97 protein-coding genes, 2 pseudogenes and 1 riboswitch (2 of these 100 cut by a window edge) are annotated in these 112,781 nt (G+C 73.6%); of the genes and pseudogenes, 47 read left to right on the top strand and 52 right to left on the bottom strand.

What is annotated here, in order from left to right; translation table 11 throughout:
* The 5 genes from ACFVDM_RS21850 to ACFVDM_RS21830 form a co-directional block, all read left to right on the top strand.
* Positions 1-430: the 3' portion of a 3' terminal RNA ribose 2'-O-methyltransferase Hen1 gene (locus ACFVDM_RS21850; RefSeq protein ID WP_383642365.1), read on the top strand. Its footprint begins 1,079 nt before the window's first position; 430 of the gene's 1,509 nt are visible here — the last part of the coding sequence; the start codon falls outside the window, past its left edge; it ends in the stop codon at positions 428-430.
* Positions 427-3,021 carry a polynucleotide kinase-phosphatase gene (locus ACFVDM_RS21845; RefSeq protein WP_383642362.1) on the top strand — a complete coding sequence of 865 codons (2,595 nt, stop codon included), beginning with the start codon at positions 427-429 and terminating at the stop codon, positions 3,019-3,021. Before ACFVDM_RS21850 ends, ACFVDM_RS21845 begins: the two co-directional genes overlap by 4 nt.
* Before the next feature lie 92 nt (positions 3,022-3,113).
* Positions 3,114-4,346: an arginine deiminase gene (locus ACFVDM_RS21840; protein WP_383642359.1), complete on the top strand. Its 1,233-nt coding sequence runs from the start codon at positions 3,114-3,116 to the stop codon at positions 4,344-4,346.
* Between the two features lie 141 nt (positions 4,347-4,487).
* Positions 4,488-5,492 carry an ornithine carbamoyltransferase gene (gene argF, locus ACFVDM_RS21835; RefSeq protein ID WP_383642356.1) on the top strand — a complete coding sequence of 335 codons (1,005 nt, stop codon included), beginning with the start codon at positions 4,488-4,490 and terminating at the stop codon, positions 5,490-5,492.
* A 177-nt stretch (positions 5,493-5,669) separates the two neighbouring features.
* On the top strand, positions 5,670-7,085 hold the full coding sequence (locus tag ACFVDM_RS21830) for an amino acid permease (RefSeq protein WP_383642353.1): 1,416 nt from the start codon (positions 5,670-5,672) through the stop codon (positions 7,083-7,085).
* 13 nt (positions 7,086-7,098) lie between these two features.
* Here ACFVDM_RS21830 and ACFVDM_RS21825 read toward each other — a convergent pair whose 3' ends face one another.
* Positions 7,099-7,530, bottom strand: a complete 432-nt coding sequence (locus tag ACFVDM_RS21825; RefSeq protein ID WP_383642350.1) for an ATP-binding protein — start codon at positions 7,528-7,530, stop codon at positions 7,099-7,101.
* Between the two features lie 268 nt (positions 7,531-7,798).
* Between ACFVDM_RS21825 and ACFVDM_RS21820 the strand changes: the two genes are divergently transcribed.
* Complete coding sequence (locus tag ACFVDM_RS21820; protein ID WP_383642347.1) at positions 7,799-8,626, top strand: enoyl-CoA hydratase family protein; 828 nt, start codon at positions 7,799-7,801, stop codon at positions 8,624-8,626.
* Entirely contained in the window at positions 8,623-10,935 is a 2,313-nt protein-coding gene (locus ACFVDM_RS21815; protein WP_383642344.1) for a bifunctional salicylyl-CoA 5-hydroxylase/oxidoreductase, read from the top strand. Before ACFVDM_RS21820 ends, ACFVDM_RS21815 begins: the two co-directional genes overlap by 4 nt.
* Here the strand turns inward: ACFVDM_RS21815 and ACFVDM_RS21810 are convergent.
* The 4 genes from ACFVDM_RS21810 to ACFVDM_RS21795 form a co-directional block, all read right to left on the bottom strand.
* Positions 10,922-11,362 carry a hypothetical protein gene (locus tag ACFVDM_RS21810; RefSeq protein ID WP_383642341.1) on the bottom strand — a complete coding sequence of 147 codons (441 nt, stop codon included), beginning with the start codon at positions 11,360-11,362 and terminating at the stop codon, positions 10,922-10,924. The two genes, ACFVDM_RS21815 and ACFVDM_RS21810, sit on opposite strands and share 14 nt — an antisense overlap.
* Positions 11,355-12,194: a GNAT family N-acetyltransferase gene (locus tag ACFVDM_RS21805; RefSeq protein ID WP_383642338.1), complete on the bottom strand. Its 840-nt coding sequence runs from the start codon at positions 12,192-12,194 to the stop codon at positions 11,355-11,357. Before ACFVDM_RS21805 ends, ACFVDM_RS21810 begins: the two co-directional genes overlap by 8 nt.
* 78 nt (positions 12,195-12,272) lie before the next feature.
* A complete protein-coding gene (locus tag ACFVDM_RS21800; protein ID WP_383642335.1) occupies positions 12,273-13,088 on the bottom strand; it encodes a PaaX family transcriptional regulator C-terminal domain-containing protein in 816 nt (271 codons plus the stop codon).
* A 4-nt stretch (positions 13,089-13,092) separates the two neighbouring features.
* The gene (locus tag ACFVDM_RS21795) at positions 13,093-14,730 is read right to left on the bottom strand and encodes an AMP-binding protein (protein WP_383642332.1); all 1,638 of its coding nucleotides are present in this window, start codon (positions 14,728-14,730) and stop codon (positions 13,093-13,095) included.
* 149 nt (positions 14,731-14,879) lie between these two features.
* Between ACFVDM_RS21795 and ACFVDM_RS21790 the strand changes: the two genes are divergently transcribed.
* Together ACFVDM_RS21790 and ACFVDM_RS21785 are read left to right on the top strand one after the other, a co-directional pair.
* Positions 14,880-16,010: an acyl-CoA dehydrogenase family protein gene (locus ACFVDM_RS21790; protein ID WP_383642329.1), complete on the top strand. Its 1,131-nt coding sequence runs from the start codon at positions 14,880-14,882 to the stop codon at positions 16,008-16,010.
* Positions 16,007-16,408: a RidA family protein gene (locus ACFVDM_RS21785; RefSeq protein ID WP_383642326.1), complete on the top strand. Its 402-nt coding sequence runs from the start codon at positions 16,007-16,009 to the stop codon at positions 16,406-16,408. Before ACFVDM_RS21790 ends, ACFVDM_RS21785 begins: the two co-directional genes overlap by 4 nt.
* Positions 16,409-16,486: 78 nt before the next feature.
* Here ACFVDM_RS21785 and ACFVDM_RS21780 read toward each other — a convergent pair whose 3' ends face one another.
* From ACFVDM_RS21780 to ACFVDM_RS21760, 5 genes are read right to left on the bottom strand one after another with little or no spacing between them, the layout of a single operon-like run.
* Positions 16,487-17,620 (bottom strand): FAD-dependent monooxygenase, encoded by a 1,134-nt coding sequence (locus tag ACFVDM_RS21780; RefSeq protein WP_383642323.1) that lies wholly within the window; start codon positions 17,618-17,620, stop codon positions 16,487-16,489.
* Positions 17,621-17,670: 50 nt separating this feature from the next.
* Positions 17,671-18,237 carry an ATP/GTP-binding protein gene (locus tag ACFVDM_RS21775; protein WP_383642320.1) on the bottom strand — a complete coding sequence of 189 codons (567 nt, stop codon included), beginning with the start codon at positions 18,235-18,237 and terminating at the stop codon, positions 17,671-17,673.
* A 6-nt stretch (positions 18,238-18,243) separates the two neighbouring features.
* On the bottom strand, positions 18,244-18,663 hold the full coding sequence (locus ACFVDM_RS21770) for a DUF742 domain-containing protein (protein WP_383642317.1): 420 nt from the start codon (positions 18,661-18,663) through the stop codon (positions 18,244-18,246).
* Positions 18,660-19,097 (bottom strand): roadblock/LC7 domain-containing protein, encoded by a 438-nt coding sequence (locus ACFVDM_RS21765; RefSeq protein WP_383642314.1) that lies wholly within the window; start codon positions 19,095-19,097, stop codon positions 18,660-18,662. Before ACFVDM_RS21765 ends, ACFVDM_RS21770 begins: the two co-directional genes overlap by 4 nt.
* Positions 19,094-21,964 (bottom strand): nitrate- and nitrite sensing domain-containing protein, encoded by a 2,871-nt coding sequence (locus ACFVDM_RS21760; RefSeq protein ID WP_383642311.1) that lies wholly within the window; start codon positions 21,962-21,964, stop codon positions 19,094-19,096. Before ACFVDM_RS21760 ends, ACFVDM_RS21765 begins: the two co-directional genes overlap by 4 nt.
* Before the next feature lie 325 nt (positions 21,965-22,289).
* Here ACFVDM_RS21760 and ACFVDM_RS21755 point away from each other — a divergent pair, with 325 nt between their 5' ends.
* The 7 genes from ACFVDM_RS21755 (at position 22,290) to mnhG (ending at position 29,327) form a co-directional block, all read left to right on the top strand.
* Positions 22,290-22,721 (top strand): (4Fe-4S)-binding protein, encoded by a 432-nt coding sequence (locus ACFVDM_RS21755; RefSeq protein WP_383642308.1) that lies wholly within the window; start codon positions 22,290-22,292, stop codon positions 22,719-22,721.
* A 116-nt stretch (positions 22,722-22,837) separates the two neighbouring features.
* Positions 22,838-25,747 carry a Na+/H+ antiporter subunit A gene (locus ACFVDM_RS21750; protein WP_383642305.1) on the top strand — a complete coding sequence of 970 codons (2,910 nt, stop codon included), beginning with the start codon at positions 22,838-22,840 and terminating at the stop codon, positions 25,745-25,747.
* The gene (locus ACFVDM_RS21745) at positions 25,744-26,361 is read left to right on the top strand and encodes a Na(+)/H(+) antiporter subunit C (RefSeq protein WP_383642302.1); all 618 of its coding nucleotides are present in this window, start codon (positions 25,744-25,746) and stop codon (positions 26,359-26,361) included. Before ACFVDM_RS21750 ends, ACFVDM_RS21745 begins: the two co-directional genes overlap by 4 nt.
* Positions 26,358-28,010: a Na+/H+ antiporter subunit D gene (locus ACFVDM_RS21740; RefSeq protein ID WP_383642299.1), complete on the top strand. Its 1,653-nt coding sequence runs from the start codon at positions 26,358-26,360 to the stop codon at positions 28,008-28,010. The genes ACFVDM_RS21745 and ACFVDM_RS21740 overlap by 4 nt, the downstream gene beginning before the upstream one ends.
* Positions 28,007-28,651 (top strand): Na+/H+ antiporter subunit E, encoded by a 645-nt coding sequence (locus ACFVDM_RS21735; RefSeq protein ID WP_383642296.1) that lies wholly within the window; start codon positions 28,007-28,009, stop codon positions 28,649-28,651. The genes ACFVDM_RS21740 and ACFVDM_RS21735 overlap by 4 nt, the downstream gene beginning before the upstream one ends.
* A complete protein-coding gene (locus ACFVDM_RS21730) occupies positions 28,648-28,977 on the top strand; it encodes a monovalent cation/H+ antiporter complex subunit F (protein ID WP_383642294.1) in 330 nt (109 codons plus the stop codon). The genes ACFVDM_RS21735 and ACFVDM_RS21730 overlap by 4 nt, the downstream gene beginning before the upstream one ends.
* Positions 28,974-29,327 carry a monovalent cation/H(+) antiporter subunit G gene (gene mnhG, locus ACFVDM_RS21725; protein WP_383642291.1) on the top strand — a complete coding sequence of 118 codons (354 nt, stop codon included), beginning with the start codon at positions 28,974-28,976 and terminating at the stop codon, positions 29,325-29,327. The genes ACFVDM_RS21730 and mnhG overlap by 4 nt, the downstream gene beginning before the upstream one ends.
* Before the next feature lie 138 nt (positions 29,328-29,465).
* On the opposite strand, the gene ACFVDM_RS21720 is transcribed toward mnhG, so the two are convergent.
* From ACFVDM_RS21720 to ACFVDM_RS21710, 3 genes are all read right to left on the bottom strand, one after another.
* Positions 29,466-30,035: a DUF6069 family protein gene (locus ACFVDM_RS21720; RefSeq protein ID WP_383642288.1), complete on the bottom strand. Its 570-nt coding sequence runs from the start codon at positions 30,033-30,035 to the stop codon at positions 29,466-29,468.
* Between the two features lie 148 nt (positions 30,036-30,183).
* On the bottom strand, positions 30,184-32,373 hold the full coding sequence (locus ACFVDM_RS21715) for a hypothetical protein (protein WP_383642284.1): 2,190 nt from the start codon (positions 32,371-32,373) through the stop codon (positions 30,184-30,186).
* Between the two features lie 108 nt (positions 32,374-32,481).
* Positions 32,482-33,030 carry a MarR family winged helix-turn-helix transcriptional regulator gene (locus ACFVDM_RS21710; RefSeq protein ID WP_383642281.1) on the bottom strand — a complete coding sequence of 183 codons (549 nt, stop codon included), beginning with the start codon at positions 33,028-33,030 and terminating at the stop codon, positions 32,482-32,484.
* 66 nt (positions 33,031-33,096) lie between these two features.
* Here ACFVDM_RS21710 and ACFVDM_RS21705 point away from each other — a divergent pair, with 66 nt between their 5' ends.
* The 4 genes from ACFVDM_RS21705 (at position 33,097) to cobM (ending at position 37,802) form a co-directional block, all read left to right on the top strand.
* Positions 33,097-34,395, top strand: a complete 1,299-nt coding sequence (locus ACFVDM_RS21705; RefSeq protein ID WP_383642278.1) for a multidrug effflux MFS transporter — start codon at positions 33,097-33,099, stop codon at positions 34,393-34,395.
* An 83-nt stretch (positions 34,396-34,478) separates the two neighbouring features.
* Positions 34,479-35,591, top strand: coding sequence for a P1 family peptidase (locus tag ACFVDM_RS21700; protein WP_383642275.1), 1,113 nt, complete (start codon positions 34,479-34,481; stop codon positions 35,589-35,591).
* Positions 35,592-35,787: 196 nt separating this feature from the next.
* Positions 35,788-37,056, top strand: a complete 1,269-nt coding sequence (gene cbiE, locus ACFVDM_RS21695; RefSeq protein WP_383642272.1) for a precorrin-6y C5,15-methyltransferase (decarboxylating) subunit CbiE — start codon at positions 35,788-35,790, stop codon at positions 37,054-37,056.
* The gene (gene cobM, locus ACFVDM_RS21690; protein ID WP_383642269.1) at positions 37,053-37,802 is read left to right on the top strand and encodes a precorrin-4 C(11)-methyltransferase; all 750 of its coding nucleotides are present in this window, start codon (positions 37,053-37,055) and stop codon (positions 37,800-37,802) included. Before cbiE ends, cobM begins: the two co-directional genes overlap by 4 nt.
* Positions 37,803-37,824: 22 nt before the next feature.
* Here the strand turns inward: cobM and ACFVDM_RS21685 are convergent, their stop codons facing one another.
* Complete coding sequence (locus tag ACFVDM_RS21685) at positions 37,825-38,940, bottom strand: cobalt-precorrin-5B (C(1))-methyltransferase (protein WP_383642266.1); 1,116 nt, start codon at positions 38,938-38,940, stop codon at positions 37,825-37,827.
* A gap of 74 nt (positions 38,941-39,014) precedes the next feature.
* Between ACFVDM_RS21685 and ACFVDM_RS21680 the strand changes: the two genes are divergently transcribed.
* A complete protein-coding gene (locus ACFVDM_RS21680) occupies positions 39,015-39,779 on the top strand; it encodes a cobalt-precorrin-6A reductase (protein WP_383642264.1) in 765 nt (254 codons plus the stop codon).
* Here the strand turns inward: ACFVDM_RS21680 and ACFVDM_RS21675 are convergent.
* From ACFVDM_RS21675 to cobG, 3 genes are all read right to left on the bottom strand, one after another.
* The gene (locus ACFVDM_RS21675) at positions 39,764-41,269 is read right to left on the bottom strand and encodes a precorrin-2 C(20)-methyltransferase (RefSeq protein ID WP_383642261.1); all 1,506 of its coding nucleotides are present in this window, start codon (positions 41,267-41,269) and stop codon (positions 39,764-39,766) included. The two genes, ACFVDM_RS21680 and ACFVDM_RS21675, sit on opposite strands and share 16 nt — an antisense overlap.
* Before the next feature lie 2 nt (positions 41,270-41,271).
* Positions 41,272-41,898: a precorrin-8X methylmutase gene (locus ACFVDM_RS21670; RefSeq protein ID WP_383642258.1), complete on the bottom strand. Its 627-nt coding sequence runs from the start codon at positions 41,896-41,898 to the stop codon at positions 41,272-41,274.
* A gap of 64 nt (positions 41,899-41,962) precedes the next feature.
* Positions 41,963-43,339: a precorrin-3B synthase gene (gene cobG, locus ACFVDM_RS21665; protein WP_383642255.1), complete on the bottom strand. Its 1,377-nt coding sequence runs from the start codon at positions 43,337-43,339 to the stop codon at positions 41,963-41,965.
* A 94-nt stretch (positions 43,340-43,433) separates the two neighbouring features.
* Positions 43,434-43,508: riboswitch (cobalamin riboswitch) on the top strand.
* Between the two features lie 87 nt (positions 43,509-43,595).
* Here cobG and cobN point away from each other — a divergent pair.
* Positions 43,596-47,198, top strand: coding sequence for a cobaltochelatase subunit CobN (gene cobN, locus ACFVDM_RS21660; protein ID WP_383642252.1), 3,603 nt, complete (start codon positions 43,596-43,598; stop codon positions 47,196-47,198).
* A gap of 16 nt (positions 47,199-47,214) precedes the next feature.
* On the opposite strand, the gene ACFVDM_RS21655 is transcribed toward cobN, so the two are convergent.
* Positions 47,215-47,988 (bottom strand): IclR family transcriptional regulator, encoded by a 774-nt coding sequence (locus ACFVDM_RS21655; protein WP_383642249.1) that lies wholly within the window; start codon positions 47,986-47,988, stop codon positions 47,215-47,217.
* A gap of 161 nt (positions 47,989-48,149) precedes the next feature.
* On the opposite strand from ACFVDM_RS21655, the gene ACFVDM_RS21650 reads away from it, so the two are divergent.
* On the top strand, positions 48,150-48,854 hold the full coding sequence (locus ACFVDM_RS21650) for a CoA transferase subunit A (protein WP_383642246.1): 705 nt from the start codon (positions 48,150-48,152) through the stop codon (positions 48,852-48,854).
* A 1-nt stretch (position 48,855) separates the two neighbouring features.
* On the top strand, positions 48,856-49,518 hold the full coding sequence (locus ACFVDM_RS21645) for a CoA transferase subunit B (protein ID WP_383642243.1): 663 nt from the start codon (positions 48,856-48,858) through the stop codon (positions 49,516-49,518).
* Between the two features lie 66 nt (positions 49,519-49,584).
* Here ACFVDM_RS21645 and ACFVDM_RS21640 read toward each other — a convergent pair whose 3' ends face one another.
* From ACFVDM_RS21640 to ACFVDM_RS21630, 3 genes are all read right to left on the bottom strand, one after another.
* Entirely contained in the window at positions 49,585-50,274 is a 690-nt protein-coding gene (locus tag ACFVDM_RS21640) for an IclR family transcriptional regulator (RefSeq protein WP_383642240.1), read from the bottom strand.
* 30 nt (positions 50,275-50,304) lie between these two features.
* Entirely contained in the window at positions 50,305-51,513 is a 1,209-nt protein-coding gene (gene fahA / locus ACFVDM_RS21635; protein WP_383642237.1) for a fumarylacetoacetase, read from the bottom strand.
* 89 nt (positions 51,514-51,602) lie between these two features.
* Positions 51,603-52,442: a hypothetical protein gene (locus tag ACFVDM_RS21630; protein WP_383642235.1), complete on the bottom strand. Its 840-nt coding sequence runs from the start codon at positions 52,440-52,442 to the stop codon at positions 51,603-51,605.
* A gap of 212 nt (positions 52,443-52,654) precedes the next feature.
* Here ACFVDM_RS21630 and ACFVDM_RS21625 point away from each other — a divergent pair, with 212 nt between their 5' ends.
* From ACFVDM_RS21625 to ACFVDM_RS21595, 7 genes are all read left to right on the top strand, one after another.
* Positions 52,655-53,854: a homogentisate 1,2-dioxygenase gene (locus ACFVDM_RS21625; RefSeq protein WP_383642232.1), complete on the top strand. Its 1,200-nt coding sequence runs from the start codon at positions 52,655-52,657 to the stop codon at positions 53,852-53,854.
* 76 nt (positions 53,855-53,930) lie between these two features.
* Positions 53,931-55,268: an MFS transporter gene (locus ACFVDM_RS21620; protein WP_383642229.1), complete on the top strand. Its 1,338-nt coding sequence runs from the start codon at positions 53,931-53,933 to the stop codon at positions 55,266-55,268.
* Positions 55,269-55,390: 122 nt separating this feature from the next.
* Entirely contained in the window at positions 55,391-56,158 is a 768-nt protein-coding gene (locus tag ACFVDM_RS21615) for an SDR family NAD(P)-dependent oxidoreductase (RefSeq protein ID WP_383642456.1), read from the top strand.
* Positions 56,155-56,619 (top strand): nuclear transport factor 2 family protein, encoded by a 465-nt coding sequence (locus ACFVDM_RS21610; protein WP_383642226.1) that lies wholly within the window; start codon positions 56,155-56,157, stop codon positions 56,617-56,619. Before ACFVDM_RS21615 ends, ACFVDM_RS21610 begins: the two co-directional genes overlap by 4 nt.
* Positions 56,616-57,455, top strand: coding sequence for an SDR family NAD(P)-dependent oxidoreductase (locus tag ACFVDM_RS21605; RefSeq protein ID WP_383642223.1), 840 nt, complete (start codon positions 56,616-56,618; stop codon positions 57,453-57,455). The genes ACFVDM_RS21610 and ACFVDM_RS21605 overlap by 4 nt, the downstream gene beginning before the upstream one ends.
* Entirely contained in the window at positions 57,448-58,905 is a 1,458-nt protein-coding gene (locus ACFVDM_RS21600) for an FAD-dependent oxidoreductase (RefSeq protein WP_383642220.1), read from the top strand. The genes ACFVDM_RS21605 and ACFVDM_RS21600 overlap by 8 nt, the downstream gene beginning before the upstream one ends.
* Positions 58,902-59,408 carry a nuclear transport factor 2 family protein gene (locus tag ACFVDM_RS21595; RefSeq protein WP_383642217.1) on the top strand — a complete coding sequence of 169 codons (507 nt, stop codon included), beginning with the start codon at positions 58,902-58,904 and terminating at the stop codon, positions 59,406-59,408. The genes ACFVDM_RS21600 and ACFVDM_RS21595 overlap by 4 nt, the downstream gene beginning before the upstream one ends.
* A 51-nt stretch (positions 59,409-59,459) precedes the next feature.
* Here ACFVDM_RS21595 and ACFVDM_RS21590 read toward each other — a convergent pair whose 3' ends face one another.
* From ACFVDM_RS21590 to ACFVDM_RS21580, 3 genes are all read right to left on the bottom strand, one after another.
* A complete protein-coding gene (locus ACFVDM_RS21590; protein ID WP_383642214.1) occupies positions 59,460-59,597 on the bottom strand; it encodes a DUF397 domain-containing protein in 138 nt (45 codons plus the stop codon).
* 112 nt (positions 59,598-59,709) lie between these two features.
* The gene (locus ACFVDM_RS21585; RefSeq protein ID WP_383642211.1) at positions 59,710-61,185 is read right to left on the bottom strand and encodes a hypothetical protein; all 1,476 of its coding nucleotides are present in this window, start codon (positions 61,183-61,185) and stop codon (positions 59,710-59,712) included.
* 119 nt (positions 61,186-61,304) lie between these two features.
* Positions 61,305-62,276 (bottom strand): helix-turn-helix domain-containing protein, encoded by a 972-nt coding sequence (locus ACFVDM_RS21580; RefSeq protein WP_383642208.1) that lies wholly within the window; start codon positions 62,274-62,276, stop codon positions 61,305-61,307.
* 341 nt (positions 62,277-62,617) lie between these two features.
* Between ACFVDM_RS21580 and ACFVDM_RS21575 the strand changes: the two genes are divergently transcribed.
* The 3 genes from ACFVDM_RS21575 to ACFVDM_RS21565 all read left to right on the top strand — a co-directional run bounded on the left by ACFVDM_RS21575 (position 62,618) and on the right by ACFVDM_RS21565 (position 65,039).
* Positions 62,618-63,397 (top strand): MerR family transcriptional regulator, encoded by a 780-nt coding sequence (locus tag ACFVDM_RS21575; protein WP_383642453.1) that lies wholly within the window; start codon positions 62,618-62,620, stop codon positions 63,395-63,397.
* A 172-nt stretch (positions 63,398-63,569) separates the two neighbouring features.
* Positions 63,570-64,022: a peptidoglycan-binding protein gene (locus tag ACFVDM_RS21570; protein WP_383642205.1), complete on the top strand. Its 453-nt coding sequence runs from the start codon at positions 63,570-63,572 to the stop codon at positions 64,020-64,022.
* Between the two features lie 165 nt (positions 64,023-64,187).
* A complete protein-coding gene (locus tag ACFVDM_RS21565; RefSeq protein WP_383642202.1) occupies positions 64,188-65,039 on the top strand; it encodes an RCC1 domain-containing protein in 852 nt (283 codons plus the stop codon).
* Positions 65,040-65,126: 87 nt separating this feature from the next.
* Here the strand turns inward: ACFVDM_RS21565 and ACFVDM_RS21560 are convergent, their stop codons facing one another.
* From ACFVDM_RS21560 to ACFVDM_RS21540, 5 genes are all read right to left on the bottom strand, one after another.
* A complete protein-coding gene (locus tag ACFVDM_RS21560; protein ID WP_383642199.1) occupies positions 65,127-66,236 on the bottom strand; it encodes a bile acid:sodium symporter family protein in 1,110 nt (369 codons plus the stop codon).
* A gap of 2 nt (positions 66,237-66,238) precedes the next feature.
* Positions 66,239-66,496, bottom strand: coding sequence for a hypothetical protein (locus ACFVDM_RS21555; RefSeq protein WP_383642196.1), 258 nt, complete (start codon positions 66,494-66,496; stop codon positions 66,239-66,241).
* A complete protein-coding gene (locus tag ACFVDM_RS21550; RefSeq protein ID WP_383642193.1) occupies positions 66,493-67,356 on the bottom strand; it encodes an oxaloacetate decarboxylase in 864 nt (287 codons plus the stop codon). The genes ACFVDM_RS21555 and ACFVDM_RS21550 overlap by 4 nt, the downstream gene beginning before the upstream one ends.
* Before the next feature lie 369 nt (positions 67,357-67,725).
* Positions 67,726-68,394 (bottom strand): DUF6193 family natural product biosynthesis protein, encoded by a 669-nt coding sequence (locus ACFVDM_RS21545; RefSeq protein WP_383642190.1) that lies wholly within the window; start codon positions 68,392-68,394, stop codon positions 67,726-67,728.
* 355 nt (positions 68,395-68,749) lie between these two features.
* On the bottom strand, positions 68,750-69,145 hold the full coding sequence (locus tag ACFVDM_RS21540) for a PPOX class F420-dependent oxidoreductase (protein WP_383642188.1): 396 nt from the start codon (positions 69,143-69,145) through the stop codon (positions 68,750-68,752).
* 106 nt (positions 69,146-69,251) lie between these two features.
* Here ACFVDM_RS21540 and ACFVDM_RS21535 point away from each other — a divergent pair, with 106 nt between their 5' ends.
* Entirely contained in the window at positions 69,252-69,635 is a 384-nt protein-coding gene (locus ACFVDM_RS21535) for a winged helix-turn-helix transcriptional regulator (protein WP_383642185.1), read from the top strand.
* Between the two features lie 80 nt (positions 69,636-69,715).
* Here the strand turns inward: ACFVDM_RS21535 and ACFVDM_RS21530 are convergent, their stop codons facing one another.
* Both ACFVDM_RS21530 and ACFVDM_RS21525 read right to left on the bottom strand, forming a co-directional pair.
* Positions 69,716-70,537: a hypothetical protein gene (locus ACFVDM_RS21530; protein ID WP_383642182.1), complete on the bottom strand. Its 822-nt coding sequence runs from the start codon at positions 70,535-70,537 to the stop codon at positions 69,716-69,718.
* 164 nt (positions 70,538-70,701) lie between these two features.
* Positions 70,702-71,553, bottom strand: coding sequence for a hypothetical protein (locus ACFVDM_RS21525; RefSeq protein WP_383642179.1), 852 nt, complete (start codon positions 71,551-71,553; stop codon positions 70,702-70,704).
* An 85-nt stretch (positions 71,554-71,638) separates the two neighbouring features.
* On the opposite strand from ACFVDM_RS21525, the gene ACFVDM_RS21520 reads away from it, so the two are divergent.
* Together ACFVDM_RS21520 and ACFVDM_RS21515 are read left to right on the top strand one after the other, a co-directional pair.
* Positions 71,639-72,088: a DUF3592 domain-containing protein gene (locus tag ACFVDM_RS21520; RefSeq protein ID WP_383642177.1), complete on the top strand. Its 450-nt coding sequence runs from the start codon at positions 71,639-71,641 to the stop codon at positions 72,086-72,088.
* Between the two features lie 473 nt (positions 72,089-72,561).
* Positions 72,562-72,753, top strand: a pseudogene (locus ACFVDM_RS21515) (hypothetical protein); the annotation flags it as partial.
* Here the strand turns inward: ACFVDM_RS21515 and ACFVDM_RS21510 are convergent.
* Positions 72,713-74,014 carry a cytochrome P450 gene (locus ACFVDM_RS21510; RefSeq protein ID WP_383642174.1) on the bottom strand — a complete coding sequence of 434 codons (1,302 nt, stop codon included), beginning with the start codon at positions 74,012-74,014 and terminating at the stop codon, positions 72,713-72,715. The pseudogene ACFVDM_RS21515 and the gene ACFVDM_RS21510 overlap by 41 nt on opposite strands.
* A gap of 255 nt (positions 74,015-74,269) precedes the next feature.
* Between ACFVDM_RS21510 and ACFVDM_RS21505 the strand changes: the two genes are divergently transcribed.
* From ACFVDM_RS21505 to ACFVDM_RS21485, 5 genes are all read left to right on the top strand, one after another.
* Complete coding sequence (locus ACFVDM_RS21505) at positions 74,270-74,527, top strand: hypothetical protein (RefSeq protein WP_383642171.1); 258 nt, start codon at positions 74,270-74,272, stop codon at positions 74,525-74,527.
* A gap of 106 nt (positions 74,528-74,633) precedes the next feature.
* On the top strand, positions 74,634-75,830 hold the full coding sequence (locus ACFVDM_RS21500) for a radical SAM protein (RefSeq protein WP_383642168.1): 1,197 nt from the start codon (positions 74,634-74,636) through the stop codon (positions 75,828-75,830).
* Between the two features lie 7 nt (positions 75,831-75,837).
* Positions 75,838-77,172, top strand: coding sequence for an MFS transporter (locus tag ACFVDM_RS21495; RefSeq protein WP_383642165.1), 1,335 nt, complete (start codon positions 75,838-75,840; stop codon positions 77,170-77,172).
* Positions 77,173-77,225: 53 nt separating this feature from the next.
* On the top strand, positions 77,226-79,337 hold the full coding sequence (locus tag ACFVDM_RS21490) for a prolyl oligopeptidase family protein (protein ID WP_383642162.1): 2,112 nt from the start codon (positions 77,226-77,228) through the stop codon (positions 79,335-79,337).
* On the top strand, positions 79,334-80,446 hold the full coding sequence (locus tag ACFVDM_RS21485) for a glycosyltransferase (RefSeq protein ID WP_383642159.1): 1,113 nt from the start codon (positions 79,334-79,336) through the stop codon (positions 80,444-80,446). The genes ACFVDM_RS21490 and ACFVDM_RS21485 overlap by 4 nt, the downstream gene beginning before the upstream one ends.
* 10 nt (positions 80,447-80,456) lie before the next feature.
* Here the strand turns inward: ACFVDM_RS21485 and ACFVDM_RS21480 are convergent, their stop codons facing one another.
* The 6 genes from ACFVDM_RS21480 to ACFVDM_RS21455 are packed head-to-tail and all read right to left on the bottom strand — an operon-like array spanning position 80,457 to position 87,029.
* The gene (locus tag ACFVDM_RS21480; protein ID WP_383642155.1) at positions 80,457-81,068 is read right to left on the bottom strand and encodes a GAF domain-containing protein; all 612 of its coding nucleotides are present in this window, start codon (positions 81,066-81,068) and stop codon (positions 80,457-80,459) included.
* Positions 81,065-81,925, bottom strand: coding sequence for a S8 family serine peptidase (locus ACFVDM_RS21475; protein WP_383642152.1), 861 nt, complete (start codon positions 81,923-81,925; stop codon positions 81,065-81,067). The genes ACFVDM_RS21480 and ACFVDM_RS21475 overlap by 4 nt, the downstream gene beginning before the upstream one ends.
* The gene (locus tag ACFVDM_RS21470; protein ID WP_383642149.1) at positions 81,922-85,080 is read right to left on the bottom strand and encodes an AAA family ATPase; all 3,159 of its coding nucleotides are present in this window, start codon (positions 85,078-85,080) and stop codon (positions 81,922-81,924) included. The genes ACFVDM_RS21475 and ACFVDM_RS21470 overlap by 4 nt, the downstream gene beginning before the upstream one ends.
* Positions 85,080-85,289 carry an aroma-sacti cluster domain-containing protein gene (locus ACFVDM_RS21465; protein ID WP_383642146.1) on the bottom strand — a complete coding sequence of 70 codons (210 nt, stop codon included), beginning with the start codon at positions 85,287-85,289 and terminating at the stop codon, positions 85,080-85,082. Before ACFVDM_RS21465 ends, ACFVDM_RS21470 begins: the two co-directional genes overlap by 1 nt.
* Positions 85,282-85,989, bottom strand: a complete 708-nt coding sequence (locus ACFVDM_RS21460) for an iron-containing redox enzyme family protein (protein WP_383642143.1) — start codon at positions 85,987-85,989, stop codon at positions 85,282-85,284. The genes ACFVDM_RS21465 and ACFVDM_RS21460 overlap by 8 nt, the downstream gene beginning before the upstream one ends.
* Complete coding sequence (locus ACFVDM_RS21455; RefSeq protein ID WP_383642140.1) at positions 85,986-87,029, bottom strand: radical SAM/SPASM domain-containing protein; 1,044 nt, start codon at positions 87,027-87,029, stop codon at positions 85,986-85,988. The genes ACFVDM_RS21460 and ACFVDM_RS21455 overlap by 4 nt, the downstream gene beginning before the upstream one ends.
* 395 nt (positions 87,030-87,424) lie before the next feature.
* Between ACFVDM_RS21455 and ACFVDM_RS21450 the strand changes: the two genes are divergently transcribed.
* Positions 87,425-89,293 (top strand): BTAD domain-containing putative transcriptional regulator, encoded by a 1,869-nt coding sequence (locus ACFVDM_RS21450; RefSeq protein WP_383642137.1) that lies wholly within the window; start codon positions 87,425-87,427, stop codon positions 89,291-89,293.
* A 278-nt stretch (positions 89,294-89,571) separates the two neighbouring features.
* Here the strand turns inward: ACFVDM_RS21450 and ACFVDM_RS21445 are convergent, their stop codons facing one another.
* A complete protein-coding gene (locus tag ACFVDM_RS21445; RefSeq protein ID WP_383642134.1) occupies positions 89,572-90,636 on the bottom strand; it encodes a LuxR C-terminal-related transcriptional regulator in 1,065 nt (354 codons plus the stop codon).
* Positions 90,637-90,737: 101 nt separating this feature from the next.
* Between ACFVDM_RS21445 and ACFVDM_RS21440 the strand changes: the two genes are divergently transcribed.
* Positions 90,738-90,926, top strand: a complete 189-nt coding sequence (locus ACFVDM_RS21440) for a hypothetical protein (RefSeq protein ID WP_383642131.1) — start codon at positions 90,738-90,740, stop codon at positions 90,924-90,926.
* A gap of 32 nt (positions 90,927-90,958) precedes the next feature.
* Here the strand turns inward: ACFVDM_RS21440 and ACFVDM_RS21435 are convergent.
* A pseudogene (locus tag ACFVDM_RS21435) lies at positions 90,959-91,610 on the bottom strand (acyl-CoA dehydrogenase); the annotation flags it as partial.
* A 130-nt stretch (positions 91,611-91,740) separates the two neighbouring features.
* Positions 91,741-93,270: a helix-turn-helix domain-containing protein gene (locus ACFVDM_RS21430; protein WP_383642128.1), complete on the bottom strand. Its 1,530-nt coding sequence runs from the start codon at positions 93,268-93,270 to the stop codon at positions 91,741-91,743.
* A 327-nt stretch (positions 93,271-93,597) separates the two neighbouring features.
* Between ACFVDM_RS21430 and ACFVDM_RS21425 the strand changes: the two genes are divergently transcribed.
* Positions 93,598-94,815 carry an FAD-dependent monooxygenase gene (locus ACFVDM_RS21425; protein ID WP_383642125.1) on the top strand — a complete coding sequence of 406 codons (1,218 nt, stop codon included), beginning with the start codon at positions 93,598-93,600 and terminating at the stop codon, positions 94,813-94,815.
* A gap of 107 nt (positions 94,816-94,922) precedes the next feature.
* Here ACFVDM_RS21425 and ACFVDM_RS21420 read toward each other — a convergent pair whose 3' ends face one another.
* The 8 genes from ACFVDM_RS21420 to ACFVDM_RS21385 all read right to left on the bottom strand — a co-directional run bounded on the left by ACFVDM_RS21420 (position 94,923) and on the right by ACFVDM_RS21385 (position 104,690).
* Positions 94,923-95,669 (bottom strand): ABC transporter ATP-binding protein, encoded by a 747-nt coding sequence (locus ACFVDM_RS21420; protein ID WP_383642122.1) that lies wholly within the window; start codon positions 95,667-95,669, stop codon positions 94,923-94,925.
* A gap of 9 nt (positions 95,670-95,678) precedes the next feature.
* Positions 95,679-96,689 (bottom strand): ABC transporter ATP-binding protein, encoded by a 1,011-nt coding sequence (locus tag ACFVDM_RS21415; RefSeq protein ID WP_383642119.1) that lies wholly within the window; start codon positions 96,687-96,689, stop codon positions 95,679-95,681.
* Entirely contained in the window at positions 96,686-98,671 is a 1,986-nt protein-coding gene (locus ACFVDM_RS21410) for a branched-chain amino acid ABC transporter permease (protein ID WP_383642116.1), read from the bottom strand. The genes ACFVDM_RS21415 and ACFVDM_RS21410 overlap by 4 nt, the downstream gene beginning before the upstream one ends.
* Before the next feature lies 1 nt (position 98,672).
* Complete coding sequence (locus ACFVDM_RS21405) at positions 98,673-99,872, bottom strand: ABC transporter substrate-binding protein (protein ID WP_383642449.1); 1,200 nt, start codon at positions 99,870-99,872, stop codon at positions 98,673-98,675.
* A gap of 70 nt (positions 99,873-99,942) precedes the next feature.
* Positions 99,943-100,347, bottom strand: a complete 405-nt coding sequence (locus ACFVDM_RS21400; protein WP_383642113.1) for a roadblock/LC7 domain-containing protein — start codon at positions 100,345-100,347, stop codon at positions 99,943-99,945.
* Entirely contained in the window at positions 100,344-102,698 is a 2,355-nt protein-coding gene (locus ACFVDM_RS21395) for a nitrate- and nitrite sensing domain-containing protein (RefSeq protein ID WP_383642111.1), read from the bottom strand. Before ACFVDM_RS21395 ends, ACFVDM_RS21400 begins: the two co-directional genes overlap by 4 nt.
* A 412-nt stretch (positions 102,699-103,110) precedes the next feature.
* The gene (locus ACFVDM_RS21390) at positions 103,111-104,286 is read right to left on the bottom strand and encodes an RNA polymerase sigma factor (RefSeq protein WP_383642108.1); all 1,176 of its coding nucleotides are present in this window, start codon (positions 104,284-104,286) and stop codon (positions 103,111-103,113) included.
* Positions 104,283-104,690 (bottom strand): YciI family protein, encoded by a 408-nt coding sequence (locus tag ACFVDM_RS21385; protein ID WP_383642105.1) that lies wholly within the window; start codon positions 104,688-104,690, stop codon positions 104,283-104,285. Before ACFVDM_RS21385 ends, ACFVDM_RS21390 begins: the two co-directional genes overlap by 4 nt.
* 400 nt (positions 104,691-105,090) lie before the next feature.
* On the opposite strand from ACFVDM_RS21385, the gene acnA reads away from it, so the two are divergent.
* Positions 105,091-107,805: an aconitate hydratase AcnA gene (gene acnA, locus ACFVDM_RS21380; RefSeq protein ID WP_383642102.1), complete on the top strand. Its 2,715-nt coding sequence runs from the start codon at positions 105,091-105,093 to the stop codon at positions 107,803-107,805.
* 108 nt (positions 107,806-107,913) lie between these two features.
* Here the strand turns inward: acnA and ACFVDM_RS21375 are convergent, their stop codons facing one another.
* From ACFVDM_RS21375 to ACFVDM_RS21365, 3 genes are all read right to left on the bottom strand, one after another.
* Positions 107,914-108,858, bottom strand: coding sequence for an FG-GAP repeat domain-containing protein (locus ACFVDM_RS21375; protein ID WP_383642100.1), 945 nt, complete (start codon positions 108,856-108,858; stop codon positions 107,914-107,916).
* Between the two features lie 87 nt (positions 108,859-108,945).
* A complete protein-coding gene (locus tag ACFVDM_RS21370) occupies positions 108,946-109,797 on the bottom strand; it encodes an FG-GAP repeat domain-containing protein (protein WP_383642097.1) in 852 nt (283 codons plus the stop codon).
* Between the two features lie 170 nt (positions 109,798-109,967).
* Positions 109,968-111,944 (bottom strand): FUSC family protein, encoded by a 1,977-nt coding sequence (locus ACFVDM_RS21365; protein ID WP_383642094.1) that lies wholly within the window; start codon positions 111,942-111,944, stop codon positions 109,968-109,970.
* A 361-nt stretch (positions 111,945-112,305) separates the two neighbouring features.
* On the opposite strand from ACFVDM_RS21365, the gene ACFVDM_RS21360 reads away from it, so the two are divergent.
* Positions 112,306-112,781, top strand: partial view of an ROK family protein gene (locus tag ACFVDM_RS21360; protein WP_383642091.1) — the 5' portion only. It continues 763 nt past the right edge of the window; 476 of the gene's 1,239 nt are visible here — the first part of the coding sequence; its start codon is at positions 112,306-112,308; its stop codon lies beyond the right edge, outside the window.

Raw genomic sequence — 112,781 nt, 5'->3', positions numbered from 1 at the left:
CTCCCTCGCGTACACGGACAAGCGGCTCGCGGGGTACGACGCGGCGGTGCTCAGTGAGGTCGTCGAGCATGTGGACCTGCCGAGGCTGCCCGCCCTGGAGTACGCGGTGTTCGGCGCGGCCCGTCCCCGTACCGTGCTCGTGACCACGCCGAACGTCGAGTACAACGTCCGCTGGGAGACCCTCCCGGCCGGGCACACCCGGCACGGCGACCACCGTTTCGAATGGACCCGCGCCGAGTTCCGCGCATGGGCGGAGCGCGTGGCGGGCCGTTACGGGTACGGCGTGGAGTTCGTACCCGTCGGCGACGACGACCCCGAGGTCGGCCCGCCCACCCAGATGGCTGTCTTCACCACGACGGCATCCCCCCGGGGAAGCACCGGCAGGACCGACACGACCGACACGACCGAGAAGGAGGCGGACGCCGCATGAGCACCACCAGCACCACCCGTACGAGTACCGGCGGCGAGGACGCCGGTCGCGTCCTTCCGGTCACCGACCTCTCCCTCGTCGTCCTCATCGGCGCGAGCGGATCCGGCAAGTCCACCTTCGCCCGCAGGCAGTTCAAGCCGACCGAGGTCATCTCCTCGGACTTCTGCCGCGGTCTGGTCGCCGACGACGAGAACGACCAGAGCGCCAGCCGGGACGCCTTCGACGTCCTGCACTACATCGCGGGCAAGCGGCTGGCCGCCGGCCGGCTGACCGTCGTGGACGCCACCAACGTGCAGTCGGAGGCCCGCCGCCGGCTCGTGTCGCTGGCCAGGGAGCACGACGTGCTGCCCATCGCGATCGTCCTCGACCTGCCGGAGGAGGTCTGCCAGGCCCGCAACGCCGAGCGCCCCGACCGGGCCGGAATGCCCCGGCACGTGGTCCAGCGCCACCGCCGCGAGCTGCGCCGCTCGTTGCGCGGCCTGGAGCGCGAGGGCTTCCGCAAGGTGCACGTCCTGCGCACCGAGGAGGAGGCCGAGCACGCCCGGGTGGTGCTGGAGCGCCGCTACAACGACCTGCGCCACCTCACCGGCCCGTTCGACATCATCGGCGACGTCCACGGCTGCGCCTCCGAGCTGGAGACCCTGCTCGGCAGGCTCGGCTACGTGGACGGCGCGCACCCCGAGGGGCGGACCGCCGTGTTCGTCGGCGACCTCGTCGACCGGGGCCCCGACAGCCCCGGGGTGCTGCGCAGGGTCATGTCGATGGTGGCCGACGGCCATGCGCTGTGCGTGCCCGGCAACCACGAGAACAAGCTCGGCCGCTACCTCAAGGGCCGCAAGGTCCAGCAGACGCACGGCCTCGCCGAGACCGTCGAGCAGCTGGAGCGCGTGGACAAGGAGGACCCGGAGTTCCGCGGGCGCGTCGCGACGTTCATCGACGGACTGGTCAGCCACTACGTGCTGGACGGCGGACGGCTGGTCGTCTGCCACGCCGGGCTGCCCGAGAAGTACCACGGCCGCACCTCCGGCCGGGTCCGCTCGCACGCGCTGTACGGCGACACCACCGGTGAGACCGACGCCTTCGGGCTGCCGGTGCGCTACCCGTGGGCCGAGGACTACCGGGGCAGCGCCACGGTCGTCTACGGCCACACCCCGGTGCCCAGCACGTCCTGGATCAACAACACCATCTGCCTGGACACCGGAGCGGTGTTCGGCGGGAAGATGACCGCGCTGCGCTGGCCGGAGCGCGAGCTCGTCGACGTACCGGCCGAGCGGGTCTGGTACGAGCCGGCGAAGCCGCTGGCCACCGAGGCGCCGGGCAGCCGGGAGGGCCGTCCGCTGGACCTCGGCGACGTGCAGGGCCGCCGCGTCGTGGAGACCCGGCACCTGGGGCGCGTCGCCGTCCGCGAGGAGAACGCGGCGGCGGCCCTGGAGGTCATGAGCCGGTTCGCCGTCGACCCCCGGCTGCTGGCCTACCTGCCGCCGACCATGGCGCCGACCGCCACCTCGCACGAGGAGGGCTATCTGGAGCACCCGGCCGAGGCGTTCGCGCAGTACCGGGCGGACGGCGTGGACCGCGTCGTGTGCGAGGAGAAGCACATGGGCTCCCGTGCCGTCGCCCTGGTCTGCAAGGACGCGGCCGCCGCCCGGGAGCGCTTCGGGATCGGCGGGACGGACGGCGACGGCCCCACGGGCGCGCTGTACACCCGCACCGGCCGGCCGTTCCTGGACGACCCCGCGCTCACCGAGGAGGTGCTGGACCGGCTGCGCGCGGCCGTCACCGCCGCCGGTCTGTGGGAGGAGTGGGACACCGACTGGGTGCTGCTCGACGCCGAGCTGATGCCCTGGTCGCTGAAGGCGGCCGGCCTGCTCCGCTCGCAGTACGCGGCGGTCGGCGCCGCCTCCGGCGCCGTGCTGCCCGTGGTGGGCGGGGCGCTCGCCGCGGCGGCCGCCCGGGGCGTCGACGTGGGCGCGCTCGCGGACCGGCAGGCCGGCCGGGCCGAGGACGCCGCCGCGTTCACCGAGGCCTACCGCCGCTACTGCTGGAGCACCGAGGGGCTGGACGGGGTGCGTCTGGCACCGTTCCAGATCCTCGCGGTGCGGGGCCGTTCGCTCGCCTCCGTTCCGCACGACGAGCAGCTGGCCTGGCTGGACCGGCTGGTGGAGCACGACCCGACCGGACTGCTCCAGGTCACCCGCCGGCTCGTCGTCGACACGGGCGACGAGGCGTCGGTGCGGGCCGGTGTCGACTGGTGGCTGGAGATGACCGGCCGGGGCGGCGAGGGCATGGTCGTCAAACCGCTCGGCGCGCTCGTCCGCGACGGCAGGGACCGGCTGGTGCAGCCCGGGGTCAAGGTGCGCGGCAGGGAGTACCTGCGGATCATCTACGGCCCCGAGTACACCCGGCCGGAGAACCTGGAGCGGCTGCGCGGCCGTTTCCTCGGCCACAAGCGTTCGCTCGCCCTCCGCGAGTACGCGCTCGGCCTGGAGGCCCTGGACCGGCTGGCCGACGGGGAGCCGCTGTGGCGGGTCCACGAGGCGGTGTTCGCCGTGCTGGCCCTGGAGTCGGAGCCGGTGGACCCGCGGCTGTAGCGTCCTCGGGTTCCGCCCCCGGCTCGGACCGGCGGCGGAACCCGAGGGCGATTCGCCGGGTGAACGGTGCCCCGCGCGGTGAGGATGAGGGCATGGGATTCCATGTCGACTCCGAGGCCGGGCGGCTGCGCCGCGTCATCCTGCACCGCCCCGATCTGGAACTGAAGCGGCTCACCCCGCGCAACAAGGACGCGCTCCTCTTCGACGACGTGCTCTGGGTGCGCCGCGCCCGCCAGGAGCACGACGGTTTCGCGGACGTGCTGCGGGACCGGGGCGTGGAGGTGCATCTCTTCGGTGACCTCCTCCAGGAGGCGCTGGAGATCCCGGTGGCCCGCCGGCTGGTGCTGGACCGGGTCTTCGACGAGAAGGAGTACGGTCCGCTCGCCACCGAGCATCTGCGCGCCGCCTTCGAGGAGTTGCCCGCGTCCGAACTGGGCGCGGCGCTGGTCGGGGGGATGACGAAGCGGGAGTTCCTGGAGCGCTGCCCGGAGCCGGTCTCGGTGCGCTTCCACGTCATGGACCTCGACGACTTCCTGCTCGGTCCGCTGCCCAACCACCTGTTCACGCGCGACACCTCGGCCTGGATCTACGACGGGGTCTCCATCAACGCCATGCGCTGGCCGGCCAGGCAGCGCGAGACTGTGCACTTCGAGGCCATCTACCGCCACCATCCGCTGTTCACCGGCCCCGACGCGGGACCCTTCCACCACTGGTCGGAGGGGCAGGACGACTACCCGTCCACGATCGAGGGCGGTGACGTGCTGGTCATCGGCCGGGGCGCCGTGCTCATCGGGATGAGCGAGCGGACCACCCCGCAGGCGGTGGAGATGCTGGCGCGGGGCCTCTTCGACGCCGGGTCCGCGCGGACGATCGTGGCACTGGACATGCCGAAGAGCCGGGCGTTCATGCACCTGGACACCGTGATGACGATGGTCGACGGGGACACCTTCACCCAGTACGCGGGCCTCGGGATGCTCCGCTCGTACACGATCGAGCCGGGCGAGGGCCCCCGGGACCTCAGGGTCACCGACCATCCGCCCGAGCACATGCACCGGGCGATCGCGGACGCGCTGGGGCTGGACGCGATCCGCGTCCTGACCGCCACCCAGGACGTGCACGCCGCCGAGCGCGAGCAGTGGGACGACGGCTGCAACGTGCTGGCGGTCGAACCGGGTGTCGTCGTGGCGTACGAGCGCAACGCGACCACCAACACGTATCTGCGCAAGGAGGGCATCGAGGTCATCGAGATCCCCGGCAGCGAACTGGGCCGGGGCCGGGGCGGCCCCCGCTGTATGAGCTGTCCGGTGGAACGCGGCCCCGTGTAGCCGGGGGAGGGGAGGGGCGGACGCCGGTGGTCCGGGGCGGGGAGGGGATGTCCGCACGGGCCCTGTATATCGATGCATTGCGTCGTATAGACTTCCAGGGTTACCGTATGCGTCCCCCCGCCCGACCCAGGAGCAGTCACCATGGCCATAGACCTCGCAGGCCGCCACTTCCTCAAGGAGCTGGACTTCACGGCCGAGGAGTTCCGCGGCCTGATCGGTCTGGCCGCCGAGCTCAAGGCCGCCAAGAAGGCGGGGACCGAGACCCAGCACCTGCGCGGCAGGAACATCGCGCTCATCTTCGAGAAGACCTCGACCCGCACCCGCTGCGCCTTCGAGGTCGCCGCCGCGGACCAGGGCGCCTCCACGACGTACCTCGACCCCTCCGGTTCGCAGGTGGGGCACAAGGAGTCCGTGAAGGACACCGCCCGGGTCCTCGGCCGGATGTTCGACGCGATCGAGTACCGCGGCGACAGTCAGCAGGCCGTCGAGGAGCTGGCCGCGCACGCCGGCGTCCCCGTCTTCAACGGGCTCACCGACGACTGGCACCCCACGCAGATGCTGGCCGACGTCCTCACGATGACCGAGCACTGCGCCAAGCCGCTGGAGCGCACCGCCTTCGCCTACCTCGGCGACGCCCGCTTCAACATGGGCAACTCGTACCTGGTCACCGGCGCCCTGCTCGGCATGGACGTGCGCATCGTCGCGCCGAAGGCCTACTGGCCCGCCGACGCCGTCGTGGACCGGGCGCGCGAGCTGGCCGCGAGCAGCGGGGCGACCGTCACGCTCACCGAGGACGTCGCCGAGGGCGTGCGCGACGCCGACTTCGTCGCCACCGATGTCTGGGTCTCCATGGGCGAGCCCAAGGAGATCTGGGCCGAGCGCATCGCCGCCCTCGCGCCGTACGCCGTCACCATGGACGTCCTGCGGGCCACCGGCAACGACGACGTCAAGTTCCTCCACTGCCTCCCGGCCTTCCACGACCTCGGCACCAAGGTCGGGCGAGAGATCCACGACCGCTACGGACTGGCCGAGCTGGAGGTCAGCGACGAGGTCTTCGAGTCCGCGCACTCCGTCGTCTTCGACGAGGCGGAGAACCGCATGCACACGATCAAGGCCGTCATGGTGGCGACCCTGGGGACGCGCTGACCCGGACATCCCGCATGAACATGCACCTCATGGGGTGAACATGCGCAAATATGTCTAGGATGGTCGCCGCCGGTGGGGTTCGGGCTCGCACGCTCGAACCCCGCTTCCGTGTGCGCGCCGACCCCACGTCTCCCGGCGCCCCGCCCCCCCCCACCGCCGGAGAATGAGAACACCGCCGTGAGCCCCCTGCGCCTGCCCGGCCCGCCGCCGCGCCTGAAGGACCCCCACCAGCTGATCGCCGAGTCCGGCGCCGACCTGGAGGGCCATGGACTCAAGCGCACCATGGGGCTCTTCCAGCTGGTCTGCTTCGGGGTCGGCGCCGTCGTCGGCACCGGCATCTTCGTCGGGCTCTCCGACAGCGTCGCCGAGGCCGGACCCGCCGTCGTGGTCTCCTACGTCCTCGCCGCCGTCACCTGCGTGTTCACCGCGTTCTCCTTCGCCGAGCTGGGCAGCGCCATCCCGGTCTCCGGCAGCTCCTACTCGTACGCCTACGCCACCCTCGGCGAGCGCCTGGCCTTCCTGGTCGGCTGGTGCCTGCTCCTGGAGTACGGCGTGTCGGTCTCCGCCGTGGCCGTCGGCTGGAGCCAGTACGTCAACGAACTGCTCGACAGCCTCGTCGGCCACCAGCTGCCCCAGGCGCTCTCCGCGGGCCCCGGTGACGGCGGCGTGGTCAATCTGCCCGCCGTTCTCGTGATCATGATGGCCGCCACCCTGCTGGTCCGCGGTGTGCGGGAGAGCGCCGGGGCCACGGCCGCGATGGCCGTCCTCAAGATCGCCGTCCTGATCATGTTCTGCGCCATCGCCTTCACGGCCTTCGAACGTGGCAACCTCACCCCGTTCCTGACCCACGGCCCCGGCGGCGTCACCGCCGGAGCCTCGCTGGCCTTCTTCTCGTACATCGGCTTCGACGCCATCACCACCACCGGGGAGGAGGTCCGCAATCCGCGGCGCGACATCCCCGTCGCGATCATGATCTGCATCGGACTGGTGACGCTGCTCTACTGCGCGGTGGCCCTCGCCGCGATCGGCGCGCTGGGCGCCGACGCCGTCTCGGACCGGCCCGCCGCTCTCTCGCTGATCGTCGACCAGGTCACCGGCTCGGACGTGGGCGGCGGGATCATCGCCTTCGGCGCGGTCGTCGCCATCGCCTCGGTCGTCCTCGCGGTGATGTACGGGCAGACCCGCATCCTGATGTCCATGTCGCGCGACGGCCTGGTGCCCAGGGTCTTCGAGCGGGTCTCGCCGCGCACCGCGACCCCGGTCGCCAACACCTGGATCGTCGCCGTCGTCTTCGCCGTCCCGGCCGCCTTCGCCTCGCTCGACGTGGTGGTGAACCTGACCACCATCGGCACGCTCGCCACCATGGTCGCCGTCAATCTCGCGGTCATCGTGCTGCGCCGCCGCAACCCCGAGGTGCGGGGCGCCTTCCGCGTCCCCCTCCATCCGCTGAGCCCGCTGCTCGGCATCGGCTTCTGCGGCTATCTGATGTACGGGACGGGCTGGGCGACCTGGGTGCAGTTCGCGGTGTTCCTGGCGGTCGGCGCGGCGGTGTACGCCGGGTACGGGCACCGCCGCTCCCGGCTGGCCGGCTGACCCGGCCGCGCGCTCAGGACGCCGGACCCGCCGGTGCCCGCAGGGTGAACCAGACCGCCTTGCCGCGTTCGGTCGCGCGGTGCCCGCAGGCCGCGCTGAGCGTGCGGATCAGCAGCAGCCCCCGGCCGTGCTCCTGCCAGGGATCGGGCATCCAGTCGGGACCCGGGCGGGAGAGGTCCCCCGGCGGCGCAGGATCGCCGTCGTGCACCTCCACCTGGCAGACGCTCTCCAGCAGCTCCACCACCAGCTCCACCGGATCGTCCCCCGGGGTGTGCTCCACCGCGTTGGCGACCAGCTCCGCCGTCAGCAGCTCCGCCGTGTCGGCGTCCGCCGGGGCGTCCAGGTCCGCGAGGACCGAGCGGATCAGCGCGCGGGCGATCGGCACGGCCGCCGCGGAGTGCGGCAGGGAGATGCGCCAGGTGGTGGCGGGGGCGTCGGGCGGCACGGCGGGGTCCGTTCGGGCGGGTGAACACTCCTGGAATCGCCCGTTCCGGGGGCGCAGGACTTCATGGCTCCCACCTTACGAACGCCCACGACACGGGCAAGGGCCTCCCGACCGGTGCGAAGGGGACGTTCGTCACCCTCGGCCCGGCCGCCCCGCCCCGCGCGGGTCCGCCCGCATCCCGTCTATCGCGTACTCGTGACGGAAGTCACGTACCGGTGATAGCTTCGAGAGGCAGGCAGCAGCCCGACGGCCGAAGGGTCCCCCCTCCATGAGCCCGTTCCCCAGCTCGGCCTCCCGCACCGAGAAGTGGCGCCATCTGCGCGTCACCACGCGGGACGGCGTCGCCACCGTCACGCTCGCCCGCCCCGACAAGCTCAACGCGCTGACCTTCGGCGCCTACGCGGACCTGCGCGATCTGCTCGCCGAACTGTCCCGGGAGCGCGCGGTCCGCGCCCTGGTGCTGGCCGGCGAGGGGCGCGGCTTCTGTTCCGGCGGCGATGTGGACGAGATCATCGGCGCCACCCTCGCCATGGACACCGCCCTGCTCCTGGACTTCAACCGGATGACCGGGCAGGTGGTCCGGGCCCTGCGGGAGTGCCCCTTCCCCGTCGTCGCCGCCCTGCACGGGGCCGCCGCCGGCGCCGGCGCCGTGCTGGCCCTGGCCGCGGACTTCCGGGTGGCCGACCCCACCACCCGCTTCGCCTTCCTCTTCACCCGCGTCGGGCTCTCCGGCGGCGACATGGGCGCGGCCTATCTGCTGCCCCGCGTCGTCGGCCTCGGCCACGCCACCCGCCTCCTCATGCTGGGCGATCCCGTCCGCGCCCCCGAGGCCGAACGGATCGGGCTGATCAGCGAACTGACCGAGGAGGGCGAGGCCGACGCCCGCGCCGCCGCCCTCGCCCGCCGCCTCGCCGACGGACCCGCCCTCGCCCTCGCCCAGACCAAGGCGCTGCTCACCGCCGAACTCGACATGCCGCTGGCCGCCTCCGTGGAGATGGACGCCGCCACCCAGGCCCTGCTGATGCACGGCGAGGACTACGCCGAGTTCCACGCCGCGTTCACCGAGAAGCGGCCGCCCGCCTGGCGCGGACGATGACCGGCCCCACCGCCCCCGACGGCCCGCGGCGGATCGCGGTCATCGGCGGCGGCCCCGGCGGGCTCTACGCCGCGGCCCTCCTCAAGCGGCTCGGCCCCGACCGCGAGATCACCGTCTGGGAGCGCAACGCCCCGGACGACACCTTCGGCTTCGGCGTCGTCCTCTCCGACGAGACCCTGGGCGGCATCGAGCACGCCGACCCCGTCGTCCACGCCGCCCTCCAGCGCGCCTTCGTCCGCTGGGACGACATCGACATCGTCCACCGCGGCCACACCCAGACCTCCGGCGGCCACGGCTTCGCCGCGCTCGGCCGCCGCCGGCTCCTGGAGATCCTGCACGCACGCTGCCAGGGCCTCGGCGTCCGCCTCCGCTTCCGCACCCAGGCACCGCCCGCCGCCGAACTCGCCGCCTCCCACGACCTGGTGATCGCGGCCGACGGCGTCCACAGCCTCACCCGCGACGCACACGCCGAGCACTTCGGCCCCCGCGTCACCCCGCACCGCTGCCGCTACATCTGGCTCGCCGCCGACTTTTCGCTGAACGCCTTCCGCTTCGAGATCGCCGAGACCCCCCACGGCGTGATGCAACTGCACGCCTACCCCTACGCCCGCACCCCCGACGGCGGCGGCGCCTCCACCGTCATCGTCGAGATGCGCGAGGAGGTCTGGCGCGCGGCCGGCTTCGACGCCCCCGACCCGGCCGCGTCGATCCGCAGCTGCGCCGCGATCTTCGCGGACGCGCTCGGTCACCGCCCGCTGCGCTCCCACCACTCCTCCTGGCTGACCTTCCGCACCGTCGTCAACGCACACTGGTCGTACGGCAACACCGTCCTCATCGGGGACGCCGCCCACACCGCTCACTTCTCCATCGGCTCCGGAACCAAGCTGGCCGTCGAGGACGCCCTCGCGCTGGCCGCCTGCATCCGGGAGCGGCCGGACCTGCCCGACGCCCTCGCCGCGTACGAGGCCGAGCGCCGGCCCGTCGTCGAGTCCACCCAGCGCGCCGCCGTGGCCAGCCTGCGCTGGTTCGAGGAGCTGGGGACGTACGTCGACCAGCCGCCCCGGCAGTTCGCCTTCAACCTCCTCACCCGCAGCCGCCGGGTCACCCACGACAATCTGCGGCTGCGCGACGCCGGGTTCACCGCGGCCGTCGAGAAGGAGTTCGGCTGCCCGCCGCAGACCCCGCCGATGTTCACCCCGCTGCGGCTGCGCGGACTCCAGCTGCGCAACCGCGTCGTGGTCTCTCCCATGGACATGTACTCCGCCACCGACGGCGTCCCCGGCGACTTCCACCTCGTCCACCTCGGGGCCCGCGCGCTCGGCGGTGCCGGACTCGTCATGACGGAGATGGTCTGCGTCAGCCCCGAGGGCCGGATCACCCCCGGCTGCACCGGCCTCTACACCGACGAGCAGGCCGCAGCCTGGAGCCGGATCACCGACTTCGTCCACCGGGACTCGCCCGGCACCGCGATCGGGGTCCAGCTCGGCCACTCCGGCCGCAAGGGCTCCACCAAACTCATGTGGGAGGGCATCGACCAGCCCCTCGACGACGGGAACTGGCCCCTGACCGCCGCCTCACCGCTGCCGTACGCGCCGGGCGTCAACCAGATCCCGCGGGCCCTGGACCGGGCCGGGCTCGACACCGTCCGCGCGCAGTTCACGGCCGCCGCCCGCCGCGCCGACGCCGCCGGGTTCGACCTCCTCGAACTGCACTGCGCGCACGGCTATCTGCTCTCGGGCTTCCTCTCCCCGCTCACCAACCACCGCACCGACGCCTACGGCGGCCCGCTCGCCAACCGGCTCCGCTTCCCGCTGGAGGTGTTCGACGCGGTCCGCGAGGTCTGGCCGGACGACCGGCCGATGACCGTCCGGATCTCCGCGACCGACTGGGCCGAGGGCGGCACCGGCGCCGAGGACGCCGTGGAGACCGCCCGCGCCTTCGTCGCCCACGGGGCCGACGCCATCGACGTCTCCACCGGCCAGGTCGTGCCCCACGAACGCCCCGAGTACGGGCGCTCCTACCAGACCCCGTACGCCGACCGGATCCGCAACACCCTCTGCGTGCCCGTGATCGCCGTCGGGGCGATCTCCTCCTGGGACGACGTCAACTCCCTGCTGCTGGCCGGACGCGCCGACCTCTGCGCCCTCGCCCGCCCCCATCTCTACGACCCGCACTGGACGCTCCACGCGGCGGCCGAACAGGGCTACACCGGACCGGGCGCGCCCTGGCCCGCGCCGTACCGGGCGGGCAGCCGCACCCCGCCCACCGGCCGCACCGACGCGCCCCGGCCCCGGCTCACCCTGGGCTGAGCCCTTCGCAGGAGTGGCAGAGGCACGGGTCCGGGTGCGGCGCCCCGTGGTGCGTGTCCCGGCCCAGCCGCGCGATCCGCTCCAGACGCTCCGCCAGCTCCGCCGCCTCCTCACGGGTGCGCACGGGTGCGCCCGCGCAGCGTCGGATCACGGCGGGGGAGTACACCAACCGCGCCCGGAAGGTGTGCAGATGGCGGGTGCCCGTGTCGATGGTGATCCACCGCCCGTTGTGCCGGCCGTGCCCCACCACGGTCAGCTGCTCACTGCCCATCCCCGCGTAGGTGTCCACGACATAGACCTTCGCCCCGCCCCGGAACGCCTTCGTGCCCGGCCGGAACTCCCGCCCCAGCTCCCCGTACCGCCGCCACCGCACCACGTTCGCCGCGACCAGCCAGAGCGGCTCGGGCCGTTCGGGCGGCTCAGTCATCGCTGGGCCGGGCCTCGACCACCAGGCGGTCACCGACCGGGCGGTAGCCGATGCGGGTGTACACGCCGTTGCTCGTCGGGTTCGCCAGGTCGGTGAAGAGCAGCAGCTCCTCCGTGCCGGCGGCCAGCGCCGCGCGGCTGGCCTCGGCGGTCACCGCCGCCGCGTAGCCCCGGCCGCGGTGCTCCGGCGGGGTGTAGACCGGGGCGATGCGCGCGCTCCCCGCGATCCGGGGCGTGATCCCCGCCATGGAGACGGGTGCGCCCTCGTGCTCCCAGAGCGTCAGCCGGCCCTCCGCCGTCCGCTCGTCCACCCGCTGGGCATGGCGGTCGGCCCGGCTGTCCGGGCTGCCGATGTCGGCGGCGAACGCCCCGAACCACTCGACCAGCAGCTCCCGGTCGGCCGGAGCGGCGAGCCGGGGACGTCCCGGGGGCGCGGGCGACGGCGGCACCAACTCGCCCAGCCGGTACAGGCGCTGCTCCTCCTCGATCCGGTGGCCCGGCCAGTGCGCGGCCACCGCCAGGGCCGTCTCCCGGTCCGCGTTGACATGGGTGAGCGCGTGGGCGTCCATCAGCGGCCCGAGGGCCTGCGGGGGCAGCAGCCCGTTCAGCGAGGCGGGGTAGGGCGGGGTGTGGAGGAGTGTGCCCGTCACCTCCCCGTCCGGGCCGCTCCACCAGCCCAGCACCGGATCGCGGTCGCCGAAGGCGCGGGGACCGTGGCGGCGCAGGGCGTCGGTGACGGTCAGCACGACCGTGTTCTCGGCGGGGCGGGCGGCCAGCGCGGGTCCCGCGGCGGTCAGGAAGGCGTCGACGTCGTGCGTGAAGGTCCAGGTCATGCCTCGGCATTCTGCCGCCGGGGGAGCCGCCGGGGCACGGGATTATCCGCGGACCGACGCGGAGGTCCCCCCCCGCTGTCAACCGTGGACGAACGCCGCCCCCGCGTCCCGCAGCCGTTCGTGGAGCAGGCCGAAGACCTCCGCCGACCGCCCGCCCCGCCACTCCTTCGGCAGCAACTCCGGCGGAAGCCCCGGGTCCGCGTACGGCACCCGCCGCCAGGAGTCCAGCGCCAGCAGATAGTCCCGGTAGGCCGCGCGCGGTTCGGGTGCGTGGCCCGTGCGCCCCTCCCAGTCGCGCAGCACCGGTTCGTGCCGGGCCAGGAACGCGGCGTGGAGCGCGTCCAGCGCGTCCAGGTCCCACCAGCGGGCCACGGACTCCTCGGTGGCCGCGAACCCCAGGTGGGTGCCCCGGAACAGCTCGACGTAGGGCGCGAGTTCCAGCCGCTCCAGGGTGTGCCGGGTCTCCTCGTACAGCCCCGCCGGGGCGATCCACACCCCCGGCGCGGCCGTGCCGAAGCCGAGCCGGGCCAGCCGGGAGCGGAGCAGATGGCGCTTGTGGCGTTCGGACTCGGGCACCGAGAACACCGCGAGGACCCAGCCGTCCCCGACGCGCGGATCGGGGTGCCGGTAGATCCGCCGGTCCCCGTCGTCCAGCAGCTGCCGGGCGTCGTCCGACAGCGCGTACCCGGCCGCGCCGGCCTCCGTACGGGCCGCCGTCAGCAGTCCGCGCCGCTTCAGCCGCGAGACGGCGGACCGCACGGCCGGTGGATCGACCCCGACGGCGCCCAGCAGCCGGACCAGTTCCGCCACGGCCAGCGGGGCGTTGCCCGGGGAGCGGCCGTACGCCCCGTAGAGGGTGACGATCAGCGAGCGGGGCGTATGCGGTTCGATCATCCGATCATTCTCGTCCGGGCGGGCCGGATCCCGCACCGGCTTCGCCCTCGCGGAGCCGGAACCGCTGGAGCTTTCCGGTGGCGGTACGGGGCAGCTCCGGCAGGAACGTCAGCAGCCGGGGGCATTTGTGCGGGGCCAGCTCCGCGCGCATGAAGGCGCGCAGCGCGTCCTCGGTGAGCGCGGAGCCCTCCCGGCGGACGACGTACGCGACGACGACGGCGCCGCGCAGCTCGTCGGGGCGGCCCACCACGGCGGCCTCCGCCACCTCGGGATGGCGCAGCAGCGCGTCCTCGACCTCGGGGCCCGCGATGTTGTACCCGGAGGAGATGATCATGTCGTCGGCGCGGGCCACGTAGCGGAAGTAGCCGTCCGCGTCGCGCACATAGGTGTCCCCGGTCAGGTTCCAGCCGTGCTGGACGTACTCCCGCTGCCGGGGGTCGGCGAGATAGCGGCAGCCGACCGGGCCGCGCACGGCGAGCAGCCCCGGCTGCCCGTCCGGTACCTCGGCCCCGTCCTCGTCCACCACCCTGGCCTGCCAGCCGGGCACCGGGAGCCCGGTGGTGCCGGGGCGGATCGCGTCGTCGGCGGCCGAGACGAAGATGTGCAGCAGCTCGGTGGCGCCGATGCCGTTGATGATCCGCAGACCGGTCCGCTCGTGCCAGGCGTGCCAGGTCGCCACCGGCAGGTTCTCGCCCGCCGACACACAGCGGCGCAGCGCCGACAGGTCCTGTCCGTCGAGGTGGTCCAGCATCACCCGGTACGCGGTCGGCGCGGTGAACAGCACCGAGACCCGGTGCGCGGCCAGGGCGGGCAGCAGTTGTTTGGGACCGGCCTGTTCCAGCAGCAGCGCCGAGGCGCCGGCCCGCAGCGGGAAGAGCACCAGACCGCCGAGCCCGAAGGTGAAACCGAGCGGCGGACTGCCCGCGAAGACGTCGTCGGGCTCCGGCCGCAGGACGTGCCGCGAGAAGGTGTCCGCGACGGCCAGCACATCGCGGTGCAGATGCATGCACCCCTTGGGCCGGCCGGTCGTCCCCGAGGTGAACGCGATCAGCGCCACGTCGTCGGCCGCCGTGTCCACCGGGCGGAAGGGTCCGGGCCGGTCCTCGGCCAGCCGCAGCAGATCGTCCGCGCCCTCGCCCCCGTACGCGGTGATCCGCAGTCCCGGGACGTCCGCCCGCACCAGATCGTCGAGCGCACGGGCGTCGCACAGCGCGTGGCCGATCCGGGCGATCGAGGCGATCGTGGCCAGTTCGGCGGCGCGCTGCTGCGCCAGAACGGTGACGGCGACGCCGCCGGCCCTGAGCACCGCCAGCCAGCAGGCGGCCAGCGTCGGCGTCGTCGGGCCGCGCAGCAGCACCCGGTTGCCGGGAACCATCCCCAGGTCCTCGGTCAGCACCCAGGCGATCCGGTCGACGAGGTCCCGCAGCTCCCCGTACGTCATGACCGTGCCGTCCGGCGTACGGAAGGCGGGCCGGTCCGTGCCGAAGCGTTCGACGGTGCGGTCCAGGAGTTCGGCGGAGCAGTTGAGCCGGTCCGGGTAGTCCAGTCCGGGCAGGTCGAAGAGCAGGTCCGGCCACTCGTCGGCGGGCGGCAGATGGTCCGCGGCGAAGGTGTCCACGTGCGCTGAGGTCTTCGGGTCCATGAAGGATCGCCCCCTTGTCGCCCTTGGAGCGTATCGTTTGGGTGACGGTAGTCAACGGTCCGCGATAAAAGGAGCGGACCGGGGGCCGCACGGCACCGCCACGGGGACCGGACGCGGCCTTCGAAGGGATGCGACAGGAGAGGCGCCGTATGACGGCATTCTCGCTCGATCCGGCACAGACCGCCCGCTGCGAGGAACTGCGCACACTGGCCGGGGAACGGCTGCGCCCGATCGCCGACCGGGGCGAGCCGGGCCATGTCAACCGCCCGCTCGTCGCGGCGCTCGGCGAGCTGGGCCTGCTCGACCGGATGTTCTCCTCCGGAGCCCTCGACCTCTGTCTGCTGCGCGAATCGCTGGCCCGCGGCTGTACGGAGGCCGAGACGGCCCTCGCCCTCCAGGGCCTGGGCACCTTCCCCGTGGTGCAGGCGGGCACCCCGGAGCAGCGGTCGCGCTGGCTCCCCGGGGTCCGCGCCGGCCGGACCGTCGCCGCCTTCGCGCTCAGCGAGCCCGGCGCGGGCTCCGACGCGGCGGCCCTCGCCCTGGACGCCGCGCCCGTCCCCGGCGGCGGCTGGCGGCTGACCGGCGAGAAGTGCTGGATCTCCAACGCGCCGGAGGCCGACTTCTACACGGTCTTCGCCCGCACCACCCGGGGTGCCGGCGCCCGGGGCGTGACCGCCTTCCTCGTCCCCGCCGACCGGCCCGGCCTCACCGGCACCGCGCTCGACATGCTCTCCCCGCACCCCATCGGGGCCCTCGCCTTCGACGCCGTCCCGGTCACTCCCGACGACGTCCTCGGAGAACCGGACCGGGGCTTCCGGGTCGCCATGAACACCCTCAACCTCTTCCGCCCCAGCGTCGGGGCCTTCGCCGTCGGCATGGCCCGCGCCGCGCTGGACGCCACCCTGGAGCACACCGCCTCCCGCACGGCCTTCGGCGGCCCCCTCAAGGACCTCCAGTCCGTCGGGCACCGGGTCGCGGAGATGGCCACCCGCACCGAGGCCGCCCGGCTCCTCGTGTACGCGGCCGCCGCCGCGTACGACGCGGGGGAGCCGGGCGTGCCCCGGCGGGCCGCGATGGCGAAGCTGTACGCCACCGAGACCGCGCAGTACGTCGTGGACCACGCCGTCCAACTGCACGGAGCGCGCGCCCTGCGCCGGGGCCACCTCCTCGAACACCTCTACCGCGAGGTCCGCGCCCCCCGGATCTACGAAGGGGCCAGCGAGGTCCAGCGCACCGTCATCGCCAAGGAGCTGTACGCCGACCGGGAGCCCTCCGCATGAGCCAGATCCACCGGATCAACCCCGCCGAACTCGCCCCGCCCGCCGGCTTCTCGCACGCCGTCACCGTCACGGGCGGCCGGCTCGTCCTGCTCGCCGGGCAGACCGCCCTCGACGCCCGGGGCGAGCTGGTCCCCGGCACCCTGCCCGAGCAGTTCACCACCGCCCTCACCAACCTGCTGACCGCCCTGCGCGCGGCCGGCGGCTCCCCGGCCGACCTGGCCCGCGTCACCGTCTACACCACCGACGTCCCCGGCTACCGCGCGCACGCCGCCGAACTGGGCCGCATCTGGCGGCGCCTGGCCGGCCGCGACTACCCCGCGATGGCCGTCATCGGGGTGGTGCGCCTCTGGGACGAACAGGCCCTGGTCGAGATCGACGGCATGGCGGCCGTGCCGTAGGGCGCCCCGCCCCGTGCCCGCCCCCGGAAACGACGGACGGGCCGCCCGGCAGTGCCGGACGGCCCGCTCGCGAACGGATCAGTACGGCTGCACCAGCACGTGCGCCGCGCCCGGGATGCCGATCTTCAGCAGCTCGTCCTCCTCGGGCGTGGTCTCCCCGCCCGTCTCCTGCTTGAGGACCGCGCGCGACATGGCCTGCACCCACATGGCGCGCGGGCGGCGGCGGGCCTCCCAGACGTCCAGCGCGGTGGCGAGGTCCTGCTCGGCGTCGAGCGACTCCGCGAGCACCTGGGCGTCCTCGACGGCCATCGCCGCGCCCTGCGCGATGTGCGGGGTGGAGGCGTGCGCGGCGTCACCGGCCAGCACCACCCGGCCCACGTGCCAGGGCTCCTCGACGGTCACCTGGGAGATCCGCGAGTAGACGACCCCCTCCGGTCCGGTGACCTGGTCCAGCGCCTCGGCGACCGGGCCGGTGAACATCGGCAGGCGCTCCTTGAGCTGCTCGTGCGCCCGCTCCGGGTCCGGCCGGAAGTCCTCGGCCTCGGCGAACACCGTGCCCAGGTACATCAGCTCGTCCGTGATCGGCGTCAGCAGCGCCTTCGCGGCCTGGCCCGCGGTGCCCATCACGACACCCCGGACCTGCTCCTGACGGGGCACGGTGACCCGCCAGTTGGCGAAGCCGGTGTACTGCGGGGCGTAGCGGTCGCCGTACAGCCGGGTGCGCAGCGGCGAGCCGATGCCGTCGAAGCCGACGACCAGGTCCCAGCGGCCGGACGAACCGTCGGACAGCGTGACGTCCACGCCCTCGCCGTCGTCCGTGAGGTCGGTGATCGTCGCGCCGAAGCGGATCTTCGCGCCGGCCCCGGTGGCCGCGGCGCCGAGCACCTGGGCCAGGGCCGGGCGCGGGATGCCGTTGTTGGACGGGGCGTCGCCCATGCGCGGCTGCGGGATCGCGGCCAGGGTGTTGCCGGCCGGGTCCGCGATGGTGAGGACCTCCCACTCGAAGCCCGCCTCCAGGCAGGCGTCGAGGACGCCGATCTCCCGCATGACGTGGAGGGCGTTGGACGGCTGGATGATGCCGACGCCCAGGGCGTCGAGCTCCTCGCGGAGTTCCACGACCTCGACGGTGTGGCCGCGCCGGCCCAGGGCGGTGGCCAGCGTGAGGCCGCCGATGCCGCCGCCGTGGATCAGGACGCGCAGGGGTGTTGCCATATCGGATCTCTCCAGAACGGGGAAAGGGGAAAGGGAAGGGCGGGGGCCCGTCAGCCCGCCACCGGCAGGCTCATCAGGTGGTCCACCAGGGCCAGCAGCACATCGCGGCCGAAATGCCGTTCCCGCACGTCGCCGACGAGCATCGGGACATGCGGGTCGAGGTCGAGAGCGGCCCTGATCTCCTCGGGGGTACGGGTGTTGTGGCCGTGGAAGCAGTTGATCGCGACGACGAACGGGATGTCCCGGCTCTCGAAGAAGTCGATCGACGCGAAACTGGTCTCCAGCCGCCGGGTGTCGGCGATCACCACGCCGCCCAGGGCGCCGTTGACCAGGTCGTTCCACATGAACCAGAAGCGTTCCTGGCCCGGGGTGCCGAACAGGTAGACGACCAGCTCGGGACTGACCGTGATGCGGCCGAAGTCCAGGGCCACGGTCGTGGTGTCCTTCTGCCCGATCCCGGCCAGATCGTCGACGCCGATACTGGCCTTGGTGAGGAACTCCTCGGTCCGCAGCGGCGCGACCTCGCTGACGGCGCCCACGAGAGTGGTCTTGCCGACGCCGAAGCCGCCGGCGATCAGGATTTTTACGGCGGCGGGGGCCGCCTGACTGATGGTCATCTTGGCTCAGAGTCTCCGGAGTCCTTCGCGAACAGTGGCCAGCATGGCCATGTCGGCACCGCCGGCCGCCCGTGCCACCGTGATCGGGGCGCGGGCGAGCAGCAGGCCCTGGGCGACCAGGTCCGCCAGCAGGATCTTGGTCACCGAGACCGGGAGGTTGAGATCCGCGGCGACCTCGGCGACCGCCGCGGGGCGACGGCAGCGGTCCAGGATCATCCGGTGCTCCGGCTGGAGCCTGCCCGGATGGACCGGCGCGCCGCGGTCGTCCCGCGGGGTGTCCGCGGTCGTCAGTACCGTGATGAGGCTGAAGTCGTCCCGCTCGGGCGCGGTCCGGCCCCGGGTGATGGTGTACGGGCGCACCATGGTGCCCGCCCCGTCCTCACCGTCGTCGTGGTGCAGCTCGTCGTCCTCCCAGTGCGGGGTCACACGCGCGGCCCGTCCCCACCGCCGAAGGCGTCGAACTCGTTGCGCACCGGGGTGCTGAGCTTCTGGCCGACCTGCTGGACGAGGTTGTGCATGGCGAGCGACATGATCTCGGCGTCCACCTCCTGGGAGGCGACGACCGCCAGGTGGGTGCCCTGGCCGGCCGAGATGATGAAGAGCCACAGCTCGGACAGCTCGACGATCACCTGGTGCACGGCGCCGCCGTTGAAGAGCTGGCCCACACCGCGGGCCAGACTCTGCTGTCCGGTGCAGATGGCCGCCAGCCGCTCGGCGTCGGACCGTTCGATGGTGCGCGAGTGGCTCACGACCAGGCCGTCGTCGGACAGCAGGACGGCGTTCAGGGTCTCGGCCACCGAGTCCACCAGACCGTCGAGGAGCCAGTCGAGGTCCTGATGTGTGGCGGTTGTGCGTGTCATGACCGTTCTTCTCTCGTGGGGAGGGGGGCGGGGGGTTCGGGCTGCTTCGGCGGCTCCTCGGTCGCGCGGGCGGCGCGGGACCGACGCTGGAAGGCTCCGATGGCGGCTCCGGCGCGGCGGGGGGCCGGGCTGGGCGCGGGGCTGTCGGAGGGAGCGGCCGGCACGGACCCGGTGGAAGCGGCCGCGGGGTTGATCCGCAGTTCGTCCGCGAGGCTGGCCTGGCGCACCCGGCGCGGCAACGGGGGTTCCGTCGCGGGGCCGGAGGGCAGCGCGGGCCGTTCGGGCCCGCCGCCGTGGCCGGTGGTGCCCGCCGGCGGGGGAGCCGGGTGGTCGGGCTCGGAGACCGGGAGCCGTCCGGGCGGGGCGGCGGCCGGTTCCGGCTGCCGGGGACCGGGCACCGGGAAGCCCGCGGGGGCGGGGACGTTCCCCCCGTAGGCGCCGGGGTAGGGCTGCTGCGCAGGCATGTACGGCTCCTCGGGCGTCGCGTACGGCTGCTGGTGCGGCACCGGGTACTGGCCCTCGGCCTTCATATAGGGCTGTTCGCCCTCCTCGTACGTGTCCTGACGGCCACCGCCGAAGGCGCTGTCCGGTGCGGCGACGTACGCGTTCTGGTCCGCGCCCCGGTACGGCGACGCGGGCGCGACATGGCTGTACGCGCCGTCCGGCACGGAGCCGGGGTACGGGGCGTACGGGTGCTCCGGCTCGCCGAAGGGCTCGGCCGGCGGCGACGGCCGCTCCTCGCGGGCGGGGAACGGGTCCTCCGCCACCGTGTACGGCGTGCCGCCGTTGGTGAACGGAGCGCCCGAGGCGTGCAGGGCCGTGACATCGGCGAGCGCCTGGCCGCGGCCGCGGCTGGGCAGCGCGTCGGAGTCGGCCGTCTGCGCGGGCACCGCCGGGGGCGCGGGCGCCGCGGGGGCGGCGGCCGGCTCGGGCGAGGGCACGGGGGCCGGACCGCCGTGCGGGCCGGGGACGGTGAGCGCGTCCGGGACGAGGACGACGACGCGGGTGCCGCCGAAGGCCGAGTGACGGAACTCCACGCGCAGACCGTGCTGGTCGGCGAGGCGCGCGATCACGTGCAGACCGAGGCGGATGTCGTCGGAGTGCGCCAGCACGTCCATCCGGGGCGGCACGCTCATCAGCTGGTTGGCCGCGGCGAGCTGCTCCTCCTCCATGCCCAGACCGCGGTCCTCGACCTCGATGGCCAGGCCCCGGCTCACCCGGGCGGCCCTGACCTCGACGGGGCTGGGCGGCTTGGAGAAGGTGAGGGCGTTCTCGATGAGTTCGGCGAGCACGTGCGAGACCGGGCCGACGGCCCGCTCCGCGAGCCAGGGGGCGCCGTCCAGGTCGAGCACCACGCGCTGGTAGTCCTGCACCTCGCCCTGGGCGGAGCGCATGACGTCCAGCAGGGGGACGGGCTTGCGCCAGCGCCGGTGCGGGGAGCCGCCGGCGAGGATCACCAGGTTCTCCTCGTAGCGCCGCAGCCGGGCGGTGAGGTGGTCGAGGTCGAAGAGGCCGTCCAGCACCTCGGGGTCCTCGTGCTTGCGCTCCAGCTCGTCCAGCTTCTTGAGCTGCTGGCCGATCAGCTGCTGGGTGCGGCGCGCGATGCGCTGGAGCAGCCGTTCGAAGCCGCGGTGCTGGTCGGCCTGTTTGACGGCCGCCTGGAGGGCACTGGTGCGGGCCAGGTCGAGGGCGTTGCCCAGCTGGGCCAGTTCGTCGCCCTTGGCGGCCTCCCCGTCCCGGCCGATGGCGCGGGCCTCGTCCTCGATGTCGATGCGCTCGCCGTTGGCGAGCCGCTCGACGACGTCGGGGAGGGCCTTCTCCAGCTCCTCGGCGCGTTCCTGGAGGCCGCTGATCCGGCGGCGCAGGTTACGGGTGAGACGCCAGGTGAACCAGATGACCGCGATGACGGCGAGCAGACCGACGACCGTGGTGAGGACCACGCGGATCAGCAGCGAGATGACGCTGTCCTTGCCGTTGGCGACCACCAGATCGGTGCGGTGCTCCATGAGCTTCACCAGCTGGGGGGTGACCTGGTCCATGGCGCCGCGCCAGGTCGACTCCTTCACGCCGAGCGTGACGAAGCCGGAGCCGTCCGGATCGGCGGGCCGCAGGACCTGGTTCTCCACGTCGGTCTTGGTCTTCCAGGCCGAACTGGCGGAGATCTCCTCCCACATGGCCTTCTCGTCGGCCGAGAGGTACGGGGCGACCTTCGAGTTGAACTGGAAGGACTGGCCGGACACCGCCTGGCGGACCTGCTGGAGGTCGGCCGTGCTCAGCTTGCCCTTGGCCCAGCCGCGGGCCAGCAGGGCGTCCGAGCGCGAGACCATCTCCTTGGCCCAGAACACGTCGACCAGCGGCTGGGACAGCGTGGTGATCTTGCCGTTGTCCACGTGGCTGAGCGCGGTGAAGAGCTTCAGGTCGACGGCGATCAGGTCCGTGTAGTAGCGGTACACGACCTTCTGCTGGCCGTCGCCGCCCTCGTCGACGAGGGTGCGCTGGGCGGGAAGTTGGGTGATCGCCGAACGGGCGGCGACGACGGCCTCGCGCACCTCGGTGGGGGCGTCGTCGGTGGCGATGTCCGAAAGTGACTGGAAGGTGTCGATCGCTTCGTCGGTCAGCTTGCGCTGCTTGCGCAGCGCGTCGGTGGTACCTCCGTGGCGGGCCAGAGCCTCGGCGCTGAGCCGGCGCTCCTCCTGCAGGTTGTAGTACACGATGTTGGACGGCTGGCCGGCCTTCTGGGCCAACTGCCCCTGGGCCGCCTGCTTCTGGAAGTCGAGCAGAGTCTGACCACTGGTGACGGCCCAGAGGGCGGCCAGTGCGACACCGGGGACGATGGCCAGTACGAGCAGGGCCGTCCGCAGCGACATTGTGGTCGAGCCGCTCCGCCGTGACGCGCGCGTGCGCAGGGCATGCTCCTTGACGATGGTGCCAGCCTCACGACTGGTCAATTCCGTTGAGAACTTCGACAGATAGATATTAGTCACACTGCGAAAATCGAAAGGAAGCGGGCTCACATGGACAACACCAGTCGCTCACACCACGTTCATCACCGTGGGGAGCTGTCCGGAAATGGGCGGTACGGCGGTGGCTCCGAGTAGCGGAAGCTCCCGTTCGGGGGGAGGCTGAAAACATCCGTACGGAGCGGTCCCGCGCCCGTACGCGGACCCGCGCCCGCCCCCAGGGAGGCTCCAGGTGGCCGCCGAACCGCCCCCGCGCCCCGCGGTCAGGTCGTACGACGGAGACGGCATCACCGTCGAGTACGACGTCCGCCGCTGTCTGCACGCCGCCGAGTGCGTACGCGGTCTGCCGGCCGTGTTCGACACCGGCCGCAAGCCCTGGATCCAGCCGGGCGCCACCCCCGCCGACGACATCGCCGAGGTCATCCACCGCTGCCCCAGCGGCGCCCTCCAGTACCGCCGCGACGACGGCGGCCCCGCCGAGGAACCGGACACGCCCACCCGTGTCTCGCTCCACGACGACGGGGTGCTGCATCTGCGCGGCGATCTGGAGGTGGAGACCCCCGACGGGCCCCGCGCGGAGACCCGGGTCATGCTCTGCGGCTGCGGACGCACCCGGAACACGCCCTACTGCGACCACAGCGGACCCTGCGGCGCGCACAACTGATCCCAGCGCGCCGCGACCGGCGCGGCGCGCCGTACGGGTGAAGCACGCCCAGGGATATATCTGTATTTAGTGCCCCTCGCCCGCTTCGTTCCCCACCGTGCCCCCGCCCCCGCCGCATGACCGCGCTCGTCGTCTGCCACTTCGTCCTGGCCGCCTGCGCGCGCCCCCTGGTGCGCCGACTGGGCGCCCGCGCCTTCCTCGTCCTCGCCCTGCCCCCGGCCGCCACCACCTGCTGGGCGTTCACCCAGTGGGACACCGCGGCCTCCGGCGGCGCGGACACCTGGTCCTGGGCCTGGATCCCCGCGTACGACGTCACCGTCCAGCTGCGCCTGGATGCCCTCGCCGAACTCATGGTGCTGCTGGCGGCCGGCATCGGCACCCTCGTCCTGCTCTACTGCGCGTCCTACTTCCGCGACTCCGCACCGGGGCTCGCCGGATTCGCCGGGAACCTGCTGGCCTTCGCCGGGGCCATGCTCGCCCTCGTCCTCGCCGACGACCTGATCACGCTCTATGTGTTCTGGGAGCTGACCACGGTCTTCTCGTACCTGCTCATCGGCTTCGACAGCACCCAGCGCCACAGCCGCCGCTCCGCCCTCCAGGCGCTCACCGTCACCACCCTCGGCGGCCTCGCCATGCTCGTCGGCTTCCTGATCATCGGCCGCGAGGCGGGCACCTACCGCATCTCCGCGATCCTCGCCGACCCGCCCGCCCACGGCCCCGCCCTCACCGCGGCCGTGGTCCTCGTGCTGTGCGGGGCCCTGTCGAAATCGGCGGTCTGGCCCTTCAGCCTCTGGCTCCCCAACGCCATGGCCGCACCCACCCCCGTCAGCGCCTATCTGCACGCCGCGGCCATGGTCAAGGCGGGCGTCTACCTGATCGCCCGGCTCGCCCCCGCCTTCGCCGACGTCCCCGTCTGGCGGCCCGTCGTCCTCGTCCTCGGCGGCGCCACCATGCTGCTCGGCGGCTGGCGCGCCCTGCGCCTGCACGACCTGAAACTCGTCCTCGCCTACGGCACCGTCAGCCAGCTCGGCTTCCTCACCCTCCTCGCGGGCGTAGGCAACCGCGACGCCGCGCTGGCCGCCGCCGTGATGATCCTCGGCCACGCCCTGTTCAAGGCACCGCTCTTCCTTGTCACCGGCATCGTCGACCACGCGGCCGGCACCCGCGATCTGCGCCGCCTCTCCGGCGTCGGACGCGCGCTCCCGTATGTCTGCGCCGTGGGCACCACCGCCGCCGCCTCCATGGCCGCGCTGCCCCCGCTGCTCGGCTTCGCCGCCAAGGAGACCGCCTTCGACGCCCTGCTGCACGGCGACACCGCCGACCGCTGGGCGCTGGCCGTCACCGTCGCCGGATCGATGCTGACCGTCGCCTACACCGTCCGGTTCGTCTGGGGCGCCTTCTGGCGCAAGCCCGGCGTCCCCGACACCCCCGTCCACCGCGTCGGCGCGGCCTTCCTCGCCCCGCCCGCGCTGCTCGCCGGCTGCGGATTCGTCCTCGGCCCCGGCGTCGGCCTGACCGACCGACTGCTGAGCGCCTACGCCGACACCTTCCCGCCCACCCCCCACCCGTACCACCTCGCCCTCTGGCACGGCTGGGGGACCGCCCTGCTGCTCTCCGCCGTCGCCACGGCCGGCGGTGCCGTCCTGTTCGCCGCCCGCGGACCCGTCACCCGGCTCTCCCGGCGCATCGCCTGGCCCACCGCCGACAGCGTCTTCAACCAGCTGATCCTGGGCCTGGAGCGGCTCTCCCTCCAGATCACCGGCTTCGTCCAGCGCGGCTCCCTGTCCGTCTACCTCGCCACCACCCTGCTGGTGATGCTCGCCGCGCAGCTCACCGTCCTCGGCGTCGACCGGCCCTGGCGGCACGCCGCCGCGCCGCGCCTCTGGGACACCTCCCTCCAGGGCGGCGTCGCGGTCCTCACCTGCGCGGCCGCGCTGCTCTGCCTGACCGTGCGCCGCCGTATGAAGGCCGTGGTCCTCGCCGGACTCACCGGATACGGCACCGCGCTGCTCTTCGTCGTCCAGGGCGGGCCCGACCTGGCGCTCACGCAGTTCTGCGTGGAGACCGTCTCCATGATCGTGTTCGTGCTGGTGCTGCGGCGGATGCCGGTGCACTTCCAGGAGACGGTCAGCACCTGGCGGCGGGCCGTCCGCGTCCCCGTGGCGCTGGCCGCCGCCGCGACGCTGAGCGTGGTGGTCTGGGTGGCCGCGGCCGCGCGCACCGCCGATCCGGCGGGCGCCGCGATGGTCGAGGAGACCGCGCACCACGGCCTCAAGGACGTCGTCGCCACCATCCTCGTGGACCTGCGCGCCTGGGACACCATGGGGGAGTCCGCCGTCCTGGCCGCCGCGGCGATCGGCGTGACCAGCCTCATCTATCTGCACCGCCGCGCCGAGGGCACCGGCACCCCGCCCGAACGGCCCGCGCGCACCGCCTGGTCGGTGACGGGCGAGCCCCTGACCGGCGTCCCCCACGGCGACGAGGGCGCCCCCGAACGCGGCTGGCTGGCGGCCGGGTCCACCCTCGCCCCCGAGCACCGCTCCATCGTCTTCGAGGTGGTGGCCCGGCTGCTGTTCCACCCCATCCTGGTCCTCTCGGTCTACCTGCTGTTCTGCGCCGAGAACATGCCGGGCGGCGGATTCGTCGGCGGACTCGTCGCCGGGGTCGCCCTGATCACCCGCTACCTCGCCGGGGGCCGCTTCGAACTCGCCGAGGCCGCCCCGCTCCAGCCCGGCCTCTTCACCGGCCTCGGCCTCTTCCTCTCCACCGGCGTCGCGCTCCTCGGCCTCACCGACGGAACGGTCCTGCACGCCTGGACGTACCACGGCCACCTGCCGCTCATCGGCGACTTCCACTTCGGCACCCCGGTGATCTTCGACTGCGGGGTCTACCTGCTGGTCCTCGGCGTCGTCCTGGACATCGTCCGGGCCCTGGGCGCCAAGATCGACCGGCAGATCGAACGGGCGGCGGCCGAACAGGCGGCCCGCACCCGGCCCGCACCCGGGACGGGAGGCGCCACCCCGTGACCGTCAGCGCCTCCCTGCTCGCCACCGCCGCCGTCCTCTGCGCGGTCGGCGGCATCCTCATGCTCACCCGGCCGCTCACCCGGATCCTGCTGGGCGCGGTGATCGCCGGCAACGGCATCAACCTCCTCGTCCTCGCGGCCGGCGGCTCCGCCGGCCGCGAACCCCTGCTCTACGGCGTCGACCTCGGCAAGGTCACCGACCCGCTGCCCCAGGCCATCGCCCTCACCGCGATCGTCATCACCCTGGCCACCACCGCGTTCCTCCTCGCCATGGCCTACCGCAGCCACCAGCTCAACGGCACCGACGAGGTCCACGACGACCTGGAGGACCGGCGCATCGTCCTGCGCGCCGAGGTGCTGGACGAACGCGACGAACTGCGCGAGCGCTACCGCGCCGCCTCCGACCCCTCCGCCGAGGACCGCCGCCGCTACCGCGAGGAGCGCCGCCGGCTGCGCGCCCGGCTCCGCGCCGACCGCGCCCTCCAGGCCCGCGGCCGCTACGCCACCGGCGATCTGTGGGACGACGTGCTCGGTGCCGACCCGGAGGAGTACACCGCACCCCCCGGCGACGGAACCCCGGACCACGGCGGCGCGAACCGAGGAGAGACCGGATGAACGCACTCGTCCCGCTGCCCGTGCTGCTGCCGCTCTGCGCCACCGGGCTGAGCCTCGCCTTCGGCACCCGGCTCAAACAGATCCAGCGCCTGATCAGCGTCGCGGTGCTCACCGCGGTCCTCGGCCTGTCCGTCACCCTGATGGTCGTCGCCGACCGCGACGGCCCGCTCTCCGTGCACCTGGGCGACTTCGCACCGCCGCTCGGCATCACCCTGGTCGCCGACCGACTCTCCGGGCTGATGCTGACCGTCTCCTCGGCCGTCACCCTCTGCGTCCTCGTCTACTCCCTGGGCCAGGGCATGGCCGACCGGGACGAGGAGACACCGGTGGCGGTCTTCCACCCCGCCTATCTCATCCTGGTCGCCGGAGTCTCCTGCACCTTCCTCGCCGGTGACCTGGTCAACCTGTACGTCGGCTTCGAGATCATGCTCGTCGCCAGCTTCGTCCTGCTCACCCTCGGCGGCACCGGCCCCCGGATCCGGGCCGGCTCCACGTACGTGATCATCTCGCTGTTCTCGTCGATGCTCTTCCTCACCGCGATCGCCATGACGTACGCGGCCACCGGCACCGCGAACTTCGCCCAGCTGGCGGGCCGGCTCGCCGCGCTGCCGCCGGGTGTCCAGACCCTCATCCAGGCGATGCTGCTGACCGTCTTCGCCATCAAGGCGGCCGTGTTCCCGCTGGCCGCCTGGCTCCCCGACTCGTACCCCACCGCACCGGCCCCCGTCACCGCCGTCTTCGCCGGACTCCTCACCAAGGTCGGCGTCTACTGCATGCTGCGCACCGAGACGCTGCTCTTCCCCGGCAACCGCCTCGGTGACGTCCTGATGGCCGCCGCGCTCGCCTCCATGACCGTCGGCATCCTCGGCGCGGTCGCCCAGACCGACCTGAAACGCGTGCTCTCCTTCACCCTCATCAGCCACATCGGGTACATGGTCTTCGGTATCGGGCTCGCCACCCGGGAGGCGTACGGCGGGGCCATCGTCTACGTCGTCCACCACATCACCGTCCAGACCACGCTGTTCCTGGTGGCCGGGCTGATCGAACGGCGCGGCGGCACCACCGAACTCACCCGCCTCGGCGGCCTCGCCAGGGCCGCCCCGGCCCTCGCCGTGCTGTTCTTCGTCCCCGCGATGAACCTGGCGGGCATCCCGCCGCTCTCCGGCTTCATCGGCAAGCTCGGCCTGATGCGGGCGGGCGTCGACGCCGGGGGGTTCTGGGCCTGGACCCTGGTGACCGGATCGGCCGTGACCAGCCTGCTCACGCTGTACGTGATGGCCAAGGTCTGGAATCTGGCGTTCTGGCGGGCCGCGCCGCCCGGCCAGGCCGCGGACGGCACCGTCCTGGAGTCCGACGACGACAGCGACGACGACACCGACGAGGGCCCCGACCGGATGCCCGGCACCGGCGACGAAGGCGTACGCCACCGCCACGAACCGGCCGGGCGGGCCGTCGCCGCCACCCTGCACGGCCACGCCGTCACCACCACGACCCGGCTGCCCCGCCCGATGACCTGGGCCACCGCGGCGACCGTGGCCCTCGGCCTGGCCTTCACCGTGCTCGCCGGACCGCTCACCTCGTACACCGACCGCGCCGCCGCCGAACTCCTCGCCCGCGCCCCCTACATCGAGGCGGTGCTCGGCCGGTGAGAAGACTGATCACGTTCTCCTTCCGCAACCGCGAACTGCCGCCCTTCAGCCTCGACATCGGCCGCCGCCGGCCCCGGGTGCTCGATCTGCCCCTGATCGCCTGGCTCACCGTCATCTGGGTGCTGCTCTGGTCCAGCCTGAACTGGGCGAACCTGCTGACCGGCGCCGTCGTCGCCGTCGCCGTCTGCCTGGCCTTCCCGCTGCCGCAGGTCGACCTCGGACTGCGGCTGCACCCCTGGGGCATCGTGCGGCTGGTCGTCTATCTGCTGTACGACATGTACACCTCGGGCGTGAAGGTCACCCGGCAGATCTTCGTGGACCACCCGCACCGAGCCGCCGTCATGGCCGTCCCCCTGCGCTGCCGCTCCGATCTGATGCTCACCGCCACCGCGGTCGCCGTCTCGAACGTGCCGGGCGGCTCGGTCGTCGAGGTCCGCCGCGCCACCGCCACCCTGTTCCTCCACGTCCTCGACGCCGACCGGCCCGCCGAACTGGACCGTGCCCGGCGTTCGGTGTGGCGCCTGGAGGAGCTGACCGTCCGTGCCTTCGGCACCCGCGACGAGATCGAACGCGTCGCCGCCCCGCCCCCGACCGCACCGCACTCCGGCCACCGGCCGGAAGACCCGGAGGACACCGCATGAGCGTGCCGGAGACCGTCGACCGGGCCCTGCTGACCGCGGCCGTCGTCCTCGTCGTCCTTGCCGGGGCGGGGCTCCTCACCCGCATCTGGCGCGGCCCCTCGATGCTCGACCGGGCGATCTCGCTGGACGTCTGCGCGGCCCTGATCATCGCCGGGCTCGGCGCCAAGTCCGCCTTCGCCCGGGACCCGTTCTACTTCCCGATCATGCTGGTGCTGGCGTTCCTCGGCTTCACCGGCTCGGTCGGCATCGCACGGTTCATCGCGGTGCGCGACCGGCCGCCCCGCCGCCCGGACCCCCGGCGGCCGGCCGGCGAGGAGACGCCATGAGTCCCTGGCTCCAGACCGTCGACACGGCGGGCGCGGTCCTGGTCCTGATCGGCGCCGCCATCTGCCTGCTCGGCGTGGTCGGCATGCTGCGGCTGCCGGACGTGCTCTCCCGCAGCCACGCCGCGACCAAACCGCAGTCCCTGGGCATGCTCCTCGTCCTGGCGGGCGTCGCGCTGCGGCTGCGCAGCGGGATGGACCTCGCCACGCTGGGGCTGATCGGCTTCTTCCAGCTGATGACCGGACCGGTCGCCGCCCATCTGGTCGCGCGCTCCGCCTACCGCACCGGCCAGATCGACCACGGTGAGCTGCTCTTCGACGAACTCGACGAACAACTCACCGAGGAGGGCTGACCGGGCCCGCCGCCCAGCCGGCCCCGCGCACCGCGCCCTGCGACTCGGAAGCCCCGTGTCCCAGGGCTCAGAAGTCCCCGCGCACCGCGCCGCGCCCCGTCGCTCAGCCCTCCCCGCGCACCGGGCCGCGCCCGCCGTTCAGAACTCCCTGCGCATCGCGCCGCGCCCCGCGGCCGACAGCAGCGATCCGATCGCGATTCCGATGACGAGGTACAGCGCCGCCGAACCGATCCGGGCGTCCAGCGGCGCGGACGTGGTGAACGGCAGCAGCACCATGACGGCGGTGGCCAGCGCCACGAGCCACCCGAAGAAGGTGCCCGGCCGGGGGGTCGCCAGGATCAGCAGATGCAGCACGCCCGTGGCCAGCAGCGCGGAGAAGGCCGCGCCCACGGCCAGCACCCCGGTCGACGCGTCCCCCATCGCCCCGTCCCCCTCCGGGGCGAAGACCGGAATGCCCAGCACGCCCCGGATCAGCAGCAGGCCGACGACGGCGGTGAGCGCGGCGACCAGGGCCGTCACGGCACCGCCCGCCCACAGCCGCGCCGCGTCGAGCCGGGGACCCGGGGGCCGGGGCCGGGACTGCGGCGGGACGAACCCGGTCCGCCGCGGCCGGGCGGACCCGCCCTGCGGCTCCTGCCACGCCTGCCAGGCGTCCTCGCCCTGAGGACCCTGCCGCGACTGCCTCTCGTAACCGTCCTGTGGATCCATGCCCGGACCTCTCCCCTCGATCGACCGGATCCCGATCGTCGAACGGGGCACGGACGACGGCGACCGGACCCGTCCGAACGGGTGAGGGGCGCGGCGTCCGCGTCCGGCCCGGCGGACCGGGCCGGGACCCGGCCACGGCGTCCGGGGCTCAGCCGGGTATCGCCTCGGGACCCGGCTCCGAACCGGGCGCGGCCCCGTCCCCGGCGGAGGCCTCGGCCCCGGCCCCGTCCTCCGCTCCCGCCCCGTCACCGGCGACCTTCCGTGCCCCGGCGTCGGGACCGGCCGTCAGAAGCGCCTCGATGGTGCCCTCCTGGAGGGGATGCGGGTCCTGGGCGGCGAGCCGCGCGTAGAGACGGTGCCAGGCGTCCTCGTCGGTGACCGGCAGATGCGTACGCACCAGCGCGGCGACCTTCGCCACGGCCTCGGCCACCCCCTCGGGGGCGTCCGGGCGGTGGCGCGTGTCCCCGAGGTAGCGCAGGACGCACGGGCCCTTTCCCGCGACGGTGATCAGCTCGTCCGCGGTGACGGTGCCGGCCTCCAGCATCCGGTCCAGCCGGTCGATCGCCCCGTCGGGCGTGCTGGACCAGCTGATGCCGTCGCGCAGGATGCCGCGCGCCACGACCGGGTTCTCGCGGTGGCACACGGGCCGGCTGCGGTCCTCGGCGGCCGCGGCGGTGTGCCGGGCCAGGACCTCCGGCGGGGTCGGCATCCGGTTGACGATCCGGGGCCAGTGCTCGAACGGCTCGCGCAGGTGTTCCGCCTCCAGGTAGGCCCAGTCGATGGACCAGTCGTCGAAGAGCAGCATCAGCTGGGCGGATTCGGAGGCGCCCGAGGTGATGCCCACCCGGCGCAGCCGGGCGGCCAGCTTGGGCGTGGTGAACTCCCGCTCGGCCCGGGTGCGCAGGGCGGCGAGCGGGTCGGAGGCGGTCAGCGCCTTCGCGCAGACGCGGCTCACGGCGGGGGAGAGCAGACCGGTGGCCAGGAACGCGGTCAGCCGGGCGGGGCCGCCCGCGCGCAGGATCGAGAGCGCGCCCGTCAGATGCTCCTGGATCCTGAAGCTGTTCACGCGCGGTCCGGTGAACGCCGTCTCGACCAGCTCCGGTTCCCGGGACAGGAGCAGTTCGGGGTGGACGAGCTTGCTGAGTTTCGCCGTCTGCGGGGCGAGCGTCACCGAGGGGTCGCTGAACACCGCACGCCGCCCGTCCGGGCCGACCCGGTACCACGCTCTCGCCACCTTCAGATGGATGTCCTGGTCGCCCAGGGCGAGGAGCGGACCGGCCGTCCGGCCGTCCACGTCCGGCCCGCCCGCCAGGACGAGCAGCGCCTCGCGGTCGTCCGTGGCGATCAGATGCTCCAGGAGGTCCGGGGGAGTGCCGTGGCGCAGCGCGACCACGTACCGGGCGAGCTGCACCCCGGTGTCCTCGGGCAGGGCCGGCAGGACGAGCCCGAGAACGGTGCCGTCCACCCGGCGCAGCACCTCGCCGGCCGGCCACCACCACGTCGAGCCGAACAGCGCGTCCTCCGGCGACAGGCCTCTTCCCCCGCGCGCGGACGCGCGCCGTGGGTCCAGGTCCAGCGTGGGCCGCAGCATCCCGGGGTCCGGCGTGACGGTCCCCGCCAGGTCGAGCAGCTGGGGCCAGGTGATGTCCGGGCGGTCGGAACCGGCGCGGCAGTTCAGCTCCACGGCGGTCAGGAGCCGGAGCCAGGCCTCCCGGTCGGTGCCCAGCGCACGGGTCAACAGACTCCGCAGCTCGCGCTCGACGGCGTACCGCAGGGGGCGCAGCTGCCATTTCACCCGGTGGGTCATCGTCAGCGAGGCCGGCAGCACGTCCAGGATGTCCCCGGCCGTGACGAGACCGCCCAGGTAGAAGGGGGAGAGCCAGGCGGCGAGGGCAGCGGTGTCCTTGTAACCGATCATCCTGCGGGCGTTCCGGTCGGCCTTGGTCCGCAGCTCTTCCAGGACCTCCGCACGGCCGGGCAGGGGGACCGGGCGCGGTCCGCGCGGATCCCGCTCGGGGAAGCCGCAGCCCGCCCACGCCTCCACCAGCCAGTCGGGGCACCCCGTGGCTCTCGGCATGAGCTCCCGGTGGGTGGCGCCGAGGAACCGGACGGTCCGGGGATCGCGCGGCAGCGGCGGCGGGCCGTCGCCCCCGTCCGCCGCGAGACGCCGCAGCAGATCGATGGCCGCGACGGCGGCCCGCTCGGTCGACCGGAACGGCGCCCAGTGGACCCCGGACCGGGTCCGGTCGGTGTGGCCGTCGTCCGCGACGGGCTGCGAGCTCTCCGCCCCTGCGCCGACGTCCCGCGCCTGGACCTCCGCCGCCGTCACGGCTGTCACGCCGTCACCGGCCGGTCCGGTCGCTGATGTTGTCGTCACCATGAGTGAAGTCCACCACATGGGTCTGACAACAGGGTGAGGGCGGTCCCCGCCCGGCCTCCCGGACGCTCAAGGGGCCCGCGTTCCCCGGATGTTGGAGAGGCCCAGGCCGAGGTTGCGCCCCTGGCCCTCGGTCAGTCCGGCCTCCATCACCGTGACGAGCCGGGCGAGGGCGTCGACCACGGCGGCCCGGTCCTCGCCGAGTGCGGCCAGCAGTTCGGCCTCGGCGGTGAGCTGGCGCGGGAAGATCGCGTCGATGGCCCGCTTTCCCGAGTCCGTGATCGTCACGAGTGCGGCACGCCGGTCGGCCGGGTTGGGGGTGCGCTCGATGTGGCCGCGCTTCTCCAGCTTGGCCAGGGTCTTGCTCACCCCGGCGCGCGACAGCCCCATGTTGTCGGCCAGTCTGCGGGCGATGGACGGCTCGGTGGCATGGCGCAGCGGGATGAGCAGATCGGCCTCGGGGGCGGTGAGCGGGGCGCCCTCGTAGATCGGCTCCAGGGCCCGGTCGAAGAGCGCGGACACCTGCTTGACCAGGCCGGCGATCTCCATCGCGGAGACGTCGAGCCCGGGGTTGTGGCGTACCCAGTCGTCACGCACACCATCGGGATGGGACTGCACGCGCACTCCTTCGTCGGCCGGCGAACGTATTTGTTAACCGGTGAATCATTGGTTACCTTTTTCGTCATGGTATCCCCTTCCCCCGCCTCCGACGAGGCGGCACTCCGCGCTGCCCCCACCCCGGCCACGCCCGCCCCCACCCCGGCCGCACCCGCCCGCGCCGCCGCACTCATCGCCGTTCTGGGGGCGCTGACCGCCGTCGCGCCGCTCGCCACCGACATGTACGTGCCCGGCCTGCCCTCCATGAGCGCCGCGCTGCACGCGAGCGGTTCGGCCGTCCAGCTCACCCTCACCGCGTTCCTCGTCGGCATGGTCGTCGGCCAGCTGCTGATCGGCCCCGTCAGCGACGGCCGGGGCCGCCGCGGACTGCTGCTCGCCGGAACCGCGGGCTTCGTCCTCTTCTCCGTGCTCTGCGCCGCCGCGCCCACCGTGGAACTGCTCACCGCGGCCCGCTTCCTCCAGGGATTCGCGGGCGCCGCCGGTATGGTGCTGGCCCGCGCGGTCATCACCGACCGCTTCCACGGGGCCGACGTACCCCGCTACTTCGCGCTGCTCTCCCAGATCCTCGGCATCGCCCCGATCGTGGCCCCGGTCATCGGCGGCGCCGTCCTCTCGCTCTCCACCTGGCGCGCGGTCTTCGGCGTGCTCGCCGTCCTCGGCGCCGCGCTGCTGTTCGCCGTGGTGCGCACCGTCCCCGAGACCCTGCCGCCCGAACGCCGGCACACCGGGGGCCTCACCGGCACCTTCCGCACCATGGGGACCCTGCTCGGGCACCGCGCGTTCATGGGCTACGTGCTCGTGCTCGGCTTCACCTCGGCGGCCCTGTTCGCCTACATCAGCGGATCGAGCTTCGTCTTCCAGAACGTGCACGGCGTCTCGGCCACCGGCTACTCGCTGATCTTCGCGTCGAACGCGGTGGGCATGCTGATCGCCGGATTCGCCTTCGCCCGGTTCTCCGCGCGGGTCCGGCTCAACACCCTCCTGACCGCCGGGCTCGCGCTCTCCGGTGCCGGCGCGGTCGCCCTGCTCGTGCTCCCGGCCCTGACCGGGACGCATCTGGCCGTCACCTGGATCTGCCTCTTCGTCACGGTCTCCGGAGTCGCGCTGATCTTCCCCGCGACCATGAGCATCGGCCAGAACCTGGGCCGGAGCGCGCCCGGGGCCGCCTCCGCGCTCATCGGCGGCCTCCAGTTCCTCTTCGGTGCCGTCGCCTCCCCGCTCGTCGGCCTGTTCGGCGAGGGCACCGCGACCCCGATGGCCGTCATCGTGCTCGCCGCCCTCGGCGCGGCGGCCGTCTGCCTGGTCGTCCTGGCCCGCCCGTGGCAGGCCCACGGCGAGGTCCACCCCGGACCCGGCACCCGTTGAAGCGGCGGGGGGTGCGCTGTCGGGACGTACGGGTGTTCCCGTAGCCTCACCGGCACGACGACGCCGGCACACGGGAGGAAACAGTGGACGACAGCCGTACGAGGGCACGTGACCTGGGCATTCGGCTGACCGGTGAACCCGGCAAGTGGAACGCCGTCACGGACGTCCCCGGGGTCGAGGTCGGATTTGTGACCCTTCAGGAGGGCGAGGACGTCCGCACCGGCGTCACCGCGCTCCTCCCGCGCGGCCGGGACGGCGTCGGCACCCCCTGCGCGGCCGGCTGGCACTCGTTCAACGGCAACGGCGAGATGACCGGCACCACCTGGATCGAGGAGAGCGGCGCGCTCGCCGTCCCGGTGCTCCTCACCAACACCTACGCCGTCGGCCCGGTGCACCGGGGCGTCGTCGACTGGGTGCGCACCCACTGCCGGGGGATGGCTCCCGAATGGCTGCTGCCGGTCGTCACCGAGACCTGGGACGGCCACCTCAACGACATCCACGGTGACACCGTGCGCCCCCACCACGCCGCCGAGGCCATCGAGGCGGCCGCCTCCGGCCCGGTCGAGGAGGGTGCGGTCGGCGGCGGCACCGGCATGCGCTGCTACGGGTTCAAGGGCGGCTCCGGCACCGCCTCGCGGACGGTCTCCTACGGCACGGACCGCTACACCGTCGGCGCGTTCGTCCAGGCCAACTTCGGGGCGCGGCGCGAACTGACCGTCGCCGGCGTGCCGGTGGGCCGCGAACTGCCCGACGCGCCCCGCCCGGAGCCCGAGGCCGAACGCCAGGTCCCGCCGGGTGCCGGCTCCGTGATCGTGGTCGTCGCCACGGACGCCCCCCTGCTCCCCGGCCAGTGCAAGGCCCTCGCCCGCCGCGCCACCCTCGGCCTCGCCCGCACCGGCACCACCGGAAGCCACTTCTCCGGCGACATCTTCCTGGCCTTCTCCACCGCCAACGCGGGTGCCCTCACCAGCACGTTCCCCGAGGACGACGGCAGCGCCCCGTACGAGTCGATGAGCTTCGTGCCCTGGGGACGGATGGACCCCTTCTACACCGCGGTCGTCGAGTCAGTGGAGGAAGCGGTCCTCAACGTGCTCACCGGCGCACGCTCCATGACCGGGCGGGCCGGCCACCACGTCCCGGCCCTCCCGCTCGACCGGGTCACCGAACTCCTCGCGGAGCGCGGCGCCCTGGCGTAGTCCGTACGGCCCCGTCCGGCGCGGGAGACCCCGCGCCGGACGCAGGGCCGCAGGTCGCAGCCGTACGGGAGCATGAGGCGAAGGTCACCTCCCGGCCGTGGCGGCCGCCCGGAACAGTAGAGTTCGGGATACGTCGGCCACCGGAGCGTCGAGGACGCCAGGTGAGCCCAGCCCCCCGAGAACCGAGGTACCGTCCGTGACCCCCCGCCCCGCCGCGCCCGCCCCGCACCCCGTGAGCGTGGTCGGCATCGGCGCCGACGGCTGGGCCGGACTGACCGGGGCCGCCCGCGCGGAGCTGACGGACGCGGAGGTACTGATCGGCGGCGCACGCCAGTTGGACCTGCTGCCGGCCGCCTGCGCGGGACGCCGGGTGCCCTGGCCCTCGCCGCTGCGCCCCGCCCTGCCCGGACTGCTCGCCGCCCACGCCGGCCGGCGCGTCGCCGTCCTCGCCAGCGGCGACCCCCTGTTCTACGGGATCGGCCGCGCCCTCACCGAAGTCCTGGGCGCGGCGGCGCTGCGCGTCCTGCCGCACCCCTCGTCCGTCTCCTACGCCTGCGCCCGCCTCGGCTGGCCGCTGGAGGACACCGAGACCGTCACCCTGGTCGGCCGCCCCCCGGCCCGGCTCGCCGCCGCCCTGCACGACGGCCGCCGCATCCTGGTCCTGAGCGCCGACGCCACCACCCCCGCCACCGTCGCCGCCCTGCTGCGCGACCGGGGCTTCGGACCGAGCCGGATCCGGGTCCTGGAACAGCTCGGCGGCGAGGACGAGTCCCGTACCGAGGGCACCGCCGACAGCTGGGCGCACCCGCCGGGCGACCCACTCAACATCGTCGCCGTCGACTGCCGCCGCGCCCCCGACGCCCTGCGCCTCGGGGCCGTCCCCGGTCTGCCCGACGAGGCGTACGCGCACGACGGCCAGCTGACCAAGCGCCATGTCCGGGCCGCCACGCTCGCGGTCCTCGCCCCCGCCCCCGGCGAACTCCTCTGGGACATCGGCGGCGGCTCCGGCTCCATCGCCGTCGAGTGGATGCGCACCCACCCCTCCTGCCGGGCGATCACCGTCGAACGCGATCCCGAGCGGGCCCGCCGCATCACGGAGAACGCCGAACGCCTCGGCGTCCCCGCCCTGCGCGTCGTCACCGGCCCGGCGCCCGCCGCCCTGGCCGGACTGCCCGCCCCCGACGCCGTGTTCATCGGCGGCGGGCTCACCGCGCCCGGACTCCTGGACGCCTGCTGGGAGGCGCTGCCGCCCGGCGGCCGGCTCGTCGCCAACACCGTCACGCTGGAGTCCGAGGCGGTCCTCGCCGCACGCCACCGCCTCCACGGCGGCGAACTCGTCCGCCTCGCCGTCGCCCACGCCGTCCCCGTCGGCGGCTTCACCGGCTGGCGCCAGGCGATGCCCGTCACCCAGTGGTCCGTACGCACCCCCTCCGCCCCCGTTCCCCTTCCAGGAGACGACAGATGACCGTGTACTTCATCGGCGCGGGCCCCGGTGCCGCCGACCTCATCACCGTGCGCGGCGCCCGCACCCTCGCCTCCTGCCGGGTCTGCCTGTACGCCGGGAGCCTGGTGCCCCGCGAACTCCTCGCCGAATGCCCCGACGACGCACGGCTGGTGGACACCGCCGGACTCGACATCGAGCAGATCACCGCCGAACTGACCGCAGCCCACCGGGCCGGCCACGACGTCGCCCGGCTGCACTCCGGCGACCCCTCGGTCTTCAGCGCGGTCAACGAGCAGATGCGTCGCCTGGACGAGGCGGGCATCCCGTACGAGATCGTCCCCGGAGTGCCGGCCTTCGCCGCCGCCGCGGCCGCCCTCAAGCGGGAACTGACCGTGCCCACCGTCGGCCAGACCGTCATCCTCACCCGGATCGCGCGGCGGGCCACCGCGATGCCCGAGGGCGAGGACCTGGCGACCCTGGGCCGCAGCCGTGCCCTGATCGTGCTGCACCTGGCCGCCGGACACATCGACAGCGTCGTCGAGGAACTGCTGCCGCACTACGGCGCCGACTGCCCGGCCGCCGTCGTCGCCCTGGCCTCCCGCCCCGACGAGATCGTCCTGCGCGGCACCCTGGACTCCATCGCCGGCCAGGTGAAGGCCGCCGGAGTCGTCCGTACCGCCGTCATCATGGCCGGCCGCACCCTGGGCGCCGAGCAGTTCCACGACAGCCACCTCTACTCGCCCGCCCGTGAACGGCACACCTGCTGACCCCACGGCCGCCCCGGACCGGTCAGCGCACCCCGCTGCGCCCCACGACCGCGCCCGCCCGGTCGACGCAGACGACGTCCACGGCGACCGGCGCGCCCCGCAGCACCGACAGCGCCTGCTCGCGCGCCTCGACCGCCACCAGATCGCCCAGCGGCACCCCGCGCGCCTGGCACGCCCGCAGCGCCGCGAGACCGGTGTTGGCCGAGGCCACCTCGGCGGTCAGTTCCTCGTCCGCCCCGCCCCGCCGGGCCAGCCGGGCGAGGAAGTCCTTGTCGACCTGGGAGCGGCCCGAGTGGAGGTCGAGATGACCGGCGGCGAGCTTGGAGAGCTTGGCGAACCCGCCGCAGATCGTGAGCCGTTCGACCGGGTGGCGGCGTACGTACTTGAGGACGGCGCCCGCGAAGTCCCCCATGTCCAGCAGGGCCAGCTCCGGCAGCCCGTACTCCGCGACGGCGGTCCGCTCCGAGGTGGAGCCGGTGCAGCCCGCCACATGGCGCAGACCGGCCGCCCGCGCCACGTCCACCCCGCGCCGGATCGAGTCGATCCACGCCGAGCAGGAGTAGGGCACCACGATCCCGGTCGTGCCGAGGATCGACAGACCGCCCAGAATGCCCAGCCGGGGGTTCCAGGTGGAGCGGGCGATCTCCTCGCCGTGGTCCACGGAGACGGTCACCTCCACGTCCCCGGAGCCGCCGTGCGCGGCCGCGACCCGGGCGACGTGGTCGCGGATCATCTGCCGGGGCACCGGATTGACGGCCGGTTCCCCCACCTCCAGGGGGAGTCCGGGCAGCGTCACCGTGCCCACGCCCGGCCCCGCCCGGAACACCACGCCCGTACGGGCCGGCAGCGCCCGCACGGTGACCCGGACCAGCGCGCCGTGCGTGACGTCCGGATCGTCGCCCGCGTCCTTCACCACCCCCGCCGTCGCCCGGTCCCCGGCCAGCTCCTCGACCGCCAGGGCGAACGCCGGAGTCTGCCCCCGGGGCAGCGTGACCGTCACCGGATCGGGGAACTCGCCGCTCAGCAGCGCCGTGTACGCGGCGGTCGCCGCCGCCGTCGCGCAGGCACCGGTCGTCCAGCCGGGCCGCAGACCGGTGTGCGCGAGCTGGGCACCCCGCCCGCCCTTCGCCTCGCTCATATCACTCACACCACTCGTGTCACTGGGGCGACCCGTGCCCCTGGGTCCTGTAGGGCGTTCCCCGGAGGGAATCGATGCACGTTCTGATCCTCGGCGGTACGACGGAGGCCCGCGGGCTCGCCGAACTGCTGGCCGCCGCACGCCCCGCCGCGACCACCGTGACCAGCTCGCTCGCCGGACGCGTCACCGGTCCCCGGCTTCCGCCGGGGGAGGTCCGCGTCGGCGGGTTCGGCGGCGCCGACGGACTCGCGGCCTGGCTGCGCGACCACCGGGTGGACGTGCTCATCGACGCCACCCACCCTTTCGCCGGGACGATCAGCCGGAACGCGGCCCTCGCCGCCACCACCGCCCATGTTCCCCTGCTGATGCTGCGCAGACCCGGCTGGGTGCCCGTGGACGGCGACGACTGGCACCCGGTCGGCTCCCTCGCCGAGGCCGCCGGGGCACTGCCCGCGCTCGGCCGCAGGGTCTTCCTCACCACCGGCCGCACGGGCCTGGCCGCGTTCGCCGGACTGGACGCGCTGTGGTTCCTCGTCCGGTCCGTCGACGGCCCGGAACCCCCGTACCCCGCCCGGATGGAGACCTTGCTGGAGCGGGGCCCGTTCACCCTGGACGGGGAACGGGAGCTGATCCGCCGCCACCGCGTCGACGTCCTCGTCACCAAGGACAGCGGCGGCGCCGCCACCGCGCCCAAGCTGGAGGCCGCCCGCGAGGCCGGGATCCCCGTCGTCGTGGTGCGCCGGCCCCCGCTCCCCGACGGGGTCGCGGTGACCGACACCCCCGAAGGGGCGCTCGCCTGGCTGCGCGGGCACGGAATCGGCGGTCAGGCCTCCGGATAGCGGCGCGGCGTCCACACGACCTGCCGGCCGCCCGGCCCCTGTTCCCAGCGGGTCTGCGAGGAGCCGACGATCAGCAGGGTGCGCATGTCGACCTCGGCCGGATCGAGCGCGGCCAGCCGGACCGTACGGACGGACTCGGCCGGACCGCCCACGTCCCGGGCCACGATCACCGGCGTGTCCGGGGATCGGTGCTCCAGCAGCAGATCGCGCGCCTTCCCGACCTGCCAGGTCCGGCTGCGGGAGCCGGGGTTGTACAGGGCGAGCACCAGATCCGCCGAGGCCGCCGCCCGCAGCCGCTCCGCGATGACCTCCCACGGCTTGAGCCGGTCCGACAGGGACAGCACGGCGTAGTCGTGACCCAGCGGCGCCCCCGCCCGCGCGGCCGCCGCGTTGGCCGCGGTCACCCCCGGCAGCACCCGCACCGGCACCGCCGCGTGCTCCTGGCGCGCGGCCACCTCCAGGACGGCCGTCGCCATGGCGAAGACCCCCGGGTCACCGCCCGACACCACGGCCACCCGCCGCCCGCGCCGCGCGAGATCGAGGGCGAACTCCGCCCGCTCCGACTCGACCTTGTTGTCCGAGCCGTGCCGCGCCTGTCCCGGACGCACCGGAACCCGGTCCAGATACGTGGTGTAGCCGACCACGTCGTCGGCGGCGGCCAGGGCGCCCCGGGTCTCCGGCGTGAGCCAGAGCGGTCCCGCCGGACCCGTCCCCACGACGACGACCTCGCCGCCGTCGGGAGCGCGCTCAGGACGCGGCGCGCCGACCCGGCTGGGCAGGACCGCCACCGCGAAGTACGGCACGGACGCGGCGTCGGTCTCCGCCAGTCCGCCCAGCCGCTCCCCGGCCATGGTGGCCCGTTCGACGTAGCGGGCCTCGGGCAGCCGCCCCGACGCCTCGAACGCCCGCCGCACGGTGGGGAAGGTGCGGCCGAGCTTCATCACCACGGCCGCGTCGGTCCCGGCCAGACGCGCCGTCAGCTCCTCCTCCGGCAGGGTGCCGGGCAGGATCGTCAGCACCTCCTCGCCCTCCGCGAGCGGGGTCCCGAGCCGGGCCGCCGCCGCGCTGACCGAGGTCACCCCGGGGATCACCTCGGTCGGATACCGGTCGGCCAGCCGCTTGTGCATATGCATGTACGAGCCGTAGAACATCGGGTCGCCCTCGGCCAGCACGGCCACGGTCCGCCCCGCGTCGAGATGGGCCGCCAGCCGCGCCGCCGCCTCGGTGTAGAAGTCCTCCAGCGCGCCCCGGTAGCCGCCCGGATGGTCGGTGGTCTCCGTGGTGACCGGGTAGACCAGCGCCTCCTCGATGTGGTCGGCCCGCAGATGCCCCGCCACGATGGACCGGGCGATGGAACGGCCGTGCCGGGCACTGTGGTACGCCACCACATCGGCCCCGGCGACGACCTCCACCGCGCGCAGCGTCATCAGGGACGGATCGCCCGGCCCCAGCCCGACTCCGTACAGCCGGCCGGTCTTCTGCTCAGTCACGCTTACTCTTCCTCGCTGGCGATCGCGTTGAGCGCGGCGGCCGCGATGGCGCTGCCCCCGCGCCGCCCGCGCACGATCAGATGGTCGAGGCCGGACGGATGCGCGGCCAGGGCGTCCTTGGACTCGGCGGCGCCGACGAAGCCGACCGGCACCCCGATGACGGCGGCGGGGCGCGGGGCCCCCTCCTCGATCATTTCGAGGAGCCGGAACAGGGCGGTGGGCGCGTTGCCGACGGCGACGACCGCGCCGTCCAGCCGGTCCCGCCACAGCTCCAGGGCGGCCGCGCTGCGCGTGGTGCCGAGTCCGGCCGCGAGTCCGGGCACGGCCGGGTCCGACAGGGTGCAGACCACCTCGTTGTCCGCGGGCAGCCGCTTGCGGGTCACCCCGCTGGCGACCATGGCCACGTCGCACAGGATCGGCGCCCCGGCGCGCAGCGCCGCACGGGCCCGGACCACGACGTCCGGGCTGAACGCCAGATCACGGACCAGGTCGACCATGCCGCAGGCGTGGATCATCCGGACCGCGACCTGGCTCTCCTCCGGCGACAGGCCCGCGAGGTCCGCCTCCGCCCGGATGGTGGCGAAGGACTGGCGATAGATGGCCGGTCCGTCCTTCTCGTACTGGTGCACAGTGGTGTCGCTCTCTTCATCGGGCGTGGAAGGGATGGGGAAGTTCACGGGGCGGGGCAGGGGGTCAGCCGTCGGCGGCGCGGGCCGCCGCGATCGCCGCCGCGAGGGCCGACGGGTCGTCCGGCACGTCGGCCGGGGCCCCGGGGACCCCGTCGCGGACCCGGGTGACGCGGTGGCCGTCGCCCAGGGCGAGGACGTCGACCCAGGTGCCGCGCGGACGGCCGCACCGGCGCTCGCACCCCGACCAGTACACCGGCAGCGGACCCACGGCCCCCAGCGCGGCGGCCGCCTCGGCCCGCACGTCCGCACGGGACCTGGCGCAGCCCGGCCGTCCGGCACAGGCCCCGACCCCCGTCCACGGGGAGCCGGGACCGGTCACCAGACCGGCAGCGTGCAGGGCCTCCAGCGCCGCGTCCGCCCGTCCGGCCGCGACATCGGGCACGATCACCCCGCGCCACGGGGTGAGCCGCAGTCCGCCGGAACCGTGCTCCCGGGCCAGGTCCGCCAGCAGCCGCCACTGCGCGCCCCTCAGCCGCCCGAGCGGCACCCCGACGGACAGGGAGACCGACCCGTCCGGACCCCGCACGAGACCGGTCGGCGGTGTTCCTGACGTACCGTCAATTTCTGGTGCGGGCAAGGTGGTCGGGGTGAACGGGACGCCGTCCCTCCGGAGTCGTCGCGCCAGCGCGTCGAGCACGGGCCGCGCCCCGTCCGCCAGGTCCGCCACCCGCCAGGCACCGGTGGGGCGCGCCGCGTCCAGGAACGCCTCGGCGGCGGCCAGCGCGGCCCGCGGAGCGTCTGCGTCCGAGACGCGCAGCGCGTCCCGGACGGGCCCGACGCGCAGGGCCGCGTCCCCGCCGTCCAGTGCCCGCAGCGTCACATCCGCGCCGAGCGCGTCCATGTCGCCCCGGCCGTCGTCGAGCGCGAACAGGAACCGCCCGGAGAGCCCGGCCGCCGCCTCGCTCGCGCACACCAGCGCGTCCAGCGCGACCAGCCACGGCCGGACGTCCCGGACCCCTCGGCCGTCCAGCCCGGACAGCGGCGAGGCCACCACATTGCGGACCCGCTCATGGCGTTCCGAAGGCAGCAGACCCGACGCGCGCAGCAGGGCGGCCAGTTCGCCGCCGCACTCCTCGCCCAGGCCCCGAATCTGCACATTGCCCCGCGAAGTGAGATGCACGTCACCGTCGCCGAGCCGCCGCGCCACCTCGGCCAGAACCTCCGTGCCACCCGCGTCCAGCACCCCGCCCGGAACCCGGATCCGGGCCAGCGCACCATCGTCCGCCGCGTGCAGCCGCAGCGCGCCCGGACACCGGTCACCAGCCTCTGACCTGCGCGAACGCGCACCGGCCGGCGGTTCGGGGCGCTCGCCGCCGGACCCGTCGGAGGCATCGCCGGGCAGCGCGGAAAAGGTGGGAGAGGGGGGCATGGCGGCGAGCATACCGACCATCTCATCAGACCCGACGCCGCCCGCAGTCGCTACTATGCCCCCTGACGGACCCACCGGTCCGTCGTCGCCACAGACGGCGACAGGGGAGGAAGCCCGGTGCGAATCCGGCGCGGTCCCGCCACTGTGAGCCCGGTCCCCGGACCGGGTGAGTCAGGAACTCCCTTTCCCCGCACCCGGCTCCGGCCGGGCCAGGGGAGAACTCGACACCGCCCGGGGCGTGGACACCCCGAGGAAGGCCTGACGCCGCATGATCCTGCTCCTGTCGACGTCCGACACCGACCTGCTCAGCGCCCGCGCGTCCGACGGGCCGGTCGCCTACCGCCACGCCAACCCCTCCCGGCTCCCGCTCCAGGACCTGCCCGGCCTCCTCGACGGTGCCGAACTGGTCGTCGTACGGCTCCTCGGCGGGGTCCGCGCCTGGCAGGACGGGCTCGACCAGGTGCGCGCCACCGGCCTCCCCGTCGTCGTCCTCACCGGTGAACAGGCCCCCGACGCCCAGCTGATGGCCGCCTCCACCGTCCCCGTCGGCATCGCCGCCGAGGCCCACGCCTACCTCGCCCACGGCGGCCCCGCCAACCTGGAACAGCTCGCCCGCTTCCTGTCCGACACCGTCCTGCTCACCGGCCACGGCTTCGAACCGCCCGCCCCCGCACCCTCCTGGGGCCCGCTGGAACGCACCCCCCGCGCCACGGCCCCGGACGCCCCCACCGTCGCGGTGCTCTACTACCGGGCCCACCACATGAGCGGCAACACCGCCTTCGTGGAAGCCCTGTGCCGGGCCGTCGAGGACGCCGGGGCCCGCGCCCTGCCGCTGTACGTCGCCTCGCTGCGCGCCCCCGAGACCGAACTGATCGAGGCCCTGCGCGCCGTCGACGCGATCGTGACCACGGTCCTCGCGGCGGGCGGCACCCGGCCCGCCGAGGCCTCGGCCGGCGGCGACGACGAGTCCTGGGACGCGGGCGCGCTCACCGCACTCGACGTGCCGATCCTCCAGGCGCTCTGCCTCACCTCCTCCCGCACCGACTGGGAGGACAACGACGAGGGCGTCTCCCCGCTCGACGCCGCGAGCCAGATCGCCGTACCCGAATTCGACGGCCGCCTCATCACCGTCCCGTTCTCCTTCAAGGAGATCGACGAGGACGGCCTCCCGGCCTACGTCGCCGACCCGGAACGGGCCGCCCGCGTCGCCGGGATCGCCGTACGCCACGCGACGCTGCGCCGCATCCCCAACGCCGGTAAGCGCCTGGCGCTGGTCCTCTCCGCGTACCCCACCAAGCACTCCCGGATCGGCAACGCCGTCGGGCTCGACACCCCCGCCAGCGCGATCGCGCTGCTGCGCCGCCTGGCCGCCGAGGGCTACGACTTCGGGGACGAGGAGGTCCCCGGGCTCGCCTCCGGCGACGGCGACGAGCTGATCCGCGCCCTCATCGAGGCAGGCGGCCACGACCAGGAGTGGCTCACCGACGAACAACTGGCCCGCAACCCGGTCCGCATCCCGGCCGCCGACTACCGCCGCTGGTACGCCACACTCCCGGCCGCACTGCGCGAGGGCGTCGAGCGCCACTGGGGTCCGCCGCCCGGCGAGATGTTCGTGGACCGCTCGCGCAACCCCGAGGGCGACATCGTCCTCGCCGCCCTGCGCCGGGGCAATCTGCTGATCCTCATCCAACCGCCGCGCGGTTTCGGCGAGAACCCGATCGCGATCTACCACGACCCCGATCTGCCGCCCTCGCACCACTATCTGGCCGCCTACCGCTGGATCGCCGCCCGCGCCGACGACGGCGGATTCGGCGCCGACGCCATGATCCACCTCGGCAAGCACGGGAACCTGGAATGGCTGCCCGGCAAGAACGCCGGACTCTCCGCCGCCTGCGGCCCCGACGCCGCGCTCGGCGATCTGCCGCTCGTCTACCCGTTCCTCGTCAACGACCCCGGCGAGGGCACCCAGGCCAAGCGCCGGGCGCACGCCACGCTCGTGGACCACCTCGTGCCGCCGATGGCCCGCGCCGACAGCTACGGCGACATCGCCCGCCTCGAACAACTCCTGGACGAGCACGCCCAGATCGCCGCCATGGACCCGGCGAAGCTCCCCGCGATCCGCGCCCGGATCTGGACCCTCATCCAGGCCGCGAAGCTCGACCACGATCTGGGCCTGGAGGACCGCCCGGAGGACGAGGGCTTCGACGACTTCATCATGCATCTCGACGGCTGGCTCTGCGAGATCAAGGACGTGCAGATCCGCGACGGACTCCACGTCCTGGGCGGCGCCCCCACCGGCCCGGCCCGGGTCAACCTCGTCCTCGCGATCCTGCGCGCCCGCCAGATCTGGGGCGGCACCGCCTCCCTGCCCGGACTGCGCGAGGCCCTGGGCCTGGACGAGTCCGCCGCCGTCCGCGCCGACGCCGACGCCGTCGAGGAGCGGGCCCGCGCCCTGGTCCAGGCGATGGAGGACGCGGACTGGGACGGGTCAGCCGCCGCGACCGTGGCCGCAGGACACCCGCAGGCCGTCGCCGACATCCTCTCCTTCGCCGCCTCCGAGGTCGTCCCGCGCCTGGCCGGCACCACCGCCGAACTCGACCACTGCGTCCACGCCCTGAACGGCGGCTTCGTCCCCGCCGGGCCCTCCGGCTCCCCGCTGCGCGGACTGGTCAACGTGCTGCCCACCGGCCGCAACTTCTACTCCGTCGACCCCAAGGCCGTTCCCTCCCGGCTGGCCTGGGAGACCGGACAGGCCCTGGCCGACTCGCTCCTGGAGCGCTACCGCGCCGACAACGGCGACTGGCCCGAATCCGTCGGACTCTCCCTGTGGGGGACGAGCGCGATGCGCACCGCCGGAGACGACGTCGCCGAGGCCTTCGCGCTGCTCGGCATCCGCCCCGTCTGGGACGACGCCTCACGCCGTGTCACCGGCCTGGAGCCGGTCCCCGCCGACGAACTGGGCCGCCCCCGCATCGACGTCACCCTGCGCATCAGCGGCTTCTTCCGCGACGCCTTCCCGCACACCGTCGGCCTCCTCGACGACGCGGTCCGCCTCGCCGCCTCCCTGGACGAACCCGACGCCCTCAACCACGTACGCGCCCACACCCGCGCCGACCTCGCCGCGCACGGCGACGAACGCCGCGCCACCACCCGGATCTTCGGCTCCCGCCCCGGCACCTACGGCGCCGGACTCCTCCAGCTCATCGACTCCCGCGACTGGCGCACCGACGCCGACCTCGCCGAGGTCTACACGACCTGGGGCGGCTACGCCTACGGCCGCGACCTGGACGGCCGCCCGGCCCGCGAGGAGATGGAGACCGCGTACCGGCGGATCGCCGTCGCCGCCAAGAACACCGACACCCGCGAGCACGACATCGCGGACTCCGACGACTACTTCCAGTACCACGGGGGCATGGTCGCCGCCGTCCGCGCGCTGCGGGGCAGCGCCCCCGAGGCGTACATCGGCGACTCCACCCGCCCCGAGACCGTCCGCACCCGCACCCTCACCGAGGAGACCTCCCGGGTCTTCCGCGCCCGGGTCGTCAACCCCAAGTGGATCGAGGCGATGCGCCGCCACGGCTACAAGGGCGCCTTCGAACTCGCCGCGACCGTCGACTACCTCTTCGGCTACGACGCCACGACCGGCGTGGTCGCCGACTGGATGTACGACAGGCTCACCGAGACCTACGTCCTCGACCCGGTGAACCGGGCCTTCTTCCAGGAGGCCAACCCCTGGGCCCTGCACGGCATCGCGGAACGACTGCTGGAGGCGGAGTCCCGGGGCATGTGGGCCGAGCCCGACCCCGAGGTGCTGGCCGCGCTGCGGCAGACCTTCCTGGAGACCGAGGGGGAGCTGGAGGGCGAGGACTGAGCCGTACGGCTCCGGCTCAGCGGCCCGCCGGGGTGCGGCCGTGCCCCGCCCGGGTGCTGAGCCGGTGCGCCGTCCGCAGCAGCAGCCGGCCCAGCTCCGGGCGCCGGGCGTCGCGGAACCGCGATTCGACGCCGGTGATGCTGACCGCCCAGGCGGGCCGCCCGTGCTGGTCGAAGACGGCGGCGCCCATGCCCCAGCTGCCCTCCAGGACGAGCGCCGGATTCGTCGCGTACCCGGCGGTGCGCGTCAGCCGGACCCGCTCGCGGATCGCGTCCGCGTCATGGGCCTCGCCCCACTCCCCGGTCAGCTCGGAACGGCCGAGATAGGCGTCGATCTCCTGGTCGCTCAGGAACGACAGGATCGCCAGACCGCCCGACGCGACGCCCAACGGGAAGCGCGTGCCCTCCTGGAGCACGAAGGAGCGGAGCGGGAAGCTGCCCTCCTCCCGCAGCACGCACACGTTCTCGTCGCCCCGGCGCAGGGACAGGAAGGCGCTCTCGCCGGTCTCGTCGGCCAGCTCCCGCACGGCGGAGCGCGCCGTGTCCACGAAGTCGTAGCGCCGCGCGGCCAGCGCCCCCATCAGGAAGACCTCGGGGCCCAGATGCCAGCGGCCGGTGCTGTTGTCCCGGTCGAGGAGACCGGAGTCCTGGAGCGAGGACAGGATCCGGTGCACCGTCGTCCGGGCCACCCCGGCCCGCTGGGCGGCCTGCGCGGTGGTCACCCCGTCCGCCGCCGCGCTGACGATCCGCAGCAGCGCCGCCGCCCTGCTGATGGCCTGGGCACCCTCCATCGAAGCCTCCATATGGTGGACGGTTCTGCGTCGCACGCTCACGATCAGAGCGGTTCCGCCGTCCGGGACAGTAAACCCCACCTGGCCATTGCCGGGGAATCGCGGCTCTCTCTACGGTGTGGAGGAGCGTCCACTTTATGGACAGGAAACAAGGAGTGGACATGTCGAAGGTGTTCACCAGCGCGTCCGCGGCGCTGGAGGGGCTGCTCCGCGACGATCTGACCATCGCGGTCGGCGGCTTCGGTCTGAGCGGCAACCCGCTGGACCTGATCGAGGCGGTCCGCGACTCCGGCGCGCAGGGGCTGACGATCGTCTCCAACAACATGGGCGTCGACGGCAAGGGCCTCGGGCTGCTGCTGGAGAAGCGCCAGGTCCGCAAGGTCATGGGCAGCTACGTGGGGGAGAACAAGCTGTTCGCCTCGCAGTACCTGGACGGCACGCTCGACGTCGAGTTCGTGCCGCAGGGCACGCTCGCCGAGCGGCTGCGGGCGGGCGGGGCGGGCATTCCGGCCTTCTACACCCCCACGGGCGTCGGCACCCCGGTCGCCGAGGGCAAGCCCACCGCGGAGTTCGACGGCCGCACCCATCTGCTGGAGCGGGCCATCGTGCCCGATCTCGCGCTCGTCCACGCGCACCGCGCCGACCGCGAGGGCAATCTGACCTACCGCCTCACGGCCCGCAACTTCAATCCGCTGGTCGCCACCGCCGGGACCGTCACCGTCGTCGATGCCGAAGAGGTCCTGGAGGACGGCTTCCTGGACCCCGACACGGTGACCACGCCCGGCGTCTTCGTGCACCGGGTGGTGGCCGCGCGGCCCCGGGCCAAGGAGATCGAGCAACTGACCGTACGGACCCGGGAGGCCTGAGATGGCGTGGACACGTGAGCAGATGGCCGCGACGGCGGCCGAGGAACTGCGGGACGGCCAGTACGTCAACCTCGGCATCGGCATTCCGACGCTGGTCGCCAACCACCTCCCGCCCGGGGTGCGGGTCACCCTCCAGAGCGAGAACGGCATCCTGGGCACGGGCCCGTTCCCGTACGAGGGGGACGAGGACGCCGATCTCATCAACGCCGGCAAGCAGACCGTGACGCTGCTGCCCGGGGCGAGCGTCTTCGACTCGGCCACCTCGTTCGCGATGATCCGCGCGGGGAAGGTGCAGACCGCCGTCCTCGGCGCGCTCCAGGTCGCGGCCAACGGGGACCTGGCCAACTGGACCATCCCCGGCAAGCTCGTCAAGGGCATGGGCGGAGCGATGGACCTGGTCGCGGGCACGCCCCGGGTGATCGTGCTGACCGAGCACAACGCCAAGGACGGCAGCCCCAAGATCGTGGAGCGGTGCACCCTGCCGCTGACCGGCGTCGGCGTCGTCCAGCGCATCATCACCGACCTCGCGGTCTTCGACGTCACCCCGCGCGGACTGGAACTCGTCCGCCTCGCCCCCGGCACCGACCCGGAGGAGCTGCGCGGGCGCACCGGCGCCCCGTTCACCGTCCGTCTCCCGGAGGGCGACAGGGTCCAGGGAGCGTGAGTACGCCACGACGGCCGGCCCCCGCGCACGGGACGCGCGGGGGCCGGCCGTCGTGCGGGGCCGGGATCAGCGGTGGTCGCGCGGGGTGCCGAGGAAGGCGACCGCCTCCATGACGTGGACCACGGCCAGTTCGGCGATGGCCGGGTCCGCGGTGACGACGTTGAGCGCGGCGCGGACCGGCCAGCCCGGGAGCGGTGCGGCGATGCCGTACGCCCCGACGTTCACCTCGCTGTGCGTGGAGACGAAGCCGGCCTCGCGGATCGACTGGACCCGCTCCGGCTCGCCCGCCCGCGGCGGCCCGGAGGCCAGGCAGGCCAGTCCTCCGGAGCCGCTGTCGATCGGGTCGCGGCTGCCCTTGCGGTACCAGAACAGCGGCCCGTCGGTGGGCGGTTCGGCCACGACCGTGGTGACGGCCGCCGTCCCGATGATCTCGACCAGGCTCGCCGTGGCGTCGACCTGGCGGGCCAGACGCTGGAGCACGGGCTCCGCGACGACGCGCAGGCTGGGGCCGGACTCGCCGAGTATCCCGGACACGGCCGGGCCCACGGCGTAGCGGCCCTCGTCGTCGCGCGAGGCGAAGCCCGTGCGGTGCAGCGAGACCAGCAGCCGGTGCGCGATGGAGCGGTGGAAGCCCGTCGCCGCGGCGACCTGGCTGGTGTTCAGACCCTCGGAGTGGCGGCTCAGTTCGACCAGGATCGCGAGTCCGCGCTCCAGGGTCTGCGAGCCGCCGCTCTCGGTGTCGTTCGGGGGTGTCATGACACCTCTCTGGGGGTCGTCGGGCCGACGTCAGGCCGTGGGGAGGATCGTGCCGCGGACCTCGCCGAGGCCGATGCGGCCCCGGGCACCGGGCGCCGAGTAGCGCAGGACCACCTCGTCGCCGTCCTCCAGGAAGGTGCGCTTCTCGCCCCCGGCGGTCCAGGGCTCGGTGCCGCCCCAGGACAGTTCGAGGAAGGAGCCGCGCTGATCCTTCTCCGGGCCGGAGATCGTACCGGAGGCGTAGAAGTCGCCGACGCGCAGCGAGGCCCCGTTGACCGTGAGGTGGGCGAGCATCTGCGCGGGCGACCAGTACATGGACCGGTACGGCGGACGGGCCACGACCGTGCCGTTGACCTCGACCTCCACGTCGATGTCGTAGCCCGAGGGGCCCTCCTCGCGGAGGTAGGGCAGCACCTCGGGGTCCTGGCCGGGCAGTTCGACGCGGGCGTGCTCCAGGGCGGCGAGCGGGGTGACCCAGGCGCTGATGCTGGTGGCGAAGGACTTGGCGAGGTTGGGGCCCAGCGGCACGTACTCCCATGCCTGGATGTCCCGGGAGGACCAGTCGTTGACGCCCGTGACACCGAAGACGGTCTCGGTGAACTCCGAGGTCGGCACGCGCTCGCCGAGCGGGAGCGTGCGCCCCACGACGAAGCCCAGTTCGGCCTCGATGTCCAGACGCAGCGAGGGGCCGTACGTGGGTGCCGGGTCGGCGGGGGCCTTGCGCTGGCCGGAGGGGCGGCGCACCGGGGTGCCGGAGACGATGACCGAGCCCGCGCGGCCGTGGTACGCGACGGGCAGATGGCGCCAGTTCGGCATAAGGGCCTCGCCGTCGGGGCGGAAGATCCGGCCGACGTTCCCGGCGTGGTCGATGGAGGCGTAGTAGTCGACGTAGTCCGCGACCTGGAACGGCAGGTGCAGGGTGACGGCCTCCAGCGGGACGAGCCGGACGCGGTCCCGGTGGGCGGTGTCGGTGAGCAGTTCCACGGCCCAGGCGCGGACGGCGGCCCAGGTGGCGGGTCCGGCGGCCATCAGCGGGTTGAGCGCGGGGGCGTCGAGCAGCTCCGTCCACTCGGGGCGCAGCGCGGCGGCCGCGTGGCCGAGGTCCAGGACCTGGTCCCCGATGCGGACGCCGAGGCGCGGCCCGGAGTCCTCGGTCGAGAAGACGGCGTACGGCAGGTTGTCGACGTCGTACGGGCTGCCGTCGGCGGCATCGGCCCAGGTGACGGGGTGGGTGCTCATGGTGGGGCCCTTCGGTGTCGGTGGTCCGGATGGCGTGGTGCGGGCGGTGGCGGGGCGTGTGCGGCCCGCCGCGGGGCGGACGGGCGGGGTCAGGCGCCGAGCAGTCCCAGCGCGCCCAGGTCCTGGAGGGGTTCGAGGACGCTGCAGGAGCCGTACGAGGTGAAGGCGGCGCGGGCGTCCGCGGCCTGCTCCTCCCGGAGCGCGGTGACGGCCGCGGCGAGCGCCTCCGGGTCGCGTGCGGCGAGGGCGGACCGGACGGCGGGCAGCCCTTCCCCGGCGCGGGCCCGCGCGGTCGCGAGCAGCACGTTGAGGTAGCCGTGGTGCTCGAAGCCGGTGGCGGGGGCGGTGTGGCGGACGGCGTGGTGCAGTCCGGCGGTGCACTTGAACGGGGTGCCGGCGGCCACGGCCGCGTGGATCCAGGCGGCCAGCTCGTCCTCGGTGGGGAAGGCGGCGGGCTCGGTGCCCCCAGTGCGGAACTTCAGCCGGAAGCCGTGCCGGGCGACTGTGGCGAGCGTCACGCCCCACTCCGGATCGTCGGGCCGGGGCACTTCGACGTACACGGTCTCGGGCAGTTCCAGGTCCGCCAGCTCGTCGATCTGCCCAGGGACGGGCCGGTCCGGGCCGGGCCTGACCTCCAGGGCGGCGAGGACCAGCCGGCCGGTCGCGGCCACGGTGCTCAGAGCGGCGGGAACGGCCGCCGCCCCGGCCACGAGGCTCACCCGCAGCCCGTCCGGGAACAGCGCCGGATCCGCGAGCGCGGCCAGCTCCTCCAGGGCCGTGGAGGCGACGACGAAGGGGCCGATCAGCCCGGCGTGGTCGGACGCCAGGTGGGCGGCGTGCTCGGCCACGGCACGGGGCAGCGGAGCCAGGCCGGGCGGGAAGACCGCCGCGTCGTCCACGAGATGTCGGAAGGCGAGAGGTATTGACACGGGTCACACCCTAGCCGAGGATCATCGAAATGCGAACAGGTGGCGTTCTTTAATCGGTCACCTTCTCCGGTCGCCAACCCCCGGTCGCCACCGCGACGTTGGTTCGCCACCGGCCACCGCCGCAGCGCCGTCCGTAGCGGCGCCGGGCGCCACAGGGCCGTTCGCTCACCCTCGTCCCCCAGCCCGTCCTGGGTCTACACGCCGGAGGAGTCATGGCGTTCTACCGTCGAGTCGGCATCGTGCCGCCGAAGCGGCACACGCAGTTCCGCGACGACGCGGGCGCGCTCTACTACGAGGAGCTGATGGGGGAGGAGGGCTTCTCCTCCGACTCCTCGCTCCTCTACCACCGGGGCGTGCCCTCCGCGATCGTCGCCGCCGAGGTCTGGGACCTCCCGGACCAGGCGACGGAGGCCAACCACCCGCTCAAGCCCCGCCACCTCACCCCGCACGCCCTGTTCGACGCGGACACCGCGGCCGGCACGGACGCGGTGACCGGCCGGCGGCTGCTGCTCGGCAACGGCGACGTGCGCCTCTCCTACGTCGTCGCCGGGGCACCGTCACCGCTCTACCGCAACGCCATCGGCGACGAGTGCGTCTACGTGGAGTCCGGCACCGGGACCGTGGAGACCGTCTTCGGCGTGCTCCCGTACCGCACCGGCGACTACGTCCTCCTGCCGCGCGCCACCACCCACCGCTGGCTCCCCGACACCACCGACGGACCCAGCCGGCTGTACGCGATCGAGGCCAACAGTCACATCGCACCGCCCCGGCGCTACCTCTCGAAGTACGGCCAGCTCCTGGAGCACGCCCCCTACTGCGAACGCGACCTGCACGGCCCCGAAGCCGTCCACCTCGCCGAGGGACGCGACACCGAGGTGCTGGTCAAGCACCGGGGCGGCCCGCACGGCGTCGTCGGCACCCGGTTCCGCTACGACACCCACCCCTTCGACGTCGTGGGCTGGGACGGCTGCCTCTACCCGTACACGTTCAACATCGAGGACTACATGCCGCTCACCGGCAAGATCCACCAGCCCCCGCCGGTGCACCAGGTCTTCGAGGGCGACCGCTTCGTCATCTGCAACTTCGTGCCGCGCAAGGTGGACTACCACCCGCTCGCCGTGCCGGTGCCGTACTACCACTCCAACGTCGACAGCGACGAGGTCATGTTCTACGCCGGAGGCGACTACGAGGCCCGCAAGGGCTCCGGCATCGGCATCGGCTCGCTCACCCTGCACCCCGGCGGCCACGCCCACGGCCCGCAGCCGGCGGCGCTGGAGGCCTCGCTCGGCGCCGAGTACTTCGACGAGACCGCCGTCATGGTCGACACCTTCCGCCCCCTCGAACTGGGAGAGGGCGGCCGGCGGACCGACGACGGGACCTACGCCTGGGTCTGGGCCGGCCGGCAGGCCTGACCCCCGTCCGCTCCACCGCTCCACCACACCCCCGCACCCCCGCACCCCCGTGAAGAGCTTCCCGAAGGACCCTTCCATGGACAACCTGGCCACCGAGACGGCTGCCCCGGCGACCCCGCCGGCGGAATCCCCCGCCCCGTCCGCCCAATCCACGCTGAAAGTGATCAGGGCGGCGATCCTCGGCACCGTCGTCGAGTACTACGACTTCGGCATCTACGGCTACATGGCCACCCTGATCGCCTCGCACTTCTTCGTCGACAGCGATCCGAACACGGCCCTGCTCTCCACCTTCGCCGCCTTCGCGGTGGCCTTCTTCCTCCGCGCCCCCGGCGGCATCCTCTTCGGCCACATCGGCGACAAGTACGGCCGCAAGAAGGCCCTCACCTGGACCATCCTGCTCATGGCCGTCGCCACCACGGCGATCGGCCTGATCCCCTCGTACGCCACGCTCGGCCTGTGGGCCACCGTCCTGCTGGTGCTCTGCCGCTGCCTCCAGGGCTTTGCCGCGGGCGGTGAACTCGGCGGCGCCAACGCCTTCGTCTCCGAGCACGCCCCGGCGGACCGGCGGGCCTTCCACACCTCGTTCGTGAACACCGGCACCTACCTCGGCTCCCTGTTCGCGTCCCTCGTCGCGCTGCTGCTCACCTCCACCCTCAGCGAGGACACCGTCCGCGACTGGGCCTGGCGCATCCCCTTCCTCCTCAGCGTCGTCATCGGCGTGATCGGCATCTACATCCGCAGCCAGCTGCCCGAGACCGAGCAGTTCGAGGCCGTCCAGGACAGCGACACGGTCGAGGTCGCCAAGTACCCGGTCGCCGACGTGTTCGCCCACGCCTGGCGGCAGATCGTGCTCGTCATCTTCCTCGGCGCGCTGATCGTCGGCGGCTACTACGTCGCCGGTGTCTACGCCGCCAGCTACCTCCAGACGGAGGGCGGCCACTCCGCGGACTTCGCGTTCACCTCCACCTGCATCGCCATGGTCTCCGCCGTGATCAGCCTCCCGATCGCCGGACGCATCGGCGACCGCTACGGCCGCCGGCCGGTCTTCTTCGTCGGCAGCGGCGTCACCGCCGTCATCGGACTGCCCGCCTTCATGCTGATGCGCGACGGCGCCCCGCTCGCCGCGATCCTCGCCCACTCCTCGCTGACCTTCTTCATCGGACTCGTCAACGGCGTCTCCTTCGCGACGTACGCCGAGATCTTCCGGGCCCGCTACCGCTACACCGGCATCGCGATGAGCAACAACGTCACCAACATGGCGCTCGGCGGCACCGCCCCCTTCATCGCCACGCTGCTCATCAACACGACCGGCAACAACCTCGCCCCGGCCGGCTATCTCATCGCCACCGCCGTCATGACCTTCGTCGCCACGTTCTTCCTCAAGGAGACCCGCGGGACGGAGCTGGAGCTGTGAGCGCCGCACATCCCGGGACCCCCGCCGCATCCGCCGGACCTCTTGCCGCTTCCGCCGGGACCCCCGCCCCTGCCGCCCCGGGTGCTTACGCCGCCCGCCGCCGGTTCGAAGGCCGCTCCGTCGTGGTCACCGGCGCCGCCGGAGGCCTCGGCCGGGCCGACTGCCTGGCCCTGGCGGCCGAGGGCGCCCACATCTGGGCCGCCGATCTGGACCTGGACGCCGCGACGGCCCTGCTGTCGGAGCTCGAAGCGGCCGGCGGATCGGGGCGGGCCGTCCGCCTCGACGTCGCCGACCCCGACGCGTGGACCGGGCTCGCGGCCGAGATCGAGGCGGCCGGACCCCTGCACGGCCTGGTCAACAACGCGGGCGTCAGCCTCCGCGCCGGCATCGCCGGCACCACCGTCGAGCAGTGGCGCCGGATCATGGACATCAACCTCTCCAGCGTCTTCTACGGGCTCAAGACCCTCACCCCCGCCCTGACCGAAGGCGCCCGGAACGGCGGCGCCGCCGTCGTCAACATCTCCTCCATCGCCGGAATGGTCGGCTACTTCTCCGCCACGTACGGCACCAGCAAATGGGGCGTACGCGGTCTCTCGAAGGTCGGCGCGCTCGAACTCGCCGCCCACGGCATCCGCGTCAACTCCCTCCACCCCGGCCTCACCGACACCCCGCTGCTCCACCAGGCCCCCGACACGAGCTTCGTCGACGAGAGCGCGAAATCCGTCCCCGCGGGCCGCCTCGCCAGCCCGCAGGAGATGGCCGGAGTCGTCGCCTTCCTCCTCTCCGACGACGCCGCGTACATCACCGGCGAGGAACTGGTCGTCGACGGCGGACTCACCTCCGGAGGCCTCTACCACCGCATCCTGTCCGGACTGGCGGCCGGCCGGTGAACCCGCTCCTCGCGACGCTCCTGGAGGTCCAGCACCTCTACGCCGTCCAGTCCCACGCGATCGACGGCGGCGACGCCGAGGGCTGGGCCGACACCTTCGTCCCCGACGGGGCGTTCGTCTCCCCGACCTACGACGCCCCCGTCCGGGGCCGCGACGCCCTCACCGCGTTCGCCCGCGACCTGCACACCGCCGCGCCCCACCTCCACCACCTGATCACCAACGTGGCCGTCCGCCCCGCGGACGCCCCGGGGGAGTACCGCGTCCGCGCGAACCTCCTCATCGTCACCACCCACGACCTCGCCGGCGGAGCGGCCCGCATCGACCGGATCACCACGATCGACGACCGGTTGCGCCGCACCCCCGGCCACCCCGAAGAACTGAGGCTCGTCAGCCGCCACGTCACACGCGACGGCGACGCGCCCGACACCACCGCACCACAGCAGAAGGAGCACCACCCGTGACCCAGCAGACCACCCCCACCGAGGACAACCCGGGTCGCGTCGACTACGCCCCCCTGCCCGCGATCAACCCCGAACTGGTCGGACGCACCGTCGTCATCACCGGCGCCGGACGCGGCATGGGCGCCCTCTTCCTGGAGGAACTGGCCCGCCGCGGCGTCAACGGCGTCGGCGGCGACCTGGACGCCGCGGCCATGGCCGCCACCGCCGACGAGATCAACACCCGGCTGTCGGGCGTCGAGGGCGCGGGCCGCGTCGTCGGCGTCGGCGCCGACGTCACCGACCCGGCCGCCTCCGAGGCCCTGGTCGCCACCGCCCTGCGGGAGTTCGGCCGCCTCGACCTGTGGGTCAACAACGCGGGCGTCTTCCCGCAGGCCGAGTTCACCGACATCAGCCCCGAACAGCTCGCCCTCACCTACGGCGTCAACGTCAACGGCGTCGTGTACGGCGGCCAGGCCGCCGCCCGCCACTTCCGCACCGTCGACGGCGGCGCCATCGTCAACATGGCCTCGGTCGCCGCCGTCCGCGCCCGGCCCACCCGCGCCTCGTACAACTCCTCGAAGGCCGCGGTGAAGCACCTCACCACCTGCATGGCCGTCGAGCTGGGCCCCGACAACATCCGCGTCAACTCCATCGCGCCCGGCTACATCGACACCGAGATGACCCGCTGGGTCCGCGACGACCAGGCCGCGATGAACCGCGCCCTGAGCACCGTCCCGCTGCGCCGCATCGGCGCCCCGATGGAGGTCTTCGGCGCGCTGTACTTCCTGCTCTCGGACAGCGCCCGCTACATCACCGGTGCCAACATCCCCGTGGACGGCGGTTCCCAGCATGTCTGAGCCGGACTACGACTACGACGTCATCGTGATCGGGGCGGGCGGCGCGGGCCTCGCGGCCTCCGTCTCGGCCGCCCAGGCCGGCGCCCGGGTCCTGCTCCTGGAGTCCGAGGACGAGATCGGCGGCTCCACCCAGCTCTCCGCCGGACTGCTCACCGCCTCCGCCACCAGCGTGCAGCGCGGCCTCGGCGTCGAGGACTCCCCGCTGCGGATGTTCCAGCACTACATGGACCTCAACGGCTGGCGGCTGCGCCCCGGCCCGGTCCGGATGTTCTGCGAGGAGTCCGGCGCGATCGTCGACTGGCTGCTCGACCTCGGCGTGGAGATCCCCGCGCAGGTCTCCCGCAGCGCCCACGAACCGGGCCTCACCCGGGCCGGCGTGGAGGACGTCTGGCGCGGCCACGTCCCCAGGGACCAGGGCTACGGACTGGTCCAGGTCCTCGACAGGGCCCGAGCCCGCCTCGACGTGGACCTCGCGCTCGGCAGCCGGGTCGAGGACCTGGTGATCCGCGACGGAGCGGTTCGGGGCGTCGTCATCGGCGGAGAGGAGGCCACCGCCCCCGCCGTCGTCGTCGCCAGCGGCGGCCTCGCCGCGGACCCGGACCTGGTGCGCCGCTTCCTGCCGGACGCGGAGATCGCGGGCGACGCGCTGTTCGTCGTCGCGGCGCCCGGGGCCCGCGGCGACCACATCGGCCTGGCCGAACGCCACGGCCTGGGCCTCTTCGGCGAGGGCTGGGGCCTGCTCCTGGTCACCGCCGAGTTCCAGCGGTACCACCACTGGCAGAGTGGATTCCCGCCGCCCTCGCGGATCCACGTCGGCCCCGACGGGCGGCGCTGCATGGACGAGGACGCGCCGTACGCGGTCAGCCCCGGCATCCTCAAGGACCACGGCGGCTGGGTCTGGTCGGTCTTCGACGACACCGCCCGCGCCGCCCTGCCGGAGGGCTACGCCGACTGGACCCCCGCCCGGATCCTGGAGGAGGCCGACAAGGGCGTCGTCCTGCGCGCGGACACCCTGGCCGGCCTCGCCGAGCTGATGGGCGTCCCCGCGCGGAACCTGGAGGCGGCCGTGGACCGCTTCAACACCCTCTTCACCGAGGGCCACGACGAGGACTTCCTCCGCCACGAGTCCCTGGCCGCCAAGGGCGCCGACCCCCACCTCGCCCCGATCGCCACCGGCCCCTTCCACGCCGTGCGGATGCTCCCCGCCGAGCTGGTGTGCACCCACACCGGCCTGGAGATCGACGCCTCCACACGCGTCCTCGCCACCGACGGCCGCCCCGTCCCCGGTCTGTACGCGGCGGGCGAGGCCGCCGGCGGCATCCTCGGCGAGCGCTACGTCGGCGGCGGCAACTCCGTCGCCCACGCCCTCGTCCTCGGCCGTGTCGCCGGCCGCGAGGCCGCCGCCCGCGCCGCCACCCTCTCCCCGCGCCCCCAGGAGGCCACCGCATGAGCCGCGCCGACGACCGCTTCGCGATCCAGGACGTCCTCTTCCGCTACGCGCGTGCCGTGGACCGCCTCGACCACGACGCCATCGCCGCCTGCTACTTCGACGACGCCGTCGACGTCCACGGCGCCTACACCGGCGACGCCGCCGGCCTCGTCGAGGACATCCGCACCCGCCACCGCACCATCGACTCCTCCCAGCACTTCATCACCAACGTGCTCGTCGACTTCACCGGCGACGACTCCGCCCACGTCGAGTCCTACTGCCTCTGCTACCTCCGCCAGGCCCCCACCGGACCCGGCGCCCCCCAGGACCTCGCGATCATCCGCTGCCGCTACGTCGACCGCTTCGAACGCCGCGCCGGCACCTGGGGCATCGCCGACCGCGTCGTCGTCTTCGACGAGTCCCGCACGGTCCACGTCACGGACACCCTGGACCCGACCTGGGTCGCGTCACACCGCGACGCTTCGGACCCGGTGTACACGTGGGGGGTGGGCGCGGGGGCGTAACTCCGGTGTGGGGCCCGCCGCCTCGGCTGTCCGGCGGGCCCCACACATGTCCTACTCCGCCGAGGCGAGGCCGACGAACCCGGCCCAGGCGTTGCGCGAGACGCGGAGGACGGGTCCGGCCGCGACCGCGACGCAGTCGCCGCCCTCGGCTCCGCTGTGGCCGCTCCTGAACCAGGCCGGTGACGACACGTGGCGTTCATGGCACTCCCGAAACCCTCTCGACGGATGCTGATGAACGGTTGATCCCGTGGCGGTCCTCGCTCGTGTCCCGTGCGACGCCGTCAATGCGCGTGAGCGCCCCTCACAGCCCGGCCAGGGCGAGCAGCCGGTGCATGGACGCGAGGGGCAGGGCCGGGTTCGCCGCCGCCGTGGCCGCGACGTGTTCCGACGGGTCGGCCAGGAGCCGTGTCAGGTCGTCGGGCGGCAGCCGGGGATGGGCGGCGACGGTGCGGCGGACCACGTCGTCCGGGTCGGTGGCCAGCCGGCGGATGACGGGGAGGGGCAGGTCGGGGTCGCGAGGGGCGAGTTGTCGCATCCGGGGATCGGGGTCCGTGGCCAGGCGGCGGAGTGCTTCCGGCGGGAGGGGGAAGTCGTCGGCCGGTCGCCACAGGACCCGCTTGTCCGGCCGGTGGGTGCGATCGAGCCGCTCGGCGGTGGCGGGGTCGATCCGGTCACGGGCATGGAGGGCCATGGTCGTGCGGACGCTGCTCTCCTCGTCGTCGAGCAACCGGGCCACGAGCGGCGGCGGAAGGCGGTCGGACATCGCCGCCGAGGCGCGGAAGCAGACATAGGGCGAGTCCGCGTACGGCACGGGATCGGCCGTCACCCAGGCCGGCCGAAGGGCCCGCAGTTCCGCGCGGGCCACCTGGTCCATGACCTCGCGCTCGAACGCGACATCGTCCAGGGACTCGGCGTGCGTGAGCCAGTCACCCGGGGGTGTGGAGGGGGAGTGGATCCGGTCGTGGATCCTCGCCCGGACCGGCTCAGGGGTGTCCTCGCGGGCGAAGACACGGACGGCGACGCGCGGATCGGGGTCCTGGGCGAGTGCGTCGCGCAGCGCGGAGGGCAGATCGGGGTGTGCCGCGAGTGCGATGCGCACCTCGTCGTCGGGGTCCTCGGCCAGCCGGTGCGCGGTGGCGGTGTCCAGCGTGCAGTGGCGCACGGCACCGGCGCGGGTGACCGGGTCGGCCAGCAGGCGCGGGACGAGGTCGGGAGGCGGAACGGGATGGGGGAGCCGGCGGAAGTAGGTGGCGCAGGCCGCCGCCCGTACGGAGTCTTCGGGGTCGGTCAGCAGCCGGCGGCGTACAGGTTCCGGGGCCGCCGTCCACCATTGGGCCACCGCCGCCCGGACCTCCGGGCTCGGGTCCGCCGCCAGCCGGGTCCGCAGGTCGTCCGGCGTGTGATCGTTCTCGGCCAGGTACTGGCGGACCTGCTGGTCGCCGTCGTCGAGCAGCCGCTCGTACAGTGCGCGTGGGGAGCCCTCCGCCGCCACGGCCACGGCCCTGCGGATCGAGGGGTCCGCATGGCCCGCGAGGATCATCCGGAAGGCCGGTGGGAGACGGCGGTTCAGGGCGAGCGAGTGGGTGAGCCAGTGATCGTCCACGGCGATGATCTCGGCGATCACGTCCTCGCTCAGGTCCGGCCGCTTGGCCACCTGGCCGAGGCCCTTGCGGCGGCCGAGGAACCGGCGGACGAGCTCGGCCGGCAGCGCGGGGTTCTTCGCGAGCCCGTCCAGGACCGGGTCGAGGTGGACGGGCGGGGGTACGTCGTCGGGCACGGAGGGCATCGGCATCTCTCGGCTTTCAGTGGTTCCGGCGGGGACACGGCCAGGGCCGTCACGGTTCGGGCGGTGATGACGGAGGCGACAGGTCCACGGCCGTCACGGCTGCGGCGGCCTCAGCCGTGCGGCTCCCGGCGGTGGTGCTCCTCGCGATAGGCGCGGGGCGACATGCCGTACGCCTGCTTGAAGACCTTGCTGAAGTGCGCGGCGTTCACGAATCCCCAGCTCCGGGCGATGGCCGCGATGGTGCGCAACCGCCCTGCGGGACCGGCCAGTTCGCGGGTACAGGCCTCCAGCCGGCGGGCCCGGATCCAGTCGCCGAGGCTGATGCCGGCGCGCGAGAGGACGACGTAGAGGTGGCGTACGGAGATGCCGTGCGCGGCGGCGATGCGGGCGGCCGACAGATCGGGGTCTGCCAGATGCTCGCGGATGTACTGGGTGATCCGCAGGGAGAGCGTGGCTTCGAGGGGCTCCTTCGCCAGGCCGGCGTCGCCGTGCTGGGTGATCAGGACGGCTCTCAGCAGTTCGATGCTGGGGGCGACGACGGCCGACGCCGGGCCGGAGCCGCGCAGTTCGTCACTGTCGGCGAGCTGGGAGAAGTAGGTGTACGCCAGGCGGGCGAGTGGATTGCCGGCCCCCAGCGTCACCGTGGTGGTGTCCCGGAGCAGCCGGTCGGGGAGCGCCAGCGCCGTGAGCGGCAGGCGCAGGAAGTGGTGGTCGACCCCCTCGTCGAAGAGCAGGGTGTACGGGGCGTTCGACTGGAAGACCGCGAACTCGCCGGGCCGCACGACGCATTCGCGTCCGTACTGCGCTCCCATGCTGGTGCCCCGCACCTGGAGGCTGAGGAAGAGCGACGGTTCCTCGTCCTTGCGGACCAGCCGTTCCGTACGCCGCAGCGTGACCGCCGTCGAGCGCGCCGTGCACACCCGGAGCGGGCCGACGGTGCCGACCTCCATCCGGGCCCGGATCTCGTTGCAGGGCGGCCGGTGGTCGATGTCGACGACCACGATGGAGTCCCACACCGCGTGCCGGATCACCTCCTCGCGGTCCTGCGGCGGTATGTACGCGGTGTCCAGCCCCGTACTCATACGGCCGCGCCCGGCCCGTGATCCGCCCGAAGGCGCTCCGGTACGTCGGCGTTTCCTCTCTCCACGCCTCCCCCTCCTCACGGACGTTCTCCGACACGAGTGTGGAGGACTCGCCCGTGCTGTGCAACGGCCGTGGTCAGTGGTGCGGGTGTGACCAGCAGGCGTTTGGTGATCAGTGATCGGCGGCGTACTCGTACGGGAACGCCGGCCCCGACCACCGGCCGCCCCCCGCCACCACCCCAGTCGCTCCGTGGCGACTTGCGGTTGCCGCAACGGCAGCTTCTACGGTCGTGACCGGGGCCGGAAGAGCCGGCCCCGTGAGGCGGGAGCGAGGGGAGACGATGGTGGACCGGCCGAGCGCGCGCACGTGGCCCATCGCGGAGGTGGCCAGGATGTCCGGGGTGACCGCACGGACCCTGCGGCACTACGACGAGACCGGCCTCCTGCCGCCCGCCGGGACCGGGAGCAACGGTCACCGCTACTACGGCGAGAGCCAGCTCCTGCGGCTCCAGCAGATCCTGGTCCTGCGCGAGCTGGGCCTGGGGCTGGAGGACATCGGCCGGGTGCTGGCGGAGCAGATCGACGAGGTGGACGCCCTGCGCGGCCACCACCGGCGGCTCCTCGCCGAACGGAACCGGCTCGACACCCTGGCCGCCACCGTCTCCCGCACGATCGCCGCACTGGAACAGTCCAGGAAGGACGACGCCCCCATGACCGTCAACCGGCCCGAGAACCTCTTCGAAGGCGTACAGCCCGCCCAGTACCAGGAGAGCCTGCGCGACTTCCCCGCCCACGCCGAACGCGTCGCCCGGCACGTCGAGGGCCTGAGCCCCGAGGCCGTCGAGGCGGGCCAGCGCGAACGCACCGCCCGGATGATCCGCATCGCCGAACTCCGCGCCGCGGGCCACGCCCCCGGCTCCGCCCCCGTCCAGGCCGAGGTCGACAGCCACTACCGCGCGCTCTCCGCCCTCCGCCCGGTCTCCGCCGAGGAGCACCGGGCCATGGGCCGCGCCGTTGTCGACAACCCGGCCTGGTGCGCCGCCTACGAGGCCATCGCCCCGGGCCTCGCCGTATTCCAGCGCGACGCCATCGAGGCCTACACCGCCGACCGGCTCGCCTGAGCCACAGGACGCGTTTCGAGGGGCTCGCCCGGGTCCCGGGACGGTCCGACAGGGGCGGCGGCACAACCGGCACGGTAATCTGCACGCCCGGAACAGCCGCCCGCCCCCGCCGGCCCTAAGGTCCCTGGCTGAGACATCCGCGTACCGCCTCAGCGAGGGAGCTGTCCACGACATGTCCATCAACAAGCGCCTGTACGCCGCCCTGACCGCGGGCGCCCTGACCGCCGGCCTGCTCGGCGTGGCGGGGGCCGCGGCTCCCTCCGCCGCCGCGGCCTCCACCTTCCGGCCCTGCGACGCTTCGTGGGGCTACGAGACCAAGCCCTACTACCACCCGCGCCCCTACCACTTCAACAACGGAGTCAACTCCGGGTGGGAGTGCTACATGTCCCGGGGCAACACGGGGCCCGGCGTCAAAACCCTCCAGCGGGCCATGAACCGCTGCTACGGGAAGTCGCTCACCCTGGACGGCATCTTCGGCGCCGCCACGGAGACCGCCCTCAAATCGGTGCAGGGCAAGCACGGCCTCACCAAGGACGGCAAGTACGGCCCCAAGACGCGGAACGCCATGAACTGGCCCCACTACGTCGAGTCCACCGGTGCGTTCCACCACTGCGGACGCGTCTGAACCAGGTGCCCCCGCAGCCGCGGGGGCACCACTCCTGCCGCATTCCCCCGAAGACCTCGATCCGCGCCCGCCGAGGCGGGCCGGCCGACTACGATCCGGGACACCTGCCGCCGCGCCCCGGACGCCCGGCAGACGGGAATGTCACGACGGGACCAAGGAGGCGCCGTGCCCGTCCACCCGCCCGTACTGGCGGCCGGCCGTCGCCACTCCGCCGCCGTGCGCACGGACGGAACCGTCCTCGCCGCAGGCCGCTCCGGAGCCGCCGAGTGCCGCGTCGCGCCCTGGCGGGACGTCGTCGCGGTGGCCGTCGGCAATGTCCACACCGCCCGCAACACGGGCCGCTCCCACACCGTCGGACTCAGAACCGACGGCACGGTGCTGTCGACCGGCTGGAACGGCGACGGACAGTGCGACACCGCCGACTGGCGCGACATCACCGCCGTCGCCGCCGGCTGGCGCCGCACCCTCGGCCTCCTCGCGAACGGCCGCGTCCTCGCAGCGGGCAGGGGAGCGGAAGGGCAGTGCGACGTACGGTCCTGGCGAGAGATCACCGCGCTCGCCTGCGGCGACTGGCACTCGGTCGGCCTCCGGTCCGACGGCACGGCCCAGGCCACCGGGAACAACCGGCGCGGCCAGTGCGCCGTCGGGACGTGGCACGACCTCGTCTCCGTCTCGGCGGGGTATCTGCACACGGTCGGCCTCCGCGCCGACGGCCGCGCCGTAGCCACGGGAGAACGCACCGCCGGGGCCTGCGCCGTCGACTCCTGGGACCATCTGGTCGCCCTCGACGCGGGCAGCCACCACACCGTCGCCCTCACCGCCTCCGGCCACGTCCTCGCAACGGGCGACAACACCCACGGACAGTGCGACGTCGACACCTGGCACGACATCACCGCCGTGGCCGCCGGCTCGGCCCACACCCTCGGCCTGCGCGCCGACGGCACGGTCCTGAGCACGGGAGACAACGCGGACGGACAGTGCGAGGTCGGTGGCTGGTCGGGGGTGGGGCGGGCCTGAAGGCGGCCACCACGTGCCGAGGGCACGAACGACGGCCGTGGCGCCCTGCACAACGGTGGATCACTCGGACGTACGCTTTCCGGCCGCTCAGCCGCCCGCGACCACGGAGGAGGGGGAGGCCGCCGTTCTCGCGGACTGTTCCTCCGGAGCCGAGACCGACCAGCGGGCGGCCAGCATCGCGCAGACCGTCAGCTGCATCTGGTGGTAGAGCATCAGCGGCAGGACGGCCGGCGCGGCCTGCGCCCCGAACAGCACGGAGGCCATGGGCAGTCCGTTGGCCAGGCTCTTCTGGGATCCGCACAGGACGACCGCGATACGCGAGGGGCGGTCCAGCCCCGCCCACCGGGCCGCGGCCTGCGTACAGACCAGCGCCACCGCGAGCAGCAGCGCCAGGACGACGACCAGACCCAGCAGCCGGCCCGGGGTGACGCTGCTCCAGACGCCCTGGTTCACGCCCGTGCTGAACGCCACGTAGACGACCAGCAGGATGGACGCCCGGTCCACCGGCCCGAGGAACCGCTTGTTGCGCCGGACGAAGGCCTCCAGCCAGGGACGCAGCACCTGCCCGGCGAGGAACGGGGCGAGCAACTGCGCGGCGATGCGCAGTGCCCCGTCCGCGGAGAGACTGGCCTGTGAGCCGATCAGCCAGGCGGCGAGCAGCGGGGTGACCGCGAGCCCGATCACGCTGGAGTACGTGCCGGCGCAGATGGCGGCGGCGACATCGCCCCGGGCGGTGGAGGTCAGTGCCACCGACGACTGGACGGTGGACGGGACGATGCACAGGAAGAGGATCCCCGCGCCGAGTTGAGCGGTCAGCGCATCGGGCGCCAGCCGGAGCACGGCCAGTCCCAGGAGCGGGAACAGGACGAAGGTCGACAGCAGGATCAGCGTGTGGAGGCGGACGCGGCGCATCCCCGCGAGGGTCTCCTTCGTGGAGAGCCGCACACCGTAGAGGAAGAAGAGCAGGACGATCGCCGCCTGCGAGGCGGTGCGGGTGGCCGTCTCGGCCGGGCCCGTGGCCGGCAGCAGCGCGGCCAGCGCCACGGTCGCGGCGAGCGCCGCCACGTACGGATCGACGAACCGGGGCCATCGCGGGAGCAGGGCCCGCCTGGCCTTCCGCGGTGCCGCGCGGGACGGGTCGGGCGGCGCAGGTGGGGCGGGGGTGCCGAGGGTGCCCGGTTTCCGGTGGTCGGTCACCCTCAGTCCTCCCCGTCGTCGGTGCGGTCGGGGTTGATCAGCGTGTCCATGAGGTCCACGGCACTGCCGTCGTGGTCACTGCCCGAAGTGCCGCTGCCCTGATTGGTGTTGGCCGTGCGGTCGATCTCCAGCCAGGAGTCCGCCTCGGAGTTGTCGATGACCGTCAGCTTCAGGTCCCCGGCGGCGGCCGGGGAACCGGCGGCGGCCACGAGGGCCGCCGCCAGGGCCGCGGCGGCGGCCGTGAGGATGCGCAGGGTCACGCGGAGAGCGCCTCTCGCGCGTCGTGGTGCCGGCTGATGTTCAGCTCCAGCAGCTCGGTCGACTCGCGCACCCCGACCTCGCCGGTGTCGCCGGCCTCGGGCAGCCGGCCGTCCGCGAACTGGAGCTCCGCCAGTGCCGTGTCCATCGCCCGGTGCGCGGCGAACAGGCAGGGCGTGCTGTAGATCGCCACGTCGACCCCGAGTTCCGTGAGTTCCGTGAGCGACAGGCGCGGCGACTTCCCGCCCGCGATCTGGTTGAACAGCAGCGGTTTGTCACCGACCACCCGGCGGATGCGTTTGATCCAGTCCACGCTGCGGACGCCGTCCACCAGGACCACGTCCGCCTCGGTCTCGGCCAGTGCCTCCGCCCGGCGCAGGATGTCGGCCTCCTCCGTCGCGTCCGTACGCGCGACCACGACGAGGTCCGTACGGGACGCCAGGACCAGCTCCAGCTTCTCCAGGTACTCCTCCAACGGCAGCACCTGCTTCCCGTCCGCGTGCCCGCACCTGCGGGGTCGCTTCTGGTCCTCCAGGATCACCCCGGAGGCCCCGGTCCGCTCCAGCCGCTGCACCACGTGGCAGGCCACCTCGGGGTCGACGTACCCGTCGTCGATGTCCACGAGCAGATGCTGCCGCGGGAAAGCCCCGCGCAGCCGCTCGACGAATGCCACCATGTCCGGCCACGCGATGAAACCGATGTCCGGCAGGCCGTAGTGGGACGCCGCGAATCCGAATCCGGAAACAAAGAATCCGTTGTAATGCTGGGCGGCGACCGATGCGGAATACATATCGAAGATTCCGATGAGTGGCGTCGTCCTGGACGCGTTGATCTCCTGCCGCAGGACACTTCCGTACGTCATGACTGTTCTCCGTGTGTGTGGGGGGTGGCGGGGGCTTTCCCGGCCGGGGCGCCGAGGCGGCGCCCAGCATGAAGGCGCGCCCCATGGAAGGCGTAGAGGACAGATAGTCGGATGAGAGACCGGAGGTGTGATGGCTTTTCCGTGCGATCAGGAAAAGTGATTGCGGAGCGAATCCCCGGCCACGTGGAAAACCATAGCTTTGCTGTCCGTTTGCGCGCAAGGGAGACTTTTGACCTTGACGTGAAAAAGTCTTTTGTGGATCCTTTTCAACAGTTGAATCCCGACGTTTCTGGAACGTGAAATCGGCAGCTCGTCGATTTATCCGCTCATCACGCGATCCGGTGGTCCGCCGCCGGCGCGCACGTCCCGTCAGAGGTGGCGCGGAGGAACGGCGTCGTCGGGCAGGCCGCGCAGGATCACCGCGACCGCGCCCGCCGCCCCGTCGGCCTCCTGAACCCGGCCGTCGGCGGATCTCACTTCGAACCGGCCCCGGCCGAGCGGTCTGGCCCGTGGGAGGTCATGGCAGACGGGCGGCTCGGCCCGGCGGCTGAAGGTCAGCCAGAACAGGGACCGTCCGGGCGACAGGGCCCTCAACCGCGGCTGTGCGAAGGCGGCTTCGACGAGGTCCCGCCAGTCGGCGTCCTGTCCGCGCGCGGCGGACCGGCGCATCATCCGCCACCGGGCGGGCACGGCCTCACCCCGTTCATGGGCTTCGGCCAGTTCCCACGTCCTCAGGAAGCCCCACCGCGCCACGAGCCCCCGCACCCCGGCCCCCTGGATCCAGGCGCGCAGCGCACCGGCCGCCTCGGCCAGGTCCTGTGTGCTTCCCGAGGCCATGTGCACGTCGCGGGCCCAGCAGTCGACCAGGAAGCAGCGTTCACCGTCGGCCATCAGGACACCCGCCGACCGGTCGTCCGCTCTCACCTCCGCGGCGACGTAGCGCCAGCCCGGCGAGGACGTCAACTCGACCACAAGGGCGGGCTTCTCGCGATCGACCACCGCCTGGAGCGCGCTCCGCAGCGAGCCCGCCTCCGCCACCTCGGGATAGAACGCGGCGTACGCGTGAAGGGGATAGCCGGCATCCGTCGAAGCCGCATCCGTCGAAGCCGCATCCGGACGTGGCGTGTTCTCATCGGACGAATGGTCGACTTCGGTCGCCCTCACGACGGGCAGCTCTTCGGACATACGGCCGAGTGTGCCACCACAGCCCCCTGCCGAGCCCGCGACGACCGATCTGGGGCCCATCGACAAACTGAAGGAACGGGGCGGGGCAGTGTCGCGCGCTGCGGCGGCCCCCGAGAGCCATCCCGCCGGAGTCCACCTCCCCACCGCGCCGCCCCCGGCGCGCCGCCCCCCGACCACCCGCCCCGCCGATCACGACCGGGCGCGGACCCTAGACCGAGAAGCTGTTCACCCTGGTCGGCGTCACGCGGACGATCACCCGGGCTATCTCGTCGGGCTCCGGCGGCGGGGCCTCACCGAGATATCTGAGCGAGAGCGAGAGCGGAAGCTCCTTCGACGGGTCGGGGACGATCTCGGCGGTGCCCCGGAGTTCGACGGAGTGGTAGGGGTTGGCCAGGTCGAAGACGGTGATGCTCACCCGGGGGTCGCGACGGAGGTTGCGCACCTTCGCCCGCCCCTCGGTCGCGGAGAACACCACGGTGTCGCCGTCGCGCCGGTACCACACCACCGAGGCCTGGGGCCCGCCGTCGGCGTTGAGCGTCGACACCGTGGCGAAGTTCTTCCCGTCGAGCAGCGTGCGTGTCGCGTCGTCGAGCGTCGCGGACATGGGGTCCTCCTGGTTCCGTTCGTCCAACTCATGCGCCCCTCGGGGCACTTCTTGTTACGGGAACCATGTTCTGTGACTGTGGAATCCAACGGAAGAAGGCACTTTCATGTCACAGCGGAACATCTGTGTAACCGAGTCGGCCGTGGTCACCCAGGCGTGCCGGGTGCTCGACGTACTCAATCGGGTCAGCGGGAAATGGAGCATCAGCGTTCTCATGGAGGCCCATCACGGACCCGTGCGCTTCACCGAGTTGGAGCGGGCCATCCACGGCATCAGCCGTCGGATGCTCACCCTGACGTTGCGCAACCTGGAGCGCGACGGCCTGCTGACGCGCACGGTGTACCCGACGGTGCCGCCGAAGGTGGAGTACGAGGCGACGGGAATGGCGCGAGAGCTGTACGAGTACCTGGAGGGGCTCACCGCATGGGCCGAGCGGCACGAGCCCGCCGTGGCGGCGTCACGGGAGGCGTACGACCGCGCGGGCGGCTGACCGGGGCGGCCGGAAAGGAGCGCCGCTCGATCACGGGGGACGGGGTGCGCGGGGCGGCCCGGACCGCCCCGCGCCGTCCGTCACATGCTTCCGCCGCCACTGGTGTCCTGTTCGTACGAGCGGCTGTCGGGGTGGTACTCGACGGGGTGCGCCGGGTCCAACTCGACGAGGAGATCACCGTCTTCGTCGCGGCGCACGATCACACGCGTCCCGGGAACAGGGATCTCGTGCGCCCAGGTGTTCACGCGCACGGTGACGGTGTGCTCGGCTCCGTCGTCGCCGTCCCGGTAGCGGACGGGAACGTCACCGCCGTGATTCCACGTCCCCGGATCCGGAAGACCCGTGATCGTCCCCGCGTATGCCGTTCCCGAGGCCCGCAGGCGGAGGATGCGCACGACATCCCTCCGTGCGCGGCGTATCCCCCGCACGGCGAAGGCCCCGGCAACCGCGCAGCCGAACGCTGCTGCTGCCGCCGCCAGCAGGAGGACACCCTCCGCGCCGTTCAGCGCGCCCAGCACCGCGAGCCCCGGCGCGACCCCGCCGAACAGGCCGGCCAGCAGAAGGAGATTGCGCGGCCGCTCCCGCATCATCAGCGGCATGCCCTCGACGTAGACGCCCGCGAACTGGAGCAGCGCGAACCCCGCCGCCGGAACCGCCAGAGCCAGCCACCACCAGGACCCCGCGGACGATCCCCCCGACGGGCCCGAGACCACGAGCCCGGCGCCCACGACCGCCCCCGCGACACCCACGACGAACCCAGCCACGACGAGCCGGAAACGCCGGGTGAAGGACCCGAGCACCGCACCGGCCGGCACGGCGGTGACGTTGCCGCCCCGCTCGCCCCGCGTGGTGAACACCGGCCGGTCCTCGATCCAGGGCCATTCCCCGTCCGGCTGGGCCATCGCCGCCCCCTCCCTCGTCGCGTCTCTTCCGGTCCACCGACGGCAGAGACGTCGCGTCGCCGCTGCGTGGTTCGGTGCGCACGGAATTGATTTGGGGGCGCCCATACCCCATGGGGGGCCGGCGGTCGGCCTGGAAGGGAGCGGCGACAGGCGTCGGCCGGGAGTCAGTCCGTGAAGGCCGGGAGTACGAGTGCGTATGTCCCGTAGTCCATGAATCCCGCGAGGGCGGCGACGACCAGCGACATCACGACTGTGAGCACTCTGTCGCCCGTGGAGGAACAGGTGACGGCGAAGGCGGGGTTGCGCGGGTGGTAGGCGATCCGGACAGTGTTCCCCTTGTTGTGGCCGTGGATGAGGCGGGGCACGCCGTCGGTGGCGGTGAACGTCTGGACGGTGTCGCCGTGGTCCTCCCTGAAGACCTGCAGTCCGTCCACGGTGATGCCGTAGCGGGGCAGGTACCATTCCCGCCAGACCATCGCGCACATCATCGCGGCGCACCAGGTGAGCGACACGCCCGCCGCCCCGAGCAGCAGTGCCGCGACGGCCCGGCTCCAGTCCCCGCCGAGCACCCCCACGACGACGGCGAGGACCGCGGCGGCGGCGCAGCCGGCGTACATCACCTGCTTCCCGTGGGACGGCAGCCCGCCCAGGACTTCGCTGTCGTCGGTGTCCTCTTCGTCGTCAACGACGACCAGGCTCCGGTGCACGACGAGCGTCGCGCCGTCGGCCGTCGCCCCCTGCGCGGCGCGCTCGGGCAGGGCGGCGTTCACCGCGTCGGCGAAGACGCCGGCGGCGGCCGCGCTGACGTCGGTGACGCGGTACACCGTCGGCTCGATCTCCGCCGGGGCAGTCAGCTCCACTGCGAGGCTGCGCCGTTCGGCGTGGACCCGGGCGATCGCGGCGAACGGGATGCGCAGTTCGGAGTCCGGCCGCCGAAGCAGCAATTCCTCACCGGCGGAGCGCAGTTCGGTGCCTCGGTCGCCCCGGAGGACGGGGACGGGCGAAGAGATCGACATGCGCGTGATCGTAAGACGCGAAGGCCCCCTGGTGAAGAGGATGCGGGGGTTTCGGAAGAGACCTGTGGTGCCGTACCGTCCGTCTGTGAACCTGGTGACGACAGTGCTGCTCCTGGCCCTCCTTGCGGCTGCGGCCGTTCTGCTCCTCGGCCTGGCGCTGATGAAGGGCGAAGGGTCGGAGCTGAAGAAGATGACGGAGCTGTACGAGTCCGGCGTCGAGGTGCGGGCGGAGCTGGTCAGCCTGGTGCCGTTCGGCACCAGGGGCTACGCGAGCGCCGTCTACGCGTGGCAGTCCCCACAGGGGTCGGGCCGGTTCAGGACGGGTGCGAGTGTGGGCCCCGCCCACGTGGTCGGTCAGCGGTACCCGCTCGTCTTCGATCCGCGGAACATCAAACGGGTGCACCTGGGGACGACGGTTGCGGTCGGCAGGGAGCGCAGGCGCCGTCGGGGCTACGTCCGCAACGCCCAGCGGATGGCGCTCCTGTCGACCGTGGTCGGCGCCCTGGCGGCGGCGGGACTGGCCCTCAGCCCCTGACGGCACGGCTCCAGCGACTGGCCGCCAACTCACCCGTCCACGACCGCGGGCACCGAAGGGCATCCCCTCTGCGGTTGCGTTGCCACGTCCGCGTACGTCCTGAGCTGCCCGCGAGAGCATCTCCAGCGCCATCGCTGGGCTGGGGGCACCATAGTTCGCGTAGCCCAGAGCGAGAGCGCGCGGCGGAGGGGTTCCAGCCCCTTTTCGCGCACTCCGAGGTCACTCCGTAGGAGGAAGTGGCCTTGTCCCGCTCGCCGCGGTCCCAGGCGACCCACCCGCACCACACACCCGGACTTGGACCGATTTGGGTGCGCAACCACTCCGATCACGTCGCGGACGACGAATCGGGTCCGCTCCTGATGTGCCAGTGGTGGCTTGAGTTCTGGCGCACCGGCCTCAATCTCAGGGTGTTCACCCCCGCCATCCTGCGGCAGAACGCGCGGAACTTCATGCAGGACCCGACGGCCCTCAAGGCCACGCCCGCCGGCTGCGTGAGCGCGGTGACGCCCGCGTCGGGCACCGGCACCCTCACGGCGCTCAACGGCAAGGCCAACAGCGGGTCCGGCACGTGGAAGGCCGGCGTCGACGGATCGGCGTTCGCCGGGGCGGCCCGGGGCACGGTGATCAACGCGTGCGACACGGTGGCCCTGCGCTGGGGCAGCTGACGGGGAGTGGGCGCCGCACGGGCCCGTCCGGCAGGACGGGCAGCGCGGTCAGGCGGCGGTGCAGGTAGCCGCCGCCCCAGGCCAGCTCGGACAGCGGAACCGCCGGGGCCGGCCGGCGCCAGCGGCCGAGCAGCTGGGTCAGGGCCACCGTCAGCTCCAGCCGGGCGAGCCCTGACCCGGGGCAGTAGTGCGGTCCCAGGCCGAAGCTCAGGTGGCGGCTCGCGGTGGAGCGGCCCGGGTCCAGCGTGCCGGGGTCGGCGTGGCAGCGGGGGTCGTGGTTGGCCGCCGCCACGGACAGCAGGACACCGCTGCCCGCCGGGATGACGGTGTCGCCGAATCGGATGTCCTCCAGCGCCACCCGCTTGGTGCCGAAGGAGCCCGGGGTGTCCCAGCGCAGCAGCTCGTCCACGGCGCGCGGGATGCGTCCCGGCTCCTCGCTCAGGCGCTGCCACACCTCCGGGTGGGCCAGCAGCGCCACCACGCTCATGCCCATCGCCTGCACCGTGCTGTCGAACCCGGCGAGCAGCAGCATCGCCAGCAGGGACGCCACTTCGTCCTCGCTCGCGCCGCCCTGTTCCCGCCAGGCGGCCAGGACGCGGGAGACCAGGTCGTCCCCCGGGGCGGCGGACCTGCGGGCCATCTCACCGCGTACGAAGGCGTCGATCCTGGTGACGCTCGCGTCCACCTCGGCGGCGGTGCGGCCGGTCTTGTCCGCGAGGAGCGCCACCGGCTCGTACAGGGCGGCCCGCTCCGCCTCGGGGACGTCGAAGACCTCGCACAGCGAGTGGAAGGCGAAGGGGCGGGCGAAGGCGTCCATCAGCTCGACCGGGCCCCGGCCGCGCACCGCGTCCGCCGCGTCGAGGAGTTCGGCGGCGGTCCGCTCGATCCGCTCGCGGTGGGCGGCCATGCGCGCCGGGGTCAGGGCGGGCGTCGCCAGGCGGCGGATGCGGGTGTGGTCCGGCGGGTCGTAGTTGACGAGGGTCAGGTCGAGTGCGCGGCGGCGCACCGCGGGGTCGGGTGTACGGCCGCCGCTCAGGGAGAGGCGCGGGTCCATGAAGCCGGCCCGCACGTCCTCGGCCCGGGTCACCAGCCACGCCGGGCGCCCGGCCGGTGTCCTGACCCGGATCACCGGGCAGGTCTCCCGGATCTCGGCCAGCACCTCGGCCGGCCGGTCCACGAACCCGGCCCCGAGCGGCTCCGGAAGTCGCGGCCGCCCTGCCGGCACGGGCGCGCCGGCCGTGACAGCGGGTTCGGTTTCCATACGGAGCCGTCCTCTCACATCGCGGAGTGTGCGGCGCACACCGTAGGAACGGCGGGTTGCCCGCCGGTTCGGCCCCGGTGCGGTTCCGGTATGCCCGCTCCCCGTCCCGCCGGCGGCGCCGGGGCGCCGACCAGGAGGATTCACCGCCGCACAACCGGGGACGAACCGGTGCCGAACCCCGTGCTCCTAGCTTCCTGGCGGTCGGCGCAGTGCCGCCGTCCGTCGTCCCGATCGCCCGTCGTATGGAGGACCATCATGGCCGAGAACGTCGAGCCCAACGAGACCCCCGAGCAGGACGCCCCCGAGGTGGAGGCCCACTCCGACGCCATCATCGGCTGGTGCGGTGTGCACCAGGAGGTGGCCGAGGAGCCCGAGGTCGTAGCCCACGTCGAGTCGCCCATCGGCTGGTGCGGTGTGCACCAGGAGGTGGCCGAGGAGCCCGAGGTGATCGCCCACTCCGAGGAGGGCGAGGACACCCCGTGGTGCGGCGTCCACCAGGAGCAGAACCTCTGATCCGGTCCTCAGGCCGGTCCTCCTCGGCCGCGGCGGCCTCGTCGCCGCGGCCGGGGGCCCGTCCCGGCCACCCCGCTCCCGCCCCCGCCCCGACCCGGAGGTCGCCGTGTCCGGTACGCAGTCCCTCGCCGTCCCCTCCGCCGGGGCCCGTCTGATCCGCGCCGACAGGGGGTGGTGGTTCCTCGGCGCCGGCGGGTACGCGCTGATGCGCCCCGCGCAGGTGGAGCCCGACGGCACCCTGCGGCCCTCGGCCGAACGCTATCTGCGCGACGCCGGTCTGTACGACCTGAAGCCCTACAGCTCGTATTCCCTGACCGTGCTGACCAGCACCGACTGCAACCTCGGCTGCGGCTACTGCTTCCAGAACACCTCGCAGGACCCCAAGGGGGGCAGCAGGCCGCCGCGCATCCGCCACGCCCGTCTGACGCCCGAGGCCGTCGGGCAGGTCCTGGACTTCACCCGGACGCGCATGGAGGCGGCGGGGCTCGACCGGCTGTCGCTGCTGCTGTTCGGCGGGGAGCCGCTGCTCAACCCGCGCGGCTGCCGTGACCTGCTCACCCGGGCAGGTGAACTGGGCCCGCTCACCGCGTCGATGACGTCCAACGGCACGCTGCTCACCCCGCTGATCGCGAAGGAGCTGAACGCGGCGGGACTCGGCTCCGTCCAGGTGACCTTCGACGGCGACCGCGCCGACCACGACTCGATCCGGGTCAAGCGCTCCGGGGGCGGCACCTTCGACGTCATCGTCTCCAACATCGCGCGCGCCATCGAGCGCACCTCCCTGCGCTGGATGCTGCGGGTCAACGTCTCGCACCTGAACCGGCACGGCGTCGACGAGCTGGTCGAACGCCTCGGTTCACGCCTCGACCCGGCCCGTTGCGGCATCCACTTCGCCCGTGTCGGCGACGTCGGCGTCGGCTACGCCAACAACCTGCTCCACGAGGACGGCCTGGTCGAGGACTTCGTCCGCTGGCACGCCCGCGCGCTGGAGCTCGGCTTCACGGTGTCCCGGCCGCGCGCCCATGTCCCCTGCCAGGCCTGCTCCTTCGCCGACGGACGGTACGGGGCGGTCATCAACGCCGATGGTGTGCTGGCCAGTTGCTGGGAGACCGCGGGGAAGCCCGGCATGGAGGTCGGCACCGTCTCCGACGGCTATCTGAGCGCGGAGCAGACGAAGGGCCGCTGGGTCAGCTGCCACGACCACTACCGCTACGACGAGGAGGCGGCGGTCCGCGCCGTCTTCCAGGACCGGGTGGACGCAGGGGTGCTGGACTGCCTGCACGGTGCCGGACGGCTGGGGTGAATGCAGTATGAAGAGCGCGGGCATTCTGCGCACCAATGCCGACTTCCGCCGCTACTGGCTCAGTTCGACGCTCTCCACCCTCGGCTCCCAGCTGTCGCTGCTGGCCTTCCCGCTGCTCGTGCTGTCCATCGGCGGCAGCGCGGCCCAGGCGGGGACGGTCGCGACCTGCTCGATGGTGACGCGGACGCTGCTGAGGCTGCCCGCGGGCCATCTCGCCGACCGGCTCGACCGGCGGATGATCATGGTGGGCACCGACGTGGTGCGTCTGGTGGCGCTGGCCAGCATCCCGCTGGCGTCGGGGCTGGGAGGGCTCGGGCAGGCGCAGCTGCTCGGCGTGGCCGTGGTGGAGGGGGCGGCCACCGCGATGTTCTCGCCCGCGGCCACGATCGCGGTGCGCGACGTGGTGCCGGAGAAGGATCTCACCGACGCGCTGAGCCGCAGCCAGACGGCGATGGCGTCGAGTTCGCTGATCGGCCCGTTCCTGGGCGGCTGGCTGTTCACCCTGGACCCGATCCTGCCGTTCGCCGTCGATGCCGCCTCCTACGGGGTGTCGGCCGTGCTGCTGCTGCGGATCGGGATCAGGCCGACCGAACGGGTCGCGGACAGCGAGCGCGACAACCGGCTGACGGCCGGGCTGCGCTGGCTGACGCACCAGCGGGCGCTGCTGGCCGCCCTGATCTTCGCCGCGGGCATCAACATCGTCTCGGCGGCGGCGCAGGTGACGATGGTCGTCTCGCTGCGCCAGAGCGGCGCGGGCGGGACGGCGATCGGCGCGGTGATGGCCTGCGCCGGCATCGGGGGGCTGCTGGGCGCGGCTGCCGCGCCCTGGCTGATCAAGCGGAACCCGGCGGGGCGGCTCTTCCTGCTCATCGGCATGGTCTGGGCGCTGGGCCTGGCCATCTTCTCCCGGACGACGCTTCCCTGGGCGATCGGCCCGGTCCTGATCGTGGTCGTTTTCTTCAGCCCGCCCGCGGGCATCGTGGTGGGCCGCGCGGTGCTGGTGCTCGCGCCCCGCGATCTGCTGGGCCGGGTCAGCACCGCGACCGGTCTGATGATGGCCGGGCTGGCCTCCGCCGGGCCGATCGTGGCGGGCTCGTTCGTGGACTCCGTCGGGGCGAGCCGCACCTGGCTGGTGCTGGCGGGCACCGCGGCGGTGGTCACCCTGCTCTCCTCGGTGCCGCTGCTGCGCGAGACCAGTCTGGACGCCACCGAGGACGACCGCGGCGGTGCGCCGAAGGACGCGGACGCGCCGCTGCCCGCGCCGGCCGGTGAGGACGACGCCGGGGCCGCCGGACTGGTCCCGGCGCCTCCCGGGCCGCGTCCCGGCAGCGGTGGCTCCTGACCGCACCCGCCTCCCGCCGTGTCCGATGCGACCGTTCTCCCTGGAGGGCCGCGATGACCGTGTCACCGCCCCGCGACGCCGGGCCGGTCTACCCGGCCGCTCCCCGCACCGGTCCGGTCGAGGTCCTCCACGGCCGGCCGGTGGCCGATCCGTACCGGTGGCTGGAGGACACGGACGACCCCGCCACCGCGGTCTGGAGCGCCGCACAGGACCGGCTCTACGCCGGGGAGCAGGCCCGCTGGCCCGGCCGGGAGGCGTTGCGCGGCCGGATGGCGGCGCTGCTCTCCGGGGGCGGCGCCTCGCCCCCGGTGGTGCGTGGCGGGCGGGAGTTCCATCTGCGCAGGGACCCCGGGCGGGAGTTCGCGGTGCTCGCCGTCCGCGAGGGCGGCCGGACCAGGGTGCTGCTCGACCCGCTGGACGCCGACCCGTCCGGTTCGACGGTGCTGGACGCCTGGGAGCCGTCGTGGGAGGGCGGTTCGGTGGCCGTGCAGCTGTCGTCGGGCGGTACGGAGCAGTCGGTGCTGAGGGTGCTCGACGCGGTGACCGGGGCGGTGCTGGACGGGCCCGTGGACCGGGTCCGCCGCTCCCCCGTGGCCTGGCTGCCGGGCGGCCGGGCCTTCTACTACGTACGCCGGCTGCCGCCGGAGCGGACGGGGGGACGTCACCGCCGGGTGTATCTGCACCGGGTCGGCACCCCGGCGGACCTGGATACCGAGATCTTCGGCGCCGGGCGGTCCGAGACCCAGTACTACACCGTGGCCACCTCGCCCGACGGCCTGCTCCTGGTCGTCGGGGCCAGCGAGGGCACCGCGCCCCGCACCGATCTGTGGACGGCCGACCTGAGCGCGGCCGGCCCGGACCGGCCGGTCCTGCGCCCCTTCCAGCAGGGGACCGACGCCCGCACCTCGGTCCGCGTCCGTTCCGGCGGCGGGCCGCTGCTGCTCAGGACGACGGCGGACGCGCCGCGCGGCAGGATCGCCGAGGCCCGCCCCGACGCCACGGGACCCGGCCGGTGGCGCACCCTGGTCGGCGAGGAACCGGGCACGGTGCTCGGGGACGTCGCGGTCCTGGACGGGCCGGCGCTCGAGCGGCCGCTGCTGGTGGTCGTACGGACCCGGCACGCGGTCGGTGAGATGACCCTGCACGATGCCCGAACCGGCGCACGGACGGGGTCCGTTCCGCTGCCGGGGCAGGGCACGATCACCTGCCTGACGGCACGTCAGGACGGGGGTCACGAGGTGTGGTTCGCGTACACCGACCACATCACCCCCGCCTCCGTCCTGCACTACGACGCGGTGACCGGCCGACTCGGTCCGTGGGCGGGCGGTCCGCCCGCCGCGCCGCCGGCCGAGGGGGTGCGGGTCAGTCAGGAGGTCGTCCGTTCCGGTGACGGCACCGAGGTGCGCATGTTCGTGATGTCCCCCGCCGGCTTTCCCGATCGGCCCCGCCCCGCCGTCCTCACCGGATACGGCGGTTTCGGCGCCTCGATGACGCCCGGCTTCACCCCGCAGGCGGTGCCCTGGGTGCGGGCGGGCGGGGTGTACGCGGTGGCCTGTGTGCGCGGGGGCGGCGAGGAGGGCGAGGAGTGGCACCGGGCCGGGCGCCGCGAGCACAAGCACCGCACCTTCGAGGACTTCGACGCCGCCGCCGGCCACCTGCTCGCCCGGGGCTGGGCCGCGCCGGGCCGGCTCGGGGTGCTCGGCAGCTCCAACGGCGGCCTGCTGGCGGGCGCCGCACTGACGCGCAGGCCGGAGCTGTACGGGGCGGTGGTGTGCGCGGCGCCGCTGCTGGACATGGTGCGCTACGAGCTGTCGGGGATGGGTGCGAGCTGGCGCGAGGAGTACGGGAGCGCCCAGGACCCCGCCGACTTCGCGCGGCTGCTGGCGTACTCCCCGTACCACCGGGTGCGCGAGGGCGTGCGCTACCCGGCCGTGCTGCTGGCCGTGTTCGACGGCGACAGCCGCGTCGACCCGGCGCACGCGCGGAAGATGTGCGCCGCGCTCCAGTGGGCCGGTTCGGGGGACGGGCCGGTGGTGCTGCGCACCGAGCGCGGTGTGGGGCACGGCACGCGCGGCGTCTCGCGCAGCGCCGGCCTGTACGCGGACGTCATGGCCTTCCTCGCCCACCATCTTGGCCTCGACCTGACGAAGGACGCCTCCGGATGAACGTACTGCTGTGCCCGCTGAGCGATCCCGGCTACCTCTACCCGGCCCTCGCGGCCGGCCGCGAGCTGAGCCGCCGCGGCCACACCGTCCAGGTCCTCGGCGGACCGGACGCCGCGCCCGCCGTCACCGCCGCGGGACTCGGGCCTGCGGCCGTCGCCGGACGCGCCGCGCTGTCGGTGACCCACTGGACGGTCCGGGGCCCCGAGCAGTACGCCGCCGTGGCCGGGGCGGTCCGCGCGCTGCGCCCCGATGTGCTGGTCACCTCGGTGCTCAACCACGGCGCGCTGGTGGCCGCCGAGGCGGCCGGACTGCCGGTGGTGGTTCTGGGGCTCGCGGCGCACCTGTGGCCCTACCGCACCGGCCCGGACGACGGCTGCGGCCGTGCCTGGCGGCTGGCCCGGACGCTGGAGCACTACACGGCGCTCCGGGAGGGCGCCGGGCTCGCCCCGCGCCGCGACCGGTTCCCGGACACCCCGCTCCTGGGCACCGCCTTCCTGCTGCGCGGCCACCCCGTCATGGAGGTCCCCGGCGCCGAACTGCCCCCGGCCGTACGCCATGTCGGCCCCTGCTGGTGGGAGCCGGCGCCCCCGGTGCCGGAGCCGTTGCCGGCCGGCGGGCCTGTCGCGTACGTGCATCTGGGCCGCACCTTCGGCGGCAGCAGTCTCTGGCCGCGTCTGAACGCCGCGTTCGCCTCCGGAACGTACCGGGCCGTCGTCGAGCTGGGCCGGTCCGGTGCCCCCGAGGCCGCCCCGGACGCCCGGCTGGCCATCGGGCGCCGGGCGTGGATGGGGCCGCTCGTGGAGCGGGCGGACCTCGTCCTGACCAATGCCACGTCCGCCCCCGTGCTCGCGGCGCTCCTGTACGGCAAGCCGCTGCTCGTCGCCCCGAACGGGTCGGAGCAGCAGGTCCTCGCCGCCGCCTGTCTGCGCGCCGGGGTCGCCCGCAGGCTGCCGGAGGCCGGGGCGGACGCGGCCGCACTGCGCGGCGCCGTCGAGGACACGGGCCGCGATCCGGGGCTGTGCGCGCGGGTGCGGGAGGTCGGCGGTCTGCTGGCCGACGGCAAGAGCGAGGCGCGTGCCGCCGACGCCGTGGAGTCGGCGGCACGCTGACGCCCCCGGCTCAGCCCCCGTGCGGGGCCTGCGGCGGAAGGCCGTCGAGCAGGACGTCGCGCAGGGCGGTCACCAGTTCCAGGCTCCGCGTCCGGACCGCCGTGGGTGTCTCCTCCTCGCGCCGCTGGGTGACGACGGCGAGGGCCGCCGCCGCCTGTCGGGCGAAGAGGGCGAGCAGGTCGAGTTCGGAGAGGCTGGAGCGGGACTGCTCGACCGGATCGAGGACTTCGAGCACGCCGAGCACCCGGTCGTGGTGGGCGAGCGGCGCGGCCATCAGCGCGTCCGGGACGTAGCCGGTCGACCGGGCGACATCGCGGGCGAACATGTCCTGCCGCTTCAGGTCGTCCGCGACCATCGGCTCGCCGGAGACGAGCACCCAGCCCGCGAGCCCCCGGCCGGCCGGGAACCGGGAGCCCACGAGGGCCTCCTCGCCCTCCCCGGCCACCGCCTGGAAGACCAGTTCGTCGGCGTCCCGGTCGTGCAGCAGGACGGAGCTGGCCGCGGCGCCGAAGATGGCGCGCGCGGTCTCGACGACGGACTGCAGCAGATCGCGTTCGGCGCTGCCCGCCCGTGTCGCGGGGCCCGCGCCGGTGGCGGGGACGAGGCCGTGGGACTGGCTCATGATTCACCTCGGGTTCCTGGATCGCCGATGCGTACGTTCGCGGCGGAGAGGTACAGCGCGTGCTTGATCTGGAACGGGGTCAGCTTGGGGCGGCTGCCGAGCAGCCGCGCGCACAGCCCGCTGATGAACGGGGTGGCGAAGCTGTTGCCCGTGGTGCGGATGGTCTTGCCGCCCGTCCAGGCCACCTGCACGTTCTGGCCGGGCGCGAAGAACTCGACGGGCGGTGCGGGGTTGTAGAGGAAGAGCCCGGGGTCGTCCTCGCGGTGCGTGCCGACCGAGATCACCGAGGAGAACCGCCAGGGGAAGCTCTCCACGGGCGTGTTGTGGGCCGATGCCACCAGCGTGGTGCCGGTGAAGAACGCCTGGTCGGCCAGGGAGCGCAGGGTCTCCAGGAACTGCGGGCGGGTCGTGGACAGGCTCAGGTTGACCACGTCGAAGCCCTGGTCGACGGCCCAGCGCAACCCGGTGAGCAGGGCGTCGCCGGTGCCGGTGAGGCCCTGGCCGAGCACGCGCACGCTGTACAGGGAGCATTCCGGGGCCACCCGCCGCACGATCCCGGCGCACGCCGTGCCGTGCCCGCATCCGTCGCCGGCTCCGTCGGGCAGCGGGCCGCTGTCGATGACCCGCGGGGTCCCGTCCGCGCCGGCGCTCACCTCGTACGAGCCGTCGACCGGGCCGACCCCGGGGTGCCCGCACTCCACCCCGGTGTCGACGACGCAGACGCGAACGCCTGCCCCGTCCGACCACTGCGAGGGGTCGGCCGAGAGGGCCGGCACCGTGTCGGCGAGCATCGCGAGGTCGTCGGGCGTGCGGTCGCGCAGGCTCCAGGTGAGCCCTTCCGCCGTCTTGGTGGTCATAGGGTCCTGCCTTCCCGCCCGGCCGGGTCGGTGTCCCGGGCCGCGGCCGCGCTGTCGTCGGCGAACGCGGCCGCGCGGTCCGCGCCGAGCCGGTGTCCCTTGGCGGCGAAGTGCCGCAGCGCCGTACGCGCCTCCCGGGCCGCCTCGCCGGGCAGCGCCAGGGTGCGCAGGGTGTGCGCGAGGTCGAGGGCGGCCGTGCCGCGCACGACCGGTGAGTCGGTGTCACCCGCGGCGGCGGTCGCCCGCAGCGCGCAGGTGCGGGCGGCGGCCGGTTCCCCGGCGAGTGCGAGGGCGCGGGCCCGCAGCCCGAAGGCGTCGGCGGACTCCGCCGGGGGCAGCCCGGCCTCCAGCGGGTCGGGCAGGGCCAGCGCCTGGGCCGGCTCGCCGCGCTCCAGCAGCAGGCGGGCCCGTTCGCGGGCGATGCCGGGCAGCGCACCCGTGGCGCCGAGTTCCCGTCCGGCGCGGGCCGCCTCGTCGAGCAGGGCGAGTCTGCGCTCGGGGGTGCCCGTCAGCGCCTCGACCTCGGCGGCGAACAGCGGGACGAACAACGCGCTCTCCGCGTAGCCGAGGCCGTGGGCGAGCCCCGCCGCCTCGGCCAGCAAGGTCCGGGCCTGGCCGGGGCGGCCGTGGAGGGCCAGGAGCACGGCCAGCGGGCAGGCCAGGGTGGCGCGCACCGTCGGCCGCCCGGCGCCATGGGCGGCGAGGAGCTGTTCGCAGCGCTCGACGGCGCGGGCGACCGGGGTCGGGCCCCGCCACAGGGAGATCCCGAACGCGCCTAGTGCGAGGGCCCGTTCGGGTTCGGCGTCGGCGCGGTCCGCGTGGTCGAGTGCGCGGCTGAGCAGCGCCTCGGCCTGGGCGTGCCGGCCGCGCCGCTGGCGGTCCTGGGCCATGCGCACGCAGGCGCGGGCGATGCCCTGGTCGTCGCCGGCCGCCGTGAACGGGCCGAGCGCGGCCTCGGCGACGTCGGCGGCCGAGCCGTGCCGGGGGTCGAGCGCGGTCAGCGCGAGCCGGGCGTGGGCGGCGCCCAGCGCGTCACCGGCCCGCTCGGCGGTGTCGAGCGCCCCGGCGAGGAGTTCCCGGCCGCGCACCGCGTCGCCGCGGGCCGCCTTCGTCTCGCCGAGGCGGCGGGCGGCCTCGGCGGCGACGGGCTCGCCGGGGGCGGCCAGGTCGAGGGCCTGGGTCAGGAGGTCGTCGGCCCAGGCCAGGTCGGAGCGGGCCAGGGCGGCCGCGCCGGCCCGGGTGAGCAGTCCCGCGGCGCGGGCCCGCAGTACGTCGGTGTCCTCGTCGTGCGCGCCGAGTTCGGTCAGGAGCCGGTGGGCGCGCGCCAGGTGGGTGCCAGCGGCGGCGTCCCCCGCCTCCCGCCCGGTCAGGACCCGGGCGGCGTGCTCGTGGCGCCGGGCGCGCACCTTCTTGGCCATCCCCCGGTACGCGGTCTCCTGGACGAGGGCGCTGCCGAACCGGAGCACGGCGCTCGCGGCCCGGCTGCGGTCGCCGGTCTCGATGAGCCGCCGCCGCAGCAGTCCGCGCAGCAGGCCGGTGGCGGAGTCGGCGGTTCGTGCTTCCTCGGCGGCGGCCAGCCCGGTCAGGTCGGCGCGGCGAAACTCGCGGCCCAGGACGGCGGCGAGTTGCAGCAGGGTCCGCTCCTCGGGCGGCAGCGCGTCGATGCGGGCGCCGAGCAGGGCGTGCACGGTGAGCGGCAGGTCGTCGCACTCGGCGGCCACGGCCGTCAGGTGTTCCAGGTAGAGCGGGTTGCCCTCGGCGCGGTCCAGCGCGCTCTCCAGCACGCCCTGGCGGTGGGCGGCGACCTCGACGAGTTCGCCGGCCAGGGCCGCGGCCTCCTGGCGCGTGAGCGGGGTGAGCATGAGGGAGGCGGAGCGCATCCGGCCGCTGCCCCACCCCGGATGGGTCTCCAGGAGTTCGGGGCGTGCGGCGCACACCAGGGCGACGGCGGAGCGGTCGAGTTCGTCCAGCAGCCGGTCCGCGAGGTCGAGCAGCGGCGCGGACGCCCAGTGGCAGTCGTCCAGGACGAGCACCACGGGCCGTTCCCGCGAGAGGGCGTCCAGCAGGCAGGCCAGGGCCATGAGCGTGTCGTCGGTGGAGGGGCTGGGGGTGCCGTCCGCGAGCAGTCCGCCGCGCAGGAGGCGCAGCGCCTGGTCCGCCTCGGTCCGCTCCCGGGCCGGCAGCCGGGCGAGACCGGCGTCCTCCCCGACGGCCAGGAGCACCTGGCGCACCGCTTCGGCGAGCGGTGCGAGGGTCCCGGTCTCGCCGTACGGGCGGCATCTGCCTTCCCCGTACGCCGGGCGGTCCCGCAGCCATTCGCGCAGCAGCCGGGTCTTGCCGAGGCCCGCCTCGCCGTAGACGGTGACCAGGTGCGAGCGGGGGTCCGTGGCCAGTTTGCGGAGCAGCAGCCGGAGTTCGGCGAGTTCCTGTTCGCGGCCGATGAAGGGGGTGTCGAAGCGCCGGACCCGTTCCGGGTCGTCCTCGTGGAGTGCGACCAGGCGGTGGGCGGGTACGGGGGCCACGACGCCCTTGAGGACGAGCGCCCCGGCCGGTTCGGTGACCGCCGAGGGTCCGGCGGCGCGGAGGGTGGCGGGGCCGATGAGGATCTCGCCCGTGCCGGCGTGCTGTTCGAGGCGGGCGGCGATGTTGACGACTTCGCCGGAGACCAGGGCCTGCCGGGCCGTCGGGTCGGCGTTCACCACGACCTCGCCGGTGTTCACGCCGATGCGGACGGCGAGCCGTACTCCGTGCCCGCGGTCCAGGTCGGCGTTGAGCCCGTCGAGGCCGGTGACCATGGAGCGGGCGGCGGCCAGGGCCCGGTGGGCGTCGTCCTCGTGGCGGGCGGGGACACCGAAGACCGCCATCACGGCGTCGCCGATGAACTTCTCCACCGTGCCACCGTGTTCCTCGATACGGGTCCGCATCAGCGCGAAGTACCGCAGGGTCACCGTGCGCAGCGTCTCCGGGTCGAGCCGTCCGGACAGGGCCGTGGAGCCGACGAGGTCGCAGAAGACGACGGTGACCACCCGGCGTTCCTCGGCCGCGCCGGAACCTGCCGCCGGGACGCAGGCGGTCCCGCACCGGGGGCAGAAGGCCGCGCCGTCCGGTGGCGGTTCGGGGCAGTCGGGGCACTTCGTCCGTGTGGCGGTGGTCATCAGAACAGCGCTCCGCCGGCGATCTCGCTGTGCGCCTGTACCTCCGGCTCGGCCGCGTCCAGCCGCTCCTTGAGGCCCAGCAGCAGGGACAGTTCCTCCGCGCTGAGTTCCCGGAGCACGTCCCGCTGCTCGGGCGAGAGGCTGTGCAGCGGGAACCCGGCGTCCTCCAGTGCGCGCAGGCGGTCGCGGTCGTCCGCAGGGTCAGTCATGGGTGCTCCCCGATGTGTGTGGTCCCGTGGCGATGCGGTCGAACAGCTCGGCGAGTGCGGTGACGGTGTGCAGCGCGCTGACGGCGATCAGGGAGCGCTGTTGCGGGCTCAACGGCAGCCGGCCGACGAGCCGGTCCAGGTCCGCGCTGTGCCCGTCGTCGAGGTCGGCGTGCAGGCGAACGGTCTCGAAGGCGGCGGGCGACAGCCCGGTCTCCCTCGCGAGCCGGGCGGCCAGGCCGGGGGCCGGTGCGTTGCCCTCCAGTACGGCGATGTAGCCGAGCAGGGCCACCGGGTGGCTGTGCTCGATCCAGTAGTACTGGGCCCCGACGAGGGAGGCGACCCGGGCGGGCGGGACGGCGGCGGTCAGCTCGCCGGGCGGCGCCCCGCAGACGGCTGCGTCCGTGAGCAGCCAGTCGTCGTGGCCGCGTTCCTCCTCGGCGTGCGCCCGCAGGTACCGGGCGAGCGGCGGTGCCACCGGGTCGTGCGGCAGCGCCTCGCAGTGCCCGGCGGCCCGTTCCATGAGGGGGACGGAGGCGCGGATCACCTGGTGCATGGTGTGCAGGTAGTGGCGGTAGCGGGCGGGGAGCCCGGGGCCGGAGCGCCACATGCGGGCGGCGGCCGACCGCAACACCGGCTGGACGAGGGAGAGTTCCAGCCGCAGCAGCGCGGCGGCCGGCGAGGTGGCGCCGGTGCTTCTCACGCGGGTGCCTCCTCGCCGTCCCGGCCGCCGAGCAGCACGAGCGGCGCGTACCGACCGGTGCCGTACCGGCGCAGCAGCGTCTCGGCCCCCGCGTCGCGCTGGAGCCGGGCGCCGAGCACGTCCATCGCGCCGGCGGCGGGGCTGGACCCGGCGGCCCGCGCCGCCCCCAGCGCCCCGGGCCGCCGCGCCAGGGTCCGGCAGTCCGCGCAGGAGCCGGCGCCGGCGGTCCGCAGGGTGCGCAGCACGGGCGACTCCTGGCAGCGGCGCCGTATGTCCGTCCAGTCGTCGACGGCGATGTGCCCGAGCCGCAGGTGCGGCGGCGCGGGGCGGGCGTCCACCACGCGCTGGTTGCAGCAGGCGGTGACGGTCCCGTCGAAGGCCACGGTCGGCCAGGCCGCCATGGCGCACGGGGCGGGGCGCTGCCCGGCTCCGCCCGGGGGGCGCGCGGCCGCCCAGTGCGCGGCGCGTCCGGCCGGGCGTACGTGATTGACGAGGACGGCCGCGCGGTCCCGGAACTCGGCCCGGATGGCGGCGGTGACGTCCGCGAGATAGGGGTCGTCGGGTGAAAGGCCCACGACATGGAAACTCGCGTCGATTCCTTTTTCCATGATGTGGTGCACCGCGCGGAATACCGCCGCGCGCGGCACCTCGCGTTCGTGGAATACGTCGATGCTGGCGGAGAAATGGTCGATGTGGCGCAGCGCGCGCATGATGCGGGCCGGTATCCGTCCGTCGGCCGCGAAGAACATGCCGCTCAGGACGGCCGTCCGGGTCCCGGCCCGCGCGGCGAGTCCGGCGAGGCCGTCCACGAGCCGGGGCCGCAGCAGGGGTTCACCGCCCGTGAGCATGAGGACCTGCGGGCGGTCGCCGGGGGTGAAGCCGCCGACGAACCGGCGCAGCGCGTCGGCGGGGGTGTCCTCGCCCCGGAGGCCGGACGAGGTGGAGCAGTGGGCGCAGCTCAGCGGGCAGCGTCTGGTGAGGGTGGCGAGCAGCCCGGCGGCGGGCACCGGACGCAGTTCGATGATCTCCGCCAGTCGCATCGCGTCACCTCCTCGGTCACCTGGGCATGCGGCGCCAGCGTGCGCGGCGCCGGTTCGGCAGTGGTTGGGGTCGGGTTCGGAGCCGGTACGGGAGCGGGGCCGTCCGCCCGCGCGGCCGGTCGGCCGTTTCACCCCGCTATGAGGCTTGTCCACCCTTCGTCCCGGCGGGTCTGTTGCTGCATGCACCTTGAGCCATCCTCAAGCCCATGGCCGCGCCCCCGGCTTGTGACCATGCTGTGAAGAACGGCGGGAATTCCATCGCATTCCCGCCGAATTCACGGCTCCTCGCGGATTCGCTCACCCCCCCGACCGCTCCCCGGAGGCTTTCGTGCACGCCATTGTTCTCTGCTCCCCGAACTCCGACGACACCGGCTGGGGAAGGGGTTGAGGGAAATATGACGGATACCTTTGCGGAAACCCGCCCCGGGGAGGCGGAGTCCGGGGCGGCGGGAGAACGCGCCGGCGCGCGTCTGCGGATCGACCTGCTCGGCCCGCTGCGCGCCACCCGAGACGGGCTCGTGCTGCCGCTCGGCCCGCTGAAGCAGCGTCTGGTCCTGGCGGTCCTGCTGACCCGGCCGAACGCGCCGGTCTCCCTGGAGGAACTGACCGACGCCGTCTGGCCGGACGACCCGCCGCGCACGGCCCGCAAGAACCTCCAGGTGTACGTGTCGACGCTGCGGCGGGTCCTGGACCCCGGCGATCTGGGCCGGCTGCACCACGGTCCCGGCGGGTACGTCCTGCATCTGGGCGCCGACGAGTGCGACAGCCTGCGCTTCGAGGAACTGGCCCGCCGCGGTGACGCCGAGGTGCGTGCGGGCGCCCCGAGCCGCGCCGCCCGGTTCTACCGCCAGGCACTCGACCTGTGGCGGCATGAGCCCTTCAGTGATCTCGCGGGCCGCGCCGATGTGCTGCGCGCCGCCGTCGAACGCCGCCATGTGCGCCGGCTCGCGGTGTACGAGGCGTGGGCGGAGGCGCAGTTGGAGACGGGTGACGCGGCCGCGGTCGCCGACACCGTGGACGAGATGGTCGCCCGCCACCCGCTGCGGGAGCGGCTGCGCGCCGCCCAGATCACCGCGCTGCACCGGGTCGGCCGCCGCACGGAGGCGCTGGCCGCGTACGACGACTGCCGGCAGCAGCTCTCCCGCGAGCTGGGGCTGGAGCCCGGCACGGCGGTGCGGGGCGCCTACCGCGCCGTGCTCGCGGACGCCGCCCCGCCCCGGCCGAGCGGCGCTGCCACCGGGCCCCGGCTGCTGCCGCCCGGCCTCGCCGACTTCACCGGGCGGGCGCGTGAGGCGGAGGCGGTCGCCGCGCGGCTGGGCGGCGAGGGCGGTCCGCCGGTACTGCTCACCGGACCGGCCGGTGTCGGCAAGACGGCTCTGGCGGTGCACGTGGCGCACCGCCTGGCCGCCCACTACCCGGACGGCGTGGTCGCCACCCGGCTCTGCGCCGAGGACGGTTCCATACGCCCGTGGGCCTCGGTGCTGGCGGAGCTGGCCCGCGCCCTGGGCTGTACGGAACGCCTGCCAGCCGGCCGGGAGGAGGCCGCGACCGCCTGGCGGTCCTGGCTGTCCGGGCGGCGGATCCTGCTGGTCCTGGACGACGCTCCGGACGCCGCCGCCCTCGGCCCGCTGCTGCCGCCCTCGGGTACCACCGCCGCGCTGGTCACCTCCCGGAGCCGGCTGCCCGGCCTGGAGGCCGCGCACCGGACCGAACTCCCGCCGCTCTCCCCCGACGAGGCCCTGGGCCTGCTCGGCGGGATCATCGGCCGGACCCGGGCGGCCGCCGAACCGGCCGCCGCCGCGCGTATCGTCGCCGCCACCGGGCTGCTCCCGTTCGCCCTGCGCGCGGCCGGCAACCGCCTCTGCGTGCTGCGCCACATGCCGCTCGGCCAGTACGCGGACCGGCTGGAGCACCCGGCGGAGGCCCTGGACGAGCTGGCGTCCGGCGGCGTCGGGGTCCGCACCAGGCTCGCGGGCACCTGGGCCCGGCTACCCCTGCCCGCCCGCGACACCCTCGACGCCCTGGCGGCGCTGCCGGGCCCCGCCTTCTCCCTCCCCACCGCGGCCCGCGCCCTGGGCGTGGAGGGCCGGGCCGCGCAACGGGCCCTGGAGAACCTGATCGATGTCGGCGTCCTGCCCCCGCCGCTCTGCCCCGAGGTGACCGCGCACACCGAGGCGGCCGAGGAGTGCGTGCGGTACGAACTCCCCTGGCTGACCCTGCTGTTCGCCCGGGAGCAGGCGAGCGCGAGGGACACGCGGTGCTAGGGCCTGTCCGGAAAGTCCCGCCTGCTCGGCGACGCCTGGCACGCACGCTCGCCGCGTTGTCGGGATCACCCCGATACATCCAGTATCGGGGCGACCCTCCGCCTTGCGATCGCACGCACCGGACGACGCCGAGCCCGCGCTACGGGCGGACGGCGCTACTTTCCGGACACGCCCTAGGGCCTGTCCGGCGGATCTTCGCGGGACAGACCCTGGGCCGTGTCCGGAAGATCCAGGGGCGGGACCCCTCCGGCGCGGCGCCGGGGGCGCCGCCGGGGCGCTCAGGCGGTTCCCGGGGCCGTGGCGGCCGGGCCGGAGGACTGCACGCGGGCGAGATATCCCGCCTGGAAGCGGCTGGCCGCGCCCAGTTGCTCCATGATCTCGGCTATGTGCTTGCGGCAGGTGCGCAGCGACATCCCCAGCCGCCGGGCCACCATCTCGTCCTTCATGCCCTCGGCCAGCAGGCGCACGATGGCCTGCTTCACCTCGTCGCGCGCCGAACTCTCCGTCCACGCCGGCTGGTAGGGCTCCGCGAGCGACCAGGCGTGGTCGAAGGTCGTGCACAGGTACGCCACCGTGGACGGGTCGTGGATGACGATGGCCGCGTCCAGGTCGTCCTGGTGCGGGATGAACACCGTCTCCCCGTCGAAGGCGACCATCCTGCCGAACAGTTCGCTCAGCGTCCGGATCTCGGCCCCCTCGGCGGTCATCCGCCGCGCGTACTCCTGGGTGGGCAAGTGGTAGCGGGCCGTGTGCTGGTACAGCGTGCGCATCCGCACCCCTCTGCGCAGCATGTCCCGGTCCCGGACGAAGGCCTGCTCCAGGAGAGCCGGGGAGCGGCCCCCGCCGGGGTGGCAGGTGCGCACTTCGCGCCGGCATCGCATGGTCGCCTCGGTGATCATACCGACGACGGTCTTCAGGTCCGTGACCTCCGTCAGAGCCGGCCGCCCCTGCCATCTTCGCCGGCCCTCCGTGTAGAGCGGGGTCAGGAGCGCCAGCTCGCCGCGGAGCTGGTCGATCTCGGCGAGCTGCCGGCGCAGCCCCGCCTCCTTCGGTGCGATGAGCGCGGCGATGGCCGCGTCCGGGGCCACCGGCACCAGCCGGTCGGGGTCCTCGGGCACATGCCTCAGCAGCAGGAGGTCGGTCAGGGTCCGCACCGCCGATGCCGCGCAGTTCTCCGGCAGGCCCAGCATCGCGCCCACGGTGCGAACGTCGCACGAGCCCTGGTCGCTCACCCAGCGGAACACCCGGACGGCGTCCTCGGACAGCTGTGCCTCCGGCGCCGTCCCCGCGGTCTGCTCGCGCGGGCCCGTCGACCGGCCGTCGCCCTCACTGATGCCGCCCACCCGACCCCCTCGTCAACTTCCGATGGCTCCGCCCGGCCCGTACATATGTCTATTGTTCAGATGCGCGGTGGATATTCCCAGACCCCCTGGAAGGAAACACCGTGAAACGGACCAAAGGGGCACTCGCCCTGCTCCTCGGCCGCGTGGCCCTCCTTCTCGGCGGCCGGGCCCGTCGCTGGCGGCCCCCGCCCGGCGGCGACGGCAGTACGGCCCGCGACATCCTCAACCAGCCCCCGCGCCCGCTGCGCGGCGACGACGGCCCTCCGGCGGTGCGCACCCCGCGCTGGTGAACGGCCGGCGGGCCGCTGCCCGCTTCGGCTCGGCCCGCCAGGTCCGGCGCGCGCAGCATCTCGGGCGGAATGCCCCGGGCGTCGACCAGGTCGACGGCGAGGGGCCGGACCTTGCGGCAGAGGTCGTTCACCGCGCGGCTGATCGCCTTGGAGCGCTGGACGGTCAGGCGGCCGTGTTCCATGAACCACGCACGGTCCGCCTCGATCGTGGACGGGGCGAACAGGTCGCACAGCAGGCCCAGCCGTCCTGTTGCCGCCCTCGGGAAGGCCGCGCACCTTGTCGGTGAACGCCTCCAGCACCAGCCGCTCGACGTGCGCGCGGGCGAGTGCGATCACGTGGCCCTGCACCTGGGAGAAGACGGCGCCCGGGTCGCGCCGGTCGTCGATGCCGCGCTCGAGCCGGCGGGCGACACCGGCGAGCATGTGCTCCTCGCGGAAGCGGACAATCCCGAGCTGGTACTCCGGGTCGAGCAGGCCCTTCGCCACCAAACGGAGCAGGACGTGGTTGTCCCCCTCGAAGGTGGTGAAGGTGTCGCTGTCGGCCTTGAGGGCGGCGAACCGGTTGACGCTGAGGCAGCCGGCCCCGCCGCACGCCTCGCGGCACTCCTGGACGACCCGGGTGGCGTGCCAGGTGGCGAGCGCCTTGGTGCCGGCGGCCCGTGACTCCAGCAGGCGCCGGCACCTGTCTGCAATGGAGGACCCACGCCCGCGCGGTGTAGGTCCTTCATTGCGTGGTGAGGTGATCGTTTAGAGGCCCCAGGCGCGTGGCGCGATGTCGTGCCCCTTGCCGCCAATGGGCACGGCACCCCGCCCGTCAGATGTCCCGGAAGATCTCGATCTGCGCTCCCACCGAGTTCAGCCGCTCCGCCAGTTCCTCGTAGCCGCGGTTGATGACGTACACGTTGCGCAGGACCGAGGTGCCCTCGGCCGCCATCATGGCGAGGAGGACGACGACGGCCGGGCGGAGAGCCGGGGGGCACATCATTTCGGCGGCGCGCCAGCGGGTGGGGCCCTCGACGAGGACGCGGTGGGGGTCGAGGAGTTGGAGGCGGCCGCCGAGGCGGTTGAGGTCGGTGAGGTAGATGGCGCGGTTGTCGTAGACCCAGTCGTGGATGAGGGTCTGGCCGTGCGCCGAGGCGGCGATGGCCGCGAAGAAGGGGACGTTGTCGATGTTGAGGCCGGGGAACGGCATCGGGTGGATCTTGTCGATCGGCGCCTCCAGCTTGGAGGGGCGGACCGTCAGATCGACCAGGCGGGTGCGGCCGTTGTCCGCCGCGTACTCGGCGGAGCGGTCGCAGTCGACGCCCATCTCCTCCAGGACGGCGAGCTCGATCTCCAGGAACTCGATCGGGACCCGGCGGATCGTCAGTTCGGACTCGGTGACCACGGCGGCGGCCACCAGGCTCATCGCCTCGACCGGGTCCTCGGAGGGGGAGTAGTCGACGTCCACGTCGATGGTCGGGACGCCGTGCACGGTGAGGGTCGTGGTGCCGACGCCGTCCACCCGTACGCCCAGCGCCTCCAGGAAGAAGCAGAGGTCCTGGACCATGTAGTTGGAGGAGGCGTTGCGGATGACCGTGGTGCCGTCGTGGCGGGCGGCCGCCAGCAGGGCGTTCTCGGTCACGGTGTCGCCGCGCTCGGTCAGGACGATGGGGCGGCCGGGCGTGACGGAACGGTCGACCTGCGCGTGGTAGATGCCCTCCGTCGCGGCGATGTCCAGGCCGAAGCGGCGCAGCGCGATCATGTGCGGCTCGATCGTCCGCGTACCGAGGTCGCAGCCTCCGGCGTACGGCAGCTTGAAGCGGTCCATGCGGTGCAGCAGCGGGCCGAGGAACATGATGATCGACCGGGTCCGCCGTGCGGCGTCCGCGTCGATCGCGTCCATGTCGAGGCGGGCCGGCGGGACGATCTCCAGGTCGGTGCCGTCGTTGATCCAGCGGGCGCGCACGCCGATGGAGTTGAGGACTTCGAGGAGCCGGTAGACCTCCTCGATGCGCGCCACGCGGCGCAGCACCGTACGGCCCTTGTTGAGCAGCGACGCGCAGAGCAGGGCGACGCAGGCGTTCTTGCTCGTCTTCACGTCGATGGACCCGGAGAGGCGGCGACCGCCGACCACCCTCAGGTGCATCGGGCCCGCGTAGCCGAGCGACACGATCTCACTGTCGAGTGCTTCACCGATGCGCGCGATCATCTCAAGGCTGATGTTCTGATTGCCGCGCTCGATGCGGTTCACGGCGCTCTGGCTGGTGCCCAGCGCCTCGGCCAGCTGGCTCTGTGTCCAGCCCCGGTGCTGACGGGCGTCACGGATGAGCTTGCCGATGCGTACGAGGTAGTCGTCTGACATGCCGGAAGGCTATCTCACATATGAGATGAACCCTGTGCCGGGGTGTGGTGTTCGGGTGACGGGTGGGTGAACGCGCCTGCCGTGGGCGGGGAGGGATGCGGGAGGCGGGCGGAGGTTTCCGTGGCCAGGGTCCCCCCGGTGCGCGGGTTCGGCACGCGGGGCGCGGCCGTCGGGGTGAGGGCCGTACTGCGGGGTGTTCGTCCCCGCTGTGGGCGGTGATCGTCCGCCCACCGCTCCCGATAGGGTTCTCTCTGATCAACGGGCGTTCGTGCAGGCGGAGTTACGGCTGGGGCGGCGGCCGGACAACGGAGGAGAGGAGCGCCAGTCATGCGTGGAGGCCGGATCGCCGTGGTCGGCGGCAGCATCGGCGGGTGTGCGGCTGCCCTGGCCGCGTCGCGCGGCGGGGCCGAGCGGATCACCGTCCTGGAACGGGCCGACGACCGGCTCCGGGACAGGGGCGTGGGCATCGCCCTGCACAGCGACCGGTTCGAGGAGCTGAGGGACGCCGGATACGTCGCCCCGGAGATGCCCTGGGCCCCGCTGACCCGGCGGGTGTGGAGCGCGCGCGACGGCGGCGCGGAGCACGGACGCGTCATCGGGGAGCAGCCGTTTCCCTTCCGCGCCTACAGCTGGGGCTCCCTGTGGAGCGAACTGCGCCGACGGGTCCCGGAAGGGGTTTCCTACCGGTCCGGCGCGGTCGTCACCGGGGTCGAACCGGACGCCGACGGCGTCACGCTCCGGCTCGACGGCGGCGAGCGGGAGCGCTTCGACATCGTGATCGGCGCCGACGGATACCGCTCCGTCGTCCGCGAGGCCATGTTCCCCGGCGCCGACGCGACATACGCCGGGTACATCGGCTGGCGCGGAACCTCGTCCGACGTCGCGGGCCTCCCCTCGGACGGACATGACGCGCACAACATCGTCTTCCCCGGCGGGCACTGCATGATCTACCGCATCCCGGACGGCGCCGGCGGGCACCGCCTCAACTGGGTCCTGTACACCACCCCGCCGCAGGCCGAAGGGCTCCACCCTGACCTGCGGACCCCGACCTCGCTGCCGCCGGGCCGGCTCAACTCGGAACTCACGGAGTACCTGCGCGCCCTCGTCGCCGACCACTTCCCGCCCTACTGGGCGGCCCGGGTCCTCCGGACCCCCGCCGAGACCACCTTCATCCAGCCCATCTACGACCTGGAGGTCCCGCACTACGCCTCCGGCCGGATGGTCCTCGTCGGTGACGCCGCCAGCGTCGCCCGGCCGCACATCGGCGGCGGCAGCGTGAAGGCCCTCCAGGACGCCCACGCCCTGGAGAACGCCTGGACGGCCGGGGGCAGCTGGAAGGAGGTCATGGACACGTACGACGCGAGTCGTGGCGCCATCGGGGCGGCCATGGTCGCCCTGGCCCGCAGGATGGGCGCCGCGCAGGTCGAGCACACCCCCGACTGGTCCGCCATGGGCCAGCCGGAGTTCGACGCCTGGTGGCAGGACCAGAACAACGGCTCCGACCGGCGCAGCGGATTCGGCGGGCACAGCATCAAGGCCGGGTAGCCGGTAGCCGGGTAGCGGGGGAGCCCGATAGTCGGGCAGCCGCGTCGCCGCGCCGCCGCGTAATCGGGTGGCGGGGGGCGCGGCCCCGGACGGGGCCGGTGCGCCCTCTACCCGCCCGTCCCCTCCCGCCCCGCGGCCGGTGCGAGTTCGAGCGCGGCGTTCAGCTCGGCGGCGTCCGCCCGGACACGCGCACCGTCCAGGCGCAGCGTCGCCCGCCCCGAGGTGAGAACCGTCAGCGTCCGGGCGCATTCGGCCGCGAGCACCGGGCTGGGGGACACCAGCAGGACGGCGATGCCCTCGTCCGCGAGCGTGGCGACCAGTTCGTGCACCTGCCGGACGAGCACCGGCGCCAGCCCCTCGGTCGGCTCGTCGAGCAGCAGCACGCGCGGCGAACCCAGCAGCGCCCTGGCCAGGGCCAGCATCTGCTGTTCACCGCCCGACAGCGCCGAACCCCGGTGGCTCCGGCGCTCGCCCAGCCGGGGCAGCAGCTCCAGCACCCGTGCCGGTGTCCACACGCTGGGGCGGGTGGTGTCGCCGCGCCGGGGCGGGCGGTACGACAGCCGTAGGTGTTCGGCGACCGTGAGCCCGGCGAAGACGCGGCGCCCCTGCGGCACGAGCCCGATTCCGGCCCGTGCGATCCGGTGCGGCGGCCACCCCGTCACGTCCTGCCCGTCGAGGCGGACGGTGCCGGCCCCGGGGCGTATCAGCCCCGCGACGGTGTGGACGAGGGTCGACTTGCCGGCGCCGTTGTGGCCGACGACGGCGTGCACCGCGCCGGCGGGCACCGACAGGTCGAGCCCGTGCAGGACGGTGCCACCGTGGTAGCCCGCCGTGAGGCCGGTCAGTTCGAGCATCGGGGCCGGTCATCCTCTCGCTTCGGGGTCTGCTGCCGTGTCGGTACGGGGTTCGCCCGCGTCGGCGTCCGCTGCCGCCGGGGAGCCGGGCGCGCCCGTGTCCGGGCCCGGTGGGCTGCCCGTGTCCGGGTCCGGCGCCGTCCCGGTACGGGACCCGCCCGCCCCGGAGTCAGCCGTCCGCGAGCCGGACGCGCCCCCGCCGCCACCCGCCGGTGCCCCGCCCCCGTGGTAGGCCGCACGGACCTCCGGATGGGTGAGCACCTCCTGGGTCGGACCGGTGAGCAGGACGCGTCCCGCCGTCAGCACGGTCACCGTCGACGCGAGGTGGGCCACGACGTCGACATGGTGCTCCACCAGGACGATCGCGACGCTCTTCGGCAGCGCGCCGAGGATGTCGAGCAGCCGTCCGATGTCGCGGTCGGTCAGCCCGGCCGCCGGCTCGTCCAGGAGCAGCAGGCGCGGGTCACCGGCCAGAGCGGCGGCCAGATCCAGCATGCGGCGCCGGCCGTGGGAGAGCGTGGCGGCCGGCCGGTGCGCGAGGTCCGCCAGGCCGACCGTCTCCAGATGGCGGAGCGCGGACTCGGTGTGCGACCGGTGGCGGGACGGGCTGCGCCAGGCGCCGCGGCGCTTCGGATGGTGCGGCCAGCCGGCCAGGACGACATTGTCCAGCACGGTCAACTCGCCTATGACCGAGGGCTGCTGGAAACTGCGCGCGATGCCGAGCCGGCTCCGCCGGGCCGTGCTCCGCCGGGTGACGTCGGTGCCGTTCAGGGCGATCGTGCCGTGGTCGGGGCGGTCGGTGCCGGCGACGAGGTCGAGCAGCGTGGTCTTGCCGGCGCCGTTGGGGCCGATGACGGCGTGCCGGGCGCCCGGGGGCAGCCGCAGGCTGACGTCGTCCACGGCGGTGAGGCTGCCGTACCTCCGGGTGAGACCGCTCAGCTCCAGCACCGGCGGCTCCGGCGGTTCCGAGGGCACCGGCACCGTCACGGGGGCCGGGCCGGGGATCGGGTCGGGTGTCATGGCGAGGCCTCCCCGGCCGGGGCCGGTACGGGGGCGGACGGGGAAGAGCTGCCGGGCGGCGGTCCGTCCGGGGCGTGCCGGTCCTGACCCGGGCCGAGCAGCCCGGCCAGTCCGCGCGGCAGCAGGTACACGGCGGCCACGAACAGCGCGCCGAGCAGCAGCGGCCCGTGGCCAGGCCAGGAACCGGCCACCCAGTCCCGGGTCATGACGATGAGCCCGGCACCCAGCACCGCGCCGACGACGGACGTCGTCCCGCCGATGACGACGGCCAGCAGCGCGAACGCGGCGATCTCGAAGCCGACGTCGGCGGGGGAGAGGTACTGCTGCACGCTGACCATCAGCGAACCGCCGATGCCCGCCAGCGCGCCGGCGCCGATGTACGCCACCAGCAGATGGCGCCCCACCGGATGCCCCGAGGCACGCATCCTCGCCTCCGCGCCCCGGACCCCGGTCAGCAGTTTCCCGGCCGGGGAGCGCAGCACGAGGAGGGTGACGGCCACGGCGAGGACGGTGACGACGAGCGCGTAACGGTAGAGCGCGCTCTCCTCCGTCATCCCCTCCCCGCCCCACAGCGCCCGGGTGGCGGGGAAGCCGACGAGTCCGTCGGCGCCGCCGGTGAGGGACTTGACCTGGTTGATCACCACACCGGTCAGCTCGCCGACCGCCAGGGTGATCATCAGGACCGTGGTCCCGCGCGCCCGGATCACGGCGGGGCCCGTCACTGCGGAGAAGAGCGCCGCCGCGAGTGCGGACAGCACGATCTGGACGGGGCCCGCGGTCCACCCGGCGTCCGCGAGATTGGCGGTGGCGTACGCGCCGACGGCGAACGGCGCGGTCTGCCCGAGGGTGGGCAGACCGGCGTAGCCGGTGAGGACGGTGACGCTCACCGCGAGCAGTCCGAGCGCCAGGGCCGACCCGGCCAGCGAGATGCTGTACGCGTCGAGCACCCCCGGCAGCGCGATCAGCACGGCGAGGAGCACGAGCAGCGGAGCGGCCCGCCGCCCGGCCGCGCCGCCCGGCAGCCGGCGGAGGCGGGGGAGCCGGACGCGCAGGCGGTCCGCGAGGTGGCGGCGGAGCCGTTCGAGCGGGTCGGGGGAGGAGTCCCCCGGGCCCTGCGCGGTCTCCGGTTCGGCGATCCGGGGGCGGACGACGAGCACCGCCGCCATCGCCGCGAAGAGCAGGTACGGCGCCAGGTCCGGGGCCACCGAGACGCCCAGTGTCTGGACCTCGCCCACGGCGACGGCCGCGGCGAACGTCGCCCACAGCGAGCGCAGCCCGCCGAGGACGACGACCACGAGGGAGAGCATCAGCACGTTCTCGGACGTGCCGGGGCCGGGACCGATGATCGGTGCCCCGAGCACCCCCGCCGCACCGGCGAGGGCGCCCGCCGCCGCGAGCACCCCGGTGTGCACCGCCCGGGGGCTGTGTCCGGTGGCGGCGAGCATCTGCGGATCGTCGGCGGACGCCCGGACCGCCGTACCCATCCGGGTCCGGGTCAGCACCCAGGTGCCGACCGCCGCGAGCAGCACCGCCATCACGATGAAGCAGAGCCGGTACGCGGGGTAGCGGTGGCCCAGCAGCGTCACCGAGGTGTCGAGCGCCTCGGGGACGCGTACCGGGAGTTCGTCCGCGCCGAACAGCTGGACGAGCAGATCGCCGCCGATCAGGGCGAGTCCGAACGTGAGCAGGGCCTGGGCCAGATGCCCGCGTCGCGCGAGCGGGGCAGTCGCGGCGGACAGCCCCACTCCGGCGGCGCACGCCGCGGCCGTACCGGCGACCAGACCCAGGGCGAGCCCGCCCCAGGTGCCGTCGCTCAGCTCGGCGCCCGTGTAGGCGCCGATGGCGTACAGCGTGCCGTGCGAAAGGTTCAGCACGCCCGCGGTGCCGAAGGCGAGACTCAGACCGGCGGCGACCACGAACAGCAGCAGCCCGTAGGCCACACCGTCCACCGCCGGTACGAGGTGGGCGTCCAGGAGTCCCATGTCAGCTGCCGAGCGTCGCCAGGTCCTGGACCATGACGTTGGCCAGCTGGCCCCCGTCCTGCCGCACCTGGCGCAGGTACCAGGTCTGCACCGGCGAGTGCGCCTTGTCGCCGAACTCCCAGGCCCCGCGCGGGCTATCGATCTGACCGAGGTCCGCGATCGCCTCGTTGATCGTCTTCGAGGTCACGTCGCCCTTCTTCGCCGCGTTGGCGATGGCCTTGTCCAGCACCGCCGCGGCGTCGTACGACGCCATCGCGTACGTGGTCGGCTGGGTGTCGTGCTCCGCCGTCCAGTCGGCCGCGAACTTCCGGTTGGCGGCGTTGTCGAGGTCGGCCGCGTAGTTCAGGACGGAGTAGATGTCCTTCGCCGCGGCGCCCTGTGCCTGGAGCACGCTGCCCTCGGTCACGAAGGCCGTGTACAGCGGGAGGTCGGCGATGTCGGACTGGGCGTACTGCTTGGCGAAGTCGATGGCGGCCTTGCCGGCGTAGAAGCAGTACACCGCCTTGGCGTCCGTCTTCGCGATCTCGGCGAAGTACGGCATGAAGTTGGTCGTCTTCGGGAACGGCGTCCAGGTCGTCTTGCCGCCGGGGTTGGCGAGCTTCCCGCCGATCCGCTTGAACTCCTCGGTGAAGCCGCGCAGTTCGTCGTATCCGCCCTGGTAGTCCGGGCCGATCGCGTAGACGGGCCCGTCGACCGTCTTCTTCACGTACGGGGCGATGGCCTTGCCCGGCTCGTCGGACAGGAAGCTCGTCGTCCAGACGTACTCGATGTCCTTGACGGGCGGCCGGGCGTTCGAGCCCAGGAAGGGGATCTTGGCCTGGGTGACCAGCGGCAGCACCGCGTTGACCGAGCCGCCGCTGACGAGGCCGGTCAGCACGTCGACCTTGTCCTTCTTGACCAGCTTGGTCGCCGCCGGAACGGCGGTGGGCGGGCCGTCCCCCTCGTCCGCGACGACGAGCTTCACCTTCCGGCCGCCCAGTTTGTTTCCGTGGGTGCTCAGATACAGCTCGAAGCCGGCCCGCAGCTCGGTGCCGACCGGTTCGTAGGTGCCGGACAGGGAGGCCACGAGGCCGACCTTCACCGTGGCGTCGTCGCCGCTGTCGCCGCTGCATCCGGTGACGGCGGCCAGACCGAGGGCGAGGGCGGTGGCGACGGCCGGCCGCAGTCTGCGGCGGCGGGTGCGGGATATGTCGAAGAACATGAGGGCTCTCATCAGGAGTGGGTGGCGGACGGGGGAGTGGGGGCCGGGAACGGGGGAAGGACCCGGCCGGTCAGTGCGCCTGCGGGAGGCCCGCGTCGCGGACCTGGGGGGACAGCGCGTCACCGACCTGGTTGATCAGTTCGGACATCATGTAGCTGACCTCGCCGATGTCCGCGTCCCTGGTGGTGGTCACCAGCAAGGACGCACCGCTGGAGACCGCCATGGAGAACATGTAGCCACCCTCCATCGCGGTGAGGCTGTGCTCGACGGGGTCCGTGTTCGTCAACTGGGCCGCGGCGGAGAGCAGGTTGACGACTCCGGAGGCGATGGCGGCCAGCCGCTCGGCGTCGTCCCGCTCCACACCGGCGTAGGCCAGCGCGAGGCCGTCCACGGACACGGCGATCACCTGGGTGACGTCCGGGATGCGCGCGGCGAAACCGCTCAGGATCCAGTTCAGGTCGGTGGGAGAGGTCATTTCTCGGTCCGTTCGGTGGTGTCGTCGGCGGTGGAGCGCCCGCGGTTGTTCGTGCTCCGGTTGATGCCCTGGGCGTACGCGGCCAGGACGTCGGAGACCTGCCGGGAGTCCCGGCGGCGGGGCGACGGCCGGGGAGTCCCGGCGCCGTCCCGTTGGCCGGCGCCGTCCCGCCGGCCCGGGGCGGGCCGGTGCTGGGGCGTGCCGCGCTGCCGCAGCGGCAGCCCCGAGGGGCTGACCGCGTGCACGGCCGGGGCCGGTTCGTCGTGCACGGGATGCGGTGCGGGCGCGGTGCCGTGGTCGCGCGGGGCGGGGCCGGGCGGCGGAGCGGTCGGGACGCCACCGCGCTCGGGCCGCGCGGCCGGGGCGGTCGGCCGTCTGCGGACGGGCGGGGCCACCGGTCGGGGCGCCTCGTAGCGCACCCCGTCGTCGAGGCCGGCGGCAGGATCGGCCGGCGGCGGCTCGACCGGGGCGGCGGCCAGTACCTTCGCGGGCAGGGTGACCTCGGCGATGGTGCCGGGGCCGGACGAGCCGCGTAGTTCGACGACGATGCCGTGGCGCGCGGCGATCCGGGCCACCACGTGCAGCCCCATGGACCGTACGTCGCCGATGCCCGCCTGCGGCTGGCGCAGCGCGGTGTTGAGGAGGGCGCGGCGCTCCGCGGGGATGCCCACGCCCTCGTCGACGATCTGTACCACGGCCCGGTCCCACAGTCGCCACACGGCGACGCCGACCGGTTTGTCGGGGGCGGAGAACCGGGTCGCGTTGTCCAGGAGTTCGGCCAGGATGTGCGCCACGTCGTGCACGGCGCGGGCCGCGATGCCGATCCCCGCCTCGACGACACCGAGGGAGACCCGGTCGAAGCGCTCGATCTGCTGGGCCGCGGCCACGATCACGGAGGAGCAGGCGGCATCGGCGGTGCGGACCCGGGCGTTTCCGTAACCCCCCAGCACCAGGAGGCTGTTGGTGTTGCGCTCCATGCGGATCGCGAGGTGGTCGAGAGCGAAGAAGGCCCGCATCCGCTGCGGGTCGGCCTCGTCGCGCTGGACGGTGTCCAGCTCGGACACCATGACGGCCGTCAGCTGGGCGCCGCGCCGGGCGACCCCGACCAGCGTCTCGGCGAACTGCTCGTGCACATGAGCCTGTTGGGCGGCGAGCCGGACGGCCTCGTGGTGGACCGCGTTGAAGGCCTCACCGACCTCGCCGATCTCGTCCTTGCCGGTGGTCCCGACCGGATCGCCGGTCCGCCGCGCCACTTCCTCGGGCGTCGCACCGCTGAGCGCGCCGGGCCGGGACAGTTCGGCCATCACGGCGGGCAGCCCGGTGTGCGCGACGTCGTGGGCGGCGTTGCGCAGATCGCGCAGCCGCCGGATCATGACCCGGCCCAGCCGGACGGCGACGACGAATGCGCCGACCAGGGTCAGCACCACCAGCGTGATCTCGGCCCCGGCCGTCCACATGAGCGTGGAGCGGGCGTCGTAGACCGTGTCGCGGACGGAGGCGTCGATCCGCTGCTCCACCGAACGCAGCAGTGTCTGACGGTCGTTGAAGGCCTTCTGCCATTTCTCCGGGGCGACATCGATGTCCTTGCCGGTGCCCGTGCGCCCGATCTCGTCCTCCAGCCGGCGGGCCTCCATGGCCTTCGCTCCGGAGAGGGTGCGCTCCAGCCAGGTCCGCCACTCACCGGGGCCGAGGTCGAACAGCACACCGATCGATTCGGTGTAGCCGAGCCGGCCGGCGTCGAAGGTCCGCTGCGAGGCGATGGTGAAGCCGCCGGCGGCCTGTGCCTTCGCGACGGTGACCTGCTGCTGGGCGGTGTGCTCGGCCGCCTCGGAGAGGGCGGCGGCGGCGCGGATGCGGTCCGCGATCCCGGCGTCGACCCCGTCCGCCTGCGCGATCCCGTCGCGGTAGCCGTTGAGGTCGGCGATGACGATCCGGTAGCCGAAGGCGAGCGCGGAGACCGTGCTGCTGCCGGAACGGGCCTGCGCGCGCAGCGCGGGCATGTCGTCGATGAAGCGCTCGATACGGTCCAGGGCGGCCCGGGTGCTGCCCGGAACCCCGGACAGGTCCTTGATCCGGCTCCGGAACCCGGTGACGCTCCGGTCGGTCGCGTCGGCGCGTAAGCGGAAGGCGTTCGCGTCCCCCTGTCCGGAGACCAGTGCGGTCGCCGCCGCCCGCTCGCGCTGTAACTGGTGGGCCAGCTCGCCCGCACCGGCCGCGGCGTCGACCATCGAGGCCAGCCGGTCGGCCTGGAGCGCCTTCTCGGTGGCGGGGGCCAGGGCCAGCACCGAGAAGGTGACGGCCACGGTGAGCGGTGCGGTGACGAGCAGTACGAGACGTCGATTGATTCTCACTGCGCGGCTCCGTCGCCGGAACCGGTCCTGAATATCGGTAACACGCAGATACCTGTCAACGGGGTGTGGGGGGCCATGGGCATGTCGGAACACACCATCCGAGCTGTGACGGATGGCGCGAAAGGGACTGGTGGGACTGGTGTGACGCGGCATGATCCTATGCCGTAGCCAGGGCTTTGGGGTGGGTACATCGATGAAAGAGATACGTACTCAACCGCGCACAACCGCTCCCACCCGGTCGCATCCGGTCACGAGGTACCCGAAGCCGGACACCGGGCAACCCGGCACCGGGCACCCGGCGACCGGACGACCCGGCACCGGGCACCCGGCGACCGGACGACCCGGCACCGGACGACCGGACGACCCGGCACCGGACGACCCGGCGCTGAACGCCCGACGACCGGGCCCGGCCTCAGTCCCGGGACGCCGTGTTCAGCCGGGCCGCCTGGCGCGTCAGATGGTCGCGTTCCGGAACGGTCGGCGCCGTCCGGGCGGCCCGGACGTACAGCCGCGCCGCCGTCTCCGGGTCCCCGTCGCGTTCGTGGAGGTACGCCGAGACCGCCGCGTACCTCGGCAGTCCGGGGTCCAGGCCGTCCAGCGCTGCCAGACCGGCCCGGGGGCCGTCGGCCTCGCCCACCGCGACGGCGCGGTTGAGCCGGACCACCGGACTGTCCGTGAGGCGGACCAGCTCGTCGTACCACTCCACGATCTGCACCCAGTCGGTCTCCTCCGCCGACCGCGCGTCGGCGTGCAGCGCGGCGACGGCCGCCTGCGCCTGGAACTCGCCCAGCCGGTCGCGGGCGAGCGCGGCCTGGAGCACCCCGACCCCCTCGGCGATCATCCGGGTGTCCCACAGCCCCCGGTCCTGCTCGGCCAGCGGGACCAGCCGCCCGCCCGGGGCGGTCCGGGCCGGGCGTCGGGCGTGGTGCAGCAGCATGAGCGCCAGCAGGCCCGCGACCTCCTCGTCGTCCGTCCCGGCCGCCAGCCGGCGGGTCAGCCGGATGGCCTCCGCCTCCAGGTCGACCTCACCGGAGTAGCCCTCGTTGAACACCAGATAGAGGACGCGCCGCACGGTTGCGAGATCGCCGGGCCGGTCGAACCGGACCGTCGACACCGTCCTCTTGGCCCGGCTGATCCGCTGGGCCATCGTCGCCTCCGGCACCAGATAGGCGCGGGCGATCTGCCGTGTGGTCAGCCCGCCGACCGCGCGCAGGGTGAGCGCCACGGCCGAGGCCGGGGTGAGCGAGGGATGCGCGCACAGGAAGTACAGCCGCAGCGAGTCGTCCACCGCCTCGGCCGGTCCCGGGGCGGGTTCGGCATCGACCCGTTCCTCGCGCCGGCGCCGCGCGGTGTCCGCGCGGACGGCGTCCAGATACTTGCGCCAGGCCACGGTGATCAGCCAGCCCTTGGGGTCCCGCACCGGGGCCCCCTCGCCCGGACCACCGGGGGAGGAGGCGTCCGGCCAGGTGCGGACCGCTTCGACCAGGGCGTCCTGGACCGCGTCCTCGGCCGCCGCGAAATCGGCTCCGCGGCGGACGAGGACCCCGATCACCGCAGGCACCAGGTCCCGCAGCAGCGACGTGTTCACTCGGCCGCGGCGGGGTTCACCCCGTAGAACGGACGCAGCTCGATCCACTCGTGGATCGGCTTCCCGCCCGCGCCCGGGGCCGCCGACAGCTCGCCCGCCAGCTCCACCGCGCGGTCGTACGTCTCGACGTCGATGATCATCCATCCCGCGATCAGGTCCTTCGTCTCCGCGAAGGGGCCGTCGGTCACCGGCGGCCGGCCCTCCCCGTCGTAGCGGACGAAGGTGCCCTCGGGGGAGAGCGCCTGGCCGTCCACGTACTCACCGGTCTTCTCCAGACGGTCGGCGAAGTCCTGCATGTACTGCATGTGGTCGGTCACCTCCGAGGGCGTCCAGCGGTCCATCGGCACGTCGTTGACCGCCTCGGGCGCGCCCCGGTAGTGCTTGAGAAGCAGGTACTTGGCCATCGTGTTCTCCTGGTTCGAGGTACGGCCATCGTGGCCGTGTTCGAGCCTGGGACGGAGCGGGACGCGCGTTCTCGACATCGATCGGGAAGAAAATCCGGGAATTCTCCGGAGGGATTCCCGGGGATGTCTACGGGAGGGGTGCAGGGGGTGGCGATCGGGTGCCGTCGGCGCTCCGGCCGGGTGTCGGGGGCGGCCGGACATGACCCTTCCACGGCGATGTACTAGAGTTATCTCGACATCGAGATATATGCCGAAGGCGCACAGCGGACGGCCGCAGGTAAGGGTTACCTAACTAATCCTTGCCTCAGCGGATGGTCGGCGGGCCGAGGCGGCACCACGCGGCGCCCGCCGAAGCGAGGCGCGGCGCGGGGTTACGCGCACATTGATGAAGGAGACTGTCGTGTCGGCGAACAGCTTCGACGCCCGCAGCACGCTGCGCGTGGGCGACGAGTCGTACGAGATCTTCAGGCTGGACAAGGTCGAGGGCTCCGCGCGCCTCCCCTACAGCCTGAAGGTGCTGCTGGAGAACCTGCTCCGCACGGAGGACGGCGCGAACATCACCGCCGACCACATCCGGGCGCTCGGCGGCTGGGACTCCCAGGCGCAGCCCAGCCAGGAGATCCAGTTCACGCCGGCCCGTGTGATCATGCAGGACTTCACCGGTGTGCCGTGCGTCGTGGACCTCGCGACCATGCGTGAGGCCGTCAAGGAGCTGGGCGGCGACCCGGCGAAGATCAACCCCCTCGCGCCGGCCGAGCTGGTCATCGACCACTCCGTCATCGCCGACAAGTTCGGTACGAAGGACGCCTTCGGCCAGAACGTCGAGCTGGAGTACGGCCGCAACAAGGAGCGCTACCAGTTCCTGCGCTGGGGCCAGACCGCCTTCGACGAGTTCAAGGTCGTCCCGCCGGGCACCGGCATCGTCCACCAGGTCAACATCGAGCACCTGGCCCGCACGGTCATGGTCCGGGGCGGCCAGGCGTACCCCGACACCCTCGTCGGCACCGACTCGCACACCACCATGGTCAACGGCCTCGGTGTGCTGGGCTGGGGCGTCGGCGGCATCGAGGCCGAGGCCGCGATGCTGGGCCAGCCGGTCTCCATGCTCATCCCGCGCGTCGTCGGCTTCAAGCTGACCGGCGAGCTGCCGGCCGGCACCACCGCCACCGACCTCGTGCTGACCATCACCGAGATGCTCCGCAAGCACGGCGTCGTCGGCAAGTTCGTCGAGTTCTACGGTGAGGGCGTCGCCGCCACCTCGCTCGCCAACCGCGCCACCATCGGCAACATGTCGCCGGAGTTCGGCTCCACCGCCGCGATCTTCCCGATCGACGACGAGACGCTGAACTACCTGCGTCTGACCGGCCGTGACGCCCAGCAGGTCGCGCTCGTCGAGGCGTACGCCAAGGAGCAGGGCCTCTGGCTCGACCCGGCCGCCGAGCCCGACTTCTCCGAGAAGCTGGAGCTGGACCTCTCCACGGTCGTCCCGTCGATCGCCGGTCCGAAGCGCCCGCAGGACCGCATCGTCCTCGCCAACGCCAAGGCCCAGTTCGCCCAGGACGTCCGCAACTACGTGGACAGCGTGGACGAGGCGGGCAAGGAGTCCTTCCCGGCCTCCGACTCCCCGGCCATCGCCGCCGCGGGCCCGACGAACCCGGTCACCGTCACCGCCCCCGACGGCACCACGTACGAGATCGACCACGGCGCCGTCACCGTCGCCGCGATCACCTCCTGCACCAACACCTCGAACCCGTACGTCATGGTCGCCGCCGCGCTCGTGGCGAAGAAGGCGGTCGAGAAGGGCCTGACCCGCAAGCCGTGGGTCAAGACCACCCTCGCCCCGGGCTCCAAGGTCGTCACCGACTACTTCGACAAGGCGGGCCTGACCCCGTACCTCGACAAGGTCGGCTTCAACCTCGTCGGCTACGGCTGCACCACCTGCATCGGCAACTCCGGCCCGCTGCCGGAGGAGGTCTCCAAGGCGGTCAACGAGCACGACCTGGCCGTGACCTCGGTGCTCTCCGGCAACCGCAACTTCGAGGGCCGGATCAACCCCGACGTCAAGATGAACTACCTGGCGTCCCCGCCGCTGGTCGTCGCGTACGCCATCGCCGGTTCGATGAAGGTCGACATCACCAAGGACGCCCTCGGCGTCGACCAGGACGGCAAGCCGGTCCACCTCGCGGACATCTGGCCCTCCGAGGCCGAGGTCAACGACGTCGTGGCGAACGCCATCGGCGAGGACATGTTCAACAAGTCCTACCAGGACGTCTTCGCGGGCGACGCCCAGTGGCAGGCGCTGCCCATCCCGACCGGCAACACCTTCGAGTGGGACGCCGAGTCCACCTACGTGCGCAAGCCCCCGTACTTCGAGGGCATGACCATGGAGACCACGCCGGTCGAGGACATCGCCGGCGCCCGGGTCCTGGCCAAGCTCGGCGACTCGGTCACCACCGACCACATCTCCCCGGCCGGTGCGATCAAGGCCGACACCCCGGCCGGTCAGTACCTCACGGAGCACGGCATCGAGCGTCGTGACTTCAACTCCTACGGCTCGCGCCGTGGCAACCACGAGGTCATGATCCGCGGCACGTTCGCCAACATCCGCCTGCGCAACCAGATCGCGCCGGGCACGGAGGGCGGCTTCACCCGCGACTTCACCCAGGACGGCGGTCCGGTGTCGTTCATCTACGACGCCTCGCAGAACTACCAGGCCGCCGGCACCCCGCTGGTCATCCTGGCCGGCAAGGAGTACGGCTCCGGCTCGTCCCGCGACTGGGCGGCCAAGGGCACCGCGCTCCTGGGCGTCAAGGCCGTCATCGCCGAGTCCTACGAGCGCATCCACCGCTCGAACCTCATCGGCATGGGCGTCCTCCCGCTCCAGTTCCCCGAGGGCCAGACCGCCGAGTCCCTGGGTCTCACCGGCGAGGAGACCTTCTCCTTCACCGGCGTGACCGAGCTGAACGACGGCACCACCCCGCGCACGGTCAAGGTCACCACCGACACCGGCGTCGAGTTCGACGGCGTCGTCCGCATCGACACCCCCGGCGAGGCGGACTACTACCGCAACGGCGGCATCCTGCAGTACGTGCTCCGCAGCCTGATCCGCAGCTAGGTCGCCCCGCCCGGTCCCCCAGGGGGCCGGGCCCGGCACGGCGAGAGGGCCGCACCCCCGGTGACGGGGGTGCGGCCCTCTCTCAATGTGTGGGGGGTGCGGCGGGGATCAGAACAGGAAGCGGTAGGTGTTCCAGCCGCCGCTGCCGATCTTCACGCGGCCGCTGTACGGGGCCGAGGCCTTGCCGGTGCCCTTGTACAGGTACAGCGCACCGGTCTTGTCGCGGGCGATGAGGTCGGTCTTGCCGTCCTCGGTGATGTCGCCCGTGGAGATGAGCTGGTTGTACGTGTTCCAGCCGGCACCGATCTTGGTGCGGGTGGCGAAGGGCGCCTTGTAGTTGCCGGTGCCCTTGTACAGCCACAGCACGCCGGACGAGTCGCGGGCGACGATGTCGTTCTTGCCGTCGCCGGTGAGGTCGCCGTTGCCGGCGATCTCGGTGTACGCGTTCCAGCCGCCGCCGACCTTGTAGCGGCTGGTCAGCGAGCCGTTGCCGTAGTTCAGGTACAGGTACAGGTTGCCGCTCTTGTCACGGCCGAGCAGGTCGCCCGCCGCGGCGCCGCCGAGGTTGCCGGGGGAGACCACCTTGTTGTAGATGTTCCAGCCCTTGCCGACCTGGGTCGGCGTGGTGGCGTCGAACTTCAGGTACCCGAGGTACCCGTCGGTCTCGCGGAACCAGATGCCGTCGCTGTCGCCGCTGGCCTTCTGGGTGTTGGCGACCTGGAGCAGGTTGGCGACACCCGCCCAGCCCGAGCCCTTGTCCTCGCGAGCGGTGAGGCCGCCCTTGCCGTTGGACCGGTACGCGTACGCGTCGCCGGCGGAGGTGACCCCGTACAGCGCGAAGTTGGGGGCGACGGCGGCCGCGGCGGCGGTGGCCGCGGCGGGAGCCTTGTCCGACGAGCCGAGCGCGGGGCTCGGGGAGTCGGAGGCGAAGGCGGTGGTGCCCGTGCCGACCAGGGCGGCGGTGAGCGCCACGGCGGCCGCGCGGGCGGCTATGCGTCTGTGCTTACGGCCAGAAGTTTCGGCCACGAAGTACTCCATGGGTCTGGATGACATGTGGCCCGCCCACCCGATCCGGGTGAGCAGGCCACGGGATTCATGCGAATCGTGTCATGACTTCGAGGGGAAAACCTCCACCTTTGGTCAGAAGATCAGACGGTAGGTGTTCCAGCCACCGTTCCCGATCTTCACGGCGCTCGCGTACGGCGCCGCCGCCTTGCCGGTGCCCTTGTACAGGAAGAGCGCACCGGCCTTGTCACGGGCGATGAGGTCCGTGATGCCGTCCAGGTCGATGTCGCCGGTGGCGTAGAGGCCGTTGTACGCGTTCCAGCCGCCGCCGATCCTGGTGCGGGTGGCGAACGGGGCCTTGTAGTCACCCGTGCCCTTGTAGAGCCACAGCACGCCGGACGTGTCGCGGGCGACGAGGTCGTTCTTGCCGTCGCCGGTCAGGTCGCCGTTGCCGGTGAGCTGCGTGTAGGCGTTCCAGCCGCCGCCGACCTTGTACCGCTTGGTAACGGTTCCGTCGCCGTAGCCCAGGTACAGGTAGAGATAGCCGCTCTTGTCGCGGCCGAGCAGATCGCCGGCCTCGGCGCCGCCGAGGTTGCCGGGCGCGACGAGCTTGTCGTAGATGTTCCAGCCGTGTCCGACCTTCTCCGGGTCGGATCCGTCGTTGGCGGCGTAGTCGAGGATGCCCGCCGCATTGGTCTGCCAGCGGCCGTCGGCCACGCCGTCCGCGTCGTTGTCCACGCGGCCGGCGAACGTGACGTCCTTCCAGCCGGTGTCCAGCGGGGTGCGGGCCGTCAGACCGCCCTCACCGGTCGGGGCGTAGTAGTACGAGGCGCCGGCGGCGTCGAGGCCGACCACGCCGAACATGGGCGCGTCGGCGGGTTCGGCCGCGAAGGCGGTGGCGCCGGTGCCGACGAGCGCCGCGGCTATCGCGGCGGCGGCGAGACGGGAGGCTGCGCGTGCGGGCAGCCGGCCAGAGGTCTTGGCCACGTGTGTTCTCCATGGATGACGGGACGAGGCGTGACGCGCCGCGGGATACGGGGACACGCCACGGAATTGATGTGATCCTTTCACGAGACCCTCACCGCACCAAGGGTTTGACGAGAGGCGTCAAGTCCGCATGTGCGCCCCGGGAACGGGCTGTTGCCGCCCCGGCCGGTTCAGCGCCGCCCCGCGCAGGCGCCCACCGCTCCCACCGCGGTCAGCCGGTGGATGCCGTGCGCCTGCGTCATCACGTCCCGCAGTGAGCGGCAGTCCCGCGGCCCCGGACCGGGTGCCGGACGCGCCGTGCGGTGGCCGTCCTCCAGGGCGTCCGCCAGCACGGACAGCGCCGACGTCACGCGGGCCGCCTCCGCCGGGGCCGGCCTCGGCACCCCGTTCCCGACCCGCAGCGCGCACGCGGTCGCCGCGTCGACGGCCCGCTCCGCCGCGACGGTCACCGCCGACCAGTCCTGGCGCCTCCCGCCGAACGGGCCCGGCAGTTCGGCCGCCGCCGTCTCCGCCGCGGCCCGCGCCTCGGCCAGCGCCCGGTACGCGGCGGCGCGCAGGGCCAGCCCCCGGACGTCGTCGCGCGACCGGTCGCCGCCGTCGTCCGGAACCTCCAGCACATGCCGCAGATACCGCTCGGTGCACCGCAGCGTGACGGCGAACCGGTGACCGACCCGCACCCGGGGATCGGTCACCCCCGGCAGATGCCCGACGAGCAGCACGATCACACAGGCCAGGAAGGTCTCCAGGAGACGGGGCCCGGCGGCCTCGGTATCACCCGCCGTGTGCGCGAACGCCAGCACCAGCACCGTGATCACCGCGGTCTGGAACGCGAAGTGGCGGGTGGACAACGGGATCAGGGCACCGGCCGCGACCGCCGCCCCCACGACGGGCACCGGCCCCGAGCCGCCGGACACGCCCGACAGGACGACGAAGACCAGCACTCCGGCGGCGGTCCCGGCGAACCGGTTCACCACCCGGGAGAACAGCGGGCCCATGTCCGGCTTCACGAGGAACGCGGCGGTGGCCGGCAGCCAGTACCAGTGACGCTCGTGCAGCGACAGCGCCACGGCCGCCGTGACCGCCACGCACAGCGCCACCCGCAGTCCGTACTCGCGCCCGGCCGACGTGAGGAGACCGGACCGCGGCCCGGCGGGGGCCGGTTCCTCGCGGTGCCGGGCGGCCCGCTTCCCGTCGTGCGGGCGCCCCGCGGTCGTCCGGTCGAAGACCACCGCGGCCTCCAGCACCGCACGGTCGAGGGCGAGCCGTTCCACGGTGTTGGGCGCCGCGCTCGGCAGCGGCCCCGCCGGACCGCCGGACCGGACGGCCGCGGCCAGCCGCCTGGGCCCTTCGGCCACCGCGTCCGGCACCGGACGACCCGCCCACAGCAGCGCGATGCTCGCCTCGCAGAGCGCGACCCCGGCGCCGAAGCGGGCGGCGAGGGCCCGCCGGGCCGCGTCACCGGATCCCGCCGGACCCGGCAGCAGCCGCGTCAGGCGCAAGGCCTCCTCGGCCTGCTGCTGCGCGGCGACCAGCCCGCGACGGGCGGCCGGTGCCCCCGCACCGCCGAGCGCGGCCAGCGCGTCCGCCAGGGCGTCGAACACCGCCGCGACGGCCTCGCGTTCACCGCTCCACCGGGCCGGAGCCGACCCGCCTGCCGCGCCCCGCGCCCCTGGGGAGCGACGCCACCGCACCCGTACCGCCGAGAGCCGGGGCAGCAGCCGCAGCAGCACCAGCCAGCCCGCCCCCGCCAGGAAGCTCAGCGCGTGGGCCCAGGCCGGTCCGGTCAGGGGCATGCCCAGCCCGATCGTCGTGGCGACCAACGCCTGAAGGGCGGCCGCCGACCGGACGGGTCCGCGCGCGCTCAGCACCCCGGAGATCCAGCCCACCGCGAAGAGCACCGGCACGGCCGTCCACCGCGCCGTCGCCTCCGCGACGAGCGCGCCGCCGTACAGGCCGAGCGATCCGGCGACCGCCGGAACGCCCATGTGCACGAGGCCCTTGCGACGGGTTCCGGGCCGGTCGTTGACTCCGGCGAGCATGGCGCCCAGCGCGGCCGGCACGCCCGACCCCGGCCAGCCCAGCAGGATCCCGCCCGCCAGCAACGGGCCCGCGCCCAGCGCTCCGCGCACCATCGCGGCCCCGGGCACCGGCGCACTCCGCGACCGCAGCACATGGGTGAGCCACACCGGGGCGGTCCCGCGGGGTCCGCCCCGGCCGAACCGACGTAGCGGGACACGCACCGCGGACCTCCTGACACCGTACCGACGAGGATCCCCGCCCCACCGGCCCCACAGGGCCCGGAAACGGGGAGAAGCGGGCGACGCCGGCCGCGTACGCCCAACGTAGCCGGGGGATGTGGCGGGGCGGCTGCGGTGGTGTTTCGAGGATGTGATCACGGGAGGGACGGGACGGGGACGTGCCTGTCCGATGGCGCACGGCCGCCCGTCCGGGCCCCGCCGCACCGGGTCCGCCGCCCCGCTCCGTCGAGGCCCTACGCTCGAAGCCCTGATGACCACGACGAATCCTTCCCCCTCGCCCGGTGCCAAGGCCGGCACCGAGTCCGTCCGGCGGAACAACCTCGGCCTCGTCCTGCGCGCCGTTCTGGAGGAGGGCGAGGCGACCCGTGCCCGGGTGGCCGCCCGCGTCGGACTGACCCGTGCCGCCGTGTCCTCGCTGGTCGAGGAACTGCTCGCGCTCGACCTGCTCACCGAGTCCGGCAAGACGTTCAGCGGCAGCGCCGGACGCCCCGGCACGGTGCTCACGGCCTCCGGCACCGGACCGGCCGGGCTCGGCGTCGAGATCAACATCGACTACGTCTCGGTGTGCGCGGTCGGGCTCGGCGGTACCGACCGGGTCCGCGTCACCGAGCACATCGACAACCGGCACACCCCGCCCGCCGAGGTCCTGGCCCATGCCGCCCGCCTCGCCCACCGGGTCATCACCTCCACCGGTGAACAGGGGCTGCGGGCGGTCGGCGTCGAGCT

This window comes from Streptomyces sp. NPDC057682 (assembly GCF_042799575.1).
Classification (GTDB): domain Bacteria; phylum Actinomycetota; class Actinomycetes; order Streptomycetales; family Streptomycetaceae; genus Streptomyces.
Note: the sequence above shows the minus strand (reverse complement) of the source record. Positions and strands in the feature narration are given on the sequence as shown.

What these genes read in the sequence shown, in the direction of transcription:
- ACFVDM_RS21730 (WP_383642294.1), top strand. Translation starts at nt 28,648, where the DNA reads ATGAGCGTGCCGGAGACCGTCGACCGGGCCCTGCTGACCGCGGCCGTC.
- ACFVDM_RS21795 (WP_383642332.1), bottom strand. Translation starts at nt 14,730, where the DNA reads ATGGACCCGAAGACCTCAGCGCACGTGGACACCTTCGCCGCGGACCAT.
- ACFVDM_RS21685 (WP_383642266.1), bottom strand. Translation starts at nt 38,940, where the DNA reads ATGAGCGAGGCGAAGGGCGGGCGGGGTGCCCAGCTCGCGCACACCGGT.
- ACFVDM_RS21765 (WP_383642314.1), bottom strand. Translation starts at nt 19,097, where the DNA reads ATGACACGCACAACCGCCACACATCAGGACCTCGACTGGCTCCTCGAC.
- ACFVDM_RS21600 (WP_383642220.1), top strand. Translation starts at nt 57,448, where the DNA reads ATGTCTGAGCCGGACTACGACTACGACGTCATCGTGATCGGGGCGGGC.
- ACFVDM_RS21785 (WP_383642326.1), top strand. Translation starts at nt 16,007, where the DNA reads ATGAGCCAGATCCACCGGATCAACCCCGCCGAACTCGCCCCGCCCGCC.
- ACFVDM_RS21775 (WP_383642320.1), bottom strand. Translation starts at nt 18,237, where the DNA reads ATGACCATCAGTCAGGCGGCCCCCGCCGCCGTAAAAATCCTGATCGCC.
- ACFVDM_RS21375 (WP_383642100.1), bottom strand. Translation starts at nt 108,858, where the DNA reads ATGTCATCCAGACCCATGGAGTACTTCGTGGCCGAAACTTCTGGCCGT.
- ACFVDM_RS21490 (WP_383642162.1), top strand. Translation starts at nt 77,226, where the DNA reads ATGACCGTGTCACCGCCCCGCGACGCCGGGCCGGTCTACCCGGCCGCT.
- ACFVDM_RS21815 (WP_383642344.1), top strand. Translation starts at nt 8,623, where the DNA reads ATGACCGGCCCCACCGCCCCCGACGGCCCGCGGCGGATCGCGGTCATC.
- ACFVDM_RS21485 (WP_383642159.1), top strand. Translation starts at nt 79,334, where the DNA reads ATGAACGTACTGCTGTGCCCGCTGAGCGATCCCGGCTACCTCTACCCG.
- ACFVDM_RS21525 (WP_383642179.1), bottom strand. Translation starts at nt 71,553, where the DNA reads ATGTCGATCTCTTCGCCCGTCCCCGTCCTCCGGGGCGACCGAGGCACC.
- cobM (WP_383642269.1), top strand. Translation starts at nt 37,053, where the DNA reads ATGACCGTGTACTTCATCGGCGCGGGCCCCGGTGCCGCCGACCTCATC.
- ACFVDM_RS21415 (WP_383642119.1), bottom strand. Translation starts at nt 96,689, where the DNA reads ATGACACCCGACCCGATCCCCGGCCCGGCCCCCGTGACGGTGCCGGTG.
- ACFVDM_RS21845 (WP_383642362.1), top strand. Translation starts at nt 427, where the DNA reads ATGAGCACCACCAGCACCACCCGTACGAGTACCGGCGGCGAGGACGCC.
- ACFVDM_RS21680 (WP_383642264.1), top strand. Translation starts at nt 39,015, where the DNA reads ATGCACGTTCTGATCCTCGGCGGTACGACGGAGGCCCGCGGGCTCGCC.
- ACFVDM_RS21385 (WP_383642105.1), bottom strand. Translation starts at nt 104,690, where the DNA reads ATGGCCAAGTACCTGCTTCTCAAGCACTACCGGGGCGCGCCCGAGGCG.
- ACFVDM_RS21465 (WP_383642146.1), bottom strand. Translation starts at nt 85,289, where the DNA reads ATGACTGACCCTGCGGACGACCGCGACCGCCTGCGCGCACTGGAGGAC.
- cobN (WP_383642252.1), top strand. Translation starts at nt 43,596, where the DNA reads ATGATCCTGCTCCTGTCGACGTCCGACACCGACCTGCTCAGCGCCCGC.
- ACFVDM_RS21640 (WP_383642240.1), bottom strand. Translation starts at nt 50,274, where the DNA reads ATGACACCCCCGAACGACACCGAGAGCGGCGGCTCGCAGACCCTGGAG.
- ACFVDM_RS21780 (WP_383642323.1), bottom strand. Translation starts at nt 17,620, where the DNA reads ATGGCAACACCCCTGCGCGTCCTGATCCACGGCGGCGGCATCGGCGGC.
- ACFVDM_RS21790 (WP_383642329.1), top strand. Translation starts at nt 14,880, where the DNA reads ATGACGGCATTCTCGCTCGATCCGGCACAGACCGCCCGCTGCGAGGAA.
- ACFVDM_RS21800 (WP_383642335.1), bottom strand. Translation starts at nt 13,088, where the DNA reads ATGATCGAACCGCATACGCCCCGCTCGCTGATCGTCACCCTCTACGGG.
- ACFVDM_RS21810 (WP_383642341.1), bottom strand. Translation starts at nt 11,362, where the DNA reads ATGACTGAGCCGCCCGAACGGCCCGAGCCGCTCTGGCTGGTCGCGGCG.
- ACFVDM_RS21405 (WP_383642449.1), bottom strand. Translation starts at nt 99,872, where the DNA reads ATGTTCTTCGACATATCCCGCACCCGCCGCCGCAGACTGCGGCCGGCC.
- ACFVDM_RS21705 (WP_383642278.1), top strand. Translation starts at nt 33,097, where the DNA reads ATGGTATCCCCTTCCCCCGCCTCCGACGAGGCGGCACTCCGCGCTGCC.
- ACFVDM_RS21430 (WP_383642128.1), bottom strand. Translation starts at nt 93,270, where the DNA reads ATGTCAGACGACTACCTCGTACGCATCGGCAAGCTCATCCGTGACGCC.
- ACFVDM_RS21470 (WP_383642149.1), bottom strand. Translation starts at nt 85,080, where the DNA reads ATGACCACCGCCACACGGACGAAGTGCCCCGACTGCCCCGAACCGCCA.
- ACFVDM_RS21645 (WP_383642243.1), top strand. Translation starts at nt 48,856, where the DNA reads ATGGCGTGGACACGTGAGCAGATGGCCGCGACGGCGGCCGAGGAACTG.
- ACFVDM_RS21410 (WP_383642116.1), bottom strand. Translation starts at nt 98,671, where the DNA reads ATGGGACTCCTGGACGCCCACCTCGTACCGGCGGTGGACGGTGTGGCC.
- ACFVDM_RS21655 (WP_383642249.1), bottom strand. Translation starts at nt 47,988, where the DNA reads ATGGAGGGTGCCCAGGCCATCAGCAGGGCGGCGGCGCTGCTGCGGATC.
- ACFVDM_RS21510 (WP_383642174.1), bottom strand. Translation starts at nt 74,014, where the DNA reads ATGGAAACCGAACCCGCTGTCACGGCCGGCGCGCCCGTGCCGGCAGGG.
- ACFVDM_RS21805 (WP_383642338.1), bottom strand. Translation starts at nt 12,194, where the DNA reads ATGACCTGGACCTTCACGCACGACGTCGACGCCTTCCTGACCGCCGCG.
- ACFVDM_RS21595 (WP_383642217.1), top strand. Translation starts at nt 58,902, where the DNA reads ATGAGCCGCGCCGACGACCGCTTCGCGATCCAGGACGTCCTCTTCCGC.
- ACFVDM_RS21820 (WP_383642347.1), top strand. Translation starts at nt 7,799, where the DNA reads ATGAGCCCGTTCCCCAGCTCGGCCTCCCGCACCGAGAAGTGGCGCCAT.
- ACFVDM_RS21650 (WP_383642246.1), top strand. Translation starts at nt 48,150, where the DNA reads ATGTCGAAGGTGTTCACCAGCGCGTCCGCGGCGCTGGAGGGGCTGCTC.
- ACFVDM_RS21840 (WP_383642359.1), top strand. Translation starts at nt 3,114, where the DNA reads ATGGGATTCCATGTCGACTCCGAGGCCGGGCGGCTGCGCCGCGTCATC.
- ACFVDM_RS21495 (WP_383642165.1), top strand. Translation starts at nt 75,838, where the DNA reads ATGAAGAGCGCGGGCATTCTGCGCACCAATGCCGACTTCCGCCGCTAC.
- ACFVDM_RS21450 (WP_383642137.1), top strand. Translation starts at nt 87,425, where the DNA reads ATGACGGATACCTTTGCGGAAACCCGCCCCGGGGAGGCGGAGTCCGGG.
- ACFVDM_RS21420 (WP_383642122.1), bottom strand. Translation starts at nt 95,669, where the DNA reads ATGCTCGAACTGACCGGCCTCACGGCGGGCTACCACGGTGGCACCGTC.
- ACFVDM_RS21540 (WP_383642188.1), bottom strand. Translation starts at nt 69,145, where the DNA reads ATGTCCGCGACGCTCGACGACGCGACACGCACGCTGCTCGACGGGAAG.
- ACFVDM_RS21550 (WP_383642193.1), bottom strand. Translation starts at nt 67,356, where the DNA reads ATGACGTACGGAAGTGTCCTGCGGCAGGAGATCAACGCGTCCAGGACG.
- ACFVDM_RS21740 (WP_383642299.1), top strand. Translation starts at nt 26,358, where the DNA reads ATGAACGCACTCGTCCCGCTGCCCGTGCTGCTGCCGCTCTGCGCCACC.
- ACFVDM_RS21620 (WP_383642229.1), top strand. Translation starts at nt 53,931, where the DNA reads ATGGACAACCTGGCCACCGAGACGGCTGCCCCGGCGACCCCGCCGGCG.
- ACFVDM_RS21570 (WP_383642205.1), top strand. Translation starts at nt 63,570, where the DNA reads ATGTCCATCAACAAGCGCCTGTACGCCGCCCTGACCGCGGGCGCCCTG.
- ACFVDM_RS21530 (WP_383642182.1), bottom strand. Translation starts at nt 70,537, where the DNA reads ATGGCCCAGCCGGACGGGGAATGGCCCTGGATCGAGGACCGGCCGGTG.
- ACFVDM_RS21750 (WP_383642305.1), top strand. Translation starts at nt 22,838, where the DNA reads ATGACCGCGCTCGTCGTCTGCCACTTCGTCCTGGCCGCCTGCGCGCGC.
- fahA (WP_383642237.1), bottom strand. Translation starts at nt 51,513, where the DNA reads ATGAGCACCCACCCCGTCACCTGGGCCGATGCCGCCGACGGCAGCCCG.
- cobG (WP_383642255.1), bottom strand. Translation starts at nt 43,339, where the DNA reads ATGCTCGCCGCCATGCCCCCCTCTCCCACCTTTTCCGCGCTGCCCGGC.
- ACFVDM_RS21480 (WP_383642155.1), bottom strand. Translation starts at nt 81,068, where the DNA reads ATGAGCCAGTCCCACGGCCTCGTCCCCGCCACCGGCGCGGGCCCCGCG.
- ACFVDM_RS21400 (WP_383642113.1), bottom strand. Translation starts at nt 100,347, where the DNA reads ATGACCTCTCCCACCGACCTGAACTGGATCCTGAGCGGTTTCGCCGCG.
- ACFVDM_RS21625 (WP_383642232.1), top strand. Translation starts at nt 52,655, where the DNA reads ATGGCGTTCTACCGTCGAGTCGGCATCGTGCCGCCGAAGCGGCACACG.
- ACFVDM_RS21720 (WP_383642288.1), bottom strand. Translation starts at nt 30,035, where the DNA reads ATGGATCCACAGGACGGTTACGAGAGGCAGTCGCGGCAGGGTCCTCAG.
- ACFVDM_RS21580 (WP_383642208.1), bottom strand. Translation starts at nt 62,276, where the DNA reads ATGAGTACGGGGCTGGACACCGCGTACATACCGCCGCAGGACCGCGAG.
- ACFVDM_RS21475 (WP_383642152.1), bottom strand. Translation starts at nt 81,925, where the DNA reads ATGACCACCAAGACGGCGGAAGGGCTCACCTGGAGCCTGCGCGACCGC.
- ACFVDM_RS21505 (WP_383642171.1), top strand. Translation starts at nt 74,270, where the DNA reads ATGGCCGAGAACGTCGAGCCCAACGAGACCCCCGAGCAGGACGCCCCC.
- mnhG (WP_383642291.1), top strand. Translation starts at nt 28,974, where the DNA reads ATGAGTCCCTGGCTCCAGACCGTCGACACGGCGGGCGCGGTCCTGGTC.
- ACFVDM_RS21575 (WP_383642453.1), top strand. Translation starts at nt 62,618, where the DNA reads ATGGTGGACCGGCCGAGCGCGCGCACGTGGCCCATCGCGGAGGTGGCC.
- ACFVDM_RS21455 (WP_383642140.1), bottom strand. Translation starts at nt 87,029, where the DNA reads ATGCGACTGGCGGAGATCATCGAACTGCGTCCGGTGCCCGCCGCCGGG.
- ACFVDM_RS21760 (WP_383642311.1), bottom strand. Translation starts at nt 21,964, where the DNA reads ATGTCGCTGCGGACGGCCCTGCTCGTACTGGCCATCGTCCCCGGTGTC.
- ACFVDM_RS21535 (WP_383642185.1), top strand. Translation starts at nt 69,252, where the DNA reads ATGTCACAGCGGAACATCTGTGTAACCGAGTCGGCCGTGGTCACCCAG.
- ACFVDM_RS21425 (WP_383642125.1), top strand. Translation starts at nt 93,598, where the DNA reads ATGCGTGGAGGCCGGATCGCCGTGGTCGGCGGCAGCATCGGCGGGTGT.
- argF (WP_383642356.1), top strand. Translation starts at nt 4,488, where the DNA reads ATGGCCATAGACCTCGCAGGCCGCCACTTCCTCAAGGAGCTGGACTTC.